Source organism: Tropicimonas sediminicola, from assembly GCF_900188335.1.
Lineage (GTDB): Bacteria > Pseudomonadota > Alphaproteobacteria > Rhodobacterales > Rhodobacteraceae > Tropicimonas > Tropicimonas sediminicola.
Window position 1 is genome coordinate 112071 of record NZ_FZOY01000007.1, and the last position, 113564, is coordinate 225634.

Here is a 113564-nt window from a genome sequence, read left to right on the forward strand (position 1 = left end):
GTTTTCGCGATCCCGACCGCGCAGGTCTTCGACGGGGACTCGAGGAACGCCCTGATCTTCGACCATTCCGACACGCTGGAGCTCAGGTCGGGGACCGTCGCGCTCAGCTTCACCACCGGCGAGACCCTGTCCTACGGCACGCTCTTCTCCAAGGACGCGTCGGATTACGGCAAGGGCGGGCACCTGACCGCCTATGTCGAGGACGACGGCGACATCGTGGTGCGCCTGCAGACGAAGAGTTCCTCCCACTGGATGGTGGTGAAGGACATCGTCGAGGCCGACAGCAGTTACGACCTCGCGGTCCGCTTCGGCAGCCAGGGCCTGACGCTTTTCGTCGACGGGGTGAAGGTCGCCTATGACGCGGAGATCACCCAGAAACTGACCACCAACACGGAGGCGTTGATCGTCGGCGCAAGCGGCGCGAGCAACACGCCGGGAACGACCGACAGGGTGCACAGCAGCTTCAACGGCACGATCGAGGAATTCGCGATCTACGATCGGCAGCTGACCTCCAAGGCGCTCTACGGCGGTCCGATCGCCGAGGGACTCCGGAGTTTCGACGGGTCGGTCGAGGAGTTCCGGTTCAGCACCGACGACAAGGGCTGGCTGGAGATCAAGAAGGGCGGAGAGACCGAGACGATCTACGGCAAGGTCCGGTTCCTCGAGTTCGATGACCTGACCGTGCGCCCCGAGGACGTGCATCTGGGCGACGCCAAGGACGAGGAACTGCGGGGGTCCTCTGCCTCCGAGATCTTCATCGCTGCGAGGGGGGACGACGTCGTCTATGCCGATTCCCACGACGATTTCGTCGACGGCGGCGACGGCAACGACCGGCTTTATGCCGGGGCGGGCGACGACATCGTGTTCGGCGGCGACGGGGACGATTACATCGATGCCGGCAAGGGCGAGGACATCGTGTTTGGCGGGCTCGGCCGCGACGAGATCAAGGGCGGCGAAGGCAACGACATGCTGCACGGCGGCCTCGGCGACGACGCGATCTTCGGCAACAGCTGGGGCTCGGGCGGCCTGAAATCGGAAAAGGACACCGCCGTCTTCGACGGGAACTATGCCGATTACCTGATCACCGCCGAGACCTATTACAACAGCAGCCGCGGCTCGAACGAGCAGCGGATCGTGGTGACGGACAGCTACAATGGCGGGCTGGATTCCTATTACGAGGGCCGCGACCTGCTCTACGACATCGACAGGCTGAAGTTCGCGGACCAAGTGGTGCAGGTGGCCGACATCCTCTGACGGCCACCCGGAGCCGGATCAGGCCACCGCGCGGAACCGGGCGGTGGCGGGATCGCAGGTGTAACGCGGCATCACCTCGTCGAGGCGAGCGAGCAGATCAAGCACCGAGTCGATGATGTAGCGCGCCGTCTCGTCGCTCATCAGCGCGGTGAAGTTCAGCCGCACCCAGCCCGGTTTCTCCAGCTCCATCCCCTGCGCAAGCTGTGCACGCAGCCGCTCGGACGCTTGCCGGTCGATCTGCAGGAGCCGGTGCGCGTAAGGACCAGCGCAGGCACAGCCACCGCGGGTCTGGATGCCGTAGAGATCCGACAGCATCCGGGTGAAGAGCTGCTGATGGACCGGCTGGCCATCGCGGTCCCGTACGAGCATCGAGAAGATCGGCAAGCGCTGTGGCCTGTCGCAACCGAGCAGCGTCAGCTGCGGGTGATCGCGCCAGGCGGCCAGCGCCATCGCGTTCAGCTCCGCCTCGCGGGCGTCGAGCGCTTCCTGCCCGATCGCCTCCTTGACCAGCAGGGCCAGCGCGGCGCGGATGTCGCCGATGACGTTGGGTGTGCCAGCTTCCTCGCGCGTGGCCAGGTCGGAGGCATAATCCTGCGTCCAGGGAGAGACGAAGCTGACTGTGCCGCCGCCCGGCAGACAGGGCCTGTCCCGATGCACCGCCGATTTGCGCAGCACCAGCAGCCCGGAGGCGCCCGGCCCGCCGGGGAACTTGTGCGGCGAGAGCACGATGGCGTCCTTCGACTCCTCGCCCTGGCCCATGTCCATATCCAGATAGGGGCCGCCACCGGCATAGTCCCAGACCGACAGCGCCCCGTACCGCTTCAGCAGCCGGGTGACCGCGGCGTGATCGGTGACGATCCCGGTGACATTGGAGGCCGCGGAGAAGCTCCCGATCAGCAGGTCGGCGCCCTGGTGGGCGCGAAGTGCGGCTTCGAGCGCCGCCATATCCGGGCCGCCGCCATCGCCTTCGGGGATCTCGATCACCGTCGCGCGGCTCTCCCGCCAGGGCAGGATATTCGAATGATGCTCGTAGGGCCCGACGAGGACGACCGGCAACCGGGCCTCCTCGATCCCGAGCAGCGTTACCAGCCGGTTCAGCCCCGCCGTCGCACCACTGCCGGCGAAGATCACGGCGCAGTCGCCGCCGGCGCCGGTCAAGCGGGCAATCTCTGCGCGCGCCTGCTTGCGCAGACGGGTCATGTAGCCACCGCACCAGGACGCCTCGGTGTGCGTATTCGCGTAATAGGGCAGCACATGGGTGGCGACGAAATCCTCCACCTGCCGCAGCGCTCGGCCGGAGGCGACATAGTCTGCATAGACCAGCCGCACCGGCCCATCGAGCCCGGGGATCTCCGCCCCCTCCCCGATCAGGCCGGCTCGAAGCCGGGCAATGACGTCGTCGCCCTGAAGGGCGTTCTTGAACTGGTCGAGCGGGGTGGGCACGGGTTGCATCGGGTGTCTCCGGTGTTTTCTGAAAGCTTGCCCCGGAGATCGCGCGATTTTCCAGCCTGATTTTAGGTTGTTTCCGGTATTATCGGGTCATATGATCGATGAATGTCAGATACTATCGATCAGATTGATCGCGCTATCCTTCGTGCCCTGCAACGTGACTCCTCGATCTCCCAGCGCGAGCTCGCGGACACCGTCGGCATGTCCCAGAACGCCTGCTGGCGCCGGCTCAAGGCGTTGAACGAGCGGGGCATTCTCAAGGGCAGCACGGCGCGGCTGGACCGCCGCAAGTTGGGGCTCGGGCTGGTCGTATTTGTCATGCTGCGTACGCGCCACCATTCGGCCCAGTGGCTGGAGGACTTCCGCCGGCACGTCCAGACGATCCCCGAGGTCGTGGATTTCTTCCGCATCGGCGGCGACTACGACTACCTGCTCAAGGTGGTCACCGAATCCATGGACAGCTACGACGCCGTCTACCAGCGGCTGATCTCGCGGGTCGAACTCGATTCGGTCACCTCCTATTTCGCCATGGAAGCGATTGCCGAGCAGCGTCCGCTGCCTTTGTGATCGGAGCTGCCTGCCGCTTGCGCATCCACTCTGGCGCATGCCCCTCATGCCGGGTTGGCGGATGAAGCGGGCGGGCCGCTGCGCTAGACTTCTCCCAGGGCGATCATTGCCGCCCGCTGCAGGAGAGGTTTCATGGCACGTTCAGGCTTTCTCGGAGATCTGCTGACCAATCTCTACGGTCGCGGCAAATGGAGCGAAGGGGCGATTGAGCGGCGGCCGATCGAGGATCTCTGCCTGGCACTGCTCTCTGCGGCGGGCGAGGTTTCGGGACTCAAGCTGGCCTCCGCGATCTTCCGGCGCTATCGCGGCATGAGCCCGGAGGAGAAGCTCGCCTTCTTCACCTTCCTCAACGAGCGGCTGGACGTGGACGCCGCCGAAGTCGCGGGCCTTGCGCAGGCCTACGCGGAAGCGCGGACCACCGAGAATTTCGCAGCCCTCGTGCGGGCCGCCGAACCGGGCCGGCAGGAGCTGTTCCGCCGTCTGCACCAGGCGCCCGGCGCCACCGCCGAACTGGTGGCCGCTCGGGTGGACCTGCTCGGCATGCTGGAAGAGCACCCCGAATTGAAGCGCACCGACATGGATTTCGTTCACCTGCTGCGGAGCTGGTTCAACCGTGGGTTCCTGCGCATCGAGCAGATCGACTGGAACACCTCGGCTACCTTGCTGGAGAAGATCGTGGCCTACGAGGCGGTGCACGAGATCCACGACTGGGACGACCTGCGCCGCCGCCTCCACCCGGAAGACCGGCGCTGCTTCGCCTTCTTCCACCCGACCATGCCCCACGAGCCGCTGATCTTTGTCGAGGTAGCGCTGACCCGGGGCGTGCCCGGTTCGATCCAGGCGCTGCTGGAGGAGGATCGCGAGGTCATCTCGCCCTCCGGCGCCAATACAGCCGTCTTCTACTCCATCTCCAACTGCCAGAAGGGGTTGAAGGGCGTCTCCTTCGGCAACTTCCTCATCAAGCAGGTGGTGGAGGAGCTGTCGCTGGCCCTGCCGAAGCTCGACACCTTTGTCACGCTGTCGCCGATCCCCGGGCTCAACCGCTGGCTCAAGACCCTGCCCGACGACCGACGCGCCACCCGCCTGCTGGCCGGCAAGGCCACGGAGGTCGAGGCCGAGGCGATGGCCGCCCGCTACCTGCTGGAAGCCCGGCGCCCCGATGGCTATCCGCGCGATCCGGTCGCACGGTTCCACCTGGGCAATGGCGCGATGGTGCACGACGTCCACGCCGGCGCCGACACCAGCGAAAACGGCATGGGGCAATCCTGCGGCCTGATGGTCAACTACCTCTACGAGAGCGGGCAGACCGAGCGCCGGCACGAGAGTTTCACCGCCGAGAAGAAGATCGCCTCCAGCCGCAGCGTTCGCGCCAAGGCACGGTCCGAGAAGGGCAGCGGCGCGGCCCCGACAGCGGCCCCGCCCACCCCCGAACCCGCGAACTGATCCGCTCCGCGCGGCTCAGATGATCTCGAAATCCGACGACCCCAGGCCGAGACCCGGGTCGAGCAGGGCAATCTGCACGCGTGCCGCAGCCCCGGTGCCGTCCGCGTCGTAGAAGAGCTTGCCGTTGCTGTTGGAATACATCAGCCGATGGTCGGCGGTGGTGGCATTTCCGCCCGTTGTGAACTGGTTCTGAACAAGCAGGCCATTCGCACGGGCGTCGAGACCGGCCATGTGGGCGCTGTCCAGCAGGATCATGTCCGTGCCGGTCTCGAAATCGGTGATCACGTCGACCTTCGACGTCTGCGCCAGGACGAACTCGTCGGCACCCTTGCCGCCGGTCAGCGTATCGCCGCCGGAGCCGCCGCTCAGCCTGTCGTTGCCCTCTCCGCCGTCGAGCGTGTCGTCGCCCGCCCCGCCCTTCAGGTCGTCGCTGCCGTTGCCGCCGGAGAGCGTGTCGTGGCTGCTCCCACCAAGGAGAATGTCGGCGCTGCCGCCCCCCTTGATCGTGTCCTTTCCGGCTCCGCCATCGAGGCGGTCGGCACCGTTGTCGCCGAAGATCTTGTCGTTCCCGGCCTCGCCGAAGATCCGGTCCGCGCCTGACTTGCCGCGAAGCACGTCGTTCGCGCCGCCGCCGCGCAGAGTGTCGCCCCCGCCGCCGCCCGAGACGGTGTCCTTCGCCGCTCCGGTGCTGATGATGTCTGCGCCGGCGCCCCCGTCGACCTTCATCGCCACCGAAGCGCCCGCGCCGGACAGGATGTCGTTGCCGCCCCCCGCGTCGATCACCAGCCTTTCGATCGAGGCCGCGTCGATCGTGAAACGGTCCAGATTACTGCGGGCGAGGTCGAAGCCCGTGCCCTCGTCCGTCACGGTGACGGTATCGGCGGATGTCGCGTGGAGCGCGACGTGCAGCGTGTCATAGCCGTCGCCGCCAAGGACCTTGTCGGAGCCATCGCCATTGGCCCAGGTGAAGCTGTCGTTGCCTGCGCCGCCCTGCAGGTTGTCCGCGCCGCCGTTTCCCTGAAGCACATCCGCGCCACCGTTGCCGCGCAGGGTGTCGGCGTGATCGCTGCCGATCAGGGTCTCGCCGGCATGGTCGCCGATCACCGTCCCGCCGGCCGGTCGCGCGGTGAGCACACCGCCGTCGCCGACAAAGATCCGCCCCGCGCCGGCGGTGTCGGCGGCCTCGATGCTGCTCCCGCGGGGATCCCAGATCTCGACGAACACCTCGCCGTCCCGCAACCAGGTCACCAGAAGACGCCCGTCTCCGGTGACGCCGACACCGGGGGAACGCTCGTCACCATCAGAGGTGATCTGGAAGATGCTGCCTTCCATGGTGCCGTCCGCGGCATACTTGGCACCTTCCAGAGTGCCCTCGGTGTCATTGTCCCAGAGGATGAAGAACCCGCCATCCGGCGTCGCGACGATCTGCGGCTCGTTCTCGTCGTCATCCGTCGCCGCCGCTTCCCGGCGCAGTGCGCCCACGGCGGTTCCGGCGGAGGTGTAGATACTGAACAGCACGTCGCCCGGCGTGGAACCATCCCGCCAGGTCGCGACGAAGTTGCCATTCGCCAGCGCGGCGACCTTCGGATCATAGGCCGGCCTATTAGCTCCCCCGCCGTTGTCGAGCTGCCCGGCCGCAACCTCCACTCCGGAACTGGTCGCGATGCGGAACTCAACCCCGATCAGCGTTCCATCAGCCTCCTCAAAGACAGAGACCATGTTGCCATTGGCGAGCACCGCGACCTCGGCATCGAAGTCTTTCTCCCCGTCCTTGCGGCCTGCCTCGAACTCGGGAGTCACGATGGTGCCCGAGCCATCCAGCCGAACGCCGCTGATGTCATGATCCGGACTGACGTAGTCCGTGAAGGTGACGTAGGAGCTGTCATCCGTGGCATCGACGCTGATCTGCGGGTTCAGAAAGGCCGTGGTGCTCTCGCTCTCCGTCACGATCTTCCTGGAAGCGGTCAGGCGTCCGTCGGCATCGAAACGCTCCCAGATCACCGTGTCGGTGCTGCGATCGTTCTCCACGTAGACCAGCATGAACCCGCCGTCGCTTGTGGCGGCGATGTCGAAGTCGTCCTCGTCGTGCCCGGTGCTGGTCTGGTTGAGGCGCAAGGGTTGCGTCACCGCTTTGCCCCGAGCGTCGTAGATCCTGCCGACGATGTCGCTGCCGGCTTCGGCGGCGACCGTGCCGTCGTAGGCTTCCGTCCAGGCGACAAGGAAATTGCCATTGGCCAACCCGATCACCTGCGGGTCGGTCTGGGTCCCGGCAGCGGCGGTGCCGGTGTTGACCTGGAATTCGCTTTTCCAGAGGGCGGGAGCAGGCATGTTTTCCTCCGTCAGGACCTGAAACCGTGACGGAGCGCCGGCCGTCCAAAGCCGCTGGCCAGGGCCGCCCGGTCACGACGGGGACGATGGCGATCAATCTTGGCAAAGACATGGCGAATGCCGCGCAGTCCCCGAGGCCGCGCCGCATCGGCACAACTGCGGCATCGGGTACCGGCCCTGCTTGCGGCCGCATGGCCGGTTGAAATCGTGCAGACCCGGTCTAACCTGACCGCAATTCCAACGTTCTGAACGGATCCCGGCCCCATGCGACTGCTCAAGGAACCTCTGGTGCACTTCCTTCTGCTCGGAGCCGGGCTCTTTGCCTGGTACTCAATCCGGGCGCCAGAAGTGCCAGCGGAGGACGCGGGCCCGGAGATCGTCATCGACGCACAGGATGTCGACAGGCTGATCGTGCAATACCGCGCGACCTGGCGCCGACCGCCGACGACCAACGAGCTCGAAGCGATGATCGATGGCCTGGCGCGCGAGGAAGTCCTGGTGCGCGAGGCAAAGGCGATGGGGCTCGATGTGGGTGACAGCGTGATCCGCGGCCGTCTGACTCAGAAGATGGACTTCCTGACGACCTCGGTTGCCCAGTCGATGGAGCCCGAGGTCGGAGTTCTGCAAGAGCACCTCGAGGCCAATGCCGACCGCTTCCGCACGGACGGGCGGATTGGCTTCGAGCAGATCTACCTCGGCACAGCGCCCGACGAGGCCGCCACCGAGCAGGTCCTCGCGGAGCTGGAGTCAGGCGCAGCCCCGGACACCCTCGGCCAGCGGACCCTGCTGCCCCAGGACGTGCCCCCAAGCGCGCGCACCGCGATCGACGCGACCTTTGGCAGCACGTTCTTCGAACAGCTTCAGGCACTGCCGGACGGGGCATGGCAGGGGCCGGTGATCTCCGGCTACGGCGCGCATCTCGTCCGTGTGACGGCGCGTGAGGAGGCAAGGCTGCCCGAGCTGGACGAAATCCGCGACGCCGTGCTCTTCGACTGGCGGCGCGAGATGTCCGAGACCCTCACCGAGGCGCAGTTCGAGCAACTCTCGGCGCAGTACACGATCACGCGCCCGGACCTGTCTGACTGGGCCGACAAGGTCCTGCAATGAGTATCCTGCGCCAGATCTGCCTCGCCCTGGCGCTGCTGTTCGCGTCGATGGGCTCGGCCCAGGCCCATGCGCTGGAGCCCGGGTTCCTGGAGCTGCGCCAGATCGCGCCGGAGAGCTTCCGGGTCTTCTGGCGCAAGCCCGACGTGAACGGCGCGCCGATGGCCATCGACGCCGTGCTGCCCGAAACCTGCACGCCGACGCGGGGCAATGACCCGCAGTTCGATGGCGCGGCCTGGGTGTCGGCCTGGGTGGCGGAATGCCCCGGCGGGGTCAGCGGCGGGCGACTTTGGATCGAGGGGCTGGAAAGCCAGCGGACCGACGTGTTGCTCAGCCTGCAGCTTCTGGACGCGTCCGGCACCACGCACCGGCTCACCCCGGAGGCAACAGGCTATGACATCCCGGAGGAGCTGTCGACCTGGGGGGTCTTTACCAGCTACTTCCAGCTCGGGTTCTCGCACATCCTCGAAGGTCTCGACCATCTGCTCTTCGTCTTCGCTCTGCTCGTCCTGATCCGCGATCCCTGGCGATTGCTGGGCGCCATCACAGCATTCACCGTCGCGCACTCGATCACGCTGGCGCTGGCGAGCCTCGGGTTCCTCTCTGTGCCCGGACCGCCCGTCGAGGCGACCATCGCGCTCTCCATCGTCTTTCTTGCGGTCGAGATACTGAAGCGTGAGCAGGGCGCCGAGCGCATGAGCGAACGCTACCCCTGGGTGGTCTCCTTCACCTTCGGACTGCTGCACGGGCTCGGCTTCGCCGGGGCGTTGAACGAGATCGGGCTGCCCGAGGGCGACATTCCCGCGGCGCTCCTGGCCTTCAACCTCGGGGTGGAAGCAGGCCAGGTCGCTTTCGTCGCTGTCATCCTGATGGCGCTCATGTTTCTGCGGATGGCGCTGCCGCGTCTGCGGGAAGCTGCCCGCGCCCCGCATTCCGTCACCACGAATGTCATGGGCTATGCAATCGGCTGCGTGGCCACGATCTGGCTCGCGCAGCGGGTCGCGGCGTTCTGATCCACGCAAAAGGGCGCCCGAAGCCGGGCGCCCTGATGCTCAAGCAGCGAGGGCTCAGCCCTCGGGCGTGAACCAGATCGGCGAGGTATAGGCGCGCTCCTGATGCACGGCCTCGGCCCCTTCCGGAAGATCCACGCCGAACCGCACGGCGTCATAGACCACCCAGCGGGGCGTCGGGATTTCCAGGACACGGGCGTAGTAGAACGCCTTTTGCGCCGGGTCGAATTCCGGGTCGGTCCAGATCGCCGCCAGCTCCGCCGCACCGATGGTGTTGCTGTAGCCGGCCGCCTCCAGGTCGACCGTATTGCCGACCTCGGGCAGCTTCCCGTCCTCGCCCGGTGTGCGATCGCCGGACCAGGCGACGTCGTAGACCTTCTCGTTCAGGTTGCCCTCGGCATCCATCCAGCCCTTGACGATCTGGATCCGGTCGAGGTTCGCCCCGATCGGGTCCCGCAGCGCATAGGCCATGAACGTCGGGGCCGTCGCCCCATCTGGCGCGGTCCGCAGGTCGCCGCCCATCGGCACCCCGCGCCCATAGCCGGCAAAGGCCGGCTGGCGTGAACGCAGATCGGATTCGCTGAAGTCCCATCCGCCGAAGAATCGCACCATCATCCGCGGGCCGGTGGTGGCATAGGTCTCGCGCCGCTTCATGGCATCCCAGAGCGCGTGGCGGGTGTTTTCCTCCGCCCAGACCCCGGTGTAGCCGGACGCCACCAGCTGGTATCCCTCGAAAGCGCCGATCTCGGTCTTGGTGAAAGGGTGCATCATCCGCTTAGGCGAGGGTTCGGCATTGGTGGCCTTGCCGAAGTAGTTGTCGGAATCGGCCGTCGCCAGCGATGTGTGGCTGTCGGTCGAGCCCACGGCACCGAACTTGTAGGGGTTGATGCCGAGCTTGGTTTCGAGCGCCATACCCTGCTTCAGCGCTTCGCGAGCGTATTCGCCCTTGAGCATCTCCGGCGTCTTGGCCTCGGTCAGGTCCAGATTGCCCGCGTCCCAGGTCTCGTAATCGGCGAACTCGTCGTCGGGGCTCAGCGCGGGGTGCGTCTCGCCGTCGCCCTTGATCTGGGTGTACTCGTAGAGCGGCTCCCATCTCGCGCGGAGGTTGACGTAGTTCTCGTCGATCGGCGCGCCGGTGTACTGCTGTTCGGTCGGGAACATCAGCCCGTTGGACAGGTTTCCGTTGTGCGCGAGCGCAAAGGCCCTGCCGCCGGTCTTGTCCTCGTAGGTCTGCAGCCAGGCATAGAGATCGAGCGGGTCGGTGGAGCCGACCGGCGGTTGCGTCACCATGGGCTCGACCATCAGCGCCCGGTCCCCATTGTCACGCATGACCACGTTACGGTGCAGGTTGTTGCCCTTGACGAGCGAGGTCCACTCGAAGCCGATGAAGGCGGTGAAGGTGCCGGGGTCGTTGTATTCCTCGGCCTTCTGGACGACGGTCTCCCAGATCGAGGCGTAGATCGTGGAGCCGGGCGAGTATTGCGCCATCAGGTCCGGGTCGATCTGGCCCTGCGAGAAGGTGGTGATCAGGTCGAGCGCTGCCGCAGCGCTCGCCTCGCCGCCCTCGGCCAGCCCCTCGGCCCAACGGCGGGACTGCTCGAACTCCATGACGTTGGGCTTCTGGTCCTTCATGTCGAAGATCAGGCCCATGCCGTCGGAATGGTCGGTCAGAACCAGCCAGTCGAGCGGACGGGCAAGCTTCACCGGCTGGCCGGTGGCGGCCGTGACCTGCTCGCCGCGCGCGAAGCGATAGGCGGTGTCGTGCCCGGTCGTGTTGCCGAACAGGCCGGCATCCATCGAATAGCCCGTGTGCAGGTGGGTATCCCCCCAGAATACCCGGCTGGGAAAGGCGCGCTCAGCATAGGGCGAATAGACCTTGCCGGGGTAAAGCCCCTCGAGCGAATCCTCTGATGGAATGAATTGGGCGGTCGCTGGCAACGCAGTCAGGGCCAGACATACCGCGGCAGATGCGCGAAGAAACATGAACTCCTCCCGATTAGCTCACTTTCAAGCAACGGGGGCAAACGGCGCCGGCCCCCGGAGCCGCCGGCAGACTATCACGGAATCATGAATATGTCGGCCCCGCTGACCGGGACCGACCGTCGCGCCCCTGCGCGGAAGCCGAATGATCGGGATCAGCCGAGGTGGCTGGCCACGGCGCGCGCGATCACGCGCTCCTCGTCGGTCTGGACCACCAGCACCTTGACCGGGCCGGTGCCGATGCTCTCGGTCCCCCGGGCCTGGTTCGCGTCGGCGTCGATGGTCACGCCGAGGAACTCAAGCCCCTCGCATACGCGCTCGCGGATCTGCCAGGCGTTCTCGCCAATGCCGCCGGTAAAGACCAGCGCATCGATGCCGCCGCCCATGGCGGCAAGGGCGCCGATCTCGCGCTTCACGCGGGCGACGAAATAATCCACCGCCTCCTTTGCGCTCTCGGCGTCGGATTCCAGCAGCGTCCGCATGTCGTTGGAGATACCCGACATGCCCAGCAGGCCGGATTGCTTGTAGATCAGGTCCGAGATGTCCTTGCTCGCCATCCCGTGGTTGTCCATCAGGTAGAGGATCACCGACGGGTCGATCTGGCCGGTGCGGGTGCCCATGGGCAGGCCGTCGACCGCCGAGAAGCCCATCGAGGAGGCGATGGAGCGGCGTCCCTTGACGCAGCACATCGAGGCGCCGTTGCCGAGGTGGGCGATCACCACGCGGGCGTCCTGCAGGTCCGGGTAGGTCTCCTCGACATAGCCCGAGACGTAATCGTAGCTCAGACCGTGGAAGCCGTAGCGGCGCACACCCTCCTCGAAGAACTTCCGCGGGAGCGCATAGGTGTCGTTCACGAAGGGATGGGAGCGGTGGAAGGCGGTGTCGAAACAGCCGACCTGTATCGCATCCGGAAAGGCCTCCATGGCCGCGCGGATCCCGGCGAGGTTGTGCGGCTGGTGCAGCGGCGCCAGCGGCTCGAGCCCGGCAAGTTCCGTCAGGATCTCGTCGTTGAGCACCGCGGGGGCGAGGTGCCCGGTGCCGCCATGCACGACGCGGTGCCCGACGCCGGTGACCGCGTTGTCCCCCAGGATCGGCTGGATCGCATCGAGGATCGCCTTGAGCCCGGCCTTGTGGTCGGCCTGGCCGAGATCGGTCACGGCCTTGGTGCCGTCGTGCTTCAGGATCAGCTTCGCATCGGGACCGAGGCCGTCAATCTGACCGACAGCGACTTCCTCCGGCTCTCCGCCACCATCGCCCTCTCCGCGCAGATAGACGGAAAACTTGATGGAACTGGACCCGGCATTCAGGGTCAGGATTGCGGACATCGGCTGTCTCCTTTGCGGCGGCTCGCGCGGCAAACATACCCGGCGAACACGAAAATCCTCCCCTGCCCTCCGATTACTGTGCCCCACCGTGGACGGCAACGCCGCCGGGGTCGGATCGGATGCGTTGCATCATCGCACGTGCGGCCCGCCGCTAGCCGGCCGTCGGGTGCTCCAGCGCGAGGTTGAGGAACTTGTTCTCGGCCGTGATCGGCCGGGACCAGAGCCGGGCGAAGGTCTGCCGCAGGTCAGCGCCGGCATGCAGGATGTCGTGCACCGCGCGGCTCACCGGCATCGCGACGCCGATCCGGTCGGCGAGGTCGATCACCGAGATCGCGTTGACCTCGCCCTCCACCACCACCGGATTGCCTTCGAACACGTTCTCCCGCGCGATCCCCTCCCCGAGCTGCACGCCGAAATGCATGTTGCGCGACGTCGTCGAGGAGCAGGTCAGCGTCAGGTCGCCGATGCCCGACAGGCCGGCGATGGTCTCGCGCCGCCCGCCAAGCGCCTCGGCCATCATTTTCATCTCGTCGATCCCCCAGGTGATGAGCGCGGCACGGGTGTTTTCGGCAAAGCCCGCGCCGGTCATCATCCCGCAGGCGATGGCGATCACGTTCTTGACCGCGCCGGCCACCTCCACGCCCACCAGATCGTCGCTCACATAGGGCCGGAAGGCGTCCGAGCCGAGCGACAGGGCCAGGCGGGAGGCCGGCGCGGCATGGGGCGCGCGCCGGTCGGCCTGCGCGAAGGGAAAGGCGAGGGTGACTGCCGTGGGATAGTTGAGCGCGGTCTCCCGCGCAAAGGTCGGCCCGGAGAGCGCGCCGATCGCGTGCCGGGGCAGTTCCTCGCTCGCCACCTCGCTCAGGAGCTTGCCGGAGCCCGTCTCGATGCCCTTGGCGCAGAGCACCACCGGCGCGGCAGGCTCGATATGCGGCGCGACCTGGCGGCAGATCTCGCGCAACGTCACCGAGGGGGTGACCAGCAGCACGCAATCGGCGCCCCTCAGCGCCTCGGCCATGTCGGACGTGGCCACGATCCCGTCCGGCAGGTGAATACCGGGCAGGTAGCGCAGGTTGACCCCGGTCTTGCTGATCGTGGCGATATCCTCGGGATTGCGTCCCCAGAGCCGGACGCGGCGCCCCGCCCGCGCGGCCACCAGCGCAAGCGCCGTGCCCCAGGCGCCGGCTCCGATCACGGCAATCGTGCCGTAGGGGCCGGTCGCGGCATCCCCTGCCGGGGTCTCGCCAGCTGCGACGCGCGATATCATGGCCACACTCCTTACCTGCGTAAGCTCCTGATCTTCCCTTCTTGCGCGGCTTGCGGCGCTCCGCAAGCGTGGCCGGTCCGCCCCTTTCCGAAAGCGCCCCGAATGCTATGGTGCCACCAGCCCCTGTCGAGGGCGACACACGCCCGAGGGGCAGACCGCTCACCACGCCCGTATCCAGACCCGCCGGAGGCCGCTTCCCCGTGTTTCAACGCCTGCGCAAGACCCTGTCGCTCCTCGGAGCCATCTTCAACGGGATCGGCACCCGCCACCTCGGCCTGATCGCGGCGGGGGTGGCCTTTTACGGTCTGCTCGCGATCTTCCCGGCAATCACCTCCATCGTCACGCTCTGGGGTTTCTTCGCCGACCCGGACCTCGTCGAGCAGGAACTCGCGACATACCGGGAAGTGATCCCGGAAGCCGCCTTCGGAATCATCGACGCGCAGGTCAGCGCCATCGCCTCCGGGCCGAAGGAGGTGCTGGGCTGGGCCTCCGCGGTGTCTATCGGCGCCGCGCTCTGGGCCAGCCGGGCCGGCGTCGCCGCGATGATCGGCGGGCTCAATGCCGTCTACCAGACCCCGCCGCGCGGCGGGCTGCGCTCGATGGCCTTTGCGCTGCTGCTGACCGTGGTGCTGATCGCCGTCGCGCTTGTCGCGATGGCGACCGTGGTCGTCACCCCCGTCCTGCTCGCCTTCCTGCCGCTCGGGGCCTTCACCGGGCTGGTGCTGGAAATCCTCCGCTGGCTGATCGGCGGCGGCGTGGTGCTGCTGGGCATCGGGCTGCTCTACCGGCTCGGTCCGAACCGCGACGGCCGGCGCAGCGACCTGCTCTCCCCCGGCTCGATGCTGGCAGTGGTGCTCTGGGCGCTCGTTTCCTGGGGGTTCTCGACCTACCTCGAGAACTTCAACCGCTACAACGAGATCTACGGCTCGCTCGGCGCGGTGGTGGCGATGCTGATGTGGTTCTATCTCAGTGCCTTTGTCGTCCTCCTCGGCGGCCTGACCAACGCCGAGATGGAGGCCCGGATTTCGGACGAAGCGCCGGAAGCCGCGCCCGGGGAGCCGTTGGAGCCCGCTCCGCAAACAGCCCCGCTCGAAATCGACGAAGACCGCAGGACCGACAGCCCGCCGGCAGAGGCGACCTCCTGACCCGCCCTTGCCCGAGGGATGCAGACCGCGTAAGCCGCGCCCGACGGACCGACGGAGCCCAGAACCGGTGTTCACCTATCGCCTCGCCCTGACCCTCGCGGCCCCGCTCGCCGCGGGATATTTCGCGCTCCGGCTGGCCCGCGGCCGCGAGACGCTGGCCGACCTCGGCGAGAGGCTTGGCCGCGGCGCATCCGGCGGCGCTGCGTCCGGCCCGGTGATCTGGCTGCACGGCGCCTCCAATGGCGAGCTGACCTCCGCCCGCGACCTGATCGAGACGCTTCTGCGCGAGGCACCGGAATGCCGGATGGTCGTCACCTCCAACAGCCTCACGGGGCGCGACATGGTGCGGGGATGGGGGCTGGCGCGGCTTGAGGCGCGGCTCGCGCCGCTCGACTACCGCCCGTGCCTCGCGGCCTTCCTCGACAACGATCGCCCGTCGCTCCTGATCCTGCTGGAGGGCGATCTCTGGCCGAACCGCATGGCGATGGCCGCCAAGCGGGGGATCCCCGTGGCAATGATTTCAGCTCGCATCTCCGAACGCAGCGCCGCGAAATGGCATCGCCGTCCCGGCATGGTCAGGCACCTGTTCGAGCCGGTCCGGCTGTTCTCGGCGCAGGACGCTGCCTCGGAGAGCAAGTTCCGGGAGCTTGGCCTGCCGCCCGAGCGCATCGTCGCGCCGGTGACGCTGAAGGCCTCTGTCCGGTTGCCCGCGCCGGACCCGGACCTGCTGACACAATACCGGGAGGTTTTCCCGCGGGAGGATACCTGGCTCGCGGCCTCGACCCACGAGGGCGAGGAAGAACAGGTTCTGGTCGCTTTCGAGCTGGCCCGGCGCGCCCGTCCGTCGCTTCGGATGATCCTCGCCCCGCGGCACCCCGCACGCAGCGCCGAGGTCCGGGCGCTGCTCGAGGGCGCAGGGCTGCGCTTCCGCACCCGTTCCGCGGGAGACGCACCGGACAAAGAGAGCGACGTCTACCTCGCCGACACCCTTGGCGAGATGCCGCTGTGGTATGCGCTCAGCGGCCAGTGCTTCGTCGGGGGATCTCTCGTGGCGAAGGGCGGGCATACGCCCTATGAGCCGGCCCAGTTCGGCAGCGCGATCCTGCACGGACCGGACCTTCGCAATTTCGCCGAACCCTACGCCGCGCTCGATGCGGCCGGCGGCGCCCTCAAGGTCGCCGATGGACCGGCCCTGGGCGAGGCGCTCGCCCGGCTCGATCCGCCGGCGCTCGACGCGCTCGCGGAAAGGGCGACGGACGCCTTGGCAGGCGGCGCCGGAGAGGGGATGGACAGCCTTGTCGAGAAGACGCTGCGTCTTGCCGGGGTCGACCGCCGTAATTGACGGGCGCTCCGGAAGGACGCCGCGCGGCCCGTATTAGGGCGCGTTCACATCGGAGAGCACGGCCAGCACGCCCAGCAATACGAGAATGCAGATGGCCAGCGCCGTCATCCAGTTGCCGATCGCGATGGTCAGAACTTCGGCACCTGCGCCGAACTGGTAGACCGCGATCCCGATGAGCGCAGCGAGAAAGCTCGCGAGCGCCACCAGCAGCGGAATGAGTGTCTTCTCGATCAGGTTGCGCCCAAGCAGGCGCGGCCCGAGGCGCTCGGCCCCCGAGTCCCTGTCGTCGAGCGAGCGGCGAAATGCGCCGTCTGCTCCGGTGGTGCCGGCATCACGTCCGGCAATCCCTTGAAATCGGTTTGTCATCTATCAAACGTCCTTGGCATTCTGCGAACACGAGGGCCGCACGTCTCTGTTCGGTCAAACGCTCCTCAGCGCTCGACCGGTGGTGTTAGGCGACAGACTTGGTCTTGCTCGCTCTTATGTAGACGAAGGATCGGCGGCGGATACGCCCGGGGCGCATCGTCCGCACAACTGATGCATGTTCGCATCTGTTAACGGACTAGATGTAGCGGGATTCCGCCGGGTCAGCGAAAGATCAGCAGGTTTCCACCCAAACGGCCGGCGCTCAGTTTCCGGGCTTTGCATAGTGACAAGGCAGGAGGCCCGGAAACGAAAGTGCGCAGCGGACGAACGCATGGCTGTCCACCGACTAGGAAGACAGAGGGCGTACGTTCGGAACGCGAAACAGGGCGGGTGCCGATGCGGGGGAAAGGGGGGATCGGAGCGCCTGGCCCGGACCACTGGCGGACGTGTCGGCCCGCGCACTGCGGGAAAATCGGACCTGCCGTCCGGCGGTCGGCAGGTCAACAATTGAAACGGCTTAGGCCCGCTTCGGAAACGGCGCCCCCGGCCTGCGCCGGGGGGGCTTGGCTCACAGCTGCGCTGCGACCTCGTCGGAGACTTCGAGGTTGGCGGTGACGCGCTGAACGTCGTCGTCGTCCTCGAGCACCTCGATCAGGCGCATCAGTTTCTGCGCGGTCTCGAGGTCCAGCTCGGTGGTGGTGGTCGGTTTCCAGACCAGCTTCGTCGATTCGGATTCGCCCAGCGAGGCTTCCAGCGCGGTAGAGACCTCGTTCAGGTCGGTATCCGCACAATAGATGATGTGCTCGTTCTCGTCGGATTCCACGTCCTCGGCACCGGCCTCGATCGCGGCTTCCATCACGGTGTCCGCGTCGCCGGCGGAGGCGGGATAGGTGATCTCGCCCTTGCGCTCGAACATGAACCCCACCGAGCCGGTCTCGCCGAGGTTGCCACCGTTCTTGGAAAAGGTGGAACGCACGTTGGAGGCGGTGCGGTTGCGGTTGTCGGTCATCGCCTCGACAATGACGGCCACGCCGCCCGGCCCGTAGCCTTCGTAGCGGATCTCTTCGTAATCGTCCCCGTCACCCGCCACGGATTTCTTGATCGCGCGGTCGATCACGTCCTTGGGGACGGAGTTCGACTTGGCTTCCTTCACCGCCAGGCGCAGGCGGGGGTTCTTGTCGGGGTCGGGGTCGCCCATCTTCGCGGCGACGGTGATTTCCTTCGAGAGCTTGGAAAACAGCTTGGAGCGGGCGGCGTCCTGGCGCCCCTTGCGGTGCTGGATGTTCGCCCATTTTGAATGGCCGGCCATGGGTCTTCTCCGTTCGGATCAATGCTTGGATCGGTTTGCGCGTCCATAGCCCATTGGCCCCACCGGGGGCAATCCCATGGTACATCCTCCCGGCTGCGGGTCGTCGCTCAGAGCGGCCAGAGCAGCGGGATCAGGAAAGAGGTCAGCAGGCCCATCGTGAGGTTGAGCGGGATGCCGACCTTGAGGAAGTCCGCGAAGCGGTAACCGCCGGGACCGTAGACCATCATGTTGGTCTGGTAGCCGATGGGCGTCGCGAAACTGGCCGAGGCCGCGATCATGACTGCGATCACCAGCGGGCGCGGGTCATAGCCCAAGGCCGCCGCCATGCCGATGGCGACAGGGGTCACCACAACGGCCACGGCGTTGTTCGAGACCAGCTCGGTCAGGATCGAGGTCAGAAGGTAGATCGCCCAGACCACGAGGAACGGCGGCAGCGAGGCGAGCGCCGGCGACACCGCCTGCACCACCAGTTCGACCGCGCCCGAGGCATCGAGGGCCGCGCCCACCGCGAGCATCGAGAAGATCAGCGCCAGCAGCCGCCCGTCGACAAAGGAAAACGCCTCGTCGGCGTCGATGCAGCGGGTGATGAAGACCAGCGCCACCGCGAGGAAGGACAGCAGCAGGATCGGCGCCACGCCGACGGCGGCCAGCAGCACGATGGCGATCAGCGCCGCGATGGCCACCGGCGCGCGGTCGCGGCGGAAGGCACGGGCCGACGGGCGGGCGATATCGACCAGCCCCATGTCCTGCGCAAGACGCCGGATATCCTCCGGCGCGCCTTCGAGCAGCAGCGTGTCGCCCACGCGCACCACGAGATCGTCGAGCTGGCGGCCGATGTTCTGGTTCCGGCGATGCACCGCCAGCGGGTAGACACCGTAGCGGCGGCGCAGGCGGAGTTGGCCGAGGGTGCGGCCCACCATGCGGGCGCCGGGGGAGATCAGCACCTCCACCGTCTCGGTCCGCACCGAGCTCAGCTTGTCCACGGTGCGCAGGTTCTTGTTTTCCTGCAGGCTCAGCAGCTCGCTCATCTGGGTCCGCAGAACCACCCGGTCCCCCGGCTCCAGCTCCACCGACCGCAGATCGCGCCGGAGCGAGGCGTCTCCGCGCAGCACGTCGATCACACGAACGCCCTCGCGCTTGAACAGGTCGATCTCCATCACCTTCTGGCCGATCAACCCGCTGTCCTCGGGCACCGCGAGTTCGGTGAAGAACTTCATGCGGGTCTTGTCGGAGAGCACGTCCGCCATGCTGTCGCGGTCTGGCAGCAGCCGGGGCGCTATGAAGCGCAGGTAGATCATGCCCCAGGCGACGACAAAGACCGCCAGCGGGGTGACCTCGAAGATGCCGAACGGGTCCATGCCGTTGGCGCGGGCCACACCGTCGACCAGAAGGTTGGTCGAGGTGCCGATCAGCGTGAGCGTGCCCCCCATGATCGCTGCATAGGAGAGCGGGATCAGCATCTTGGAGGCCGGCCGCTTCAGGGTACGCGCGATCTGGACCACGACGGGGATCATCACCACGACGACGGGCGTGTTCGAGACGAAGGCCGAGGCCGTCACCACGAAGCCCATCAACGTGCCGATCGCGAGCTTCGGGTTCTGCTCTGCCTGCCGCTGCGCGATCTGGGTGAACCAATCGAGCGCCCCGGTTCGCACCAGCGCCCCCATCACCAGGAACATCATGGCGATGGTCCAGGGGGCCGGATTGGACAGCACGGCGAGGGCGTCGTCGTAGGGCAGGATTCCGGTGACCAGCATCACCGCTGCGCCGATGATGGCGACGACCTCGGCGGGGAAGACCTCGCGCGCGAAGAGCAGGAACATCACCGCCACGACCATCAGCGCCAGCACTGCCTGTCCCGTTGCCCCGAGGAGAAAGAGTTCCATTCACCGCCCTGTGATTGCCACGCGCGCCATCCTTAGCGCCGCAATCCCCCGGTGCAAGGGATCATTGCCCCCCTGCCCGTCCCGGACCGGCCGCGCGCCGACCTGCCCGGCTTTGCAGCAGATGCGCGGAATTCGCGTTCCGATCGGTCGGTCTTGCCTTCTGACGAAGAGTTCATGGGGGCGCATTCGGAGGATCGTGGCATGATGCTCCCATTGCCTGACGATCCCGTCGCCACCGAGGAGACTTCGATGCGCAATTCCGTCCGCCACGTCGCCTGGCTCGCCCTGATCGGCCTGCTCCTGCCCGGCGTGGCCATCGCCCAGTCCGAAGCCGACCGGCGCCCCTCCCACTGCATCGCGCTGGTGGAGAACACCCCGGGGCTCGAGGTGATCTGGCGCGCCGGCTACCGCGACCCGCTGCCGGAACATACGGTGCGGCTGAACTACATCGACCACTCGATGTATCTGCTTCAGACCCCGGGCGGACTGAACGTGATCACCGATTACAATGGGTTCACGGGCCCTGCCGCGCTGATCCCGGACGTGGTGACCATGAACCATTCGCACACGACCCACTGGACGGCCAATCCAGACCCGGCCATCCCGCACGTGCTGCAGGGATGGGACGACACCGGCGCGCCGGCCGATCACCACCTCGATCTCGGCGAGATGCTGGTGCGCAACGTGCCAACCGATATCCGCTCCCGCTACGGCAGCGGGGTGGAGCCCGACGGCAATTCGATCTTCATCTTCGAGGTCGCCGGGCTTTGCATCGGGCATCTCGGCCACCTGCACCACGAGCCCAACCCGGAGCAATACGCGGCCATCGGGCGACTCGACGTGGTGATGGCGCCGATCGACGGCGGGATGACCCTGCCGACGGAGGTGATGATCCGGGTCCTGCAACGGTTCCGCGCCTCGATCGTGCTGCCGATGCACTGGCATTCAGGCAACTCTCTGGACCGCTTCCTCGCCGGGGTCGCAAATGATTTCCGGATCGAACGGCGCGAGGAGCGGATGCTGGAGGTATCGCTGCGCGACCTGCCCTCCGAGCCGACGGTCATCGTCCTGCAGCCGCGTTTCCTCGGATTCAACGACGAGGGCCAGTGACTTGCGCCACTGAGCGACGCACCCCATCTTGCACCGACCTGCCTCGCGTGATTGATCGACGCAGGAGGTGAAAGGATGCTGAACCCGGTATCTGCCGAAATCGAGGCCGCGCTGCGCGCCGAACTGCCCTGTTCCGCGTTCCGGCCGCTGGAGCCGCGCTATCTCGAGGAACCGCGCGGGCGGTTCCACGGCGGCGATGCGCTGCTGGTGACCCCCTCCTCGGTCGACGAGGTCGCACAAGTCATCAGAATGGCCGCCGCGCACCGCGTCGGCGTGCTGCCCTACGGCGGCGGCACCGGGCTGGTCGGCGGGCAGGTCGCCGGAGATCTGCCGCGGCCGATCCTGTTGTCGCTGGAACGCATGAACCGGGTCCGTGGCACCTATCCGGCCGAGAACGTGCTGGTGGTCGAGGCCGGCACCATCCTCGCCGACGTGCAGCAGGTCGCCCGGGATATCGACCGCATGTTCCCGCTCTCGCTCGCCTCGGAGGGCTCGGCCCAGATCGGCGGGCTGCTCGGGGTGAACGCGGGCGGCGTCAATGTCCTGCGCTATGGCAACAGCCGCGACCTGTGCCTTGGGCTGGAGGCGGTCCTGCCGGACGGGTCGATCCTGCGCGGGCTGAAACGCCTTCGGAAGGACAACACCGGCTACGATCTCCGCAACCTGCTGATCGGCTCGGAAGGCACGCTTGGCGTGATCACCGCCGCCAGCCTGCGTCTCTACCCCCGCCCGGCCGAGAAGGGCGCGGCCTTCCTGGTGGTGGACACGCCGGCCGCGGCCGTGAAGCTTCTGGCAATGGCGCAGCGGCGCATGGGCGATGCCGTCTCCGCCTTCGAACTGATCAGCGGCATGGGGCTCGAATTCCTGCATCGGAATATGCCCGACGTGCGCCAGCCCTTCGCCCCCCGTCCCTCCTGGATGGTGCTGATCGGGCTCGGTGTGACCGGCAGCCAGACCGCGGAAGCGGAGTTCGAAGGGCTCTTCGAGGAGGCCGCCGAGGCCGGGCTCGTCCAGGACGGCGTGATCGCGCAGAACGAGGCGCAGCGTCTGGCCTTCTGGAACCTCCGGGAATCCATCCCCGAAGCGAACCGCCGCATCGGCGCGGTCTCGTCGCACGACATCTCGGTGCCGATCTCCGCGATCCCCGAGTTCATTGCGCGCGGGCGCGAAGTGGTCGCGGCCCTGGGGGATTTCCGGATCAACTGCTTCGGCCACCTCGGCGACGGAAACCTGCATTACAATGTCTTTCCGCCCGACGGGGCGGCCGCCAGCGACTTCGCCGCTCAACGTGGGGCCGTCACCGCTGCGCTGCACGACCTGGTGGAAGAATTCGAGGGCTCGGTCAGCGCCGAACACGGGATCGGGCGGCTCAAGGTGGGGGATCTCGAGCGCTACGGCGACCCCACGAAACTGGCCGCGATGCGCGCCATCAAGGCAGCCCTCGACCCGCACGGCATCATGAACCCCGGCGCGGTCCTGCGCATGGGGTGAGCCGGCTCACGGCACCGAAGGTATATTCCCTGTATCGAAGGACGGACCGGGGCGCTGCCCCGGACCCCGGGGTATTTGGCTTCCAGGAGAAGCTGGGCGCGTCGTGCCCCTCAGGCGCCCTCGAATTCGCAGAGCGCATGGACGTCCATGCCGAGCGCCTCGAGGCGCTTGCGGCCGCCGAGCTCCGGCAGGTCGATCACGAAGGCGCAGCCGACGACATCGCCGCCCAGCCGTTCGACCAGGCGGATACCGGCCTCCGCGGTGCCGCCCGTCGCCAGCAGGTCGTCGACCACCAGGACGCGGGCACCGGGCTCGATGGCGTCGTCGTGGATCTCCACCACCGCCTCGCCGTATTCCAGCGTGTAGGCTTCCGAGATCACCGGACCGGGCAGCTTGCCCTTCTTGCGGATCGGCACGAAACCGACCGAGAGCTGGTGCGCCACCGCGCCACCGAGGATGAAGCCCCGCGCCTCCAGCCCGACGACGCAATCGATCGGCGTGCCGGCATAGGGGTGCAGAAGCTGGTCCACCGCGATCCGCAGGCCGCGGGGATCGGCAAAGAGCGTGGTCACGTCGCGGAACATGATCCCTTCATGGGGGAAATCGGCGATGGTTCGGATGTAGTCCTTGACCGTCTTGTGGCGCGCCATGGGTGTGTTCCTTCTGACTGTCGACATTTCCCGAAGTGCAGTTCGCACCTCACCTGATCGATCATGGCCGGCGCAAGGCCGGCGTGGCGCCAAACCACGCGGACGTGCCATCTTGCCGCGTCCGATCCGCTGCAAGGGCTGGATTCCGGGCAGCCGCGCGCCCCGCGCGCGGCCACGCCCAACGGGAGGAGGCGCATCTGCGATGCGTCGACGACGGGCGGGAGCCCATGGCCTAACGCACCTCCGTACGCCCCCGGCGATCCGCCCGGAGGTTGGAATAGAGCACGTGGTTCCGCCATCGGCCCGCGATCTGCAGGTAGCTCTGCGCCACCCCCTCGTACTTGAAGCCGCATTTCTCCAGGCAGCCTCGCGACGCCGCGTTTTCCGGCAGGCACGCGGCCTCGATCCGGCTCAGGTCCAGCGTCTCGAACGCATGATGCGTCAGGGCGGTGATTGCCTCCCGCATGTACCCGCGCCGGGCGAAGGGTTCGCCGATCCAGTAGCCGAAGGTGCCGGCCTGGGCGGGGCCACGGCGAATGTGGTCGAGCGTGATGGCTCCCATCAGCGCATCGTCGTCGCGCCGGACCAGGAAAAGCGGCAGCGCCGTGCCCGCACCGAGCGACCGCTGCGCCCAGTAGACCCGGTTGGTGAACGCCTTCCGGCTGAGGTGATCGGGCGCCCAGAGCGGTTCCCACTTTTCGAGGAAAGCGCGGGAGTCCCGCCGCAGGCAGCTCCAGGCCCGGAAATCGCCGTGCATCGGCGGGCGCAGGACCATCCGCTCGGTCACGATCCGCACCTTTTTCCGGCCAAGCCGCATCAGGCCGCAAGCCTCTCCTGCAGTTCCGCCAGTTCCGGGGCGCGCTGTGCCGGGCCGTAGAGTGCGAGCGCGGCGCGTCCGGTGCCTGCGAGGTCGGCGGCAAAGCGAGCGATGGAGGCGCGATCGACTGCCTCGATCCGCTCCACCGTCTCGTCGAGCGGCGGCACCCTGTCCCAGATCGCCACCATCCGGGCGAGGCGCTCGGCCCGCGCCGAAGGGCTCTCCAGCCCCATCAGCAGCCCGGCCTTCATCTGCGCCCGGGCGCGGTTGACCTCTTCCTCGCTCACGTCGTCCGCCACTCGGCGCAGCTCGTCGATGGTCAGCGTCGCGAGCTGGCTGATCTCGTCGGCGGAGGTGCCGGCGTAGATCGTCATCATGCCGGTGTCGGCATAGGCGCCCGCTTGCGCGAAGATCGTATAGCAGAGCCCGCGCTTCTCCCGCACCTCCTGAAACAGGCGGGAAGACATGCCGCCTCCGAGGAGGGTCGAATAGACCTGCGCGGTGTAGACATCGGGATGCGAGTAGAACGGGCTCTCCAGGGCCAGCGCGAAATGCACTTGCTCGAGCTTGCGAAGCTCGCGCCGCTCACCACCGTGGAAAACGGCCACGTCATGTGTGCTGAGCTGGACCGGCGAGAGATGGCCGAAGAGCTTCTCGGCGAGCCGGACGATCTCGTCGTGGTCCACGGCGCCGGCGGCAGAGAGAACCATTTGCCCCGGCCCGTAATGCTCTGCCACGAAACCGGCGAGGTCCTCGCGCTCGAAGCCGCTGACCCGTTCCGTGGGCCCAAGGATCGTGCGGCCGAGCGCCTGGCCCGGATAGGCGGCCTCCTGCAGCCAGTCGAAGATCACGTCATCCGGCGTGTCGAGCGCCTGGCCGATCTCTTGCAGGATCACCCCGCGCTCGACCTCGATCTCCTTCTGCTCGAAGACCGGGTTCAGCACGATGTCGGACACCACGTCGAGCGCCAGTGGCACGTCAGCCTTCAGGACCCGCGCGTAATAGGCCGTGGCCTCGCGCGAGGTGTAGGCGTTGATGAACCCGCCGACATCCTCGATCTCCTCGGCGATCTGCAGCGCGCTGCGCCGCTTCGTCCCCTTGAAGGCCATGTGCTCCAGGAAATGGGCAATGCCGTTCTGCTCGATCCGCTCGTGCCGTCCGCCAGCATTGACCCAAAGCCCGACGGCCGCGCTCTCCAGCCCGGGCACCGTCTCCGTGACGACGCGCAAGCCATTGGCAAGTCTCTCAAGATTCACGCTCAACCGGCGCGCCTTTCCCGTATCAGATCTTCGATGGCGCCAAGGTCGTTGGCGACCCGCGACACCCGTTCCGATCGCTCATACAGGTCCGCCATGCGATTGGGAAGAGGCGGGCGGAGACCTGTGGCGGCCTCGACCGCGTCGGGGAACTTGGCCGGATGGGCGGTCGCGAGCGTGATCATCGGCGCAGTCCCGAGGTGTTCTTCGGCCACTTTCACCCCCACGGCGCTGTGCGGGCAGAGGATCTCGCCGGTCTCCGCGAAGAGGCGCGCGATGGTGGCGGAGGTCTCGTCCTCCGAGGCGCGTCCGGAGGCAAATGTCTCCTGCAAGGTCTGCAGCGCGCCCTGGCTGATGTGGAAGCCGCCGTCGGACTTCAACTCGTCCATCAGTTGCGCCACGGCGGCACCATCGCGGCCGTAGGCGTCGAACAGCGCGCGTTCGAAATTCGAGCTGACCTGGATGTCCATCGAGGGACTGATCGAGGGGGCGACCTCGCTGGTCATGTAGCCGCCGGTGCTCAGCGCCCTGTGCAGGATGTCGTTCTGGTTGGTGGCGACCACCAGCCGCTCGATCGGCAGCCCCATGCGGCGCGCGATATCGCCGGCGAAGATATCGCCGAAATTGCCGGTGGGCACGGTGAAGGAGACCGCGCGATGCGGCGCGCCGAGCGCCGTGGCGGCACTGAAGTAATAGACGACCTGCGCCAGCACGCGCGCCCAGTTGATCGAGTTCACGCCTGCGAGCGCGACCGCGTCCCGGAAGGCGAAGTCGTTGAACATGTCCTTCACCCGGGCCTGGCAATCGTCAAAATGGCCATCGAGCGCGAGGGCGTGGACATTGGCCTCGGACGGCGTGGTCATCTGACGGCGCTGCACCTCGGAGACGCGGCCATGCGGGAACAGGATAAAGACATCCACCGCGTCGAGCCCGCGGAACGCCTCTATCGCCGCGGAACCGGTGTCGCCCGAAGTCGCGCCGACGATCGTGACCCGCTCGCCGCGCCGCTTCAAAGCCACCTGGAAGAGCTGGCCGATGAGCTGCATCGCGAAGTCCTTGAAGGCCAGTGTGGGCCCGTGGAACAGCTCGAGCAGGAAATGGTTGGGGGCGAGTTGCACCAGCGGCGCGCGGGCGGCATGGCCGAAGCCCTCGTAGGCGCGTGCGATGATCTCGCGGAACTCTTCATCGGTGAAGCTCTCGCCGAGGAACGGCTGCATCACCCGAAAGGCGATCTCCTCGTAAGGAAGGCCGGCGAGCGCGGCGATGGCCTCGGGGGGCATCTGCGGAATGTTCTCGGGCACGTAGAGTCCGCCGTCACGGGCGAGCCCAGTGAGCATGGCCTCCTCAAAGGACAGAACGGGCGCCTTGCCGCGGGTGGAGATGTATTTCATTGCGCCTCTCTCGTGTCTGCGGAGCACCTGGGCCCGGCGATGCACCGATGGCGCTTGCGGGAGCCTCCGGCGGGGATATTTCTGGACAGGTGATGAGAGCGGTTACCCTTTCCCACCAGCGCTGCGACGGTCGCCGCGTGAGATACGCCAGAGTTGCAGCGCTGTCATCCCCAACCACACAAGCGCGAGGCCGAACCACGTCACGGCATAGCCGAGGTGGTCGTTCGGGATGCCGGAGCTGTCCATCGGCAGCGGGGTGATCGAGGCGTCGGAGCCGGAGCTCATGCGGGCGATCACGAGGATCGGCTCGGTGCCCAACTCGTCGGCCATCACGTCGACTTCGCGGGCGTACCAGTAATTCGTCGCCGGATCGTTCTCCGGCGTATAGCGGTCGCGCTCGTCAGGCCAGTGCAGGTTGCCGGTGATCATGAGCGTGGCCGCCGGCCGTCCCGCGTCCTTCCGGTCCGCAGCCACGAAGCCCCTGTCGAGCAGGATTCGACGCCCCTCTTCGGTGGTGAAGCCAGTGATGATCCGGAAGCCGGCTCCGAGCTGACGGGTCGAAACCAGGACATGCAACTCGCGCGGGTCGGTGCGCCCAGAGACCTCGACTGGCAGGAACCGGTCCTGCTCGGGATCGGGCGTGGCCGGCAGCGGAACGGGATCGGCCGCGATGCGCTGGTCGATCTCCTCCAGGATCGCTTCCTTCCACTCCAGGCGCTGAAGCTGCCAGACGCCGAGCCAGATCAGGATCGCCGCGCCGACTAGTCCGATCGCCAGCGGTGCCAGATAGCGTCGCACCTGCGCGCCCTCCTTCAATGAGAACGGGGCCCGGTCAGTCCCGCGCCCCGCTTCTTCTTGGATCAAATACCCCCGCCGGAGGCAAGCGGCCTTCCGGCTCAGCCGCCCCAGATGTAGACCGCGGTAAACAGGAACAGCCAGACGACGTCCACGAAGTGCCAGTACCAGGCGGCGGCCTCGAAGCCGAGGTGGCTTTCCTGGGTGAAGTGGCCGGCCCGCACCCGCAGGTAGCAGACAAACAGGAAGATGGTGCCGATGATCACGTGCGCACCGTGGAAGCCGGTCGCCATGAAGAAGTTGGCGCCATAGATGTTGCCGGAGAAGCCGAAGGCGGCGTGGCTGTACTCATAGGCCTGGAAGAAGGTGAACAGCAGACCGAGTGCCACGGCGAGGATGAGGCCGGTGGCCATGTCCTTGCGGTTGTTCTCGTGGACGAGGGCGTGGTGTGCCCAGGTGGCTGCGCACCCCGAGAGCAACAGGATCAGCGTGTTGATCAGCGGCAGGTGCCAGGGATCGAACGTCTCGATGCCCACCGGCGGCCAGACGCCGTCTACGGCCGGGCTTTCGGGGCCCATCGGGTACATGGCGTGCTTGAAGAACGACCAGAACCAGGCGGCGAAGAACATCACCTCGGACATGATGAAGAGGATGAAGCCGTAGCGCAGTCCGATCAGCACCACCGGCGTGTGATCGCCTGCATGCTCCTCGGCGATCGTCTCGGCCCACCACGCGTACATGGTGTAGAGCACCAGCACGAGGCCGATGAAGAACAGGAACGGGGTGATGGAGTGCATCCACAACACCGCGCCGAACAGCATGATGAAGGCCCCCACCGCGCCCAGGAACGGCCAGATGGACGGCTGCAGGATATGGTAGTCGTGGTTCTTTTCGTGAGCCATTGGAAGTCCCTTGCGCGTTATTCGTCGGCGATCACAAGCGCCGCCTGCTCTTCGGGCAGGTCAATCTCGTAGAAGGTGTAGGAAAGGGTGATCTGCGGCGTGTGCTTCGCGTCGCGATCCTCGAGGATCTCCGGATCGACGTAGAAACTGACCGGCATCTGCACCGTCTCGCCCGGCTGCAGGACCTGCTGCTCGAAGCAGAAGCAGTCGATCTTGACGAAGTAGTTCCCGGCGTCGAACGGAGCGACATTGTAGCTGGCCGAGCCCGCCACGGGGCGATCGGTGGGATTATGGGCCTCGTAGAAGGCCAGACCGGTCTCGCCGAGGCGGATGGTCATTTCCCGCTGCATCGGCTTGAAGCTCCAGGGCATGCCCCGCTCGAGCGAACCGTCGAAGCGCACCTTGATCGTCTCGTTCAGGACAACATCGGAGCCCGCGTCGGCGGTGTTCGTCGTGCCGCCGTAGCCGGTGACCTTGCAGAACATGTCGTAAAGCGGCACCGACGCCCAGGCGAGCGAGCCCATGACAAAGACCACGCTCAGGGTCTGGGCGAGCGTCCGCTTCGGGCCTGTGAGGTTGCGAAAGATCACTGTGACACCTCCCCCGATACCATACCGGTTCCGAGCACGTCCTCGCCATTGCCGATCTTGACGATGGTCATGCCGAAGACGATGCCGACGAAGGCGAGCAGCAGGATCCCGAGCCCGAGATTACGCCCCTTGCGGCGCTCGTGAAGTTCATGGGTCGCACGGATCATGCCCAGCCTCCAAACACTCCGAGGGCGCGCAGCGTGGCGTCGGCCAGCAGCGCCGAGAAGTGGAGGAAGAGATACCACAGCGACAGCTTGAAGAACCGCTTTTCTTCGCCATAGGCGTCCGCCTCGGCCTGCGGCGTGCTGCGCTTCCAGATCTTCCAGGCGCCCACCAGGAACCGGAAGTTCAGGACCAGTGCGGCGACGAGGTAGACCGGACCACCGATCGACGTCGCGGCGAGGCTTAGCGAACAGGCGGCCAGCAGGACCGTGTAGGCAAGGATGTGGCGGCGGGTGGCGTCATGCCCGTGGGTCACGGTCAGCATCGGCACGCCGGCGTCGTCGTAATCGGACTTCATGAACAGCGCCAGCGCCCAGAAATGCGGCGGCGTCCAGATGAAGATCAGCGCGAACATCAGCACCGATTCGACCGAGATCCCGCCCGTCGCGACCGCCCAGCCGATCATCGGCGGGAAGGCACCGGCTGCACCGCCGATGACAATGTTCTGCGGCGTCCAGCGCTTGAGCCACATCGTGTAGATCACGACGTAGAAGAAGATGGTGAAGGCCAGCAGGCCGGCGGCCAGGAGGTTGGCCGAGAGCGCCAGCATCATCACCGACAGGCCGGACAGCGCAACACCCAGACCGAGCGCCTCGCCTTCGGTGACCTTCCCGGCCGGGATTGGGCGCTTCGCCGTGCGGCGCATCACCCGGTCGATATCGGCATCCCACCACATGTTCAGCGCCCCGGATGCCCCGCCGCCGATGGCGATGAACAGGACCGAGGTGAACATGATGAAGGGATGCACAGGCACCGGCGCAACGAGCAGGCCGACGAGCGCCGTGAAGACGACCAGCGACATCACCCGCGGCTTCAGCAGGGCGAAGTAGTCCTTCAGCTCCGGCTCGGCGCTGCGGGGGACGCTGTGCAGGCTCGTGTCAGACATGGTTCACCTGTCGGTTCCTGGAACCTCGGGGCCTCACTCGGCCGAGGCCACATCGAGGTTGCGCGGCTTGCCGGCATATTCCTCGATGGCGCTGTCGAGCCAGGCTTCGTAGGCCTCTTCGCTGACCACCTTCACCGTGATCGGCATATAGGCGTGGGCGATGCCGCAGAGCTCGGAGCACTGACCGAAGTAGATGCCTTCTTCCTCGGCCTTGAACCACAGCTCGGCAAGCCGGCCCGGCACCCCGTCCTGCTTCACCCCGAAGGCCGGGATGGTCCAGGAGTGGATCACGTCCGCCGCCGTCACCTGAACGACGATGGTCTTGTTCACCGGAACCACCACCGCGGTATCGGTCGCGAGCAGGAAGTGCTCCTTCTCGTAGCCGGCCTCGATCAGCTGCGCCTCGACCTCGGGGGTCAGCTTGTTCTGGGCGTCGGCGCCGATCATGTAGCTGTCGAAGGCGAACTCGTGGTCGGGGTACTCGTAGGACCAGTACCACTGGTTGCCGATCGCCTTGATGGTGACGTCGCCCTCGGGGATGATCTGCTGCTTGAACAGCACCGGCAGCGAGAACGAGCCGATGAAGATCAGGATGATGATCGGCACCACTGTCCAGGCGATCTCGAGCGGCGAATTGTGGGTGAAGCCCGCGGGCTCGGGGTTGCGTTTGCGGTTGAACCGAACGACGACCCAGACCATCAGCGCGGTCACGAAAAGCACGATGGCGGCGATGATCACGTTGATCATCCCGTCCAGCCACTGCAGGTCGCGCGCCAGCTCGGTCACCGCCGGCTGGAAACCCAGCCCGCCCGGCGTCGGCGCGCCCTTCACCTCGAGATCGCCAAGCGCGTCCTGCGCAAGTGCGGCGCCGGATACAGTCAGACCGGCAAGGGCAGCCGGCAGGCCGCTCTTCAGCGTCGAAAATCGCATCAGTTATATTTCCCGTTCGCTAGTCGGCGTAAGCCGTAACGGACTCCCCCCCCTGGCGGCCGTAGCCTCCGGGCAAAAGAGCCCGTTGTGTCCTGCGGCCTAGAGACCATATTACGAAAAACTGCACAACCCGGTGATTTGCGTCAACAAGTCACTTGCGAATATGTCGACAGACGGGAGCATCGCCTTGACCTCCACCGATAATACGCCTTTTCGCCCCTTCGAGACCCATCTCGACAGGGACGCCGCCCTCCGCACGCTGCAGGACGCAACGCACGGGGCCGACGATGGCGAGATCTTTCTGGAGCGGCGGCGATCCGAGGCGCTGGTCTTCGATGACGGCCGCCTGAAGACGGCGAGCTACGACGCATCCGAAGGGTTCGGGCTGCGCGCGGTGCGTGGCGAAACAGCCGGTTACGCGCATTCCACCGAGATCTCCGAGGCCGCGCTGCAGCGCGCCGCCGGCACCGCCCGGCTGGCCGTCGGCGCGGGCGGCGGCACGCTGGCAGAGGGGCCCGCTGCCACGAATCAACGGCTCTATCGCGATGACAGCCCGATCTCGGACGCCGAATTCCCTGTAAAGATCGAGACCTTGCGCGAGATCGACGCCTTCGCCCGCGCCCTCGACCCGCGCGTCGTGCAGGTCTCCGCCACCCTTGCGGCCTCCCTGCAGGAAGTGACCATCCTGCGCCCCGACGGCACCGTCGTGGCCGACAGCCGCCCGATGAGCCGGCTGAACGTGAGCGTGATCGTCGAGCAGGACGGGCGGCGCGAACAGGGCGGAACCGGCGGCGGCGGGCGTGCGGGCCTCGATGGCCTGCTCGACCGCGCCCACTGGGAGGGCGTGACCCGCGAAGCGCTGCGCATCGCGCTGGTCAATCTCGAGGCGGAACCCGCCCCCGCCGGGGTGATGGACGTGGTGCTCGGCCCCGGCTGGCCCGGCATCCTTCTGCATGAGGCCATCGGTCACGGCCTCGAGGGAGACGCGAATCGCAAGGGCACCTCCGCCTTCGCCGGGCTGATGGGTCAGCGAATCGCCTCGCCCGGCGTTACCGTGCTCGACGATGGCACGATCCCGGACCGCCGCGGCTCGATCACCGTCGATGACGAGGGCACCCCCTCGCACCGCAACGTGCTGATCGAGGACGGCATCCTCGTGGGCTACATGCAGGACCGCCAGAACGCCCGCCTGATGGGGGTCGCACCCACCGGCAACGGCCGCCGCGAGAGCTATGCCCACGCCCCGATGCCGCGGATGACCAACACCTACATGCTCGCCGGCGACGCCTCGCCGGAAGAGATCCTGTCCGAGCTGAAGGACGGGCTTTATGCCGTCGGCTTTGGCGGCGGCCAGGTCGATATCACGAATGGCAAATTCGTCTTTTCCTGCACCGAGGCCTACCGGGTGAAGGACGGAAAGGTCGGCGCGCCGGTCAAGGGCGCCACCCTGATCGGCGACGGTCCGACCGCGCTGTCGCGAATCACCGCGATCGGCAACGACATGTCTCTCGACCCCGGAATCGGCAATTGCGGCAAGGCCGGGCAATGGGTGCCGGTGGGTGTGGGCCAGCCGACCCTGCGCATCGGCGGCCTGACCGTCGGCGGCTCGGCGGCGTGAGTTCGATCCGGGACGCCACGGCGCGGGATGTCCCCGCGCTCGCGGATCTCTGGGACCAGGCGTGGCAATCCTCCCACGCCGGCCTCGTGCCCGCCGACTTGCTGCCGCATCGAAACCGGGAAAGCTTCCGGCGGCGGCTGGAGCGGATGGTGGGCCGCATCCGTCTTGCCGAAGCCCCCGACGGCGCACCGCTTGGTTTCTGCGTGATCGATTCAGCCGGCCAAGGCGAGATCGACCAGCTTTTCGTTACGGCCGCCGCGCAGGGTACCGGTGTTGCGCAGGCCCTGCTGGCCGACGGCGAAGCGCGCCTCGCCGCCGCCGGATGCAGCCGGCCGCGGCTGCTGTGTACGCAAGGCAACCGGCGCGCCGAGCGGTTCTATGCACGAAACGGCTGGACCTCTCTCGGCCCGCGGCAGGTCCCGGTGACGACCGATGACGGTGACATGCCGCTCACCTGCCTGATCTTCGAGAAAGATCTCGAGGCCCTCCCGGCCGCCTGAACGCGCGGCGCGGATTCTTCGTCGATTGCCTCACGGCGTTTACGCCCGATTAACCGTTTTCCCTGTAGCCATGATCTCAGCAAGAGACGGAGCTGCGACGGTTTGGAATTGTTTTCTTCCCCACCCCCCCTCGCACCACCCACCTCGGAAGGAACCAGGCGCTCCTGGCTGCGTCTCTTGCGCTCCCACCGTGTCGGAACATCCACCTTCTATCGGCTGATGGCCGAACACGGTGGCGATGCAGAGGCCGCACTCGAGGCCCTGCCGCAGATCGCGGCCAAGGCCGGTGTTGCCGGGTACCGCCCCTGCCCGCCCGAGGTCGTGGAGCGCGAGCTGGCAGCCGGCAGCCGCGCCGGTGCGCGGCCGATCTTCATCGGCATGAAGGAATACCCGAGCGCCCTCGCCGAGATCGCCGATGCCCCGCCGATGCTCTGGGCCCTTGGCCAAACGGAACTGACCGGGCGCGAGGCGGTTGCGCTTGTCGGCGCACGCAACGCCTCCAGCATCGGTCGCCGTACCGCCGCCGCGCTGTCGCGCGGGCTGGGCGAGGCAGGGCTGGTGGTCGTCTCGGGGCTCGCCCGCGGGATCGACGCGGAAGCCCATGCCGCGGCTCTGGCCACCGGCACCATCGCCGTCGTCGCCGGAGGCGTCGATGTGGTCTATCCCAAGGAAAACACCGATCTGACCGCCCGGATCGCCGAAACCGGCCTGATCGTCTCGGAAATGCCGCCGGGCACCCGACCGCAGGCGCGCCACTTCCCGCGCCGCAATCGCATCATCTCCGGAATCGCACGCGCCGTCCTGGTGGTGGAGGCCGCGACGAAATCCGGCAGCCTGATCACGGCGCGCGACGCGCTCGACCAGGGGCGGGACGTGCTCGCCGTCCCCGGCCACCCGTTCGACGGCCGCGCCTCCGGGTGCAACCTTTTGATTCGCGATGGCGCGACGCTTGTGCGGAACGCAGAGGACGTCCTGGAAGCGCTCGGCACCGCCCCGGCGCCGCGCCTCTCGCCCAGGCGCGAGAGACAACCAACGCCAGCCGCACAGCCGGCCGATCCGCCGCGGATCAACCAGCCGGCCGCAGCGGCGCCTACCCATGGCGACCCGCTGCGCAACCGGATCCTGTCGTTTCTCGGCATGACGCCGCTTTCCGAGGACCAGCTCCTGCGCGATCTCTGCATGCCGGCCCCGGCGATTGCCGAAGAGCTTCTTGCGCTCGAGATGGACGGGGCGGTGGTCCGTCACCCGGGCGGCCTGCTGGCGCGCGGCGCCTGAGAGGTGTAGGCGGCTGGGGTAGACCGGAAGTTGGGGGCATTGCCGCCCCCGCCGCGCCGCCGCATTGACAACCCTGCATCGGCACCACATCTTCCGCCGCCAATTGATCGAACCCTTTCAAAAGGTCATCCGCATGCCCGTCGTCGTCGTGGAATCGCCTGCCAAGGCCAAGACAATCAACAAGTATCTGGGCGGCGACTACGTTGTTCTGGCGTCTTTCGGGCACGTTCGGGACCTGCCTCCCAAGGACGGATCGGTGGATCCGGAGCACGAATTCGAGATGACCTGGGAGGTCGCGAACGATTCTCGCAAGCATGTGAAGGCGATCGCGGATGCTCTGAAGGACGACAACGCGCTGATCCTCGCGACCGACCCCGACCGCGAGGGAGAGGCGATCAGCTGGCATCTGGAGGAGACCCTCCGCAAGCGCCGGGCAATCCGGAAGGACACCGCAGTCTCGCGCGTCGTGTTCAACGCCATCACCAAGTCCGCGGTCACCGAGGCGATGAAATCGCCCCGCCAGGTCGATCAGCCGCTGGTTGACGCCTATCTCGCCCGCCGCGCGCTGGATTACCTGGTCGGCTTCAACCTCTCCCCGGTGCTCTGGCGCAAGCTGCCCGGATCGCGCTCCGCTGGGCGCGTGCAGTCGGTCTGCCTGCGCCTGATCGTCGAGCGGGAGATGGAGATCGAGGCGTTCCGTGCGCAGGAATACTGGTCGGTGAAGGCGCTGCTCGAAACGCCGCGCGGCCAGACCTACGAGGCCCGGCTGACGACGCTGGCCGGCAAGAAGCTCGACAAGTTCGACATCGCCAACGAGACCGCCGCCGAACTGGCCGTGCAGGCGATCACCTCGCGCGATCTGACCGTCTCCGAAGTGGAGGCCCGCCCGGGCAGCCGGAACCCGTCGGCGCCGTTCATGACCTCGACCCTGCAACAGGAGGCGAGCCGCAAGTTCGGCATGGGCGCCCGGCAGACGATGAACGCCGCCCAGCGTCTCTACGAGGCCGGGCTGATCACCTACATGCGGACCGACGGCATCGACATGGCCCCCGAGGCGGTCGCCGCCGCCCGTGACGCGATCAAGGATCGCTACGGCGCCGAATACGTGCCCAGCACGCCACGGATCTACAAGAACAAGGCCAAGAACGCGCAGGAAGCGCACGAATGTATCCGCCCGACGGACATGACGCGGGACGCCGCGAGCCTGAAGGTCTCGGAAGCCGACCAGCGCAAGCTGTATGACCTGATCTGGAAGCGGACCCTCGCCAGCCAGATGGAAGCGGCGCGGCTGGAACGGACCACGGTGGACATCACCAGCGCCGACGGCCAGGTCGGGCTGCGCGCCACCGGGCAGGTCGTGCTCTTCGACGGGTTCCTCAAGGTCTACGAGGAGGGGCGCGACGACGTTTCCGAGGACGAGGACGGCAAGCGCCTGCCCGCGATCATGCAGGGGGAGCCGGCCAAGAAGCACGAGATCACGCCCGAGCAGCATTTTACCCAGCCGCCGCCGCGCTACACCGAGGCCACGCTGGTCAAGCGGATGGAAGAGCTCGGCATCGGCCGGCCCTCGACCTACGCCTCGATCGTCACCACGATCCAGGACCGCGGCTACGTCCGAAAGGACAAGAACCGGCTGTTCCCCGAGGACAAGGGCCGGCTCGTCATCGCCTTCCTGATGAACTACTTCCGCCGCTACGTGAGCTATGACTTCACCGCCGGGCTGGAGGAGGAGCTGGACCACGTCTCCGCCGGCGAGGCGGATTACAAGGAAGTGCTGGCACGGTTCTGGCGCGATTTCTCCGCCGCGATCTCCGAGACCTCGGAGCTGCGGATCACCGACGTCCTGGAAAAGATCAACGAGGTGCTGGAACCGCACCTGTTCCCGCCGACCGAGGACGGCAGCGACCCGCGCGCCTGCCCGAACTGCGGAAACGGCCGCCTCTCGATGCGCACCGCGCGGTCGGGCGGCGCATTCATCGGCTGCTCGAACTACCCCGAATGCCGCTACACCCGCCCCTTCGGGCCGCCGGGCACCGAGGAATCCGGGATCGGTCCGGACGGCAAGCTTCTGGGCTACGACAACGAGGACAAGATCACCCTGCGCGACGGGCGTTTCGGCCCCTACGTGCAGCGCGGTGACGCCACCGAGGAAAACCCCAAGCCGCCGCGGTCGAGCCTGCCCAAGGGGTGGCGCGCCGAGGACATGGACCTCGAGAAGGCGCTGACGCTTCTGAGCCTGCCCCGCGAGATCGGCGATCACCCCGAGGGCGGGATGATCACATCCAACTTCGGCCGCTTCGGCCCCTACATCGCACACACGGCGCCGGGCGACGAGAAACCGGTCTACGTCAACCTGAAGGACCCGGCGGAGGTGTTCGAGATCGGCATGAACCGGGCCGTAGAGATGCTGGCCGAGAAGCGGGCAAACCCGCGCGGCCGGGGCGGCGCGGCCGCCAAGCCGCTCAAGGAGCTGGGCGAGCACCCCGAGGAGGGTGGGCCGATCAATGTCATGGAAGGGCGCTACGGGCCTTACGTGAAATGGGGCAAGATCAACGCGACCCTACCCAAGGACACGGAGCCGCAATCGCTCACCATGGAGCAGGCGCTGGAGCTGATTTCCGAGAAGGCCGCCAAGAAGGGTGGCCGCAAGAAGGCCCCGGCCAAGAAGCCCGCCGCGAAGAAGACCGCCGCCAAGAAGAGCACGGCGAAAAAGGCACCGGCCAGGAAGGCCGCGGCAAAGGTCGAAGACGACGACGTGATCGAGTGATCCGAAAACGACTGCGCCGGGCCAATCGCCCGGCGCTTTCGTGTTCAGGGGATCCAGAACGGTTTGCGGATTTCCTGATCCGCCATTTCCGGCGTGATCCCGATATCCTTGAGCTGATGCGGTGTCAGGCGGGTCAACGCGCGGCGGGACCTGTGTCGGCAATCCCATTTGACCACGGCCGCCGCCATCCAGAGCGCGACATCGGCCAGAAGCGGCAGCGATTGGCGGGCGCTCAGGCTTTCCAGCCTGGGGTCGGATGCGGGCGAGATCTGTGCCATGGGACTCTCCTATTGTATTGACACAATTTGAAATGATGCGATACAAAAATTGATACATTCGGAATATACCCCGGTCTAGGAGAGTATTGTGTCGGATACAAAATGGACGGAGGGCGTGCAGCTCGCGGGCCGGGCCAAGTACAAGGCGCTCGCCGACCACCTCATGGCCGAAATGGACAGGGGCACCTTGCCCGTCGGCCATCAGCTTCCCCCGGTACGGCAACTTGCCTGGGCGCTCGGCGTGACCCCGGGCACGGTCGCCCGCGCCTATTCGCAGCTGACCGATGCCGGCCGGCTCGAGGCCGTCGTCGGGCGCGGCACCTTTGTCGCCCCGAAATTGCGCAACGTCGCCGACGATGTCTGGACCCGAACGCTCCCGCAGGAGCCGGGCAAGATCAACCTCTACAGCCCGCGCCTGCCGGATATGGGCCAGGTCGCCGCGATCCGGCACGGGTTGCGTGCCGTGGCCGAGGGGCCGGAGGAGGATCTCGTCGAATATCCCAACCGCGAAGGGTTCCGGCCCGCCCGGGAGGCGGTGATCGACTGGCTCTCTGACGTCTCGCTCGGCGCGATCGGGCACAAGGATGTCGTGCTGAGCCACGGCGGGCAGAGCGCCATCTCGCTGGTGCTGCAGTCAGCCCTGCGGGGCGCGCAGCCGGTGATTCTCGTCGAGGAGCTGTCCTATGCAGGTTTCCGGCGTGCCGCCGAGATGCTGCGGATCGAGGTCGTGGGCGTGCCTTCGGATGAACGGGGGCTGATTCCGGAAGAACTCGAACGTATCGCGCGGCGGTCCGGGGCCCAGATGCTCTGCACCTCGGCAGAGGTCCACAACCCGACCGGCCTGCATACGCCGCTGGAACGGCGGGAGGAGATCGTGGCCGCCTGCCAGCGCGCCGGTGGCGTGCAGATCCTCGAGGATGATTGCTACCGCATCGGGCCCGCGCGCGCACCGAGCTACCGCGCGCTCTGGCCCGAGGGCGCCTGGTACGTCTCCTCCATTTCCAAGACGCTCACGCCGGCGCTGCGCATCGGCTTTGCGGTCGCCGCGGAAGGGCGCTATGCCGACCTGCGCCGGGCCGCGGAATACGGGTTCTTCGGGCTCGCCCGGCCACTGGCCGAGATGGCGCGGCTCATCCTCGGCAACCCGGAGACCCGGCGCATCGCCGGGACGGTGCGTGACCGGGTGGGCGATTACGTCCGTGCCGCAGTGAACGCACTCGGCAGCCACGAGATCGCCTGGCGCGAGGACGTTCCCTTTCTCTGGCTGACCCTGCCGCGCGGCTGGCGGGCCGCCGAATTCGTGCTCGCCGCGGAGCGCCAAGGGATCCAGATCAGGTCCGCCGAGGAATTCACCCTCCGCGAGGACCGCGCGCCCCATTGCATCCGCATCGCGGTCAACGGGCAGGTGCCGCTGGAACGCTTCGAGACCGCCATGACCACCCTGCGCGAGCTGCTGGACAATCCGCCAGAGGCGATCTCGGCCTGACGTCGGCTCCCCGCAGCGGTGCTTTTCCCGGCGCCGGGGCGCCGCGACGCAGCATTCGTTTGACACACGCCTTCCCGGGCGTCAGAAACCTCCCTCAAAGGGTCTATGGGAGGTTCTCCATGAAGAAGATTTACGGCAGCGCGGCGGAAGCGCTGGACGGGCTGCTGCACGACGGCATGCTGATTGCCGCCGGCGGCTTCGGCCTCTGCGGCATTCCGGAACTGCTGCTCAACGCGATCAAGGACAGCGGCGTGAAGGACCTGACCTTCGCCTCCAACAACGCCGGAGTAGACGATTTCGGCATCGGAATCCTGCTGCAGACCAAGCAGGTGAAGAAGATGATGTCGTCCTACGTGGGCGAGAACGCCGAGTTCATGCGCCAGTACCTCTCGGGCGAGCTGGAGCTCGAGTTCAACCCGCAGGGCACGCTGGCCGAGCGGATGCGCGCCGGCGGCTGCGGCATCCCGGGCTTCTACACCAAGACCGGCGTCGGTACCGTGGTGGCCGAGGGCAAGGAGCACAAGGAGTTCAACGGCGAGACCTACATCCTCGAAGAGGGGATCTTCGCCGACCTGTCGATCGTCAAGGCCTGGAAGGCCGACCCGACCGGCAACCTTGTTTTCCGCAAGACCGCCCGCAACTTCAACCCGCCGGCGGCGATGTGCGGCAAGGTCTGCGTCGTGGAAGTCGAGGAGATCGTCCCCACCGGCTCGCTTGACCCCGACACGATCCACCTGCCCGGCATCTACGTCCACCGCCTGATCCAGGGCGAGCACGAAAAGCGCATCGAACAGCGCACGACCCGCAAGAAGGAGGACGCATAATGCCCTGGGACCGCAACCAGATGGCCGCACGTGCGGCGCAGGAGCTGGAAGACGGCATGTATGTGAACCTCGGCATCGGGATCCCGACGCTGGTGGCCAACTACATTCCCGACGGCGTCGAGGTGACGCTGCAATCCGAGAACGGCATGCTCGGCATGGGCCCCTTCCCCTTCGAGGGCGAAGAGGATCCGGACCTGATCAACGCCGGCAAACAGACGATCACAGAACTGCCGCAGACCGCCTATTTCGACAGCGCGACCAGCTTCGGCATGATCCGCGGCGGCAAGATCGCCATGGCGATCCTCGGCGCGATGGAAGTGGCAGAGAACGGTGACCTCGCCAACTGGATGATCCCCGGCAAGCTCGTGAAGGGCATGGGCGGCGCGATGGACCTGGTGGCCGGCGTCGGACGCGTGGTCGTGGTGATGGACCACACCAACAAGAAGGGTGAGTCCAAGGTCCTGAAGTCCTGCACCCTGCCGCTCACCGGCACCGGGGTGGTCGACCGGATCATCACCAACCTCGGCGTGCTGGACGTTACCCACAAGGGCCTGCACATCCAGGAACTCGCCCCCGGCGTGACCCGCGAGGAGCTGATCGCGTCCACCGAGGCGACGATTGTCTGAACCTTTGGGGGCGCGGCGAAAGCCGCCCCCTTCCCTCCCGCCGGCATGGGCCCATGGCCATTCGGCAATGATCGCCGGCTCTCCCTGCGTCACCCGCTCAAACTGGAAACAGTTTCACAATGACGCCCAAATTGGTTGCTAGGCCGGCGCCAATGAAACCCTTGACCCAAGCCCCTCCCCTGGTTGAAGCCCCCCGGCTGCGCTCCCGGCGCCTGCGGGACCTGTCGCTGATCCTGGGCCTCCTGATCCTGTTCCTTGCCGGCATCGGCGGCCTCGCCGCGGCGACCGGCTGGGAGGAAACGCTGCACCAGCTGAGCCGCCTGACGGCGCTGCAGGTTGCGGTGTTGCTGGGGCTTTCGTTGGCGAACTACCTGTGCCGCGGCACCCGGTGGCACCTGTTTGCCCGGACCCTCGGGCTGCCCACCCATTTCCTCCAGGACCTGCGCCATTTCATCGGCGGCTTCGCGATGACCGTCACACCCGGCCGGGTGGGCGAGCTGATCCGGATGCGTTGGCTCCGGCGCGAGACCGGCTGGAGCGTCGATCGCACGGCGCCGCTGGTTCTGGTCGACCGCGCCTCCGACCTCGCCGCCATGGCGATCCTGCTCGGACTGGCCATCGCGCTCTCCGCCGCCGGCATCAGCGGCGCGATCCCGGTGGCCCTGCTGGCGCTCGGCACGGCCTATGTCGCAACGCATCCGCGCCTGCTGGCCTGGTGCGTGACGCAGGCCTACCGCGTCATCGGCCGCTGGCCGCGCCTGTTCGGACGCTTTCGCCAGACCGCGCGTTCGCTGCGCGCCTTCTCTCAGCCCGGCGTCCTGTCGACCGCGCTTGCGCTCGGCGCCTGCGGCTGGCTCGCCGAGGGCTTCGCGCTGCATCTGCTGCTGATCTGGATGGGAGCCGATATCGGCTTCTGGAGCGCCGTCGGCATCTTCCTGTTCTCCACCCTCGCGGGCGGCCTGACCGGCGCTCCCGGAGGCGTCGGCGGCGCCGAGGCCGCGATGATCGCCCTTCTGAAACTGCAAGGCGTTCCGCTTGAGGTTTCCGTGCCCGCCACGGCAGTGATCCGGCTGACCACGCTGTGGTTCGCCATCCTGCTCGGGCTGGCCGTCTTCCCCTTTGCGGAACGTTGTTCGAAAAAGGCCGCGCATGACCTGGAAAACCGTTGAATACGCCGGCTGGGGCCGGTTCTACCGAGCAAAGGGCGAACTGGCGCGCCCGGAGCGCGCCAGCACGCTGGACCAGCTCGTCCGCGAAACCCCTTGCCCCGCGATCGGCCGCCGCCGCTCCTATGCGGACGGCTGCCTGAACACCGACGGACGCGCGATAGACACGGCGCGGCTCGACAGGATCCTTTCGCTCGATGAGGAGGAAGGCATCCTCGAGGTCGAGGCCGGCTGCCAGCTGGGCGAGATCGTCCGGCTGATCGGGCCGAAGGGCTGGTTGCCCATGGTCCTGCCGGGCACGGGGTTTGCCACCGTGGGCGGCGCGATCGGCATGGATGTGCATGGCAAGAACCATCACCACGCCGGCAGCTTCGGCCAGCATGTGGAGGCGATGACCCTGCACCTGCCAGAAGGCCGTCGGAAGGTCACGCCTGCGGACAAGCTCTTCGGCGCCACGGTCGGCGGGATGGGACAGACCGGACCGATCGGCACGGCGCGCCTCAGGATGCAGCGCACCAAGGGGCCGGTGATGATGGTCACCGAGCGCCGCGTGCCGAACCTCGATACGTATCTCGAGCTCTTCGACAATTCCGAGGCGACCTATACCGTCGGCTGGATCGACGCCACCGCGACCGGCGCCTCGCTGGGCCGGGGCATCCTGGAAGAAGGCGAGACCGGCGCCGGCCTGGTGCCACCGGCAAAGCGCGGCCGGCGCATTCCGATAGACGCCCCGCATTTTGCCCTCTCCGGACCGATCGTGCGCGGCTTCAACGCTACCTATTTCCGCCGCATCCCCGAACGCGGCCGGACCGTGGTGAAACCGCTGGAGGACTTCTTCTTCCCGCTCGACAAGATCCACGAGTGGAACCGGCTCTATGGCAAGCGGGGCTTCCACCAGTTCCAGTGCGTCGTGCCGCTCTCGGCTCGCGAAGTGCTGCGCGACATGCTGAAGGCAGTTGGCGAGTCCGGCCTCGCCTCGCCGCTCGCGGTGCTCAAGCGCATGGGTCCGGGGCGTGGCGGGATGATGTCCTTCCCCACCGACGGCTACACGCTCGCCATCGATTTCCCCGCCCGTGACGAGGCTCCCGCGATGATCCGCCGGCTGATCGCCATGGCAGTCGAGGCCGGCGGCCGGGTCTACCTGGCCAAGGACGCCTTTGCGCAGCCCGAGCAGGTGGACGCCATGTACCCGGAGCGGGAGACCTGGGCCGGGATCTGCAACAACCTCGATCCGGACGGCGCCTATGCGACCGACCTTGTCCGCCGGCTGAACCTGAGGAACCTGTGATGACCGCACCCAACCGGACCGGCGACGCCGGCGAATGCTGGCTGATCCTCGGCGCGACCTCGTCGATGGCGCGCGCGCTCTCCCGCAAGCTCGCCGAGCGTGGCGCCAGCCTGCTGCTGGCAGGTCGCGACATGACCGATCTCGAGGCGAGCGCCGCCGACTGCCGCCTGCGCGGCGCCGCGATGGCCGAGGCCGTGCGCTTCGACGCCCGCGACCCAGACACTTTCGAACCGATCCTCGAGCGCATGGCGGCGACGAGCGGCTCGCTGAACGCCGCGGTTTTCGTGGGCTCCATGCCGCCCCAGGCCGAGATCGACGCCGACCCCTCGATGATCGAAGGCGTCGTCTCCGACAGTTTCACCGGTCCCGCCCGTCTTCTTCAGGCGCTTGCACCCATGCTGGAGGAGCGCGGCAGCGGTACCATCGTCGGGGTGGGCTCCGTGGCCGGAGACCGCGGACGTGTGGGCAACTATGTCTACGGTGCCGCGAAGGCGGGTTTCCACACTTATATGTCGGGGCTGCGCAATCGGCTCACGCGCTCCGGCGCCCACGCGATCACGGTCAAGCCCGGCTTTGTCGACACGGCAATGACCTGGGGCCTCGACGGCATGTTTCTGGTCGCGCCGCCCGAGGCCGTGGCGGATGCCATCCTGAAGGCGGAACGCAAGCGGCAGAACGTGATCTACACCCCCTTCTTCTGGCGCTACATCATGATGATCATTCGCGCGGTGCCCGAGCCGATCTTCAAGAAACTGTCGATCTGACGGGCGGCAGGGTCAGTTCGCGGCGCTGGCCAGCGCCTGCGAGCCCCTGCGGAACACACATCCGTCCGAGACGAGTTGCGGCGGCGACAGGCAGAGCCCCTTGGCGACGCTCCACGCCGCCACGACCTTTGGCACGTAGTCACGTGTCTCGGCATATGGCGGGATACCCTGGTGCTTGCGCACCGCGTTCTCGCCGGCGTTGTAGCCGGCGAGCGCCATCAGCGGGTCGCGCTCGAAATGATCGAGGAGCCAGTCGAGATAGGCGACGCCCCCCTCGATGTTCTGGACCGGGTCGGTGCGGTCGGAGACGCCGAATCGTTCGGCTGTCGCCGGCATGAGCTGCATCAGCCCCGAGGCGCCGGCCGAGCTGACAGCCGCCGTGCGTCCAGCGCTCTCGACCGAGATCACCGCAAGGGCAAGGGCCGGCGAGACACGCGTCCCCACTGTGGCCTTGAGGATCTCGGCGCCGTGGGTATCGGCGATCTTCTGCAACGTGGCGAGCCGCGGCGCCGTAACGGACTTGCCGCCCGGCCCGTTGCGCAGCGCCGCGATGGCCGTCTCCATCCGCCCGGAGGTGCTGTCCGACAGGCTTGGGGAGATCAGGTCCCAGTACCAGGCATAATGCGAGTCGACCGGTTTGCGCGGGCCGGCATCGGCCGGAACATCGCTCGCCTCGCCAGCCTCGCGCGGCGTATCGGGCCACGGCTCCAGCGGCGCGGCCGGGATGGCGGGGTTCAACGCGAGGATGCGTTCCTGCTCCTTCGGGTCGATCTGCACCAGGATGCGCTTGGCCCCGGAGCTCGGGGCGCCGACCTTCACACGCTTGAACGTGAAATCCTTGGTGGACTGCTCCTGCGCACAGAGCACGGCCGGCGCGCACAGCAACGCCGAGGCAACGGCAATGGCTCCCGCCCAAGGACGGGCGCGCCTTTGAAGTCTCATTTGCTTGACCTGCTCGATCGTGTTTTTTGAAATTGTTGCAGAATTCCTCTCGTCGGACCAGCAATCCGGCCCGCTGCGGACAGTTTTTCTTGCGAAAGGGTTCTGACGCCACAGGTCGTCCCTGGATCCCGAGGCGGCTGTTTCGGCCCCCAATCCCCGTTAACCGACCTTTCCACCGCCTCAAGACATCGTACGAAAATGGAACGACCTGCGCCCAAGTCTCGCCGCAATCGAAGCGCCTATTCGGGGCATGCCGAACGGTAGACGGTTGCAGAAGATCTGCGCCGGCAACAGCCGAAGAGGCGGGATCGCAACGAGCATTCACCCTACCTGGGAGCAAAGACCATGAAACTCTTCAACCTGATCAAGACCTTCCGCAACGACGAAGACGGCGCCGTGACCGTCGACTGGGTCGTGCTGACCGCCGCCATCGTGGGCCTCGGCATCGCCGTTCTCGCAGCCGTTTCCGGCGGCGTGTCCGACCTGTCGAACGACATCTCGAGCCAGCTGGCCGTGTCGCAGATCAAGACGACGTTCTGATCTCTCTGCGCACAGTTTGACCGGCCAAAGGTCGCGTTCCGAAAGGAGCGCGACTTTTTTCTTTGCCCAAGGCACATCTCCGAAGCCCGCAGATTTCCTTTCAGATGTACCGAATTCGTACGATGCGCGCCAGAATTCCGCCCCGATCCGGGGGTTATCTCTCTCTCAAGCCAAGTCGGACATCGCTTCAGAAAGTGACCACACCGAAGCAACCGAGGCGGTGACCGCGTAGCAAAAACCACTCACCTGGAGATCCAAAATGAAACTGTTCAACCTGATCAAAACCTTCCGCAACGACGAAGACGGCGCCGTGACCGTCGACTGGGTCGTGCTGACCGCTGCCATCGTGGGCCTCGGCATCGCCGTCCTGGCTGCTGTCTCCGGCGGCGTGTCCGACCTGTCGAACGACATCTCGAGCCAGCTGGCCGTGTCGCAGATCAAGACGACCTTCTGATCCACCTTTTCAGAATATCCTTGGCAATGGGCCGCGTTTTCAAAAAACGCGGCCCATTCCATTTTAAAGAGAATTGTTCACATTCGAGAAACGCATTCAATGAATTTCCCTTGCATCGCTGCAAATTCGTTCTTTGAGTGCCCAAATCTCGCCTGTTTCCGAGTTCTTAATGCTTTCATGCCGAGACGGGGATCGGGCCAATGAGAGGCCGGCCCGAAGCGATCCGACCTGGCCGGACAAACTGAGTGTAAAAATCTTCTGGAGTAAAGCTATGAAACTGTTCAACCTGATCAAGACCTTCCGCAACGACGAAGACGGCGCCGTGACCGTTGACTGGGTCGTGCTGACCGCTGCCATCGTGGGCCTCGGCATCGCCACCCTCGCTGCTGTCTCCGGCGGCGTCTCCGATCTGTCGAACGACATCTCCAGCCAGCTGGCCGTGTCGCAGATCAAGACGACCTTCTGATCCGAACGACGTCCATTCGGAACGAAAGCCGCGTCCACCAAGTGGGCGCGGCTTCTCGTTTCGCACAAGGGATCATCGCGAAAAATACCGTTTCGCGTCGATGTTCACGAGTTCGGCGACCTGGTGGCCGTTTACCACTTTTTCGCCACATTCCTGCTAGAGACACGCGGGAACCATCCAGGATGCCGTGCGTGTGGGTTGACCGGCGTCGGGATGGAGCGGGAGTAGTACGATGATACGATTGATTCAAAGGTTCCTGAAAACGGAAGACGGCGCCGTCACCCTGGACTGGATTGTCCTGACGGCCGGCGCGATCGCCCTCGCCCTCGGTGCCACCAGCATGATCCTCGATGGCACGCAGACACAGACCGGCACGCTGGCGACGACGATCTCGGAGCGACCTGTCGGAAACTGAGCTTCCGAAACGGCCGCAACGCAGCAAGCGCCTCGGGGGATGCTCCGACCGTCGAAAAGGGAATGGGTTTCACGCGGGCTCCATGCAGGAGCCTTCCTTATGCCGCATTTCGAGTCGAACATCGAAACAGAAGCGGCGCAGGGAAGCTTTGTCGACCTGTGAGAAAGAATGACGGAAAGGGAATGACATGCGGATTGTCTTTGCGCTCGTCCTGATAATTGGAATCGGACTTGCCGGATTCGCGGTTTACATGGCCCAGGGCTTCATGTCGCGCATGAGCGCGGAACGTGACGAGCTACTGGCGGCACAGTTGGCCGCGCCTCCGATGGTGGACGTTGTCGTCGTCACGACGGACAAGGCCTACGGACAAAGCCTGACCAAGGATGATGTGAAGTGGATGCGCTGGCAGAAGGACAGCCTTCCCGTCGGTGCCTTCGTGCGCGACCCGGCGGAAGTGCCGGACGCCGACGTGGCGGACGGGGCACAGCTCTTCCCCGAGGGTCAGCCCGAGCGCTACGTGATCACAGCGATGCAGCAGTTCGAGCCGTTGCTGGCCTCCAAGGTGACAGAACCGGGAGAGGACGCGGGGATCACCTCGCGGCTCGGAAAGGGGATGCGCGCCTATGCGATTCGGGTCGACGTCGCCTCCGGCGTGTCCGGCTTCCTCCGACCGGGTGACAGGGTGGACGTTTACTGGACGGGCGCATCGGTTGCCGGCTCGGAGACCCTGGGCGACATCACCAAGCTGATCCAGACCAACATCAAGCTGATCGCGGTCGACCAGATCGCCGACAAGGCACGCCTCGCCCCGGTGATCGCGCGAACGGTGACGATCGAAGCGACGCCACAACAGGTTGCCGCCCTGGCGCAGGCTCAGTCCACGGGGCGCCTGTCCCTGTCGCTGGTCGGCGCGGAGGATGACACCGTGGCACAGGTCAGCGAGGTCGATCAACGGACCCTTCTCGGCGTGGTCGAGCAGGCGCCCGAGATCATCCAGCAGGAACGCATCTGCACCACCAAGATCCGCAGGGGCGCAGAAGTGATCGAGCAGGAGATTCCCTGCATCAACTGATGCGCCGGGACTTGCCCTGCATTTTCAAAGATATAGCCTCATGAGAGCCCGCGGCAGTCCCCGACTGTTGCGGGTTCACTACATCAGGAAGCACCGCCAAATCCCTGATTCTTGCAATAAAAAGCAATTGCAGGCAGTGTAGAACAAGATGCGGGCGAAAAGACCCGTCCATATATCGTGATCGAGAGGCAGGGTCACCATGACAATCAAGACGCTTGTGCAAGCGGGTCTACTCGGCCTTGCAATTGCGAGTACAGCATACGTTCCCCAGGCTTCCGCCGAAACGCTCCGGGTCTCCGGTGGCACAGTTCAGAGGGCTTTGAAGGTCCCGATGAACCGGGCCGTCGTCGTCGAAAGCGACGTCGCCTTCGCGGAACTCTCCATCGCCAACCCCGGCATCGCCGACATTTCCACGCTGTCCGAGCGGTCGATCTACGTGCTCGGCAAGGCGCCGGGCCGGACCACTCTGACGCTGCTGGCGCCGGATGGATCGCTGATCACCAACGTCGAGGTCCAGGTGACCGCCGACGTGGGCGAACTCAAGGAGCGTCTCCGGGAGGTGCTCCCGGGCGAGGCGATCGAAGTCCGCCCCGCCAATGACGGCATTGTGCTCTCCGGCACCGTTTCCAGCGCGATGGCGCTGGATCGGGCGCTGGACCTGGCCAACCGCTACGCGCCGGAACGCGTGTCCAACCTGATGATGGTCGGCGGCACGCAGCAGGTCATGATGAAGGTCCGCTTCGCGGAGATGAGCCGCTCGGTGCGCAAATCTCTCGGCTTCTCCGCCGGGGTGCAGGGCACCGGTGACAACGGCAGCATCGGCTTCCAGGGCGGGACCGGCGGCTACATCGGCTCGAGCGTCAGCAACGGCCCGACCCTCGACACCGATTCCCAGGGCGCCTTCCAGATCGGCTTCGGCTACGGCGACGTCGAATTCGCCATGCTCATCGAAGCTCTTGAGTCCAAGGGCTTCGTGCGGACCCTCGCCGAACCGAACCTGACCTCGCTGTCGGGCCAGGCCGCGAGCTTCCTCGCCGGTGGTGAGTACCCGGTCCCGGTTCGCGACGACGACGGCAACGTCTCGGTGACCTTCAAGCCCTTCGGCATCGTGCTCAACATGACCCCGCGGGTCATCGGCGAGAACATCAACCTGAACCTCAAGGCGGAAGTCAGCCAGCTCGACACCTCGATCGGCATCACCGACGCCGGCTTCTCGATCTCGGGTTTCTCGACCCGCAGCACCGAAAGCACCGTGGAGATGCGCGACGGCGAGAGCTTTGCCATCGCCGGCCTGCTTCAGGACGACTTCACCGACCTGAGCTCCCAGGTGCCCTGGCTCGGCGACGTGCCGGTGCTCGGCGCGCTGTTCCGCAGCGCCGATTACCAGCGCGAGCAATCGGAACTGGTGATCATCGTTTCGGCTCATCTCGTGACACCGACGCGCGGTGATGCGCTGGCACTGCCGACAGATCGGGTCCGCCCGCCGAGCGAGAACCAGCTGTTCATGCGCGGGATCACCGCGGTGACCGATCGCCCGATTTCCGGCGGTGCGGGCGAGGTTGCCCGGCAGGACTTCACCGGCTCCTACGGCTATGTGATGGAGTGAGAGACATGAAAACCACCCTCACCTTCCTGACGCTCGGAACCGTGATGGCCCTTTCCGGATGTGCCTATTTCAACGAGGAGGCCGGCGCCTTTCTCGACCAGGGCGAGTTCGGCAACGCGACGATGAACAACCAGCTTGCGCAGACCTGCCGCAAGCTGACCCCGGCCAACGTCACGAAGTACGGGACGCCGCTGGCATCGAACTGCCCCGGCCGCCTGCAGGACGGCAAGTACGCGATGTTTGCCTACGAAGAAACTATCATCAGCGCCACCGAGCAATCCTCCGCGACCGTGGAAGGCACCGAGGAGATCGGCTCGGAATAAAAGCCCCCTGCCACTCTATCAATCGACAGACGGCGTCGCCTTGCACAGGCGGCGCCGTTTGCCTTTCAGGCGTGGCGCGTCCGGCATTTCCCGGCCAACAGATCCGGCCCCGCGACAGGCGGCACACCGGGAAAGGCTCAGCCCGCGCGGAACATATGCGCCGAAGGCGACTAGTTCTCATGACGAAACAGAACGTCGTTCTTGAAACGACAGGCCCGGCATTCCGCACAAATTCGATAATGTGGCCCAATTTTCGCCGGGTTTTCCGAACAAACAGGACAACAGGAGTAGTGCGGGCACCAGGCACGCACGAGCGACGTGATCGACAGACGGTCTCGCGGGGCTATTCCGCTCATGCGGCGGACCGGTCGGACATGTCTTCTGAAGAAGGGCGACGAGAGAATGAGTAGTAGTGTGGCATTGCAACCCGAGCCTGCACCGGTCACCGCTTGCACGGTCAGCCGCGACGTTCAGGCATTCGACCTTCTGATCGAGGATATGGAGACCGAGCTCGGCGAGAGCTGGGGGGATCTTTCCTTCGAAGACGCGATTGCCTTTCTCGAGCAACCGGACTCCAACGCATTGGAATTCTTCGCGATTGCCATGGATGCGCAAGACGAAGGGGAGCTGATCCTGATCGGCGAACTGATCGCGCTGTCCAAGGAGCGCGGGGTCAAGGTGATCCTGATCGCCGAGGACGTCAGCCCGACTGTCCTGCACCAGCTTCTGAAGACCGGTGCCAACGATTTCCTGCCCTACCCGCTTCCGGAAGGCGCCCTGCACGAGGCGATCGAACGCCTCCGCGCACCGGAGCCGGCCGCGCCGATTCTTCCCGAGACCGGGCAAGTTCCGCCCGTCCACGGGTCGCGCGGCAAGCATGACGGTGCGATTCTCGCGGTGCACGGCCTGGCCGGCGGCGTCGGCGCGACCACCTTTGCTGTGAACCTCGCCTGGGAACTCGCCATCAAGGACAAGAAGGACGGGCCGCGGGTCTGCCTGCTGGATCTCGACTTCCAGACCGGCTCCACCTCGACCTATCTCGACCTGCCGCGGCGGGAGGTCGTCTACGAATTGCTGTCGGACACCTCGTCGATGGACAACGACAGCTTCCTGCAGGCGCTTCAGACGTTCAACGACAAGCTCCATGTCCTGACGGCGCCCGCAGACATGCTGCCGCTCGACATCGTGGGTCCGGACGACATCACCACTCTGCTGAACACCGCGCGCGCCAATTTCGACGTGGTCGTGGTCGACATGCCCAAGACGCTGGTGGCCTGGACCGAGACGGTGCTCAGCAACGCCCATGTCTATTTCTCGGTGCTCGAGCTCGACATGCGCTCGGCCCAGAACGCCCTGCGATTCGTCCGGCTGCTCAAGAGCGAGGACCTGCCCTACGAGAAGCTGCGCTTCGCGCTCAACCGGGCGCCGCGCTTCACCGACCTCCAGGGCAAGGCCCGGGTCAAACGGATGGCGGAGAGCCTGGACATCGACATCGAACTGATGCTGCCCGACGGCCAGCGCCAGGTGACGCAGGCCTGCGACCACGGTCTGCCCCTGTCGGAAACCGCCGGCAAGAACCCGCTCCGCAAGGAGATCGCGAAGCTTGCAGCGTCGCTGCACGACCTGATCGCAACCGAAGTCGAAGACGGCTGATAACCAACCGGACCGAGTGAGAGGCTTTTCTGGATGTTTTCGAGATACAAGAAACCTGGCGGCTCCGGCAGCGGAACCCCGGCTCCTCGCGCCGAAATCGCATCTCATGCGCCGACGGAGCGCGTGACCCGGAAGGCTCCCAGCGCGCCCAAGCCGAAAGCCGCGGCGCAACCCGCGCCCGTCGACAAGGAAGCCAAGCGCAAGGAGCGGCTGGCGGAGATCAAGGTGGAGCTGCACAAGCTGCTGCTCGACAACCTGAACCTCTCGGCGCTCGAGACAGCCAGCGACCAGGATCTCAAGCAGGAGATCGCCTCGATCGCCGCCGAAGGGCTCGAGGAAATGTCGGTCGTACTGAACAAGGACGAGCGCGCGAAGCTGCACCAGGAGCTCTATGACGAGGTCAAGGGTCTCGGCCCGCTCGAGCCTCTGCTGCAGGACGACACCGTCAACGATATTCTCGTCAACGGCCCCAAGCAGATCTTCATCGAACGCGCCGGCAAGCTGGAACTCTCCACGATCACCTTCAAGGACGAGCGCCACCTGCTGCGGATCATCGACAAGATCGTTTCCGCCGTTGGTCGCCGAGTCGACGAATCGAACCCCTATGTCGACGCCCGTCTCGCCGACGGCTCGCGTTTCAACGCCATGGTCCCGCCGATCGCGGTGGACGGCTCGCTGGTCTCCATTCGTAAGTTCAAGAAGGACAAGCTCGGCGTCGACGACCTGGTGAAATTCGGCGCGTTCACCGAAGAGATGGCCGCCTACCTCCAGGCCGCCGTGGCCTGCCGGCTCAACGTCATCGTCTCCGGCGGTACCGGCTCCGGTAAGACGACCACACTCAACGCGCTGTCGAGCTTCATCGACAACTCGGAACGGATCCTGACCATCGAGGACACCGCGGAACTCCAGCTCCAGCAGACGCATGTCGGCCGGATGGAGAGCCGCCCGGCCAACGTGGAAGGCAAGGGCCGCGTCAGCCAGCGCGACTGTCTGAAGAACGCGCTGCGGATGCGTCCGGACCGGATCATCGTGGGTGAGACCCGCGGCGAGGAGGTCATCGACATGCTGCAGGCCATGAACACCGGCCACGACGGCTCGATGACCACGATTCACGCCAACTCGGCCCGCGACGCCGTCTCCCGTCTGGAGAACATGATCGCCATGGCCGGCATCGAGATGCCGCTGAAGGCCGTGCGCAGCCAGATCGCTTCGGCCGTCAACCTGATCGTCCAGGCTTCCCGCCTGCAGGACGGCTCGCGCCGCATGGTCTCGATCACCGAGATCACCGGCATGGAAGGCGAAGTGATCTCGATGCAGGAGGTCTTCCGCTACGAACGTCTGGGCGTCCAGCCCGACGGCAAGATCATCGGCCGTTTCAACGCGACCGGTGTCCGTTCCTACTATTCCGACCGGTTCAAGCAGTGGGGCTACGACCTGCCCGCCGCCATCTACGAACCGATCGCCGCGGAGTAAACGCACATGGAAATCTCTGCCGAACCGCTCATCTACGGACTGATCTTCGTCGCCGTCCTGGTGCTGGTCGAGGGCATCTACCTCACTGCCTTCGGCAAATCGATCAGCCTGAACAACAAGGTGAACCGCCGCCTGGAACTGCTCGAGAAGGGCGGCGGGCGCGAGGAGGTGCTGGAACAGCTCCGCAAGGAGATGACCCAGCACATGAACTCGGGTGGCATCCCGCTCTACTCGATCCTCGCCGACAAGGCGCAGAAGGCGAACATCGCCTTTTCGCCGGCACAGCTGGTGATGATCATGTTCGTCCTCTCCGGGGTCGCCTTCGCCGGCCTGACGGTGGCGACGGAAGCCGGCCTTGCGGTGCGGATCGTCGTGGCCCTCGCAATGGGTGTGGGCGGCGTCTACATGTGGGTCAACTCCAAGGCCAAGAAGCGCCTCGCCCTGATCGAGGAGCAGCTTCCCGACGCCGTGGAGCTGATGGTGCGCTCGCTGCGCGTCGGCCACCCGTTCTCCTCGGCCGTGAACATCGTGGCCCGCGAGGTGCCCGACCCGCTCGGTTCCGAATTCGGCGTGATCGCGGACGAGAGCGCCTATGGCCGGGACATCTCGGACAGCCTGAAATCGCTCGCCGAGCGGATGGACATGCAGGACCTTCGCTTCCTCGCCGTCGCCGTGACGATCCAGCAGCAATCGGGCGGCAACCTGGCCGAGATCCTCGACGGTCTCGCCAAGGTGATCCGCGCCCGCTTCAAGCTGTTCCGCCGCGTCAAGGCGATCACGGCGGAAGCCAAGTGGTCGGGGATGTTCCTGTCGGTCTTCCCGATCCTGGCCCTCGTCGGCATCAACGTGATCCAGCCGAACTACTACGACGACGTCAAGGAAACGGCAGCCTTCATCCCGGCCTGTCTCGTGGTCGGCACCTTCCTCGCCGTGAACGTGGTCTTCATGAAGATCATGGTCAACATCAAGGTCTGAGAGGCGAACATGGAATTCCTTCTTTCCGCCAACGACTGGCTGGTCGAGAACTTCGGCGAACTCGGACCGCTCTACGCGGTCGGCGTGCTCGGCATCCTGCTGATCGCCCTGACCCTGCCGGTGGTGATGAAGCGGCGGGCCGACCCGCTGGACAAGCTGAAGAAGCAATCCTCGGCCAGCACGCGCAAGGGCAAGACCGAGAAGGCGGCGCTGCGCTACGACAGCGGCCGCGCGGACAAGCTCAACAAGTTCGCCAACTTCCTCGAACCCCAGGACGAGGAGGAGATGTCGTCGGCCCGGCTCAAGATGCTCCAGGCCGGGTATCGCTCCAAGTCGGCGGTGCGGACATACCACTTCGCACAATTCGCGCTCGGGATCGGCTTCCTGATCATCGGCATTCTCTACGCGATCGTCACCTCCGCCACCGGTGAGGTCACGACCCAGGCCCTGATTCTCTCGATCATCATCCCGGGCGCCGTCGGCTACTACATCCCGAAATACTGGGTGAACCGCCGACTTCAGAAGCGCCAGGAAGACATCACCAACGGCTTCCCCGACTCGCTCGACATGATGCTCGTCTGCGTCGAGGCCGGTCAGTCGCTGGAGCAGTCGATCGTCCGCGTTTCCAAGGAACTGCGCGCCGGCTTTCCGGCCCTGGCGGACGAGTTCGAGATCGTCGCCCACGAGATGAAGGCCGGCAAGGAAAAGATCCAGGTCCTCAAGGATATGGCGGAGCGTGCCGGCGTGCCGGACGTGGCCTCCTTCGTGACCGTGCTGATCCAGTCGGCGAGCTTCGGTACCTCGATCGCCGAGGCCCTGCGGGTCTATGCCTCCGAGATGCGGGACAAGCGCGTGATGCGGGCCGAGGAAAAGGCCAACGTGCTTCCGACGAAGCTGACGCTGGGCACCATGATGTTCACCGTTCCGCCGCTGCTGATCATCCTGATCGGCCCGTCGATCTACAACATCTACACGACGCTCTCGTCGTCCAACTTCTGAGGACCTCTCCCGGGCCAGCGGCCCGGGAGTCTGATTTGCCACACCTCGGGCGGATCGTGCCGACGATCCCCCGCCGCCCCTTGGAGCGGCCTTGCGAACCGGCAAGACTGGCAGCCAAAGCCAGCCACCCGCCCCCGAGGCCACCCAATGTATCGTCTAGCCGCGCCGTTCCTCGCGATTGGCCTCGCTCTTGCGGGCTGCGCCCAGGATTCGCGCCTCTCTCCCCTCAACGAAGGCCCGCCTGCACCGCCCGGCGTTGAAACCGTCGAGGATGCGGTCGACGGGCTGATCGTCGGGCACCGGCTGATGGCTGCCGGCGAGTACGAGCTCGCTCTCCGGGAGTACCTCCGCGCCGGATCGGAGCAGGGGCTGAACGCGGACGTCCTCTCCGCCCTCGGCTCGGCCAACCTGCGCCTCGGCCGCCTCGGCCAGTCCGAGAAGCTGCTGCGCCGCGCCATCGAGGAGGACGAGGACTTCGCCGCCGCCTGGAACAACCTCGGCGTCGTGCTGGTGGAACAGGGCGAGATCGGCGAAGCGGCACAGGTGTTTCGCGTGGCCTTCGCGCTCGACAGTGGCGGAAGTGCCGAAATCCAGCAAAACTTGACCTCCGCGCTCGCCAAACTCGAAAATCCTGCTTACACTTCCGAAAACACAACAAACTTCGACCTGGTGCGACGGGGGAGCGGAACATACCGCCTTCTGAGCACACCCTGAGGCAGACCGAGCAGAAAAGGACGCGAAATGCGCCACTCCACCCTTGTCATGCTGTGCCTTGGCAGTGCCATGGCTCTCTCCGCCTGTCAGAAGGCAGGCGAAACCGATGTCGACCGCGCGATCCAGTCGGTGAACGCGATCGAGGACAACGACATGAGCGACGTCATGCTCACCGTCGCCGACCCGAACGAGGCCGTGAACTATTTCAAGCGGACATCGGCGGAGCATCCGGACCGGATCGACCTGCAGCGCAACCTCGCCAAGAGCCTGGTGCGCTCCAAGCAGAACACCGAAGCCGCCGCGGCCTGGGGCAAGGTGGTGGCGCATTCCGAGTCCACCAGCGAAGACAAGGTGGATTACGCCGATGCGCTGATCCGCGCCGGCAACTGGGAAAAGGCCGAGGCCATGCTCGACAGCGTCCCGCCGACCTACGAGACCTTCGACCGCTACAAGCTCGAGGCGATGATCGCCGACGGCAACAAGGAGTGGAAGAAGGCCGACAGTTTCTACGAGACCGCCGTTGGCCTGACCACGCGGCCCTCGAGCACGCTGAACAACTGGGGTTATTCCAAGCTGACCCGCGGCGAGTACCGCGAGGCGGAGCGGCTCTTCGGCGAGGCGATCCAGTACGATCCGAAGCTGTTTACCGCCAAGAACAATCTGGTTCTCGCCCGTGGCGCGCAGCGCAACTACCAGATGCCGATCGTCGACATGACCCAGGTGGAACGCGCCCAGCTGCTGCATACCCTGGCGCTGACCGCGATCAAGCAGGGTGACGTCACGATGGGGCGCTCGCTGTTGCAGGACGCGATCGACACCCATCCGCAGCACTTCGACGCCGCCGTTCACAGCCTGAACGCGCTCGACGCCGCGAACTAGGCGCTCCATGACCCTGGAGATCCCGGCCAGCGCGGCGCTCTGGTTCCTTCCATTCGCCATTCCCGTCGGCCTCTGGGCGGCGTGGAACGACATGGCCTTCATGAAAATCCCCAACAAGTCGGTGATGACCTTGGTGGGGATCTACGCCGTGATCGGGCCGCTGGCCTTGCCGTTCGATCTCTATCTCTGGCAATGGCTCCACCTCGTGGTGGTGCTGATCATCGGCTTCGTGATGAACATGGGCGGGTTGCTGGGGGCTGGCGACGCCAAGTTCGCCGCCGCCATGGCTCCCTTCGTTGCGCTCGGCGATGTCGGGACCCTTTGCTACCTCTTTGCCGCGGTCCTGCTGGCGTCCTTTGTCTGCCACAGGGCGGCGCGGAGGATCCCCGCCATCCGCGGCGCCGTGCCCGACTGGGAAAGCTGGCAGCGCAAGAAGGACTTCCCGATGGGGCTCGCGCTCGGCGCCCTGCTGATCCTCTACCTCGCGCTTGGCGCGGTCTACGGCGCCTGAAGCTCCAGCAGGATGTAGCCTTCGGTGCGGTGGCGCTCGACCATACCGTAGCCCGCCGCCTCCAGACCCTCGATGGTGCTCGTCCGGGAACGGCGGTCCAGCGGGCAGAGCGGCACCACGAGGTGGCTGGCGTGCTCGATCCCGGGCAGGCCGTCATAGCGCCAGGGCGCGCCGCCGGGCAGCCGGCGGAAATCCCCGAAAAGCCAGTAGCTGGTAAGCAGATCCGCGCCGTAGAGTGCCGCGCCGGCAAAGCCCGCCTGCTCGATATCGCGCGCCATCCCGTCGTAGATCGTGATCGTGCCACCTGACAATTCGCACTCCGGCAGCGTCTCTCCCAGCAGGATCGCGGGCGGGACGGTCTCCTCCGGCTCAGGCAGATCGAGGCCGATCACCGGCCGCTTCACGGTTCCGGTCGGCTGGGCGTTGCGGGACGTCAGGACGAAAATGTCATCCTGCTGCTCGCTGCGCGGGAACATCGGCTGGTAGAGCCCGGCATTCGCGAAGAAGTGCCGGAAGGGGCTGAAGCCGAGGTTCAAGGCCGACGGCAGGCCCAGCATGAACACGGCGCAGCCCGCCAGCGCCAGCGCCTGCCGCATGTCCCAGCCGAAGCCGTTGCGGATGCCGGGCTCCGGGCGCAGGGCGAAGAGCAGCACGCCCAGCAGGTACAGCCATTGCGGGTCGTTGCCGAAGTTCTGGTAGGTCACATAGAAGAATCCGGGCACCAGCAGGAGCAGCACCAGCCCCGCATCCTGACGCTTCGCCTGGCGCAGCAGGACGACCGAGGCCAGCGCCGCAAAGGACCCTCCGAGATAGGCGGGCGCGGCGATCACGCCGTTCAGTTCATGGCCCGGATGCGGACGGGTGTCCGACCCGGTCACCGTCAGCAGGTCGCTCAGATAGGCCCCCCAGAACGCCGGACCCGCCGCGAGCGTCACCACGGCGACCACGCCGAGCCCCGCTGCGATGGCGACGCCAAGTGCCGTCCAGTCACGCCGCAGCAGCAGCGCAACGACGATGGCCGGCAGGAAGGCCGCGACATAGGTCACCTTGATCAGCGCCAGCGCCGCGACGCTCAACCCCATCACCAGCCCGTCGGCAACGGATGACTGGCGGTTCACCGGCGGCAGGATCGCCGTGGCGATCGCCATGAAGGCCAGCGCCCAGGCCCATCGGTTGTAATGCATCGAGACCGAGAGCGACGGCTGCGGCTCGCCATGCACCAGCGCCAGCGACAGCCCGAGGCAGATTGCGCCAAAGACGAGCGCCCATCCGGTCTGCAGCCGCGAGGCGCCAACCCACCAGATCGGCAGAAGGAAAAGCCCCGCGACAAGCACCTGCGCGCCAAGCATTGCCATGCCGACGCCCCAGCCCAGACCGACCAGCGCGGCGATGGGTGCCGTGGCCAGAAGGCCGATCGGCGTCATGAAGTCGAGATGCGGCCATTCCCCGCCGGCCTGGCGCAGCACGATGTCGATCAGGTGCATCGTGTCGCCTTCGTGCTTGGCGATATAGAGCCCGCCCTTGACCAGGAGAACGACGCTCAGAACCGCCCAGGCGACAATAAGAAACCCCGCAAAAACGGCTGCACCCTGTCTCTGCATCACTGCTCTCTTTCCCTTTTTTGGCCACAATACCACGGCATGTTTCAGGCTGTCTGTGCAATGGCAGGCGTTAATGTCGAATTCCGGGCGAAAACGGCAAAAATGCATGAGGCAAATGGGCTGGTGAAGTCATGAATATGGATGTTGGAAACGTAATCGCTCCTCCCGCGCCCAGGCGCCTCGAGGAGATGAAGCTTCCTCTCGTGATGATGCGGGACATCATCCTCAAGACGATGTTCCGCAAGAACACGGAGCAGGTGAGCGACCTGGCGCGGGCCGTCTGCCTGCCGATTCCGGTGACGCAGGAACTCGTGGACCTGGCACGCGATCAGAACCTGATCGAGGCGACCGGCACGCTGCTGGCGAACTCCGGCAACGAGATGGGCTATCAGCTCACCGATGCGGGCAAGGCACGTGCGCTCGATGCGCTGGCGCAATCCGAGTATTACGGCGCGATGCCGGTGCCGCTCGAGGTCTACTCCGAACAGGTCAAGCGCCAGTCGATCCGCAACATCCAGATCACGCGGGAGCAGCTGACCGGCGCGATGGGCCACCTCGTGCTGCCCAGCAACCTGCTCGACCAGCTCGGCCCCGCGGTCTCCGCCGGCCGCTCGATCCTGATGTACGGCCCGCCGGGCAACGGTAAGTCGACCATCTCCAACGGCATCCGGGACGCGATGGGCGATAAGATCTACATTCCCCGCGCCATCGAATACGCAGGACAGGTGATCACCGTCTACGATCCGATCGTCCACAGCGCGGCCGAAGAGCAGCTCGACGATCCGAGTTCGCTGCGCCGGAGTTCCAACCGCTTCGACACGCGTTACGTGAAATGCGAGCGCCCTACCGTTGTGACGGGCGGTGAACTTTCGCTCTCCATGCTCGACCTCGTCTACAACCCGACCGCGCGCACCTACCAGGCGCCGCTGCAGCTCAAGTCCACCGGCGGCATCTTCATCGTCGACGACCTTGGCCGCCAGGCCGAGCCGCCGCAGGCGCTGGTCAACCGCTGGATCGTTCCGCTGGAGGAAAGCCGCGACATCCTCGCCCTGCAATCGGGCGAGAAGTTCGAGGTTCCCTTCGACACGCTGGTGATCTTCTCGACCAACTTCCACCCCAACGAGATCTTCGACAAGGCGGCCCTTCGCCGGATCTTCTTCAAGATCAAGATCGACGGACCGAACCAGGAAGACTTCCTCAAGATCTTCGCCATGGTCGCCAAGAAGCGGAAGATGCCGCTGGATCAGGACGCGCTGATCCACCTGCTGAAGAACAAGTATCCCACGATCGACAACATCTACGCGAACTACCAGCCGATCTTCCTGATCGACCAGATGATCGCCACCTGCGAGTTCGAAGGCATCCCGCGGCAGATGTCGCCGGAGCTGATCGACCGCGCCTGGGAGAACATGTTCGTGAAGCAGGAGCACATCGAACACTGACCCATTCCGCGGCATCCCCGGGATGCCGCGGATTCCCCCGCTGCGAAATGCCCGCATCTGGTGGCAGCGGCGGCACATGCCCCCTAGATTGGGCGCATGGAACACCCCCTGCCCCCGGTATTTCAGGAATGGTTCGACGCCCGCGGCTGGAGCATCCACCCGCATCAGCAGGCCATGCTGGAACGGGCCGCGGCGCCCGCCCTGCTGCTCGTCGCGCCGACCGGTGGTGGCAAGACGCTGGCCGGTTTCCTGCCGACCCTCGCCGAACTGTCCGACGGAGGCCACGAAGGGCTGCACACGCTCTACGTCTCGCCGCTCAAGGCGCTCGCAGCCGACATCAAGCGCAACCTCTCGACGCCGGTGTCGGAGATGGGCCTGCCGATCCGGATCGAGGATCGCACCGGCGACACCTCTGCCACCCGCAAGAAACGCCAGCGTGCCGACCCGCCGCACATCCTGCTGACCACGCCGGAATCCCTCGCGCTGCTGACCTCCTACGAGGACGCGCCAAGGATGTTCGCCGGTCTCTCCCGGGTGGTCCTCGACGAGATCCACGCGCTGGCGGAATCCAAGCGTGGCGACCAGCTGATGCTGTCGCTGGCGCGGCTGTCACAAATCGCGCCGGGCCTGCGCCGTGTCGGGCTTTCGGCCACGGTCGATGACCCGCAGGCGATTGGCCGCCTCATGGCGCGCCACCCCGATCCCGTGGAAATCCTCCATGCCGACCCCGGCCCCGCCCCCGACATCGCGATGCTGCACACCGAGGCGCCGCCGCCCTGGGCCGGTGGCGGCGCGCGCTATGCGATTCAGGCCGTGCTCGAAGAGGTGCGCCGCCATCGCACCACGCTGATCTTTCACAACACCCGGGCGCAGGCCGAGATCTTCTTTCACCACCTGTGGCTGGCCAACGAGGAGGGGCTGCCGATCGGAATCCACCACGGCTCGCTTTCCCGCGAACAGCGCGAGCGGGTGGAGGCGGCGATGGTCGCGGGAGAGCTTCGCGCCATCGTCTGCACCGGCTCGCTCGACCTCGGGATCGACTGGGGCGACGTGGACCTGGTGATCCAGGTGGGCGCCCCCAAGAACGTCAAGCGGCTGGTCCAGCGGATCGGCCGCGCCAACCACCGCTACAATGCCCCTTCCAAGGCGATGCTGGTGCCCGCGAACCGGTTCGAGATCGTCGAATGCCAGGCCGCGCTCGATGCCGTGCGCGAGCATGACCTCGACGGCGCCCCTCGCGGCCGCGGCCCGCGCGACGTGCTCTGCCAGCACATCCTGATCGCCGCCTGCGCCGGTCCCTTCTCCGCGGATGCGCTGTACGACGAGATGACGACCGCCGGCGCCTATGCCGACCTGTCGCGCAGCGAGTTCGATGCCTGCCTGGAATTCTGCGCCACCGGTGGCTACGCCCTGCGCGCCTACGACCGCTGGCAGCGCCTGCAACACCGCCCGGACGGCCTGTGGCAGCTCCGTGACCCACGCAGCACCCAGCGGATCCGCATGAATATCGGCACGATCCAGGACACGGACACGCTCAAGGTCCGGCTGCGCGGCCGCGGCGGCCGGCCACTGGGCGAGGTCGAGGAGGCTTTCGCGGCATCGCTCACCCCCGGCGACACCTTTCTGATCGGCGGCCGGATCGTGCGCTACGAGGGGCTGAGGGAGATGACCGTCGAGGTCTCTCAAAACGCCGCGCAGAAGCCCAAGGTGGCGGTCTTCGGCGGCACCAAGTTCGCGAGCTCGATGCGCCTGATGGACCGGATCCTCGCCATGTTCCGCCAGGGCGACTGGCCCGACCTGCCCGAACATACCCGCGAATGGCTTCACCTTCAGCGCGACGTCTCCCGCCTGCCGGAGCGCGACCGTCTGCTGGTGGAGAGTTTCCCGCATGACGGCAAGGCGCACAGCTGCATCTACGGCTTCGCCGGGCGCAACGCACAACAGACCCTCGGCCTGCTTCTGACCCGCCGGATGGAGGATCAGGGCCTGCAACCGCTGGGCTTCGTCGCCACCGACTACGCCACGCTGATCTGGGGGCTGGAGCCGCTGCAGGACCCGGCGCCGCTTTTCGCCCGCGACACCCTCCTCGACGGGCTGGAAACCTGGCTGGCGGGCAACGCGGTCATGAAACGCACCTTCCGCGCCAGCGCCACCATCGCCGGCCTGATCGAACGCAACACGCCTTCAGCCCGCAAGTCCGGGCGGCAGGCGACCTTCTCCTCGGACATCCTCTACGACACCTTGCTGAAATACGATCCGGACCACCTGCTGATGCAGATCACGCGGGAAGAGGCGATGCGCGGACTGGTCGATTTCGGCCGGATCGAGGAAATGATCGACCGGGTCGGCGACCGGATCGACCACGTGCGGCTGGACCGGATCACCCCGCTCGCCGCGCCACTGCTGCTCGAAGTGGGCAAGGTCCCCGTCGCAGGCGCGGGCCAGGAGCGGCTCGTCGCCGAGGAGGCCGCGCGCCTGATGAAGGAGGCCGGACTGGAGATCTGAGGCCGCCGCCAAGACCGCGGTCCTTGCTGATCTTGCGAGGACAGAATTGGGTATTTTTGCCAAGAAGATTCCGGGATCGCCCCAATTCTTCTTGGCGCAAATACCCCGATCCCGACGGCAGATCCGGGCGCGCCGCCGGGTCAGAGCATCGACGGCACGACCAGATCCGGCGGGCGGTGGCCGTCGTCGAAGGTCTTGATGTTGATGATCACCTTCTCGCCCATCTCGATCCGTCCCTCGACCGTGGCCGAGCCCATCTGGGGCAGCAGCACCACGTTCTCGAGGTCTCGCAGGCGCGGGTTGATGTCCGTTCCGTGCTCGTAGACGTCGAGCCCCGCCCCGGCGATCTCGCCCGCCCGCAGCATCCGGGTCAGCGCGTTCTCGTCCACCACCTCGCCGCGGGAAGTGTTCACCAGCACAGCGGAGGGCTTCATCAGCTTCAGACGGCGGGCATTCATCAGGTGAAAGGTGGAGGGTGTGTGCGGGCAATTGATGGAAATCACGTCCATCCGACTGACCATCTGGTCCAGGCTTTCCCAGTAGGTCGCGTGCAGCTCCTCCTCGACCTGCGGACGCAGACGCCGACGGTTGTGGTAATGCACCTGCATTCCGAAGGCATTGGCGCGGCGGGCGACCGCCTGGCCGATCCGGCCCATGCCGAGAATACCGAGCCTGCGGCCTCCGACCCGCCCACCGAGGAAGGCGGTCGGCGCCCAGCCTTCCCAGCGGCCGGCCTGCATCACCGCGAGCCCCTCCGGGATGCGCCGCGTGACGCCGAGGATCAGCGCCATCGCCATGTCGGCGGTGTCCTCGGTGGTCACGCCGGGCGTGTTGCTCACGAGAATCCCGCGCTGACGGGCGGTCGAGACGTCGATGTTGTCGACCCCGGCGCCGTAGTTCGCGATCAGCTTCACACGTTCGCCCGCATGCGCCAGCATCGCCGCGTCGATCTGGTCGGTGATCGTCGGCACGAGCACGTCGGCCTGGGTCATCGCCTCGATCAGCTCGTCGCGGGACATCGGCGTGTCATCGGTACGCAACTCGGTATCGAACAGCTCGGCCAGGCGGGCCTCGACCACGTCCGGCAACCGTCGCGTGACGACAACACTCAGGCGTTCCTTCGGCATACTGACCCTCCTCACATCTTTCCAGCAATCCACCTCGCTGGCACATTGGCGAGCAAAACGGCGCGCGACAAGCGCCCCCCAGAAACGAGCGACAAAAAGACATGGGACGACAGGCAACCACATCCCGATTCCGCGGGGTTTTCACCGCTTTTGCGGCGATTCTGCTCGGAATGGCGATCTACCTGCCACCGGCTCAGGCGCAGGAACTGGATTCGCCGGAGGCGCGCGGGACGGTGACCAACCTGCCCCTGCCGCGCTATGTCTCGCTGAAGTCGACGGAAGGCAACGCGCGCCGCGGCCCGTCGCTGAGCCACCGAATCGACTGGGTCTACACGCGCCGCGCCATGCCGCTGCAGATCACCGCCGAATACGGCCACTGGCGCCGGGTGCAGGATCGCGACGGCGCGGGCGGCTGGATGCATTATTCGCTTCTCTCGGGCGTCCGCACCGTTCTGGTGGAAAAGGACATGGCGCCGCTGCACGCGCGACCGTCCGAGGACGCCGAGGTTCTTGCCAAGGTCCAGGCGGGTGTCGTTGCCCGGCTCGGGGAATGCACGCTGAACTGGTGCCGGATCACAGCCGGTGGCTCCCGCGGCTGGACGCATAAATCGGCGCTCTGGGGCGTTTCGGAAGACGAGATCCGCGAATGATGCGCGCCGCGGGGCGCGGCGCGCGAGATGTCAGGCGGCGGTGTCGAGCCCCCGGCCCTTGAGCAGCGCCTCCACCCCCGGCAGACGCCCGCGGAAGGCGGTGTAGAGCACATCGGGCTCCTGCGAGCCGCCGGCGGACAGTACGTTTTCGAGCAGGGACGCCGCCACCTTTGGGTCGAACGGACTGCCGGCTTCCTCGAAGGCGGCGAAGGCGTCGGCGTCCATCACCTCCGACCACATGTAGCTGTAATAGGCCGAGGCGTAGTAACCGCCCGAGAACACGTGGGCGAAATGCGGTGTCGCGTGGCGCATACGGATCGCCTGCGGCATGCCGATGCCTTCCAGCACCTCCGCCTGCTTCTGCATCGGGTCGGAAGGCGCGGAACCGGTATGGAATTCCAGATCGACGATGGCCGAGGCGATGAACTCCACCGTCTGGAATCCCATGTCGAAGGTCGCGGCGGCCAGCACACGCTCCAGCATCTCCTGCGGCATCGGCTCGCCGGTCTCGGCGTGGGTGGCGAATTCCGCGAGCACCTCGGGCACTTCCAGCCAGTGTTCGTAGAGCTGGCTGGGCAGTTCGACGAAGTCGCGCGGAACCGATGTGCCGGAGATACTCTCGTAGGTCACGTCGCTCAGCATCTGGTGCAGGGCGTGGCCGAACTCGTGGAAGAGCGTCCGCGCATCGTCGTACGAGAGCAGCGCGGGCGCGCCGCCCGACGGTTTGGCGAAGTTGCAGACGTTGATGACATGCGGGCGGATGTCGCCGGCGAGCTTCTGCTGGCTGCGCAGGGCCGAGCACCAGGCGCCCGAGCGCTTGCCGGACCGGGCGAAGTAGTCGCCGATGAACACCGCCAGGTGCTCGCCGTCGCGGGTGACCTCCCAGGCGCGGGCGTCGTTGTGGTGCAGCGGCAGGTCCAGCCGCGCAAACTCCAGTCCGAACAGCCGGTTGGCGCAGGCGAAGGCGGCCTCGATCATCCGGTCGAGCTGCAGGTACGGCTTGAGCTCTGCCTCGTCGAGGTCATGCTCGGCCTTGCGACGCTTCTCGGCATAGTAGCGCCAGTCCCACGGGCTGAGGGGCATCGCGCCGTTGTCCGCCACCAGCATCCGCTCCAGCCAGGCGGCATCGGCATCGGCGCGCGCCTTGGCGGGCTCCCAGACCGCCATCAGAAGCTCGCGCACGCGCTCCGGCGTGCGGGCCATCTCGGTCTCCAGCTTGTAAGCAGCGTAGGAGTCGTAGCCGAGCAGCTCCGCCTGCTCCGCCCGCAGTCGCAGCATCTCGGCGGCAATTCCGCGATTGTCCGTCTCGCCTCCGTTCGCGCCTCGGGCGCACCAGGCCTCGTAGGCGCGTTCGCGCAGGTCGCGGCGGGGCGAAAACTGCAGGAACGGGACGATCAGCGAGCGCGAGAGCGTCAGCACCGGGCCGTTCGCCCCCTTCTCCTCGCCCGCAGCACGGGCGGCGTCCACGACGAACCCCGGCAGCCCCTCGAGCGCGGCCTCGTCAAGTTCCATGAACCAGTCGCGCTCGTCGGCGAGAAGGTTCTGCCCGAAGCTGGTGCCAAGCTGGGCCAGCCGGGTGTTGATCTCGCGCAGCCGCGCCCGGCCCGCCTCGTCCAGCGCCGCACCGGCGCGCAGGAAGCCGCGGTGGCTGAGGTAGAGCACCCGCTGCTGCTCCGGCGTCAGATCGAGCGTGTCGCGCTGCTGCCAGAGCGCATCGACCCGGGCAAAGAGCGCCTTGTTGAGGGAGACATCGGTGGAATACTCGGCCAGCCTGGGCGAGAAATCCCGCTGCAGTGCCTCGCGGGCCGGGTTCGAATCCACGGATGCGAGCGTGTAGAAGACCGACAGGACGTCACTCAGCTCCTTGCCGGCCAATTCAAGCGCCTCGATCGTGTTGCCGAAGCTGGGCGGCTCGGGGCAATCGGCGATGGCGTCGATCTCGGCGCGCGCCGCGGTCAGGGCCTGCTCGAAGGCCGGCGCGAAATCCTCGTCGGAGATCGCCGGGAAATCCGGAAGGTCGAAGGGGGCGGTGCGTTCGGCAAGCAGCGGGTTGGTCACGTCTCGGCTCCGGTCTGATGGGTCACGCGGAACCTAGTGCGCGCCGCCCCCGGTTGCCAGAGCTACTCGACCGTGATCGTGATCACCTCCGACACCACCGGCGGGTCGTGCGGCACGTGGTTCTGGTCTCCCAGCACCAGTTGCAGGGTATGCGCGCCCGGCGCCAGTTCGAGGGTGACCTCGGTCTGGCCGCCGCCGAAGTGGATGTGGTTGTCATCGGCCGGCAGGCCCGCGGTGAGTTCGTCGGCCCCATCCGGTCCCTCGCCAAGCGGCGGCCGGTCGACGAGGATGTGATGGTGTCCTGTGTTCGGCGCGTCCGTGCCGGCCGGCGCAACCTCCATCCCCTCCAGTCCGAAGGCGATGGTCACCGGCGAGCTCACGGTCGCCCCGTCCTCGACATTGGCGAAAAAGACCCGCGCCCCCTCCGGCGACGGTGTGTCCTGGGCGATGGCCGGCGCCGCCGCGAGCATGACGGCAAGAAATAGTCCACGCATGGTATGTCCTCCCCATATCGCACGTGGCTGGAAGTATAGCGTGATCGGGGCGCGGCTCAAAACGCGCAGCAGGGGGTGAGGGCCTATCCCGGCCGTCGCCGCAGGCGCTGTTCCAGCCGCCGCAGGATCAGCGACAGCGTCACCGTCATCAGCAGGTAGAGCAGCGCGACCACGTTGTAGGTCTCGAAATACCGGAAGTTGCCGGCCGCCGTGACCTTGCCGAGCTGGGTTATGTCCATCACGCCAAGGACGGAGACGAGCGAGCTGTCCTTGATCATGGCGATGAAATCGTTGCCCAGCGGCGGCAGGATGGTGCGCATCGCCTGCGGGAAGACGATCAGCCGGAACCGCTGCCAGCCGTTGAGGCCGAGCGCCTTCGCCGCCTCGACCTGCCCCTCGTCGACCGACATGAGACCGGCGCGAAAGACCTCGGAGATGAAGGCGGAATAGCCGATGGTGAGCGCCATGATCGCGCGCCACAGCAGCGGGAAATCACGGGTGCGGATCGGCTCCATGCCAAGCCCCTCGAGCCCCCAGTTGACCGCGGCCACCAGCGCCGGCGCAACCACGAAGGCCACGTAAAGCAGCAGCACCAGGATGGGCAGCCCGCGCACGATCTCCACGTAGAAGCGGGCGCATTGGCGCAACAGGGTGTTGCGGGAGAGCGAGGCCACCGCCAGCAGAAGCCCGATCACGCTGGCGGCGGAAAAGGCGACGACCGTGACGAAGATCGTGAGCCAGATACCGCGCGAGAGGGTGGACAGGACCTGGCTGTAGAGATCGTCCGTCGCAATGCGCCAGAGAAAGAACGCGGCTATGCCCCCGGCGACCACCAGCCACCAGGGGAATTCCTTGCCGTCGTCCTTTGGGGGTGGAAGCATCGCGGCCTTTCGCAGTCAGGTCCGCGATGCCCTCATCGCGGTCAGCCGCCCAACTTGTAGTCGAGGAACCACTTCTTGTTCAACGCGTCGAGCGTGCCGTCTTCCTTCATCTCGGCGATGGCGGCGTTGATCGGCTCCACGAGGTCGGAGCCCTTGGGGAAGATAAACCCGAAATCCTCGGTGCCGAGCGGCTCGCCGATGATCTTGAGCTTGCCCTCGGAGGCGCTGACATAGCCCTGCGCGGCAGTGGAATCCGAAAGCGCGAGGTCGATGTCGCCCGTGCGCAGCGCCTGGATCGCGGCTCCGAACGTCTCGAAGAGCTTCATGCGCGGGTTTTGCTCGTCGCCATCCAGAACGTCGTAGATCCCGACGTAGAAGGGCGTGGTGCCCGGCTGGGCGCCGATCAGGAGATCCTCGTTGGCGGCAAACTCGGTGTGATCGGAGAAGCGGTCCTCGTCCCCGGCCACGATCATCATCATCTCGGAGCGCAGGTACGGAGCGGAAAAGTCCACCTTCTCGGCCCGGTCCTCGCGGATCGTGATGCCGGTCATGCCCATGTCGTACTGCGCTTCGGACACGGCTGGGATCATCGCGTCCCAGGAGATGTTCTCGTAGGTCACGGTGATGTTGAGCCGCTCGGCGATTTCGGCCATCGCGTCGTATTCCCAGCCGATCGCGTCACCGGACGCCGGGTCGACGAATTGCAGCGGCGGATAGGCGTTCTCGGTGACGACAACCACCTCGCGCCCCCCGAGATCGGGGGTCTCGGCAAGGGTCGGCGCGGCGCCGAGCGAGAGCAAAGCGGCCAGCGCCGCGACGGATCTGGTGAAGGGCATTGCTGCCTCCCTGTTGTTGCGGGACGAGTATGGCGCAGCTTGCGCCACTGTCCAGACGGCGACAGCTCAGCCGCCGCAAACCGGGCAATCGGCACGCGGTTTCAGCGATATCTGCCGGGTTTCGCCGTAAAGGGCGTCGTAGATCAGCATACGGCCGCGCAACGGCTCGCCGGCCCCCGAAAGCAGCTTGACGGCTTCCGCGGCCATCATCGCGCCTACCACACCCGGCAAGGGTCCGAGAACGCCGGCCTCGGCACAGGTCGGGGCAAGACCCGGTGCCGGGGCTTCGGGAAAGATGCATTGGTAACAGGGCGTTCCGCGCGCCGGGTCGAAGACGGAGATCTGCCCCTCCCACTGGCTGAGCGCGCCGGAGATCAGCGGGATGCCTGCAGCGGCCGCGGTGCGGTTCACGAGGTAGCGGGTGTCGAAATTGTCTGTGCCGTCGAGGACGAGGTCATATTCTGCAAAGAGATCGGCGGCGATCTCCTCGGTCAGCAGGCGATGGTAGGGCTTGATCGTCATGAACGGGTTGCGCGCCGACATCGCCCGCGCCGCGGACATCACCTTGGGCGTGCCCAGATCCTCGTCGCGATGCGCGATCTGGCGCTGCAGGTTCGAGACATCGACCTCGTCGTCGTCGATCACCCCGATGGTACCAACCCCGGCTGCCGCAAGGTAGAGCAGCGCCGGCGAGCCGAGCCCGCCTGCCCCGATCACCAGAACCCGGGCCTCGCGCAGCTTCTTCTGCCCCGGCCCGCCGATCTCGCGCAGCATGATGTGGCGGGCGTAGCGGTCGAGTTCGTCGGTCTGGAAGGTCTTGCCCGATTGCGGCGCATCGTCCGCCGCTTCCGGCTGCGCCCGCCGCCGCAGCCAGCGCACGCCCCGGGAATAGCCCCAGGCCAGCGCCGCGAAGCCGCCGAAGAGGAGCCATGGGGCCGGCGACTCGCCGGTCGCCATGCGCAGCGGATGGCCGGCCGGCAGCAGGAGCTGCTCCGCCAGCACGCCGACATAGAGCACCCCGATCATCGTCCAGCGCAGGCGACGCGGCGCCGACATCACGGCGCCGATCCCCCAGATGATCGCGGCGAGGACAAGAACCAGAAGCATCAGCCGCGCCCTGTGGAGCCGAAGCCGCCCGCGCCTCGGGCGCTGTCGCCCAGGGCATCGGCGATCTCGAAACGGGCCTGCACGACAGGTGCCACGATCATCTGCGCCACGCGCTCGCCATGCCGGATCCGGTGCGGCTCGGCCCCGAGGTTCACGAGCAGGATGCCGAGCGGACCGCGGTAGTCGCTGTCGATCGTGCCCGGCGTGTTGGGCAGGCTGATCCCGTGTTTCAGGGCGAGGCCGGATCGCGGGCGGATCTGCACCTCGTAGCCGGGCGGGATCTCAAGTCGCAGGCCGCTGGGAATGATCCGGCGTTCCAGCGGGGCCAGTTCGATCCCCTCGGCGCGATCCCCCGGCGGGAAGTTGGCGCGGATGTCCGCACCTGCGGCCCCGGCGGTCTCGTAGCTCGGCAGGGCGACCTCCGGGTCGGCCCAGTCCTCGCGCATCAGCTTGACGAGCACGCTCACGCCAGCGCCTCCGCGATCCGCTGTGCCAGTTGCCGGGCGACGGCGTCCTTGCCCATGCGCGGCCAGGTCTCCGCCCCCGCGTCGGAGATCAGCGTGACCTCGTTCTCGCTGCCGCCCATGATCCCGGTGCCCTCCGACACGTCGTTGGCGAGGATCCAGTCGCAGCCCTTGCGCGCGCGCTTGGCGGTGGCATGGGCCACCACGTTATCCGTCTCGGCGGCGAATCCCACGACGAGGGCGGGCCGATCCTCCGTCAGGCTGGAGATCTCGGCAAGGATGTCGGGGTTCTCGGCGAACTCGAGCGCCGGCGGGGTGCCGCTGCCGTCCTTTTTCATCTTGCGATCCGCGGCATTGGCCACACGCCAGTCCGCCACCGCGGCGGCAAAGACGCCGGCATCGGCCGGAAGCGCCGCCATCACCGCATCGCGCATCTGCCGGGCGGTCTCCACCGAGACGACCTCGACCCCGGGCGGCGGAGGCACGCTTGCCGGTCCGGTGACGAAACTCACACGCGCACCGAGCGCGACGAGCGCCGCGGCAATTGCCGTTCCCTGCGCGCCCGAGGAGCGGTTGGCGATGTAGCGCACGGGATCGATCGGCTCGTGGGTCGGCCCCGAGGTGACAACCACATGGCGCCCGGCAAGTGGCCCGTCGGCGAGCGCCGTCTCCACCGCCGCCACGATGTCGGGCACCTCGGCCATCCGGCCGAAGCCGAATTCCCCGCAGGCCATCGGCCCTTCGTCGGGCCCGATCGTCCGGACCCCGTCGGCCAGCAGCGTGGCCAGGTTGCGGCGCGTCGCCGGATGCTCCCACATCCGCACGTTCATCGCCGGCGCGATCAGAACCGGCGTGTCGGTCGCCAGCAGCAGCGTCGAGGCCAGATCGTTGGCGTGCCCATGGGCCATCTTGGCCATCAGGTCCGCCGTTGCCGGGGCCACGACGATCAAATCGGCCGAGCGGCTGAGCTCGATATGGCCCATCTCCGCCTCGTCGGTCAGGTCGAAGAGATCGCGGTAAACCTTCTCGGCGGCCAGCGCCGAGGCGCTGAGCGGGGTCACGAACTGTTCCGCCGCGGGGGTCAGCACCGGGGTCACGGCAAAGCCGCGGTCGCGCAGGCGGCGAATGAGATCGAGCGACTTGAAGGCCGCGATACCGCCACCGATGATCAGAAGGATGCGCCTCTGCGTGCTCATGTCCCGCCTTCCCCAGCTTTCCTGACCAACGGTTTAGGGGGCGCCAGCGGGGCTGGCAAGCAGCGGCGGCCAGCTCACCCCTTGCGGAACACCGCGCAGGGGTCCTCGCGCTCAGCCGGCTCGGTCACCAGCCAGGCATCATGCGGAACCTCGCCCGATGCCGCGTCGAACGGTGCCTCGAACTGGCCGAGTGTCACGACACGCAGTTCCGGCGCGGCGGCGGCAAGGTAGGCCGGCATGCCCCAGTCCCGCCGGGCATGGCCATTGCCGGTGATCACGGCCACCGGTCCGCCGGTTTCCTCCAGTGCCACAAGCGTCGTCTCGCTGAAACGGGCGTCGCGCAGGCGCTGCGCCTCGACCATTCCGCCGAGCATCTCCTCGGGAAGGGCGTTGCAATGGGCCTCCATCTGCATCGCCTCGCGCTCGGCCTGCTCCGCCTCGGGCAACGGGCCGAGCCCATAGCGCACGGCCTCGTCGCCAAAGACCTCCGCGGCGCTGCTGCCCATCGCCTCCATCAGTTCTTCCCGCGCTACCGCTGCGCCATAGATGCGCGCCTCCGGAGCCGCCAGCAGGATCGGGTGGTAGAGCGAGAAATCGGGCCAGCCCGTCTCCGACCAGGCCAAGGCCTCGGCCAGCGCCGCGCCGTCCTCGCGCGTCATGCCGTTGGCAGTCGCGGCTTGTTCAGGGGTGAACATCTCGAACACGAGCGCGGCGGGCTGGATGGACGCGACCACCTCAGCCTGGTTGGCGTGATGCGCCGGGTTGTCGTGCACCTCGCCGAGGATCACCACCGGGGCGCCGCCAGGATCGAACAGCTTTACGCTCCCGACGTCGGCAGCAAAAGCCTGTGAGGCGAGCAGGGTGAAACACAAGGGGATCAGCGGCAGCTTCATGCCAGCAACTGATACACCTCCGGGCTGTTGCCCTCCAGCGTCTTGCGCATCTTTGCGAAGGCCGCGGCCTCCAGCTGGCGGACACGCTCCTTGGAAAGCCCAAGCTCGACACCGAGCGATTCCAGCGTCCGCGGCTCGTCCCGGAGCTTGCGCTCGATCACGATGAACCGCTCGCGTTCCGGAAGATCCTGCAACGCGGCCTGGAGCCACCCGCGCAGCGTTTCCTGATCCCGATCGACTTCGACAAGGTCTGCGGCGCACGGCCCGTCGTCTTCAAGCGTCTCGACCCACTCCCGCCCCTCGTCATCCGAGGATTGCGTGGCGTTTAGCGAGAAATCACCTCCCGACAGCCGGCCCTGCATCATCTCGACGTCCTTCAGCGGCACACCGATCTCTGTGGCGATCTGCTGACGGAGCTGGTGGCCGTCGAGCGGCGCGCCCTCTGCCTCCGCCTCGCGCTCGAGCCGCGCTTGAACCCGGCGCAGGTTGAAGAAAAGCGCTTTCTGGCTGGAGGTCGAACCGGTCCGCACCAGCGACCAGTTCCGCAGGACGTGGTCCTGGATCGAGGCCTTGATCCACCACACAGCGTAGGTCGAGAAACGCACGCCCCTGTCCGGGTCGAACTTGTCGGCCGCCTTCATCAGACCGAGCGAGGCTTCCTGGATCAGGTCGTTCATGGGCGCGCCGTAGCGGCGATACTTTGACGCCATGGAGATCGCCAGCCTCATGTAGGCAGTGACCAGACGGTGAAGTGCCTCGGTGTCTCGCCTGTCCCGCCATGCGCGAGCGAGATCCAGTTCGGTCTCGGCGTCCAGAAGTTCCGCCGACATCGCGCGGCGGGACAACGTCATATCCCGGGTTTGATCGAGTGGCATGGTCTCCCCTCCGTCATGCTTCGCAGGCGTTCTCATCTCTCTTGTGTTCTGTTACGGAAGGCGTCGGAAGTCGGATCAAAATAAAACGGAGCGGCCGGAGATGACGGGACTGACCCTGGTTCTGGGGGGCGCGAGCTCCGGCAAGTCGGACTGGGCCGAGCGCCTGGTGGACACGATGGACCGGCCCAAGGTCTACATTGCCACCGCGCAGGCTTTCGATCCGGAGATGGAAGCCAAGATCGCCCGGCACCGCAGCGATCGCGGCGGCGGCTGGCAGACAATCGAAGCGCCGCAGATGCTGACCGAGGCGCTCTCCAGCCTGCCTGACGGCCATGTCGCCCTGCTCGACTGCGTCACCATGTGGCTGAGCAACCGCCTGCTCGCGGATGCGCCGCTGGAGGAGGAGATCCCGACGCTGCTCGACGCGCTCGACACCTGCAATGTGCCCGTAGTCGTCGTCTCGAACGAGGTCGGCCAGGGGATCGTGCCGGACAACGCCCTGTCGCGCCGGTTCCGGGACCTGCAGGGCCGGCTCAACCGGCAGATCGCGGAGCGTGCCGACCGGGTGGTCGCGGTGATGGCCGGGCTGCCGCTCGTGCTCAAGGGAACGCTTCCGGAGACCGCCACATGGTAAGGTGGTGGTGGGTGCGCCACGGCCCGACGGGACGGCGCGACATGAACGGCTGGACGGACGTCCCCGCCGACCTCTCCGACACCGACCGGCTGGACCGGCTGGCGGACTTCCTGCCGGCGGAGGCCACGGTGATCTCTTCGGATCTCACCCGCGCCATCACCACCGCCGACCGCCTCCAGCGGGACCGCGCGCGGTTGCCCAACGAGGCCGGGCTGCGGGAGATCAACTTCGGCGCCTGGGAAGCGCGCAGTTTCGACGATGTGCAGGCCGAGGATCCGCGCCTGGTGCGCCGCTACTGGGAGAGCCCGGGCGACGTGCACCCGCCCGGCGGCGAAAGCTGGAACGACCTGTCGCACAGGGTCGGCAAGGTCGTGGACTGGCTCACCGGGGAGGCGGGGGACATCATCGCCGTCGCCCATTTCGGCACCATCCTGACCCAGGTCCAGCGCGCACGCGGCTGCACCCCGACCGAGGCGCTCGCCCAGGAGATCGACGCGCTGTCCGTCACCTGCCTCGTCTGGAACGGCCAGGGCTGGTCCGTCGATCTGGTCAACCACCACCCCTGACCCGGCGCGCATCCGCCGCCCGGGACGATTGGCCTCAGATTGGCATGGACCGGAGCGGTGATCTTCTTTACGCCAAGGGGCGTTCAGTCAGCGCGGGATCGCCCCGCGGAGGTGCATCGTGACGTATGAGTTGTTCATCGGGAGCCGGGCCTATTCCTCTTGGTCGCTACGTGGCTGGCTGCTCTTCGAGCGGTTCGGTTTGACCTGTAAGGTCCGCAAGGTGGACTTCCTCGAAGCCGGCGTCGCGGAGCAACTGGAAGCCGTTCCGCCGGCCCGCACCGTGCCGACCCTGCGCATGACCGACGGGACGATCCTCTGGGATTCGCTCGCGATCGCCGAGGAACTGGCAAGCCGTCACCCCGAGGCCGGCCACTGGCCCTCCGACCCCACCGCCCGCGCCATCGCCCGCTGTCTCGCCGCCGAGATGCACAGCGGGTTCACCGCACTGCGCAGCCAGTGCCCGATGAACCTGCAGGCCGCCTATTCCGAAGCGCCGGTGCGCGGGGACCTGCAGGCCGATCTCGACCGGATCGAACAGATCTGGGACCACGCCCGCACGAGCCTCCGCCCCAAAGGCCCGTGGCTCTGCGGAGATTATTCGATCGCCGACGCGTTCTTCGCTCCGGTTGCGGCGCGGATCGCGGGCTATGGCCTGCCGGTCTCCGAGGCCGGCCAGGCCTATGTCGCGGCCCATCTGGCCGACCCCGCGTTCCGGCGTTGGCGGGCGATGGGGATCGCGGAGGGCACCGACCTGCCCTGGTACGACCGCGACTACCCGCTGGCCGACTGGCCCGGACCGGAACCGATCCCGGCGCGGGCGGTCGATGCGGGGCCGTCGATTAACGAGACCTGCCCCTATTCCGGCGATCCGGTAACCGACTACGCCGAGATCGCCGGCCGTGTCATCGGCTTCTGCAACCCGTTCTGCCGCGACAAATCCGTCGCCGATCCGGCGGCTTGGCCGCAGCTGGCCCCTCTCATTAAGACTATGTAAACCATCCTGCCCGCATCCTCGGCCGACTTTGTCGAAGCGAGGCGGTGAATGGTTGCGCGGGCGCATACGGTGGCCTTCGAGGGTGTGGACGCACGGCCCGTCGAGGTACAATGCGCAATCAGCCCCGGCATCCCGGCCTTTTCCATCGTTGGCCTGCCGGACAAGGCGGTGAGCGAGGCCCGAGAGCGTGTGCGGGCGGCGCTCGGCGCGATGGCTATCGCCCTGCCCTCCAAGCGGATCACCGTCAATCTCTCGCCCGCGGATCTGCCCAAGGAAGGATCGCATTTCGACCTGCCGATCGCGATGGCGTTGCTCGCGGCGCTGGAGATCGTCCCGGCCGACCTCGTCGAACAGACCGTAGCCCTTGGAGAGCTTTCTCTGGATGGCGACCTGGTATCGGTCATCGGCGCGCTGCCCGCCGCGATGACCGCCGCGGAGGACGGCCGCAGCCTGCTCTGCCCGGCGTCCTGTGGCCCCGAAGCGGCCTGGGTCGATGCCGTGCAGGTCATTGCACCGGCCTCCCTCACCGCCGCCGTGCGCCACTTCACCGGCCAGACGCCCCTCGCCCCGGCCAGCGCCGGAGAGGTCATCGCCACCGGCAACCTGCGCGACTTTCGCGACGTGAAGGGCCAGGAGCGCGCCAAGAGGGCGCTGGAGATCGCCGCGGCCGGCCGCCACCACGTTCTGCTCGTCGGCGCGCCGGGCGCCGGCAAGTCGATGCTCGCGGCACGGATGCCCGGAATCCTGCCGCCGCTCTCGCCGGCCGAGGCGCTGGAAACCTCGATGATCCACTCGCTGACCGGCCTGCTGGACGAAGGTGGCATTTCCCGCGACCGGCCGTTCCGGGAGCCGCATCACACCGCCTCGGTCCCGGCCATCGTCGGCGGCGGCCGCGGAGCGAAACCGGGGGAGATCTCGCTCGCCCACAACGGCGTCCTGTTTCTCGACGAACTGCCGGAGTTCCCGCGACAGGTGCTCGAGACCCTGCGCCAGCCGATCGAGACCGGCGAGGTCGTGGTCGCCCGCGCCAATGCCCATGTGCGCTACCCGTGCCGCTTCCTGCTGGTCGCCGCGGCAAATCCCTGCCGCTGCGGCCATCTTGCCGAACCGGGCCGCGCCTGCGCCCGCGCGCCCGCCTGCGGCGAGGATTACCTCGGCCGGATCTCCGGGCCGCTGCTCGACCGGTTCGACCTGCGCATCGAGGTGCCGCCCGTCGCCTTTTCGGACCTAGACCTCCCGGAGGCCGGGGAAGGATCGGCAGAGATCGCAGCCCGGGTATCTCGCGCCCGCGACGTCCAGACGGAAAGGTATGCAGAAGCCTCCGGCGTGCGCGTCAATGCCGACGCCGAAGGCGGCCTGCTGGAGCAATCCGCACGCCCCGATTCCGAGGGCCGCGCGCTCCTGCAGAAGGTCTCGGACCGTTTCGGCCTGACCGCGCGCGGCTACCACCGGGTTCTGCGTGTCGCACGCACCATTGCCGACCTCGATGGAAGCGCAGAGGTGCGCCGGCCCCATGTCGCCGAAGCCGTTTCCTTCCGGCTCAGCAGCGCGCTTGCGGGATAGCGCCCCGCAGCCGCGTCCCGGATCAGTGCTGCTCGATGAACCGCGCCACCGAACCGATGCATTCGCGCGCCTCGGGGATGTAGCCGTCGAAGATCGGCCAGATATGCGGCACGTCCTCCCATTCGTTCAGCTCGACCATGCCCCCGGCATCCCGAAGATGCGCTGCCATGCGCCGGCTGTCGTCCCTCAGCATCTCCGTCGTGCCGACGTGCAACTGAACCGGCGGCGGCGCGTCGTAGCGCGCGAAGAGCGGCGAGACCCGCGGATCGTCCGCCGGCAAATCGCCCAGCGCCAGTTCGCTGGCGCGCCGCAATCGGGCCGACGGAAGGAACGGATCGCGCGCCGCGTTCTCGACGATACTGGCGCCGGAGAGTCCGAGGTCGACCCAGGGCGAAAAGGCGAAAACGGCCGCGGGCCGCTGCCCTTGCGCGCAGAGCCGGGCCAGCAGCGCAAGCGCCAGCCCCCCGCCGGCGCTGTCGCCGCCCAGAATGATCCGGTCCGACGCGTAGCCGAGCTCCAGAAGGCGCTCATGCGCGCGGCAGGCGTCGTCGAATGCGGCGGGCGCGGGATGCTCGGGCGCCAGCCTGTAGGCCGGCGCCGCGATGGGAAGGCCCGTCACTCGAGACAGACGCCCCATGATGCTCAGGAAGTTCTCCGGTCGGCCCGCGATATAGGCGCCGCCGTGGAAGTAGAGGATCACACGCGCCTGCGACACCGGTCCGGAGCTGACCCAGTGGAGGACGGGCTCGCCTGCCGATCTCTGATGCAGCAGGTAGGGCGGGCGGCGCAGGAAACGCGCCGCCATCCGGTCGAGGTCGCGCCGTGCCTCGGCGATCGAGGAGGTCGCGGCGAGCCGGGGCTTGACCACCCGGCGCAGCACCGCGTTCAGGAGCCGGAGCCGCCGGCTCACACCGCCCGCCGCGCCTCGATCGCCTGCCAGATCTTCTCCGCGACGTTGATCCCGTCGAAACGCTCGAGCTCCTGAATCCCGGTGGGAGAGGTCACGTTGATCTCGGTCAGGTAGTCGCCGATCACGTCGATGCCCACGAAGATCTGGCCGCGCTCCCGCAACAGCGGACCGATGGCCGCGCAGATTTCCCGGTCGCGCTCGGTCAGCGCGACCTTCTCGGGCCGCCCGCCGACATGCATGTTCGACCGCGTCTCGCCCTCCGCGGGCACCCGGTTGATCGCCCCAACCGGCTCGCCGTCCACCAGAATGACCCGCTTGTCGCCGTTGCTGACGTCGGGGATGAACTTCTGGGCGATGAGGGGCTCGCTGCTCAGCGACTCGAAGAGCTCGTGCAGCGAGGCGAGGTTGCGGTCGTTCGGGTCGAGCCGGAACACGCCGGCGCCGCCGTTGCCGTAGAGCGGCTTGAGGATGATATCGCCATGTTCCTTCTTGAAGCGCCGCAGGTCCTGCAGGTCGCGCGCGATCATCGTCGGCGGGATCAGGTCGGGGAACTGCAGGACGAGCAGTTTCTCGGGGCAGTTGCGGACCCAGAACGGGTCGTTGGCCACGAGAACCTTCGGCGACAGCCACTCGAGGATGTGCGTGGTCGTGATGTAGCCCATGTCGAACGGCGGGTCCTGCCGGAGCCAGACGACATCCATCTCACCGAGGTCGAGCTGCACCTCGGGGCCGAGCGTCACGTGATCGCCCTGGACCCGCCGCACCGTCATCGCCTGCGCCCGCGCCATGACGCGGCCGTCCTGCCAGGTCAGCCGCTCGGGGGTGTAGAAGAACATCTCGTGACCGCGAGCCTGGGCTTCCTCGGCCAGCCGGAACGTGCTGTCCGCGTCGATATTGACCCCGGTCACCGGGTCCATCTGAAAGGCAATTCGCAGTGGCATTGCTGGCGCTCCCGTAAGCTTTGCGACTTCATCGCCGATGTGCCCGGAGGAGGCAACCGCCCGCGTCAGGCGCCGAAGGCATTCTCCAGCACGCGGAGCCCGCCGCGGCCATCGACCAACGCAACGTCGAACCGCATCTCGGTGAGTTGTCCGTTCGGCATCCGGCCGATGTATTCGGATGCGGACGCCACGATCCGCTCCATCTGGCGCGGTGTGACCCGCTCCACGGCGCGTGCGAAATCCCGCGCCTTCTTGACCTCGACGAAGATCAGGCCATCGCCATCGCGGACGATCAGGTCGATTTCCCCGCCGCGCCCACGCCAGCGCCGTTCGACCACTGGAAGACCGGTTCCAGCGTAATGGCGCTCGACGATGTCCTCCGCCGCGAGCCCGGCATGGTAGGACACCGAACCGCTCATCCCTCGTCCTTTCCTTCCTGCTTCATCTGCAAGGCCATCTGGTAGACGTCCCGCCGTTTCAGACCATAGACACCGGCCACTTCCGACGATGCTTCCTTCACCGTCAGCCTGCCGAGCGCCTCGCGCAGCGCGGCCTCGACGTCTTCCGGCGCCGCCTCCCGGTGCTGCGCCCGGTCGATCACCAGAACGATCTCACCCTTCAGGGACCGCTCCGACAACCTCTCCGAGAGGTCCGCCAAGGTTCCGCGCTCGACCTCCTCGAATCGCTTGGTCAGTTCCCGGCAGACCGCTGCCTCGCGATCCCCGCCGAAACTCTGGATCAGTTCCCCTAACAATCGGCTAATGCGCTTGGGCGACTCGAACAGAACCAGCGTGGCGTCGCTACCCGCGAGTCCGTCGAGCCAGCTGCGGCGCGCCCCTGCGGCGGCAGGCGGGAAACCGGCGAACAGGAACCGGTCGCTCGGGAGGCCGGACAGGGTGAGCGCCGCGAGGACGGCCGAAGGGCCCGGTGCGCAGGTCACCAAGACCCCTGCCTCGATCGCAGCGCGTCCGAGCTGGTAGCCGGGGTCGGCGACGAGCGGCGTTCCGGCTTCGGAGACATAGGCGATGGAGCGCCCCTCCTGCGCCATCCGAAGCAGGCGCGGCCGTTGGCTGGCGCCGTTGTGGTCGTGATAGGCCACCATCGGCCGCCCGCCGAGCGGAATGCCGTGCAGCTCCATCAGGTGGCGCGCGGTGCGGGTATCCTCCGCCGCGATCACGTCCGCGGAGGCGAGAATGTCGAGGCCGCGCAGGGTGATGTCGCGGGCCGTTCCGATCGGCGTCGCAACGAAATGGAAGCCCGCCGGCAAGGTCTCCACGCGAAACACCGGTGCCTGTTCTGTGTGAGACATTTACTTGCGACCCTCCACGGCTTACGGTCGGCCCCGTTCCGGGGGCCGCAAATGCCCGATACCAGCCCAGACCACGAAGAGCGAGATTTAGTCCATGTTTTCTGCATTGAGAATGCCCCGAGCGATCGCGACCCGCGGCCTGGCCCTCGTTGCTGCCGCCTTCCTGGCCGCCTGTGACACCGTACCGACCGCCGGCGGCGGCCCCCGTATCGACGCGGGCGCGCCGGTCGCCGTGGCGCTCCTGGTTCCCGGCGGGGCGGGCGGCGACGCGCTGGTTTCGCGCAGCCTCGAGAACGCGGCCCGCATGGCCATCGCCGATCTCGGCAACGTGCAGATCGACCTGCGGGTCTACACCACGGGCGGCAACGCCGCCGGCGCCTCCACCGCCGCCAGCCGCGCCGCCGACGAGGGCGCCAAGATCATCCTCGGCCCGCTCTATTCCGAGGCCGCGAATGCCGCGGGCCTCGCCGTCGCCAGCCAGAACATCAACGTCCTGTCCTTCTCGAACAACGCCGCGATCGCCGGCGGCAACGTGTTCGTGCTCGGCAACACCTTCGACAACACCGCCTCGCGGCTGGCCAGTTTCGCCGCTTCCCGCGGCAAGGGCGACATCTTCGTCGTGAACGCCCGGACCACTGCCGAGGAAGTTGGCCGGGATGCGATCCTGCGGGCGGTCAACAGCAGCCGGGCACGGCTCGCGGGCAATGCCTCCTTCGACTTCTCGCAGCAGGGGATCGTCGCGGCGGTGCCCGAGATCAGCCAGCAAGTGCAGGCCTCCGGGGCGAACGCGATCTTCTTCACCTCCGACAACGACGGGGCGATGAGCTTCCTCGCACAGCTCCTGCCGGAGAACGGCATCGGCGCGCCTAACCACCAGTTCATCGGCCTGACCCGGCTCGACGTGCCCGCCGAGGCGCTCTCCCAGCCCGGCCTGCAAGGCGCGTGGATGGCCCTGCCCGATCCGCAGCTCAACGCCAGCTTCCGCGACCGTTACGTCTCCGCCTACGGCAGCCAGCCGCACCCGCTGGCCGGCCTGTCCTACGATGGCATCGCCGCCGTGGGCGCGCTCGTCGGCCGTGGGCAATCCGATGCGCTGACCCGCTCGGCGCTCACCCAGGGCTCCGGCTTCGTCGGCGTCAACGGCATCTTCCGGCTGATGGACAACGGCACCAACCAGCGTGGCCTCGCCGTCGGCCAGATCCAGAACAACCAGGTAATCGTCATTGACCCTGCCCCAAGAAGCTTCGGCGGCTTCGGCTTCTGAGCCGACGCCCGCCTTCGTTGCACCGGCCGCGCCGCGCGACCTGATCTGCGCGCCCGACACGATCTTCGATGCCGCCGGCCTGCCCGACCGCCTCGCCGAGGCGGTCGAAGGCAAGGAGGGCACGGGCCGCCGCGCCCGTGCCACCACGATCCTTGCCGAGGCGCTTTCCAACGGCCGGGACGCCATCGAAAAGGCGTTCGAGGCGTCGCCGCGCGCGGCGCGCCCGCTGGTGCATTCCTATGCCTGGCTGACGGACTGCATCATCCGGAGCGCCTACTGGACGGCCTCGACCCTGCTGTCGGACACGCCCGCCAAGCGCGCGTCCCAACGCATGTCACTCGTCGCCGTCGGCGGCTATGGCCGCGGCGAAATGGCCCCCCACTCGGACGTCGATCTGCTGTTCCTCTGCGAGGATTCGGTCACGCCGGAGGTGGAGCATATCGTCGAGGAGATGCTCTACATCCTGTGGGACCTGCGCCTGAAGGTCGGCCACGCCACCCGCACCATCCGCGACTGCCTGAAGCTCGGTCGCGAGGATTTCACGATCCGGACCTCGCTGCTAGAGATGCGCCACCTCGAGGGCGACGCGGCCCTGACCGAAACCCTCGCGGACCGGCTCTGGAACGAGCTCTTCAAGGGATCGAGCAAGGATTACATCGAGGCCAAGCTGGCCGAGCGGGCCGAGCGTCACCGCAAGCAGGGCGGGCAGCGCTACATGCTGGAGCCCAACATCAAGGAGGGCAAGGGCGGCCTGCGCGACCTGCAATCCCTGTTCTGGATCGCGAAATACGTCAACCGGGTGCAGAGCATCGAGGAACTCGTGGGCCTCGGTGTGTTCACGCCAGAGGAATACTGGGCCTTCGAACAGGCCGAGTCCTTTCTCTGGGCCTGCCGTGCGCATCTGCATCTGCTGACCGACCGTCCGGTGGACCAGCTGACCTTCGACGTGCAGGTGCCGGTGGCCGAACGGCTCGGTTACACCGACCATTCCGGGCGCCGGGCGGTCGAGCATTTCATGCAGGATTACTTCCGCCATGCCACGCAGGTAGGCGAGCTGACGCGAATCTTCCTGACCGCGCTGGAGACCGCCCATGTGAAGCGGGCGCCCAAGCTCGCCAAGCTTTTCCGCCGCCGCAAGAAGGTCCGCGAAGGCTTCGAGATGGAGAACGGGCGGCTGGCGATCGTCGACGAGGAGGCGTTCCTCTCCGACAAGCTCAACATCCTGCGGCTCTTCGACGAGGCGCTGCGGACCGACACGCTGATCCATCCCAACGCCATGCGGCTGGTCTCGGCCAACCTGAACCTGATCGACGCCGACATGCGCCGCAATCCGGAGGCGGCGCGGATCTTCCTTCGCCTCATGCTCGACCACGGCAACCCCGAGCGGGCGCTCCGGCGCATGAACGAACTCGGCGTCCTTGCCGCCTTCGTGCCGGAGTTCGAGCCGATCGTGGCGATGATGCAGTTCAACTTCTACCACGCCTACACGGTCGACGAGCACACGATCCAGTGCATCCGCGTCCTTGCGCAGATCGAGCATCGCGAGCTGATCGAGGAGCTGCCCGTCGCCTCGCGCATCCTCGAAAAGGGCGTGAACCGCCGCGTTCTCTACCTCGCGGTCTTCCTGCACGACATCGGCAAGGGCCGGGTGGAGGACCATTCGATCCTCGGCGCCCGTATCGCCCGCCCGGTCTGTCAGCGCCTGGGCCTCGACGAGGAGGAGGTCTCCACGGTCGAGTGGCTGGTGCGCTCCCACCTCGTGATGTCGGACATGGCGCAGAAGCGCGACATCTCCGATCCGCGCACGGTGCGCGACTTCGCCAAGGCGGTGAAAACCCGCAAGCGGCTCGACCTGCTCACCGTCCTGACGGTCTGCGACATCCGCGGCGTCGGGCCGGACGTCTGGAACAACTGGAAGGCGCAGCTTCTGCGCTCGCTCCATCGCCAGACCGCCGACGCACTGGAAAACGGGCTGGAAGAGATCAACCGGGACAACATCGCCGAGGAGGCCCACGCCGCCCTGCGCGACTCGTTGCAGGACTGGACGCCCGAAGAGATCGAAGCCGAGATCGAGCGGCATTACCCGCCCTACTGGCAGGGCCTGCAGAACGAGACCCACCAGATCTTCGCCCGCCTCCTGAAGGGCATCCCGAACGACGAGATCCGGATCGACCTGACCCAGGACCCCGGGCGGGACGCCACGCGGGCCTGTTTCGCGCTGGCCGATCACCCCGGCATCTTCTCGCGGCTGGCCGGGGCGCTGGCACTGGTGGGCGCCAACGTGGTGGACGCACGGACCTATACGACCAAGGACGGCTACGCGACCGCGATCTTCTGGATCCAGGACGGCGACGGCGCGCCCTATGAGGCCGACCGCCTGCCGCGCCTTCGGGCGACGATCCACAAGAGCCTCAAGGGCGAGATCATCACCGGCCAGGCCCTCAGCAAGCGCGACAAGCAGAAACGGCGCGAGCGCGAGTTCCGCTTCCCCACGTCGATCCATTTCGACAACGAAGGTTCCGACATCTACACGATCATCGAGGTCGACACCCGCGACCGGCCCGGCCTGCTCTACGATCTGACCCGCACCCTCGCCAACGCGAATATCTATATTGCGTCGGCCGTGATCGCGACCTATGGCGCTCAGGTAGTGGACACCTTCTACGTGAAGGACATGTTCGGCCTGAAGATCCACTCCGAGAGCAAGCGCAGCGCTCTCGAGAAAAAGCTGATCCAGGCCATCGAGCGCGGGGCTGAAAGGGCCAGAACCGAATGAAACCAATCCGCCTGATGGCGGGATTCCTGACGGTCGGGGTCTGGACCCTGATGTCGCGGATCCTTGGATTCGTGCGCGATATCGTCATCGCGGCCAAGCTGGGGGACGGGCCTGTGGCGGAGGCCTTCCTGATCGCCTTCAGCCTTCCAAACATGTTCCGCCGCTTCTTCGCCGAGGGCGCGTTCAACATGGCCTTCGTGCCGATGTTCTCCAAAAAGCTGGAGCGCGACGAGGACCCGAAGGGCTTTGCCCAGGACGCGTTCAATGGCCTCGCCTCGGTGCTGATCCTGTTCTCGCTGCTGGCGCAGGCGGTGATGCCCTGGCTCGTGCTGGCCATGGCCTCGGGCTTTGCCGGCGACGAACGCTTCGGCATGGCGGTGCATTTCGGCCGCATCGCCTTTCCCTACATCCTGTTCATCTCGCTCGCGGCGTTGCTCTCGGGCGTGCTGAACGCGACGGGCCGCTTTGTTGCGGCCGCCGCGGCGCCGGTTCTGCTGAACGTGATCCTCGTCACCTCGATGCTGCTGGCCGAGGCGACTGGTGGCGATTTCGGCACCTTTCTCGTCTGGGCCGTGCCGGTCGCGGGCGTGGCGCAGCTCGGGCTGGTCTGGTGGTCGGCCGCCCGGGCCGGGTTCCGGCTGACGCTCTCGCGGCCGCGGCTGACACCGGACATGAAACGGCTGGCGCGGATCGCCGCCCCGGCGATGCTCGCCGGCGGCGTGGTGCAGGTGAACCTGCTGGTCGGCCGGCAGGTCGCCAGCTATTTCGACGGCGCGATCCAGTATCTCAACCTCGCCGACCGGCTCTACCAATTGCCGCTGGGTGTGGTGGCCATCGCCATCGGCGTGGTGCTGCTGCCCGACCTCTCGCGGCGCCTCGCCGCCGACGACACAGTGGGCGGCCGCGCCGCTCTGAACCGCGCAACCGAGTTCGCGCTGCTCCTGACCCTGCCCGCCGCGGTTGCGCTGGTGGTCATCGCGGAGCCGATCGTCTCGGTGCTCTACCAGCGCGGCGCCTTCGGGGCGGAGGCCGCGGCGCGCACGGCGCTGGTCACAGCGATCTACGGGCTCGGCCTGCCCGCATTCGTGCTTCAGAAAGTGTTCCAGCCGCTCTACTTCGCGCGTCACGACACGCGGACGCCGTTCAACTACGCGCTCGTCGCGATGGTGCTGAACGCGGTCATTGCCATCGGCGGTTCCTACTTCTTCGGCTTCTACGCCGCCGCCTGGGCGACCACCCTCGCGGCCTGGGCGATGGTGCTTCTGCTGTGGCGCGGATCGCGGCGGATGGGCGAGGCCGTGATGCTGGATGACCGCCTGAAACGGCGCAGCTGGCGCGTCCTGGTAGCCTGCGGCGTGATGGCCGCCTGCCTTCTCGCGACCGAATGGGCCCTGGGCGATGCGCTCTACCAGTCCGGGGTGCGCTACGCGGCGCTGCTGGTGCTGGTGGGCGTGGGGATCGTGAGCTACTTCGGCGCCGCGCAGTTGGTCGGGGCAACGCAGCTCACCGAGATCCGCCGCGCGATGCGTCGCAACCACTCCGCCTGAGGCGGAGCGGGCCCTCCCGCCCGTCGTCGCCACATCGAAGATGTCCCGCCGCCCGTTGGGCGTGGCCGCGCACCTGCGTGCGCGGCGAAGCATCCTTTGCGACCGCGCTCCATTCCGAAAACGCATAGCAGATCCGCAAATTTCGCACATAAAATATTTTTTACTTTAGATATTTCATTTTTCGAACTATCTGGCGTTCGAACGGTTACGGAGGCCTCATGACTGGCGTGACAGCAGACTGCATCTTCGGCGACGACCTGAACCTGATTCCCCAGGAGCTGCGCATCATGTTCGGCACCCTGGTGCTTGCGCGTGCGCTCGAGGAACAGATGGAAGAGTTCAGGACCGAAGTGCCGCTGACCAAGTCGGAGCGGCACATGCTGATGAACCTCGGCGTTCCGCGACGCATGGGCCAGATCGCCGAGACGCTCAACACCCAACCCTCGACCGTCACCGCCGTCGCCGATGCGCTCGAAGCCAAGGGCCTGCTGGAACGGGAACGCGACCCCGACGACCGGCGCGCCTGGCAGCTCCGCCTCACCGAGGCCGGCATCTCCGCCCGCAGAAACCTGATCGAGGTCGCCGTGTCGAAGTTCCGGGAGATCTCCGGGCTGTCGACCAGCGAGATCGAGCAGGTTGCAGGCTTCTTCGATTCCGTGACCGAACACGTCCTCAAATCCGGATTCCCCAAGGGATTGACACTATGATTACCAAGAAACTCGTCATCGGCGCCGCGGTCGCCGGCTGCATCGGGCTGGCCGCAATCGCGCAAAGCACCACGCAGGAGGAAACGCCTGCGGAGATGGCGCTCAAACCCGTCAAGCTCATGCTGGTCGAGGAAGCTGAAGCGACACTCACGCGGCAGTTCTTCGGCAAGGTCGTTGCCCGCAAGACGGTGGACCTCGCCTTCCAGGTGGCCGGCCAGATCCAGGATTTCCCCGTGATCGAAGGCACCCGGATCGAGCAAGGCGCGCTGGTCGCGCAGCTCGACCTGCGCCCCTTCGAGCTCGCCCTGGAGCAGGCCAGGCTGCAGAAGGAGCAGGCGGACCGGACGGTCGACCGCCTCGAGAAGCTCAAGGGCAGCACGGTCGGCCAGGTCGCCATCGACGACGCGGTGACATCCGCCGGCCTCGCGGAGATCGCGCTGGAGAATGCCGAGATCGCGCTCGAGGATGCGACCTTGCTGGCACCGTTCGATGCGCTGGTGGCCTCGCGGAGCGTCGAGAACTTCACCACGATCTCCGCCGGCACGCCGGTCGTGCGGCTGCACGACATGTCCGAGATCCGGGTGGAAGTCGATCTTCCGGAGGTGCTGGTCCAGAAGGCCGGCCTCGCCGAGAAGGTCAACGTGTTGGCGAAATTCCCATCGTCCGCCACGGAATACCCGCTGGAGGTCCGCGAACTGACCGCGGAAACCTCGGCCATCGGCCAGACCTACAGCGCCACCTTCGGAATGCAGGCCCCCGAGGGGCTGTCCGTCCTGCCCGGCTCCTCGGTCACAGTGACCGCGACCCTCGCACAGGACGACGGCGGCATCATCGTGCCGGCCTCGGCCATCGCGATCGACACGGATGGCAGCACCTACGTCTACGTTTTCCGCCCGACCGGCGCCGCCGAGGGCTCGCTGACCAAGGCCATGGTCACCGTCGAGCCCACCGACGACGGCGAGGTCCGGGTCGTCTCCGGCCTGACTCCGGGCGAGGAAATCGCTGTGGCCGGCGTGAACGAGCTGAACGACGGCATGCAGGTTCGCCGCTTCGCGGGCTTCGGGAACTGAGGACGCTTTCATGACCATTGCACGCGCCTCCATCGAGCGGCCGATCTACACCTGGCTGATCATCCTGGGCTGCCTTCTCGGCGGCATCTGGGGCTTCAATTCCATCGGCCGGCTGGAAGATCCGGCCTTCACCATCAAGAACGCGGTCATCGTCACCGCCTACCCCGGCGCCACCGCCGAGCAGGTGGCGACGGAAGTTTCCGAACCGATCGAATCCGAGATCCAGAAAATGGGCGAGGTGGACAACATCACCTCGACCAACCGCCCGGGCTCGTCGCTGATCGAGGTCGAGATCAAGTCGACCTATGACGGCACCGAGCTGCCCAAGATCTGGACCGACCTGCGCAACCGCGTCGCCGATGCCCAGCTGCCCGACGGCGCCGGGACGCCCTATGTCAACGACAGCTTCGGCGACGTTTTCGGCATCTTCTACGCGATCACCGCGCCGGGCTTCTCGGATGCCGAGAAGCACGAGCTGGCGACGTTCCTGCGGCGCGAACTGCTCGCCGTCGAAGGCGTGGCCGATATCGAGGTGTCCGGCCTGCCCGAGGAGGCGGTCTTCGTCGAACCCGACATGACGCTTGCGGTCAACCAGAACATCTCTCCTTCCGCCCTTGCCGCGGCGCTTTCCACCGCCGACTCGGTGGTCGACGCCGGCGGGGTCGAGCATGGCCCGAGCCGGACCATCATCCAGCGCCCGCAGGGTGACGATACCGTCTCGGCGATTGCCGGGCTGACGGTCGGGGTCGGTGGCGAGGTGCTCAACCTCTATGACCTCGCCAATGTCTATCGCGACCGCGAGGAGAACCCCTCGCTGATCATCCGCCAGGACGGCAAGGATGCCTTCACCCTCGGCATCGCCGGACTTTCGACCGAGAACATCGTGACCGTCGGCAAGAGGGTCGACGAGCGCCTCGCCGAACTGAGCGCCGAGATCCCGTTCGGGGTCGAGATGAGCCCGATCTACCAGCAGCACATCGTGGTCGAGGAGGCCTCCGACGCCTTCCTGCAGAACCTCGCGATGTCCGTCGCCATCGTCGTCGCGGTGCTCGCGATCTCGATGGGCTGGCGGGCGGCGGTCGTCGTCGGCGCGACGCTGCTCCTGACCGTGGTCGGCACCGTGTTCTTCATGGACATGTTCTCCATCGAGATGGAACGGATCTCGCTCGGGGCGCTGATCATCGCCATGGGGATGCTGGTGGACAACGCCATCGTCGTCGCCGAGGGCATGCAGGTTGCGATGCTCCACGGCAAGAACGGCCGCGTGGCCGCCGACGAAGCGACCAAGAAGACGCAGATTCCGCTGCTCGGCGCGACCGTGATCGGCATCATGGCCTTTGCCGGCATCGGCACCAGCCCCGACGCCACCGGCGAGTTCCTGTTCTCGCTCTTCGCGGTGATCGGCATCTCGCTGATGCTGTCGTGGATCCTCGCCATCACGGTGACGCCCTACCTCGGCAACCTGCTGTTCCGCGAGATCGACGAGGGCGAGCACGATGCCTATGGCGGCCCGTTCTTCCGCGCCTTCGGCTGGACGCTGAACCTGGCGCTGCGGCTGCGCTGGCTGGTCGTCGTCGGCCTCATCGCGTTGACGGCCGTCTGCTTCAACGCCTTCGCGAAACTGCCCCAGCAGTTCTTCCCCGACAGCAACACGCCGCTGTTCTTCGTCCACTACAAGCTGCCCCAGGGCGCGTCGATCAACGCGACGTCGGAACAGATGGCGGTGGTCGAGGACTGGCTCGACGAGCGCGACGACGTGGTTTCCTACACCACCTTCGTGGGTCAGGGCGCGACGCGATTCATGCTGACCTACTCGGCGGAAAACGCGAACCCCAGCTACGGGCACATGATCGTGCGCACCGAATCCATCGAGCAGATCCCGGCGCTCAAGGCCGATCTTGATGCCTTCGGGGCCGAGGCTCTGCCCGAGGGCGAGTTCCGCACCAAGCGGCTGGTCTTCGGGCCCGGCGGTGGTGACCCGATCGAGCTGCGCCTGTCCGGAAACGACCCGGAGGTCCTGCGCACCCTCGCCGACGAGGCGATGGGGATCATGCGGGGCGCCAGCGACAACCTCACCACGATGCACACCGACTGGCGCGAGAAGGAGCTGGTGCTGCGGCCGATCTACTCGACCGACCGGGCGCAGACCGCGGGCATCACCCGCGACGACATCGCCTCGATCCTGCAGTACGCCACGGACGGCACCCGCGGCGGCACCTACCGGGAAGACGACCGGCTGATCCCGATCATCATCCGCGAGCCGCTCGACTCGAGCCTCACGCTGATGGACCAGGTGGTCTATTCGACGGCGGCCGGGACCTTTGTGCCGATCGAGCAGGTCATCGACGGCTTCGAGTTCATCCCCGAGGACACGCTGGTGCAGCGGCGGGACCGCCAGTTCACCATCACCGTCGGCGCAGACATCCGCGACGACGTGACGGCCGCCACCGTTCACAGCGAGATCAGCGCGGCCATCGAGGCGATGGACCTGCCGATCGGCTACAGCATGGCCTGGGGCGGCGAGCACGAGAACTCCGGCGAGGCGCAGGCCGCGCTCGGAAAGCAGCTCCCGATGAGCTTCCTCATCATGGTGCTGATCTCGATCGTGCTGTTCAACGCCCTTCGCCAGCCGCTGATCATCTGGCTGCTGGTGCCGATGTCGGTGAACGGCGTGGTGATCGGGCTCGGGATGACCGGTTTGCCCTTCAGCTTCACCGCCCTCCTGGGCCTGCTGAGCCTCTCGGGCATGCTGATCAAGAACGGCATCGTCCTGGTCGAGGAGATCGACCTGCTGCGCCACGACGGGCTGGAGCTGAAACCGGCGATCATCCGGGCCTCGACCTCGCGTCTGCGGCCGGTGGTGCTGGCGGCGGCGACGACCATCCTCGGGATGATCCCGCTGCTGACCGATGCCTTCTTCGTCTCGATGGCGGTGACCATCATGGGCGGGCTGGCCTTTGCCACGGTGCTCACCCTCGTGGCCGCGCCGGTGCTCTACTACATCTTCTTCCGCAAGCAGGGGATGGCCGAAGAGCGCAACCGGCATGCGAGGGATCTCGCCACCGGCGTCCCGGCATAGAAAAAAAGGCCGCGCGTGAAAACGCGCGGCCTTCGTCGTTCCAGAAGGGCGCGAACGGCGATCAGCCGGCCGCCGCGCCTTCTTCGACCATCCACGAGAGTTCCTTGCGCAGCGCCTCCAGCGTCTCCGCATTGCGCGCCGAGACCATGTACCCCTCGTGGATCGTTGGCGCATAGTCGCGCCCGTCGAGCAGGCCGACCGCGCCACCGGCCTCGACGACGGCCAGCGCACCCGCCGCGTGATCCCAGGGCATCAGCTTGAAATCGAAGCTGAACTGCCCGTTGCCGAAACAGAAGGTCCGGTAGGCGTGGCAGGCGCAGCGCATGTCCGTGACCCGGCCCCGCCCAAGCAGGAACAGCGCGAAGCGCTCCCGCAGGTGTTCCGGCAAAAGCCAGGGCGAGCCGAAGCCGGCGAAACCGGTCGGCCCTTCCGGCACATCGAGCCGCAGCTGCCGGCGCTTCCCGTCCGCGGTGCAGAACCACGTCCCGCCGCCGCGGATCGCCATGACCCAGTCGTCGTTCAACGGGTCGTAAAGCAGCCCGAACACCGTCTCGCCGCGATGGGTCACCGCCAGCAGAACGCCGAAGACGGAGACGCCCTTGGCGAAGTTCCAGGTGCCGTCGATCGGATCGATGATGACGGCCGTTTCCGCGATGCCGATCCGGTCCAGCAGCGTGGGGTCTTCCGCGACCGCTTCCTCGCCGACAATCTCGGCCTCGGGCAGGATTTTTGCCACCGCTGCCGAGATCGAGGCTTCGGATAGCCTGTCCGCGATGGTCACGAGGTCGTCCGGGTTGCTCTTGGCGTCGACCGAGCCGGCCTCCAGGTTCCGGAACCGTGGCAGGATCTCCTCCCGCGCGGCGGTCCGGACCGCCTCGACGAGGGCGTCCTGCTGTTGCTGGTTGGGGATCATGCCTGTTTCCTTTCAGTTCCGGACGGGGCCCTCGGCCCACGCGCCCGCCGCCCTGCCGGGCGGCTTCCTGCCCGCGGTATAGTCGCACCATGCGACAGCCGTAAGTGCGATGCCCGGACGCGCCCGGCTGCCCTCAGATCCTGTCCAGCAGACGATACCAGCGGTAGGTCAACGGCAGGATGGCACGCCGGTGGCGACCGAAAGGAAAGCGCGGCGGCGGGCGGCGCATCAGGTCCGGCAGCGGTTGCCGTTGCGGGCGGCCAAGCGCCAGGTCGGCCAGCCGTGCGCCGGCATAGCTGCCCATGGCAACGCCATTGCCGTGATAGCACATGGCGCCGAAGGCATTCCCGAGGCCTTCCAGCGGCCCGGCAAAAGGCGTCAGATCCCGCGACAGGGCGACCAAGCCCGACCAGAAATAGGGCGTTTCCACCTTGCGCCAGGCAGGGAATATCCGCTCGAAATCGGCCCGCGCCATGGCGCGGACCTCGGCATGGGCGGCCTCCGTCGCCCGCATCGCCCCGCGCAACCCGAACAGCATGCGCCGGTTCGGCATCAGACGGAAATAGTGCAGCAGGTGGCGCGTGTCGTAGCACATCTGGTTGGAAGTCCAGCCCTGCTCGGCCAGTTCGGCTTCGGTCATCTCGCGCGTCACGAGGATGTTGGTCTGCACTGGCAGGAACCGCCCGGCCATCCAGTTCGGAATATCATCCGAGCCGTAGCCATTGGTGGCCATCAGCAGTTTCGCTGCTCGCACGACACCGCGCGGCGTCTTGATCCGCCAGCCGCCGGACTCCTCGGCGATTGCCTGTGCAGGCGAGGCGGCGAAGATCCGCGCCCCCGCCTCTCCGGCCGCGCGGGCAAGGCCGAGCGCGTATTTCAGAGGATTGAGCGCGAAGCCGATCGGGGTCGTCACCGCGCCGTGGAATTCCTCGCTCGCCATGCCGTGGGCCGCCAGGTCCCCACGACCCAGAACCTCGCAGCGCACGCCGAAACGGGCGCTGGCTTCCCGAGCCTCGGCCTCCAGCCCGCGCACATCCGACGCGCGGTGCGCCAGCAGCGTCTCGCCCTTGGAATGCACATCGGCGGCAATACCGTGACGCTCCAGCCGCTCGGCCACCAGCTCCACCGCGAGCTTCTCGGCCGTGAAGAACCGGGCGGCGTCTTCCGCCCCGTAGCGGCGCTCCAGCGCGGCCGGCGAAAGCTTGGCGCCTCCGATGCAGCAGAAGCCTCCGTTGCGGCCGGACGCCCCCCAGCCCGGGGTTTCGGCCTCGAGCACCACGACGTCCGCGCCGGCATCTGCCAGGTCGAGCGCCGCGGAGAGCCCGGTGTAGCCACCGCCCACCACGGCAAAATCGCAACGGATCTCGCCTTCGCATTCCGGCCAGCGGGGCCTCTCGGCCACAGGCACCGTCTCGCGCCAGTAGCTCGCCTCGATCGGGCGCGGCCCGTAGGCCATCTCTTCGTAGGGTCTCAGCATCGCGCCTTTCCGGCCGTCAGGTCTGGGCGGCGGCTTTCTCTTCGCGCGCCTGCCGGGCAATGGCGTTCTTCGACATCAACGAAGCGACGATCACGCCCACCGCCACGATCGCGATCATGATCGTCGACAGCGCGTTGATCTCCGGGCTGACGCCCAGTCGCACCGAAGAGAAGATCTTGATCGGCAGCGTCGTCGCGCTCGGACCGGCGGTGAAGGAGGCGATCACGAGGTCGTCGAGCGACAGCGTGAAGGCCAGAAGCCAGCCCGACGCCACCGCTGGCAGGATGATCGGCAGGGTCACCAGCCGAAATGCCTGGAACGGCGTGCAGCCGAGGTCGAGCGCCGCTTCCTCGACCGAGCGGTCGAAGCTGACCAGCCGCGACGACACCACGACGGAGACGTAGCACATGGAAAAGGTCGTATGGGCTAGGACGATGGTGATGATCCCGCGATCCAGCCCGATCGCGATGAAGAGCAGCAGCAGCGACAGGCCGGTGATCACCTCGGGCATGACCAGCGGAGCGTAGATCATGCCGGAGAACAGCGTGCGGCCGAAGAACCTTCCGCCGCGGACCATGACATAGGCCGCCATCGTCCCCAGCACCGTCGCCACGGTGGAGGACAGCACCGCCACCCGCAGCGTCACCCAGGCTGCGTCAAGGAAGGCCTCGTTGCGGATCAGCTCGCCGTACCACTTGGTCGAGAACCCGGCCCAGACCGTCACCAGCTTGCTCTCGTTGAAGGAGAAGATGATGAGGATCAGCATCGGGATGTAGAGAAAGGCGAACCCGATCGTCAGCGAGACGGTGTTGAACCAGGTGAGGCGTCTCATTGCTCTGCCTCCTGCTGGCGTTGCTGCTGCCGCTGGAACAGGATGATCGGGACGATCAGGATCGCCAGCAGCACCACGGCCACCGCGGACGCCACCGGCCAGTCGCGGTTGGAGAAGAACTCCTCCCACAGCACCTTGCCGATCATCAGCGTGTCGGACCCGCCCAGCAACGACGGAATGACGAACTCACCAAGCGCCGGGATGAAGACCAGGAAGCAGCCGGCGATCATGCCCGGCCGCGAGAGCGGCAGGGTGACCAGCCAGAACGCGCCCGCGCGGGTGCAGCCCAGATCCTCGGCCGCTTCCAGCAGCGAGGCGTCGAGCTTTTCCAGCGTCGCGTAGATCGGCAGGATCATGAACGGCAGGTAGGTGTAGACGATGCCGATGTAGACGGCCGTGTTGGTGTTCAGGATCGTCAGCGGCTCCGAGATCAGGCCGGTCCAGAGCAGGAACTGGTTCAGGAAACCCTCGTTCGACAGGATGCCCATCCAGGCGTAGACGCGGATCAGGAAGCTGGTCCAGAATGGCAGGATCACCAGCATCATCAGCGTCGGGCGCCATTCGTCCGGCGCGTTGGCCATGCCATAGGCCACCGGATAGCCGACCAGCAGCGTCAGGAAGGTGGAGATCAGCGCGATCTTGAGACTGGAGAGGTAGGACTTCCAGTAGAGCGAGTCCTCCGACAGGAAGACGTAGTTCTCGAAATCGAGCTCGGACAGGAAATCCCGGAACCCCGCCCAGCCCGCCGAGAGATCCAGCGTCGGCGTATAGGGCGGGATCGACAGCGCCACGTCCGACAGCGAGATCTTCAGGACGATGAGGAAGGGCACCAGGAACAGCGCCAGCAACCACAGGTAGGGGACGAGGATCAGCAGGGCCTTGCGCGGGTTCATCGCATCACTCCGTCAGCACGACGCCGGCAGTCTCGCTCCACCAGAGCCAGACATTGTCCTCCCAGGTGAACTTGCGGCGTTCGATCCGGCGCGTGTTGGCGGACTGCGCCTTGAAGATCTCGCCGGTCGGGATCTGCACGTGATAGGTGGAGAGATTGCCCAGATAGGCGATGTCGATGATCTTCCCCTGCATGATGTTGGTCTTGCCCTCGGGGTGCTCCTTGGAGATGTGCACTTTCTCGGGCCGGATCGCGAAGGTGCAGCGCGTGCCGTCCGCGATCGGCTGCATCGGCGTGCCGATGATCGGCTCCTTGCCCTCCGCCCAGTGGATCTGCACCTTGCCGTCCTTCTGATGCGAGGTGGCCACGCCCTCCACGAGGTTCACGTCCCCGATGAAATCCGCCACGTAGACCGATTTCGGCGTCTCGTAGATCCGGTCCGGGGTGTCGACCTGAATCATCTTGCCGTGGTCCATCACCGCCACGCGGGAGGCGACGGTCATCGCCTCTTCCTGGTCGTGGGTCACGATGACGAAAGTCGTCCCGGTCTTTTCCTGAATTTCCATCAGTTCGAACTGGGTGTCGGTGCGCAGCTTCTTGTCGAGCGCGCCGAGCGGTTCGTCGAGCAACAGCAGCTTCGGCGCCTTGGCGAGGCTGCGCGCCAGCGCCACCCGCTGCCGCTGGCCGCCGGAGATCTGGTGCGGCTTGCGGGCCGCGAATTTCTGGAGCTGGACCAGGCGCAGCATCTCGTCGACGCGGGCGGCGATCTGGTCCTTGGGCAGGTTGTCCCGCTTCAGCCCGAAGGCGATGTTCTCGGCCACCGTCAGGTGCGGGAACAACGCGTAGGACTGGAACATCATGTTGACCGCGCGCTTGTTGGGCGGCACCGGGCCGATGTCCTGGCCGTCGAGCAGGATATACCCCTCGGTCGGCGTCTCGAAACCGGCGAGCATCCGCATCAGCGTGGTCTTGCCGCATCCCGACGGCCCGAGCAGGGCAAAGAACTCGCGGGCGTAGATATCCACCGTCAGATCGTCGATCGCGGTGAAGTCGCCGAACCGCTTGGTCACGTTCTGGAACTGGATCAGCGGGCGTTGGTTGGGGTCATTCCAGGGCGCGAAAACGTCCGGACGGGATGTGGGTGCGGGATCAGACATTGCAGGCCTTCGGAATGCAGTCAGGGGCCCCGCGCAACTTGCGCGCGGGGCCGGTCTCAGCGTGTAAGATCAGGTGCCGGACTTGATCTTGGTCCAGAGCCGGGTGACGACCCGCTGCACCTTCGCGTCGTAGGGCGTGGTGGTGAACAGGTTGTCCAGCGTCGCCTCGTCCGGGTAGATCGCGGTGTCGCCGATCACGTCTTCCACCAGGAACTCCTGCGAGGCCTTGTTGCCGTTGGCGTAGTAGACGTAGTTCGACGCCGCGGCCATGTTCTGGGCATCCATGATGAAGTTCAGGAAGACATGGGCGCCTTCCGGGTTCGGCGCATCGGCAGGGATCGCCATCTGGTCGAACCACATCTGCGCGCCTTCCTTGGCGGCGTTGTAGACGATCTCGACGCCGTTGTCGGCCTCGACCGCCCGGTCGCGCGCCTGCAGGATGTCGCCGGACCAGCCGACCGCAACGCAGATGTCGCCGTTGGCCAGCGCGTTGATGTATTCGGAAGAGTTGAACTTGGAGATGTAGGGACGGATTGCCATGAAGACCTCTTCGGTCTTGGCGATCACGTCCGGATCGTGGCTGTCGGGGTCCTCACCGATGTACTTCAGCGCGGCCGGGATCATCTCTGCCGGCGCGTCGAGGAAGTAGACGCCGCATTCCGCGAGCTTCTCCATGTTGGCCGGGTCGAACACCAGCGCGAGGCTGTCGAGCGGCGCATCCTCGCCCAGCACTTCCTGGACCTTGCCGACGTTGGCGCCGATGCCCGTGGTGCCCCACATGTAGTTGATCGAATAGGCGTTGTCCGGGTCGTACTGCGCGGTGCGCTTCTCGATCACGTCCCACATGTTCTCGAGGTTCGGCAGCTTTTCCGCGTCGAGCTTCTGGAACGCGCCGGCCATGATCTGGCGCTGCAGGAAGGTACCGGAGGGCACGACGACGTCATACCCCGAACCGCCGGCGAGCATCTTGGTTTCAAGCACTTCGTTGGAGTCGAAGACGTCGTAGATGAGGTCCAGACCGGTCTCTTCCTCGAACTTCGCCAGAAGCTCCTCGTCGATGTAGTCGGACCAGTTGTAGACGCGCACCTCTTCGGCCATTGCGGCCGTGGCGGTCAGCGAGACCGTCACCAGCAGCGTCGAGATTCCCTGTTTCATAGTGTCTTCCCTTGGTGGTTATCAGGCTTCGACATGAGTTTTTATTTGATCAAACGTCGCCTTTCGACGCAAGCTTCGCGGTAACGCGCCAAAAAGCAAGCCCCCAGTTGCGCTCCGCACCCCCTGTCGGTCGCCCGCGACCAAGAAAAAGGCAACGCCGATGACCACGCAAGAGGCAAAGACGCCGGAACACGAGGCGATCTACATGCGCCTGCGCCAGATGATCCTGTTCGGGGAAGTCGCCCCGGGCGAACCGCTGACCATTCTGGGCCTGCGGGAGCGTATTGGCGCGGGGATGACGCCGGTCCGCGAGGCGATCCGCAGGCTCACCGCGGAGGGCGCCCTCGCAGCCCTTGGCAACCGGCGCATAAATGTCCCGGAGATGACGCTCAACCACTTGGAACAAATAGCCTTCGCCCGGAGATCCATCGAGCCGGAGCTGGCCCGGCGCGCCGCTGAGCGGGCCAATCCCGAGATGATCCAGGAGCTTCGCGAGATCGACCGGCGGCTGGACCAGGCAATCGGCAGCGGCGATGTGCGCGGATACCTGGAGCAGAATTACCGGTTCCACTTCCGGCTCTACGAACAGGCCGACGCGGACGTCCTGCTGACACTCGCCAGCGGCCTGTGGATGCGGGTCGGTCCGTCCCTCCGAATCGTTTGTGGACGTTACGGCACTTCGAATCTGCCGGACCAACACGACGCCGCGATAGACGCCCTTGTTGCAGGCGATGCGCACAAGGTTTGTGCAGCGATGGAACAGGACATCCTTCAGGGCCTCGATCAGATTCGGAACTCGCTCAAGGAATCCGGTGCGGACACGGCCTGAGGGCGCTCGCGTTGACTTCCGGATAAATTTGATCATAAATCCGAGCAACGCCGGGCTGCCGCCCCGGCGTCGCGACGCTGCGGCGTCGACCCGCCGCGGCATTCCTCATCGGTGAAGGACGCATCCGACATGTCGAGACATTCGCACAGCTGGGAAGACGATCTCCCGCCGGCATTCCTCGCCCATCGCGCGGAGCGGCGGCTGGAGGAGGTCGAGGCGATCATCCCCGATCTCGTAGGCATGTCGCGCGGCAAGGCGATGCCGAGCCACAAGTTCTCTCCGGAGGAAACCTTCTTCCTGCCGATCTCGCTCTTCTACCAGACGGTGTCGGGCGAGTACGTCGACATGGACGACATCACCGACCAGTGGCTGGAAAAGGACATCGTCCTGCGGCCGGACATGAGCACCGCGACGGCGGTGCCCTGGGCCGAGGACGCCACGCTGCAGGTGATTTGCGACCTCGAGACCCGTGACGGCACCCCGCTCGGCATCGCGCCGCGCAACGTGCTCAAGCGGGTCCTGAGCTTCTACGAGACCAATGGGTGGCAACCGGTGGTGGCGCCGGAGCTGGAATTCTACCTCACCAAGCCCAACACCGACCCCAACGAGCCGATCGAGCCGCCGCTCGGCCGCACCGGGCGCAAGGGCGCCAGCCGTCAGGCCTATTCGATGGTCGCGGTGGATGAATACGGCGAGGTGATCGACACGATCTACGATTACGCCGAGGCGCAGGGCCTGGAGATCGACACCGTGATCCAGGAGGGCGGCGCCGGCCAGATCGAGATCAACCTGCTGCACGGCGACCCGCTCAAGCAGGCCGACCACGTCTTCTATTTCAAGCGGACGATCCGGGAGGCCGCGCTGAAGAACGGCGTCTTCGCCACGTTCATGGCCAAGCCGATGCGCGACGAGCCGGGCTCGGCGATGCACATCCACCAATCCGTGGTGGACCGGGACGGGCGCAACATCTTTTCCGCCGAGGATGGCAGCGAGACCGATGCCTTCCGCAACTTCATCGGCGGCAGCCAGAAATACCTGATGTCCGTCGTCCCGCTGCTCGCGCCCTACGTGAACTCGTTCCGACGGTTCAACGCCGAGGGCATGAGCGCGCCGACCAACCTTGAATGGGGCAGCGACAACCGCACCACCGGCCTGCGCATCCCGAATTCCAAGCCGGACGCTCGGCGCGTGGAGAACCGGGTGATCGGGATCGACTGCAACCCCTACCTCGCGATCGCTGCCAGCCTCGCCTGCGGCTATCTCGGCATGGTGAACCGCACCGCGCCGCGCCCGATCGCGGAACATGAAGTCTATGAAAGCGAGACCCGCCTGCCCGAGGATCTCGGCTACGCGCTGGAGCTTTTCGACGAGGACCGCGACGTCCGCGAGATCCTCGGCGCCGAGTTCTGCCAGCTCTATTCCGGCATCAAGCATGCCGAGCACGATGAATACAAACGCGAAATCTCCCCTTGGGAACGTCAGCACCTGCTGCTGAACGCCTGATGAAGGAATGACAAGATGAACATGATCACCAACCACCTGCCCACCGCCGAGCTTCAGGCCATCGACGCCGCCCACCACATGCATCCGTTCACCGACGGCGCCGAACTCGCGGCCAAGGGCGCGCGGATCATCACCCGCGCCAAGGGCGTGACGCTCACTGACAGCGAGGGCGAGGAGATCCTCGACGGGATGGCGGGCCTGTGGTGCGTGAATGTCGGCTACGGGCGCGAGGAACTGGCCGATGTCGCGGCGCGCCAGATGCGCGAACTGCCCTATTACAACACCTTCTTCCAGACCTCGCACGTGCCGGCCATCGCGCTGGCCCAGAAGATCGCCGAGCTGGCGCCGGGCGACCTGAACCACGTGTTCTTCGCCTCCGGCGGGTCGGATGCGAACGACACGAACCTGCGCCTCGTCCGGCATTACTGGGCCGCGAAGGGCAAGCCCTCCAAGACCGTCGTGATCAGCCGGACGAACGCCTATCACGGCTCCACCATGGCCGGCGCGAGCCTTGGCGGCATGGGCGGGATGCATGCGCAGGGCGGCCTGCCGATCCCGGGCATCGTGCACATCAACCAGCCGCACTGGTATGCCGAAGGCGGCGAGATGTCGCCCGAGGAATTCGGCCTGGCCCGGGCCCGCGAACTCGAAGCCAAGATCGCCGAAGTGGGCGAGGACAATGTCGCCGCCTTCATCGCCGAGCCGATCCAGGGCGCGGGCGGCGTGATCATTCCGCCCGAAACCTACTGGCCCGAGATCCAGCGCATCTGCGACGCCCACGAGATCCTGCTGATCGCCGACGAGGTGATCTGCGGCTTCGGCCGGACCGGCAACTGGTTCGGCAGCCAGACCCTCGGGATCCGCCCCGACATCATGACCGTCGCCAAGGGCCTGTCCTCCGGCTACGTGCCGATCGGCGCCTCGATCGTCTGCGACGAGGTCGCCGAGACGGTCGCCAAGGCCGGCGATTTCAACCACGGCTACACCTACTCGGGCCATCCGGTTTCCTGCGCCGTGGCGCTGGAGAACCTGCGTATCATCGAGGAGGAGAAGCTGATCGAGAACGTGGCCACCGGCACCGGCCCCTACCTGAAGGAAAAGTGGGAGCAGCTGGCCGATCACCCGCTGGTCGGCGAGGCGCACACCCGCGGCTTCATGGGCACCCTGGCGCTCACCCCCGACAAGGCCCGCCGCGCGCAGTTCGAGGCGTCCGAAGGCACGGTCGGCCTGATCTGCCGCGGCCATTGCTTCCAGGGCAATCTCGTGATGCGCCACGTCGGCGACCGGATGATCATCGCCCCGCCGCTGATCTTCCAGAAATCCGACGTCGACCTGCTGATCGAACGCGCGGTCAAGGCGCTCGACCTGACGCTGGCAGAGATCAAGGACAAGGGTCTCTACAAGTAACCGGACCGGGCGAGCGGCACAGCGATGCAAGACCAGAGCAACGCCCGAATGCGCGCACCGGCGCGCCCTGCCCTCGCCCGGACTTCGAATTGCGGAAAGTCGGCCCCGGCCGGCTCACCCCCGCTCCAGCACCTCCACGCTCAGCACCGTCGGCAGGTGCTGGGCCACCGGCGCCCAGCTCTCGCCCTCGTCGGTGCTGGCAAAGACGCTGCCGCTATTGGTGCCGAAATAGACCCCGGCCGGTTCCTGCGCATCCGTCGCCATCGCCTGCCGGAGCACCGTGAAGAAGCAGTCCTTCTCCGGCAGGCCCGACTGCTTCCGCTCCCAGCTCTCCCCGCCATCGCGCGAGCGCCAGACCGCGGCCGACGCGCCCGGCGGATAACGCCCGATGCTGTCACCGTTGAGCGGCAGCACCCAGATCGTCTGCGGGTCGCGCGGGTGCACGGCGATCGGGAAGCCGAAGGTCGAGGGCAGCCCCTCGGTCCGATCGTCCCAGCTGCGCCCGCCATCGGTGCTGCGGAACACGCCGTGGTGGTTCTGCTGGTACATCAGGTCGCCCGCGCCGCGCGCCCGCACCATGTTGTGCACGCAGAAGCCGATGCTTCCCGCCTCCGCCAGCGGATCGTGGGAATGGCCGGGATGCGCCTCGTGGGCCTCCGCGGCCTCGGCATTGGACAGCCGGTTGCGCCGCTCCCAGCTCTTGCCGCCGTCCTCGGTGGCAAAGATGCCGGCCGCCGAGATCCCGACCCAGAGCTTCTCCGGCCGGTCCGGGTCCGGCACGATGGTGTGCAGCACCAGCCCCGCCCCGCCGGGCATCCAGCTGTCACGGGACGGATGCTCCGTCAGCGCGGGCACCGGCTCCCAGGTCACCCCGCCGTCGCCGCTGGCATAGAGCGAGGCAGGCTTCGCACCGGCATAGACCCTGCCGTTCGAAACCCCGAGCGACCAGAGCTTTTCCACCGCCCCGCTGAACGGGGCAGGCGCCTCGCGTTCCATGCCGAACAGCTTCGCCTCCTCGGGATTCTCGTCGATGAAGGCGTTGCGCTGTCCGTTGGCGAGGAGGCTCAACTCCCAGGTCTCGCCATGGTCGGCCGACCGCCAGACGCCCGCGCCCTCCCATTCGCCGCCCCCGGCCGCCCAGATCGTACCGCTCGCGGGGTCGCCGATCATGTGGTTGACGGGCCAGCCATCGCACAGCGGGCCCCGGACGGACCATGCGGTCCGGCCCTCGTTTCCTTCAATGAGAAAGACCCCCTTGGTGGTCCCCACAAGCAACGTCACCGGCATCGCGCAGCCTCCTGTTCACGCCCGCCCAAGGTAGCACAGCCTCACCCCTCTCCCTAGCGCCGACACCACCCCGCCGGCCCTTCCTCCAGCCTCCGAGTCCACCGCCATGGCACATTCCCTCGACCTCCTGACCGCCAACGACAAACCCGGCGAATACCCCGGCTCCTACTACGCTCAGGCCACGACCCCGCTGCCGCCCTTCCCGGCCGCGAAAGGGGCGCTGCGCTGCGATGTCTGTGTCATCGGCGCGGGCTTCACCGGCCTCTCCGCTGCCCTCCACCTCGCCCGTCGCGGCTACGACGTGATCGTGCTCGAGGCCCAAAGGGTCGGCTTCGGCGCCTCCGGTCGCAACGGCGGACAGGTGGGCATGGGGCAACGGCTGGATCAGGACGATCTGGAGACGCTGGTCGGAAAGGACGATGCGAGGAAGCTTTGGGACATCGCCGCGCAATCGGTGGATCTGGTCCGCGATCTCGCCAGCAATCCGGCTGTCGAAGCCACGTTCCATCCCGGCGTGCTGCACCCGAACCATCGCCCCCGCTACGACAGCCACAGCCGCGCCTATGCCGAGAAACTCAACAACGAATACGGCTACGACCAGATCCGCTTTGTGCCGCCTGAGGAAATGCGCCACCTGATCGGCTCGACGGCCTATTCCGGCGGCACGCTCGACATGGGCTCGGGCCATATCGATCCGCTTCAACTGGCGCTCGGCCTCGCTCGTATGGCCCGAGACGCCGGCGCCCGCATCTTCGAGCGCAGCCGCGTCACCGGCCTCGCCGAGGACGGCCCGGCCACCATCGAGACCGAGACCGCGCAGGTCACCGCCGAGCATGTCGTGCTGGCCTGCAACGGCTACCTGGGCAAGCTCGACAAGCGGGTCGCGACCCGCGTCATGCCGATCAACAACTTCATCGTGGCGACCGAACCGATGGACGACGCGGCCCGCGAAGCGCTGATCCGCGAGAACTACGCGGTCGCCGACAGCAAGTTCGTGGTCAACTACTACCGCTTCTCGGACGACAACCGCCTGCTGTTCGGCGGCGGCGAGACCTATGGCTACCGCTTCCCCTCCGACATCCGCGCGCTGGTCCGCAAGCCGATGTTGGAGATCTATCCGCAACTGAAGGATGTGCGGCTCGACCACGCCTGGGGCGGCACCCTGGCAATCACCATGAACCGGATGCCGCATTTCGCGCGGCTCGGGGACAACGGGCTGAGCCTGTCTGGCTATTCCGGCCACGGGTTGGCGATGGCGACGCTCGCCGGACAGATCGCCGCCGAGACCATCGCCGGCCAGGCCGAGCGCTTCGACGTGATGGCCCGCGTGCCGAGCCCGCGCTTCCCCGGCGGCAGCGCCCTGCGCTCCCCGTTGCTGGTGCTCGCGATGCTCTGGTTCTCTTTGCGCGACAGGCTCTGAGCGCAACCGCCAGCTTCTTCTGTCCACAATTGTCCCCGCCGGTGGCACGCCGCGAAGCGGCGCCCCCGGCGGGGCCTTGGTCAGAGACCGGCGTAGATCTCCGCGACGCGCGCCACCGCGGTCTCGGGCGCGAGTTCCTCGCTCTCGCCGGTGCGGCGGCTGGTGAGCTCCACCACGCCGTTCTTCAGGCCGCGCGGCCCGACGGTGATCCGCCAGGGCAGGCCAATCAGGTCCATGGTCGCGAACTTGGCGCCGGCGCGTTCCTCGCGGTCGTCGTAGAGCGGCTCCAGCCCCCTGGCCTTCAGCGCCTTGTACAGGTCCTCGCAGGCCGCGTCGGCCTCCGCGTCCCCCTGCTTCAGGTTGACGATGCCGCAGTGGAACGGCGTCACGCCCTCGGGCCAGATGATGCCGTTCTCGTCGTGGTTGGCCTCGATCAGCGCGCCCAGCAGGCGGCTCACGCCGATGCCGTGGCTGCCCATGTGCACGGGCACCCGCTCGCCGCTCTGCGTCACGACCGTCGCGCCCATCGGCTCGGAATACTTGGTGCCGAAATAGAAGATCTGGCCGACCTCGATGCCGCGCGCGGAGCGGCGGCGCTCCTCGGGGATCTCGTTGAAGACCGCCTCGTCGTGGGTCTCGTCGGTGCGGGCGTAGAGCGAGGTGAACTCCTCCATCACCGCGCGGCATTCCGCGTGGCTGTCGTAGTCGATCTCGCGCTCGCCGAGCCGGATGTCGGTCACCTTGCTGTCGTAGAACACCTCGGACTCCCCGGTTTCGGCAAGCACGAGGAATTCATGGGTGTCGTCGCCGCCGATCGGGCCGCTGTCGGCCCGCATCGGGATCGCCTGCAGGCCCATCCGTTCGTAGGTGCGCAGGTAGCTCACGAGATGCCGGTTGTAGGCGTGCAGCGCGTCTTCCTTGGTCAGGTCGAAGTTGTAGCCGTCCTTCATCAGGAACTCGCGGCCGCGCATCACGCCGAAGCGCGGGCGGATCTCGTCGCGGAATTTCCACTGGATGTGGTAGAGCGTCAGCGGCAAGTCCTTGTAGCTCGTCACATGGGCGCGGAAGATGTCGGTGATCATCTCCTCGTTGGTCGGCCCATAGAGCATGTCCCGGCCATGACGGTCGGTGATGCGCAGCATCTCCTCGCCGTAATCGTCGTAGCGCCCGGATTCGCGCCACAGGTCCGCCGATTGCAGCGTCGGCATCAGCAGCGGAATATGGCCCGCGCGCTGCTGCTCCTCGTGCACGATCTGCTCGATCCGGCGCAGCACGCGGTAGCCGAGCGGCAGCCACGAATAGATGCCGGCGGATTGCTGGCGGATCATCCCGGCCCGCAGCATCAGCCGGTGGCTGGCGATCTGGGCGTCCGCGGGGGTCTCCTTGAGGACGGGAAGGAAGTAACGGCTCAGGCGCATTGGTCGATTCCCAAATTCACGTTCCGCTCTCCGTTACGCAAAGGGCGGGGGGTTTTCCACCCCCCGCACCCCCCGGAGGGTATTTTCCGGCAGGAGATGAGGGCACGCACCCCCACCTCACATGCGGTCCGCTTGCAGAATCCCGTGTCTTGCGCGAAACCCGCGAACGAAAGGAGCAACCATGGCCCTGACCCAACGATCTCAGGTCAAGATCTGGAGCATTGTCGCGGTGGTGTTCCTCGCGCTGATGTGGCTGCTTGGCGACGTGATCCTGCCCTTCGTTCTGGGCGCGGCGATCGCCTATCTGCTCGACCCGCTGGCCGACTGGCTGGAGGCGCGCGGCCTGTCGCGGGCCACCTCGGTGTCGATCATCACGCTCGTTTCGGTGATGATCTTCGTCCTGTCGATCCTGCTCGTGATCCCGACGCTGGCACAGCAGACGACGCGCCTGTTCGCCACGGTGCCAACGCTGTTCCAGGACCTGCAGAGCTTCCTGACCGAGCGGTTCCCGACGCTCGCGGAATCCGATTCCACGATCCGGCAATCGCTCTCCTCGCTCGGGAACGTGATCTCCTCCAAGGGGGCGGCCTTTCTCGAAGGGGTCATGGGCTCGGTAAGCAGCCTTTTCAGCGTCGTGATGCTGCTGGTCGTGGTGCCGGTCGTTGCCTTCTACCTGCTGCTCGACTGGGACAATATGGTGGCCCGTGTGGACGAGCTTCTGCCGCGCGACCACGCGCCGGTCATTCGCAGGCTCGCCGGCGAGATCGACCGCACCCTGGCCGGGTTCATCCGCGGGCAGGGCACCGTCTGCCTGCTGCTCGGGATCTACTATTGCATCGGGCTGGTGCTGGTGGGGCTGGATTTCGGGATCGTCGTCGGAGCGCTCGCCGGGCTCCTGACCTTCATTCCCTATATCGGGGCGCTGGTCGGCGGGGCGCTGGCCATCGGGCTGGCGCTGTTCCAGTTCTGGGGGGAGTGGACGATGATCGCCATCGTCGCGGCGATCTTCTTTTCCGGCCAGTTCCTGGAGGGCAACGTGCTGACCCCCAAGCTGGTGGGTAGCTCGGTCGGTCTGCACCCGGTCTGGCTGCTGCTTGCGCTGTCGGTCTTCGGTTCGCTCTTCGGCTTCGTGGGGATGCTGGTCGCCGTGCCCGTGGCCGCAGCCATCGGCGTGATCGTGCGCTTCGCCATCGAGCAGTACAAGCATGGCCGGCTCTACCAGGGCGTGGCCGGCCGCCAGCCCGACACCGTCGATCCAGAAGACCAGTGATGAGCCGACAGCTGACCTTCGATCTGCCGGTTCGGATGGCGAGCGGGCGCGAGGACTTCTTCGTGACCGAAGCGAATGCCATGGCCGTGGCCGAGATCGACCGCTGGCAGCACTGGCCCGCCGGCAAGCTCGCGCTGATCGGCGACGAGGGCGCCGGAAAGACCCACCTCGTGCATGTCTGGGCCGAGGCGAGCGGCGCACGGATCCTCTCGGCACAGGACCTGCTGCAGCGTGATCCCGCGCCCGGGCATCTCGCCATCGAGGACGTGCCCGCCATCGCCGGCGACAGGGACGCCGAGACCGCGCTGTTTCACTGGCACAACCTCGTGCTGGCCGAGGGCGGGCGCTTGCTGCTGACCGGCACGACACCCCCAGCGCTGTGGCAGATCGCGCTGCCCGACCTCGCCAGCCGGATGCGGGGCACGCCGAGCGTGCGGCTCGAGGAGCCCGACGACATGCTGCTTCAGGCGGTGCTGCTGAAGCTTTTTGCCGACCGGCAGATCACGCCGCAGCCGAGCCTGCTGCCCTGGCTCCTGCGCCGGATGGACCGCTCATTCGCCGCGGTCGGGCGCGTGGTGGCGGCGCTGGACGCCGAGGCGCTGCGGACCGGGCGGGCGGTCGGGCCGAAACTGGCGGCAGATGTCTTGGAGCGGTTTGACGATCCGGCTACATAGGGTCGACACGGCACCGATTGCGAGGTGACCGTTCACGCGGATACCCAGCAGGACCCCATGACCCAGGCCGATTTTCTGAACGCTCCCTTTCCCGAACCCGTCGAGATTCCCGCCGCCCATGTCACTGGGCCCAAACGTTTCTTCAACCGCGAGCTCTCCTGGGTCGCGTTCAACTGGCGGGTGCTCGAGGAGGCGACCAATCCGAAGGTGCCGCTGCTCGAACGCGTGCGCTTCGTCTCGATCTCTGCCACCAACCTGGACGAGTTCTACACCGTCCGCGTCGCCGGCCTTCGCGAGCTTGCGCGCGAGGGGCACACCATTCCCGCCGCCGACGGGCTGACCCCGGCGGAGCAGTTGAGCGAGATCAACGAGACGGCCCGGAAGCTGCTGCAGGAGCAGCAGGCGACCTGGAACAAGCTCAAGCGGGAGCTGGAAGCCGAAGGCATCCGGATCCTGACGCTGTCCAAGCTGACACGCGACGACAAGGCCTTCTTGCAGGATTACTTCCTGTCTCAGGTGTTCCCGGTGCTGTCGCCGCTGGCGATCGACCCGGCGCACCCGTTCCCCTTCATCCCCAACACCGGCTTCTGCCTCGCGCTGCAACTGATCCGCGAATCCGACGGCGTGTCCCGCCAGGCGCTGCTGCCGATCCCGGCGCAGATCGACCGTTTCGTGCGCCTGTCGAGCGACCCGTCGGAGCATCGCGTGCTGCCGCTGGAGGACCTGCTGATTCTGCATCTCGGCTCGCTCTTTCCCGGCTATCGGCTGGAGGGGCATTGCGCCTTCCGGGTGCTGCGCGACAGCGACCTCGAGGTCGAGGAAGAGGCCGAGGATCTCGTGCGCGAATTCGAGGTGGCCCTGAAGCGCCGCCGGCGCGGCGAGGTGATCCGCATGAAGCTGACCGCCGGCGCTCCGGAACGGCTGCGGGCGACGATCATGGAAGAGCTGGCCATCGGCGAGGAAGAGGTCGTCGAGGTCAAGGGCCTGCTCGGCCTCGCCGACCTCAAGGAACTGGTGATCGACAGCCGCCCCGATCTTCTCTGGCCGAGCTACACGCCGCGCGTCCCGGAGAGGGTTCAGGACCACGAAGGCGACATGTTCGCGGCGATCAAGCAGAAGGACATGCTGCTGCATCACCCTTACGAGACCTTCGACATGGTGGTGCGCTTCCTGGCCCAGGCGGCGAACGATCCCAACGTGCTCGCGATCAAGCAGACGCTCTATCGCACGTCGAAGGATTCCCCCATCGTCGCCGCGCTCTGCGAGGCGGCCGAGGACGGCAAGTCGGTGACGGCGCTGGTGGAGCTCAAGGCGCGGTTCGACGAGGCGGCCAACATCCGCCAGTCGCGCAAGCTGGAGCGGTCCGGGGCGCATGTCGTCTACGGGTTCACCAACTACAAGACCCACGCCAAGATCAGCACCGTGGTCCGCCGCGAGGGCGACCGGTTGGTGACCTACACCCATTACGGCACCGGCAACTACCACCCGATCACCGCCAAGATCTACACCGACCTCAGCTTCTTCACCTGCGACGACGCGCTCGGCCGCGACGCGACCAAGGTCTTCAACTACCTCTCTGGCTACGCGCAGCCGGAAGTGCTGGAGAACCTCGCGATCTCGCCGCATTCGCTGAAGCCGCGCCTGCTCGAGATGATCTCCCGCGAGGCCGATTTCGCCCGCGCCGGCAAGCCCGCCGAGATCTGGGCCAAGATGAACTCCCTGATCGAGCCCGAGGTGATCGACGCGCTCTATGCCGCCAGCCAGGCCGGGGTGAAGATCAACCTCGTGATCCGCGGGATCTGCGGCCTGCGTCCCGGCATCAAGGGGCTCAGCGAGAACATTCGCGTCAAGTCGATCGTCGGCCGGTTCCTGGAGCACTCGCGGATCGTCTGCTTCGGCAACGGCGCGGGGCTTCCGAACAAGCGCGCGCGGGTCTTCATCTCCTCCGCCGACTGGATGGGACGGAATCTCAACCGCCGGGTTGAGACGCTGGTCGAGACCACCAATGTCACCGTCAAGGCACAGATCGTGAGCCAGATCATGGCCGCAAACATGGCCGATGAAGCGCAGAGCTGGGTGCTGAACCCCGATGGCACCTTCACCCGCCACCCGATCGGCGAGGGCGACACCGGCTTCAGCTGTCACAAGTTCTTCCTCGAGAATCCGTCGCTCTCCGGCCGGGGTTCGGCGGGGGCAGCGGACGTGCCGGAACTTACGCACAGCAAGGATTGACCTCGACGTCACGCCCTGCGCAATGTCGGGCTGCACGAAAACGGAGACCGACATGGACGATGGGATACCAGAACCGCATGGCGACTGGGGCCCCTTCGGCAGACCGATCTTCACCGATCCGGCAGCGCGCGCGCTTTCCCGGGTCGGTGTGCTCGATGTCGGTTCGAACTCCATCCGCATGGTCGTCTTCGACGGCGCGGCCCGCAGCCCCGCCTATTTCTACAATGAGAAGGTCATGGCCGGCCTTGGCGCGGGCCTGGACCGGACAGGCACGCTCAATCCCGAAGGCCGCGACCGTGCACTCTCCGCGATCAAGCGCTTCTCGACGCTGGCCGACGGCATGGGCATCGCCCCGCTGACCGCCGTCGCCACGGCGGCCGTCCGCGTCGCCAGCGACGGCGACGAGTTCCGCGCGCTGGTCGAGAGGGAGACCGGCCAGACGATCCACGTGATCGACGGCGAGGAGGAGGCGCGGCTGTCGGCGCAGGGCGTCCTGCTCGGCTGGCCGGATGCCGCGGGGCTGGTCTGCGACATCGGCGGCTCCTCGATGGAGCTGGCCCGGATCGAAGGCGGGCGCGTCTGGGAACGCGCCACCTCTCCGCTGGGTCCGCTCCGGCTGTCCACCATGGGTGGCGGCAAGAAGGCCCGCAACAAGGAAATCAAGACGGTCATGGCCGGGCTCGCCGAACGGATCGAGCGGCATGAGCGGCTCTATCTCGTCGGCGGCTCCTGGCGGGCGATCGCGCGGCTGGACATGGTGCGCAAGGACTACCCGCTCTCCGTGCTCCACGACTATCGCATGACGCCGAAATCGATCCGCGAAACGCTCGACTGGATCGACGGGCAGGATCTCGAGGTTCTGCGGCAGCAGGCCAGGCTCTCCTCGGCGCGGATCTCGCTGGTGCCGATGGCGGGCGAGGTTCTGCGGCGGCTGATGTCCACATTCGGTATCCGGGAGGTGGTGACCTCCGGCTACGGCATCCGCGAGGGTCTGCTCTATGAGCAGATGCCGCACCGGATCCGTTCCCGCGACCCGCTGATCGAGGCCGCCCGCTATTCGGAGGCCATGTCCGCGCGCCTGCCGGGCTTCGGCCATGTGCTCCACCACTTCATAAAGCCGCTGTTTCCGCGCCCGCGGGCCGACAAGCGGTGGATCGAGGCGGCCTGCCTGCTGCACGACGTCAACTGGCGGGCGCATCCCGACTACCGCGCCGAGGTCTGTTTCGACAGCGCCACGCGCGGCAATCTCGGCGGGGTGGATCACGAAGGGCGGGTATTCCTCGGCCTCGCGCTGGCGCACCGCTATCGCAACGCCCGGCCGGGAAGCCAGTTCACGCCGCTCCTCGACATGCTCGACGAGCGCCTGGTGAAGGAAGCGGAGGTACTGGGCAAGGCGATGCGCTTCGGCGCGATGTTCTCCTTTGCCAATCCCGACGGCATGGGCGTCTTCCGCTACAGGCCCAAGAAGATGACGCTCGAACTGTGCCTGCCGCCCGCCTCGGCGTCGCTCTTCGGCGAGGTGGCCGTGGCCCGCTTCGCATCGCTGGCGCGGGCCCTGGGAGTGGAGACCAGCGTGACGCTCACCAAGGCGCGAGCCGCCGTTAAGCCGGATTAGCCAAACAACCCGAGCGAGGTCGTCAGATCAGATGTCGACTTCGCCGTCTTCCGCCGGGGGCACCTCCTGCGGCGTCTTGCGGCGCAGGATGATGTCGCCGTTCGGCATCTTTTCGGGCGGATGGTACATGTCCAGGTCGCCGATCAGGTCCGAGAACTCATCCAGCATCGGCATGAAATCCTCGGCGAAGGCCCGCAGCTTGGGCTCCATCTCGGTCGCCAGGTCCTCCATCAGCGGCTCGATCTCATCGGTCAGGCCGCGCAGCAGAAGCTTGGCGCCCTCCTCGATCAGGCTGAACCCCTCCTCGACCTCGCCATCGGCGGCTGGCGCGTCCTGCGCAGCCGCGCCGAACGGCGCGAGCGCGAGAGAGAGCACGAGGGCGAGGCGGTTTACACGGGTCATGCGGTGACTATAGCGACCCGCCCCCAATCGCGGAAGCGCGCAGGTCGAGGTCGAGCGTCACAGGGAAGTGATCGGAGGCATCGAGCAACGCATCGCGCAGCTCCGGCACCTGAAAGATCCGCGGATCGTCGAACGGATGCCAGATCCGCCAGTCCGGCGCGTACTCGCGCAGCGGCTGCGAGATCATCACGTAGTCCAGCAGCGCCGAGAAATACCGCTTCTCCACGTCATTGAAGAACCGCGCCGTGGAGGGCCGCGCCGCGGTCGGGCGGAGGAGGGCCGGATTCGCATGCGGGTCGTAGAGCTGCTCCGGCGTCGGGCGTTCCAGCCCCTGCACGATGTCCACCCCGGAGCGGCCGAACAGCTCCTCGTATTCGTCGAGCCCCGGACCGTCGTTGAAATCCCCCAGCACGATCAGCGGATCGCCGGCGGCGATGATTTCATCCACCCGCTGCCGCAGCCAGATGCATTGCGCGAGCTGCTTGCGACGGTTGGCGATGGCGCGGCGCATGATCTCGGCGCTGCCCCGCGCGCCGTGCGGGGCCTTGGACTTCACGTGCACGCCGATCATCCGGAAGGCAAAGCCCTCGGTCGTCCGCAGCGCCAGCTCCAGCGGCGGCTTGGAAAACTGCACCACGTCCAGCGTCGCGTCGATATCGAGATCGATCTGGAAGGAGCCGTCGAAGCGCGGCGCGTCCCCCGCGCCCTTCTTGCCGGCAAACTCTCCCAGCGGTGCATGCTCCGCCGTCAGCACGTCCGGATCGAAGAGCAGCGCGATCTCCTGCTCGGTATGGTTCTGGAAGCCGATCACCGCCCGCCGCTGGCGCAGCTCGAACACCTCCGCGAACCTCTCCAGCGCCCGGACCGTGCTGCGGCGGCGATTGGTGTCCGGCGCCTCGACGATCAGCACGGCATCGGCATCGAGCGCCGCGAACACGATGCCGAGCGCCTCGAGCTGTCCTGCGCGGGTGACGTTGTAGCGGGCCGACCATTCTTCGTCCGCCAGCGGTTCACCGTCGTCGTCGAACAGCGCGTTCATCCATTCGACGTTGTAGGTCGCGATGCGCATCCGTCTCTCCATCCGGCCCGGCGCGCGAATCACACCGTTCTGCCGGTCGCGTCCCGCGCCTTCCCGGCCCCTTGGGGCGGACGCTGCCGCGAAACCGCCCTCGCATCAATCACAAAGACCTTCGGCGCTACCACGACAGATCCATGCCCGCCCGCCGCGACTCGGGCGACTTGAAGCGCTAACGGTCTGACGGGGTTGCGAAAACCGCGGAACAGACAATGACTTCGGTCATTGTTGGCGCAACGGCTCGCCCCTACCGTTCCGACACCATGATCGAATATCGCATCCATGGCCGCGGGGGACAGGGCAGCGTGGCAGCCGCCTATCTGCTTGCTTCGGCGGCTTTTGAGGCTGGGCACACCTGTCAGGCGTTCCCGTCCTTCGGCGCGGAGCGACGCGGTGCCCCCGTCACCGCCTTCGTCCGCATAGACAATCAACCGATCCACCTGCGCAGCCAGGTCCGCACGCCGGACTTCCTGATCGTGCAGGACGACACGCTGCTGCTCGACAGGGGGATCACCGACGGGCTGAAGCCGGGAGGCGCGATGATCGTGAACTCCCGCCGCTCGGACGAGGATGTGGCGGAGGCGTTCTCCTGCAGAACGAAGTGCATCCCGGCGACCGAGCTGGCCCTCGACTACATCGGCCGGCCGATCCCCAACACCGCCCTGCTCGCCGCCTTCCTCACCATGACCGGACACCTGCCGGTCGACGCCCTGGCGGCCGCGCTGAAGGGCCGGTTCAAGGGCGCGGTCCTGGAAAAGAACCTCGCGCTGGTCGACGCCGTGGCGGGCATGGTTCCCGCCGGCGCCTGGAAGGAGAGCGAAGATGCGTGAAGCCCTCGAAGGCAGCCAGGCCATCGCCCGCGCGGTGGCGCTCTGCGAGCCCGACGTCGTCGCCGCCTACCCGATCACCCCGCAGACCCATATCGTCGAGAACCTCTCCAAGCTGGTCGCAGACGGCGAGCTGCACACCGAATTCGTGAGCGTGGAGAGCGAGTTCTCCGCAGCCTCCGTGGTGCTGGGCGCCGCCGCCTCCGGTGCGCGCGCCTATACCGCCTCGTCTTCCCAGGGCGTGCTGCTGATGGCCGAGGTGCTGTTCAACATCGCCGGGATGCGCATCCCGCTGGTGATGACGGTTGCGAACCGCGCCGTCTCTGCGCCGCTCAACATCTGGAACGACCATGCCGACAGCATGGCGGTGCGCGACAGCGGCTGGATCCAGCTCCATTGCGAGAACAACCAGGAAGCGGTGGACACCACGATCCAGGCCTTCCGGATCAGCCAGGAAACCGACCTGCCGGTGATGGTCTGCATGGACGGTTTCGTGCTGACCCACACGATGGAGGTGATCGACATCCCCACCATCGCGCAGGTCCGAAAGTGGCTGCCGCCCTTCGAGTTCAAGCGCGCGCTCGATCCGAGCGACCCGAAGTCGCTGGGCGCGCTGGTCGGGCCGGACTTCTTCCCCGAAGTGCGCCATTCGCACCACGCCGCCGTGACCAAGGCCCTGCCCGTGATCGAAAAGACCGACCGCTCCTGGGCGCGTGCCTTCAAGCGCGGCTGCGGCGGGCTGCTGACCACGGAAGGGCCGAAGGACGCGAAGATCGGCATCATCGCCATGGGCTCCACCGTCGGCACCCTGCGCTCCGGCCTCGCCAAGACCGAGGACGCCGGCGTCCGGCTCATCAAGCTGCGCGCGTTCCGGCCACTGCCGGAAGAGGCGCTGCGGGAGGCGACACGCGGCCTGGACCACCTGATCGTCATTGACCGGGCGATCTCTCCCGGCCTCGGCGGCATCCTCGGCACGGAGATCAAGGCGGTGCTCTACGGCACCCCGGACGCGCCGCGCATCCACAACCACGCCATCGGCCTCGGCGGGCGGGACATTCCCGAAACCATCGTGGGCGATCTGCTCTCGGCGATCGAGGACCCCGATGCCACGCCGTTCTCCGTCTTCGACGCCGATCTGACCATGCTGCCCCCGGAGGACAGATGATGAGCGACAACGACACCGATCAGAGGGCCGAGCGACTGGCCGAGCTTCGCGAGAAATTCGGGCGCCACCCCGTCGAGCCGAAGAAACCCTTCCACC

General features: G+C 66.7%; 102 protein-coding genes (2 of these 102 cut by a window edge). 57 read left to right on the forward strand and 45 right to left on the reverse strand.

The annotated features are described in order from the left end of the window. Window positions 1–1254, forward strand: the 3' end of a protein-coding gene (locus tag CHB86_RS25110; RefSeq protein ID WP_089234330.1) for a LamG-like jellyroll fold domain-containing protein. Its footprint begins 3207 nt before the window's first position; the window shows 1254 of its 4461 coding nt (coding positions 3208–4461); its start codon lies beyond the left edge, outside the window; its stop codon occupies window positions 1252–1254. Between the two features lie 18 nt (window positions 1255–1272). Here CHB86_RS25110 and CHB86_RS17250 read toward each other — a convergent pair whose 3' ends face one another. Then, window positions 1273–2706, reverse strand: a complete 1434-nt coding sequence (locus CHB86_RS17250) for an aminotransferase class V-fold PLP-dependent enzyme (protein WP_089234331.1) — start codon at window positions 2704–2706, stop codon at window positions 1273–1275. A 102-nt stretch (window positions 2707–2808) separates the two neighbouring features. Here CHB86_RS17250 and CHB86_RS17255 point away from each other — a divergent pair, with 102 nt between their 5' ends. Together CHB86_RS17255 and CHB86_RS17260 are read left to right on the forward strand one after the other, a co-directional pair. Beyond that, complete coding sequence (locus CHB86_RS17255; protein ID WP_089234332.1) at window positions 2809–3270, forward strand: Lrp/AsnC family transcriptional regulator; 462 nt, start codon at window positions 2809–2811, stop codon at window positions 3268–3270. Between the two features lie 132 nt (window positions 3271–3402). Next, on the forward strand, window positions 3403–4713 hold the full coding sequence (locus CHB86_RS17260) for a malonyl-CoA decarboxylase (protein ID WP_089234333.1): 1311 nt from the start codon (window positions 3403–3405) through the stop codon (window positions 4711–4713). A gap of 15 nt (window positions 4714–4728) precedes the next feature. Here CHB86_RS17260 and CHB86_RS17265 read toward each other — a convergent pair whose 3' ends face one another. Beyond that, a complete protein-coding gene (locus CHB86_RS17265; RefSeq protein WP_089234334.1) occupies window positions 4729–7041 on the reverse strand; it encodes a calcium-binding protein in 2313 nt (770 codons plus the stop codon). A 264-nt stretch (window positions 7042–7305) separates the two neighbouring features. Here CHB86_RS17265 and CHB86_RS17270 point away from each other — a divergent pair, with 264 nt between their 5' ends. Together CHB86_RS17270 and CHB86_RS17275 are read left to right on the forward strand one after the other, a co-directional pair. Next, window positions 7306–8148: a peptidyl-prolyl cis-trans isomerase gene (locus CHB86_RS17270; RefSeq protein WP_089234335.1), complete on the forward strand. Its 843-nt coding sequence runs from the start codon at window positions 7306–7308 to the stop codon at window positions 8146–8148. Further along, complete coding sequence (locus tag CHB86_RS17275) at window positions 8145–9158, forward strand: HupE/UreJ family protein (protein WP_089234336.1); 1014 nt, start codon at window positions 8145–8147, stop codon at window positions 9156–9158. Before CHB86_RS17270 ends, CHB86_RS17275 begins: the two co-directional genes overlap by 4 nt. Window positions 9159–9212: 54 nt before the next feature. Here CHB86_RS17275 and CHB86_RS17280 read toward each other — a convergent pair whose 3' ends face one another. From CHB86_RS17280 to CHB86_RS17290, 3 genes are all read right to left on the reverse strand, one after another. Further along, window positions 9213–11138 (reverse strand): DUF3604 domain-containing protein, encoded by a 1926-nt coding sequence (locus tag CHB86_RS17280; RefSeq protein WP_089234337.1) that lies wholly within the window; start codon window positions 11136–11138, stop codon window positions 9213–9215. Between the two features lie 152 nt (window positions 11139–11290). After that, entirely contained in the window at window positions 11291–12460 is a 1170-nt protein-coding gene (locus CHB86_RS17285; RefSeq protein WP_089234338.1) for an acetate/propionate family kinase, read from the reverse strand. Between the two features lie 151 nt (window positions 12461–12611). After that, window positions 12612–13727, reverse strand: a complete 1116-nt coding sequence (locus tag CHB86_RS17290; RefSeq protein WP_089234339.1) for an NAD(P)H-dependent glycerol-3-phosphate dehydrogenase — start codon at window positions 13725–13727, stop codon at window positions 12612–12614. A 200-nt stretch (window positions 13728–13927) separates the two neighbouring features. Here CHB86_RS17290 and CHB86_RS17295 point away from each other — a divergent pair, with 200 nt between their 5' ends. Continuing rightward, window positions 13928–14872: a YihY/virulence factor BrkB family protein gene (locus CHB86_RS17295; RefSeq protein WP_245838074.1), complete on the forward strand. Its 945-nt coding sequence runs from the start codon at window positions 13928–13930 to the stop codon at window positions 14870–14872. A 67-nt stretch (window positions 14873–14939) separates the two neighbouring features. Next, entirely contained in the window at window positions 14940–16214 is a 1275-nt protein-coding gene (locus tag CHB86_RS17300; protein ID WP_176442916.1) for a 3-deoxy-D-manno-octulosonic acid transferase, read from the forward strand. A 33-nt stretch (window positions 16215–16247) separates the two neighbouring features. Here CHB86_RS17300 and CHB86_RS17305 read toward each other — a convergent pair whose 3' ends face one another. The 3 genes from CHB86_RS17305 to CHB86_RS17315 all read right to left on the reverse strand — a co-directional run bounded on the left by CHB86_RS17305 (window position 16248) and on the right by CHB86_RS17315 (window position 19775). Then, entirely contained in the window at window positions 16248–16580 is a 333-nt protein-coding gene (locus CHB86_RS17305; RefSeq protein WP_089234342.1) for a hypothetical protein, read from the reverse strand. A 568-nt stretch (window positions 16581–17148) separates the two neighbouring features. Then, window positions 17149–17889: a YebC/PmpR family DNA-binding transcriptional regulator gene (locus tag CHB86_RS17310; protein WP_089234343.1), complete on the reverse strand. Its 741-nt coding sequence runs from the start codon at window positions 17887–17889 to the stop codon at window positions 17149–17151. A 107-nt stretch (window positions 17890–17996) separates the two neighbouring features. Next, on the reverse strand, window positions 17997–19775 hold the full coding sequence (locus CHB86_RS17315) for an SLC13 family permease (protein ID WP_089234344.1): 1779 nt from the start codon (window positions 19773–19775) through the stop codon (window positions 17997–17999). Between the two features lie 249 nt (window positions 19776–20024). Between CHB86_RS17315 and CHB86_RS17320 the strand changes: the two genes are divergently transcribed. Then, window positions 20025–20885 (forward strand): MBL fold metallo-hydrolase, encoded by an 861-nt coding sequence (locus CHB86_RS17320; protein WP_089234345.1) that lies wholly within the window; start codon window positions 20025–20027, stop codon window positions 20883–20885. Between the two features lie 75 nt (window positions 20886–20960). Then, complete coding sequence (locus CHB86_RS17325; RefSeq protein ID WP_089234346.1) at window positions 20961–22376, forward strand: FAD-binding oxidoreductase; 1416 nt, start codon at window positions 20961–20963, stop codon at window positions 22374–22376. A gap of 110 nt (window positions 22377–22486) precedes the next feature. Here CHB86_RS17325 and CHB86_RS17330 read toward each other — a convergent pair whose 3' ends face one another. The 10 genes from CHB86_RS17330 to coxB form a co-directional block, all read right to left on the reverse strand. Beyond that, the gene (locus CHB86_RS17330; protein ID WP_089234347.1) at window positions 22487–23026 is read right to left on the reverse strand and encodes an adenine phosphoribosyltransferase; all 540 of its coding nucleotides are present in this window, start codon (window positions 23024–23026) and stop codon (window positions 22487–22489) included. Window positions 23027–23258: 232 nt separating this feature from the next. Continuing rightward, window positions 23259–23843, reverse strand: coding sequence for a GNAT family N-acetyltransferase (locus tag CHB86_RS17335; protein ID WP_089234348.1), 585 nt, complete (start codon window positions 23841–23843; stop codon window positions 23259–23261). Further along, window positions 23843–25105, reverse strand: a complete 1263-nt coding sequence (locus tag CHB86_RS17340) for a M16 family metallopeptidase (protein WP_089234349.1) — start codon at window positions 25103–25105, stop codon at window positions 23843–23845. The genes CHB86_RS17335 and CHB86_RS17340 overlap by 1 nt, the downstream gene beginning before the upstream one ends. Beyond that, complete coding sequence (thrC, locus tag CHB86_RS17345; protein ID WP_089234350.1) at window positions 25102–26490, reverse strand: threonine synthase; 1389 nt, start codon at window positions 26488–26490, stop codon at window positions 25102–25104. The genes CHB86_RS17340 and thrC overlap by 4 nt, the downstream gene beginning before the upstream one ends. Window positions 26491–26592: 102 nt before the next feature. Beyond that, complete coding sequence (locus CHB86_RS17350; RefSeq protein WP_089234500.1) at window positions 26593–27288, reverse strand: SURF1 family protein; 696 nt, start codon at window positions 27286–27288, stop codon at window positions 26593–26595. Window positions 27289–27386: 98 nt separating this feature from the next. Further along, entirely contained in the window at window positions 27387–28187 is an 801-nt protein-coding gene (locus CHB86_RS17355; protein ID WP_089234351.1) for a cytochrome c oxidase subunit 3, read from the reverse strand. 17 nt (window positions 28188–28204) lie between these two features. Next, entirely contained in the window at window positions 28205–28777 is a 573-nt protein-coding gene (locus CHB86_RS17360) for a cytochrome c oxidase assembly protein (RefSeq protein WP_281251221.1), read from the reverse strand. Beyond that, window positions 28774–28944: a hypothetical protein gene (locus CHB86_RS24700; RefSeq protein ID WP_176442917.1), complete on the reverse strand. Its 171-nt coding sequence runs from the start codon at window positions 28942–28944 to the stop codon at window positions 28774–28776. The genes CHB86_RS17360 and CHB86_RS24700 overlap by 4 nt, the downstream gene beginning before the upstream one ends. Continuing rightward, on the reverse strand, window positions 28941–29885 hold the full coding sequence (gene cyoE / locus CHB86_RS17365) for a heme o synthase (protein WP_089234352.1): 945 nt from the start codon (window positions 29883–29885) through the stop codon (window positions 28941–28943). Before cyoE ends, CHB86_RS24700 begins: the two co-directional genes overlap by 4 nt. Window positions 29886–29918: 33 nt before the next feature. After that, window positions 29919–30815: a cytochrome c oxidase subunit II gene (gene coxB, locus CHB86_RS17370; protein ID WP_089234353.1), complete on the reverse strand. Its 897-nt coding sequence runs from the start codon at window positions 30813–30815 to the stop codon at window positions 29919–29921. Between the two features lie 187 nt (window positions 30816–31002). On the opposite strand from coxB, the gene tldD reads away from it, so the two are divergent. From tldD to topA, 4 genes are all read left to right on the forward strand, one after another. Beyond that, window positions 31003–32433 carry a metalloprotease TldD gene (gene tldD, locus CHB86_RS17375; RefSeq protein ID WP_245838096.1) on the forward strand — a complete coding sequence of 477 codons (1431 nt, stop codon included), beginning with the start codon at window positions 31003–31005 and terminating at the stop codon, window positions 32431–32433. Further along, window positions 32430–32933, forward strand: a complete 504-nt coding sequence (locus CHB86_RS17380; RefSeq protein WP_176442918.1) for a GNAT family N-acetyltransferase — start codon at window positions 32430–32432, stop codon at window positions 32931–32933. Before tldD ends, CHB86_RS17380 begins: the two co-directional genes overlap by 4 nt. A gap of 108 nt (window positions 32934–33041) precedes the next feature. Next, window positions 33042–34208, forward strand: coding sequence for a DNA-processing protein DprA (dprA, locus tag CHB86_RS17385; RefSeq protein WP_245838137.1), 1167 nt, complete (start codon window positions 33042–33044; stop codon window positions 34206–34208). Window positions 34209–34341: 133 nt separating this feature from the next. Then, window positions 34342–36975, forward strand: a complete 2634-nt coding sequence (topA, locus tag CHB86_RS17390; protein ID WP_089234503.1) for a type I DNA topoisomerase — start codon at window positions 34342–34344, stop codon at window positions 36973–36975. Window positions 36976–37019: 44 nt separating this feature from the next. On the opposite strand, the gene CHB86_RS17395 is transcribed toward topA, so the two are convergent. Beyond that, window positions 37020–37253, reverse strand: coding sequence for a DUF1127 domain-containing protein (locus CHB86_RS17395; RefSeq protein ID WP_089234356.1), 234 nt, complete (start codon window positions 37251–37253; stop codon window positions 37020–37022). An 88-nt stretch (window positions 37254–37341) separates the two neighbouring features. Between CHB86_RS17395 and CHB86_RS17400 the strand changes: the two genes are divergently transcribed. The 6 genes from CHB86_RS17400 (at window position 37342) to CHB86_RS17425 (ending at window position 43407) form a co-directional block, all read left to right on the forward strand. Continuing rightward, window positions 37342–38739 (forward strand): aminotransferase-like domain-containing protein, encoded by a 1398-nt coding sequence (locus CHB86_RS17400; protein ID WP_281251222.1) that lies wholly within the window; start codon window positions 37342–37344, stop codon window positions 38737–38739. Window positions 38740–38858: 119 nt separating this feature from the next. Then, window positions 38859–39563 (forward strand): CoA transferase subunit A, encoded by a 705-nt coding sequence (locus CHB86_RS17405; RefSeq protein WP_089234357.1) that lies wholly within the window; start codon window positions 38859–38861, stop codon window positions 39561–39563. Beyond that, window positions 39563–40189 (forward strand): CoA transferase subunit B, encoded by a 627-nt coding sequence (locus CHB86_RS17410; protein WP_089234358.1) that lies wholly within the window; start codon window positions 39563–39565, stop codon window positions 40187–40189. Before CHB86_RS17405 ends, CHB86_RS17410 begins: the two co-directional genes overlap by 1 nt. Before the next feature lie 152 nt (window positions 40190–40341). Continuing rightward, on the forward strand, window positions 40342–41358 hold the full coding sequence (locus CHB86_RS17415) for a lysylphosphatidylglycerol synthase transmembrane domain-containing protein (protein WP_089234359.1): 1017 nt from the start codon (window positions 40342–40344) through the stop codon (window positions 41356–41358). Then, complete coding sequence (locus tag CHB86_RS17420) at window positions 41339–42643, forward strand: FAD-binding oxidoreductase (RefSeq protein WP_089234360.1); 1305 nt, start codon at window positions 41339–41341, stop codon at window positions 42641–42643. Before CHB86_RS17415 ends, CHB86_RS17420 begins: the two co-directional genes overlap by 20 nt. Then, window positions 42643–43407, forward strand: a complete 765-nt coding sequence (locus tag CHB86_RS17425) for an SDR family NAD(P)-dependent oxidoreductase (RefSeq protein ID WP_089234361.1) — start codon at window positions 42643–42645, stop codon at window positions 43405–43407. The genes CHB86_RS17420 and CHB86_RS17425 overlap by 1 nt, the downstream gene beginning before the upstream one ends. A gap of 12 nt (window positions 43408–43419) precedes the next feature. Here the strand turns inward: CHB86_RS17425 and CHB86_RS17430 are convergent, their stop codons facing one another. Next, window positions 43420–44349: a lytic transglycosylase domain-containing protein gene (locus CHB86_RS17430; RefSeq protein WP_089234362.1), complete on the reverse strand. Its 930-nt coding sequence runs from the start codon at window positions 44347–44349 to the stop codon at window positions 43420–43422. A gap of 345 nt (window positions 44350–44694) precedes the next feature. On the opposite strand from CHB86_RS17430, the gene CHB86_RS17435 reads away from it, so the two are divergent. From CHB86_RS17435 to CHB86_RS17500, 14 genes are all read left to right on the forward strand, one after another. Beyond that, window positions 44695–44889: a Flp family type IVb pilin gene (locus CHB86_RS17435; RefSeq protein ID WP_089234363.1), complete on the forward strand. Its 195-nt coding sequence runs from the start codon at window positions 44695–44697 to the stop codon at window positions 44887–44889. A gap of 259 nt (window positions 44890–45148) precedes the next feature. Further along, window positions 45149–45343: a Flp family type IVb pilin gene (locus CHB86_RS17440; protein WP_089234363.1), complete on the forward strand. Its 195-nt coding sequence runs from the start codon at window positions 45149–45151 to the stop codon at window positions 45341–45343. 271 nt (window positions 45344–45614) lie between these two features. Continuing rightward, window positions 45615–45809 carry a Flp family type IVb pilin gene (locus CHB86_RS17445; RefSeq protein WP_089234364.1) on the forward strand — a complete coding sequence of 65 codons (195 nt, stop codon included), beginning with the start codon at window positions 45615–45617 and terminating at the stop codon, window positions 45807–45809. Window positions 45810–46041: 232 nt separating this feature from the next. Beyond that, window positions 46042–46224, forward strand: a complete 183-nt coding sequence (locus tag CHB86_RS17450) for a hypothetical protein (RefSeq protein ID WP_089234365.1) — start codon at window positions 46042–46044, stop codon at window positions 46222–46224. Window positions 46225–46411: 187 nt separating this feature from the next. Next, the gene (gene cpaB / locus CHB86_RS17455; RefSeq protein ID WP_089234366.1) at window positions 46412–47296 is read left to right on the forward strand and encodes a Flp pilus assembly protein CpaB; all 885 of its coding nucleotides are present in this window, start codon (window positions 46412–46414) and stop codon (window positions 47294–47296) included. A 199-nt stretch (window positions 47297–47495) separates the two neighbouring features. Continuing rightward, the gene (locus tag CHB86_RS17460) at window positions 47496–48902 is read left to right on the forward strand and encodes a type II and III secretion system protein family protein (RefSeq protein ID WP_089234367.1); all 1407 of its coding nucleotides are present in this window, start codon (window positions 47496–47498) and stop codon (window positions 48900–48902) included. A 5-nt stretch (window positions 48903–48907) separates the two neighbouring features. Then, entirely contained in the window at window positions 48908–49225 is a 318-nt protein-coding gene (locus CHB86_RS17465; RefSeq protein WP_089234368.1) for a hypothetical protein, read from the forward strand. Between the two features lie 402 nt (window positions 49226–49627). Beyond that, window positions 49628–50878, forward strand: a complete 1251-nt coding sequence (locus CHB86_RS17470) for a CpaE/TadZ family protein (protein WP_089234369.1) — start codon at window positions 49628–49630, stop codon at window positions 50876–50878. A gap of 33 nt (window positions 50879–50911) precedes the next feature. Continuing rightward, the gene (locus tag CHB86_RS17475) at window positions 50912–52351 is read left to right on the forward strand and encodes a TadA family conjugal transfer-associated ATPase (RefSeq protein WP_089234370.1); all 1440 of its coding nucleotides are present in this window, start codon (window positions 50912–50914) and stop codon (window positions 52349–52351) included. Window positions 52352–52357: 6 nt separating this feature from the next. Next, window positions 52358–53326: a type II secretion system F family protein gene (locus tag CHB86_RS17480; protein ID WP_089234371.1), complete on the forward strand. Its 969-nt coding sequence runs from the start codon at window positions 52358–52360 to the stop codon at window positions 53324–53326. Between the two features lie 9 nt (window positions 53327–53335). Continuing rightward, window positions 53336–54325: a type II secretion system F family protein gene (locus CHB86_RS17485; protein ID WP_089234372.1), complete on the forward strand. Its 990-nt coding sequence runs from the start codon at window positions 53336–53338 to the stop codon at window positions 54323–54325. 147 nt (window positions 54326–54472) lie between these two features. Continuing rightward, on the forward strand, window positions 54473–55039 hold the full coding sequence (locus CHB86_RS17490) for a tetratricopeptide repeat protein (RefSeq protein WP_089234373.1): 567 nt from the start codon (window positions 54473–54475) through the stop codon (window positions 55037–55039). A gap of 27 nt (window positions 55040–55066) precedes the next feature. Continuing rightward, window positions 55067–55918, forward strand: a complete 852-nt coding sequence (locus CHB86_RS17495) for a tetratricopeptide repeat protein (RefSeq protein ID WP_089234374.1) — start codon at window positions 55067–55069, stop codon at window positions 55916–55918. Between the two features lie 7 nt (window positions 55919–55925). Beyond that, window positions 55926–56429, forward strand: coding sequence for a prepilin peptidase (locus CHB86_RS17500; protein ID WP_089234375.1), 504 nt, complete (start codon window positions 55926–55928; stop codon window positions 56427–56429). On the opposite strand, the gene CHB86_RS17505 is transcribed toward CHB86_RS17500, so the two are convergent. Continuing rightward, on the reverse strand, window positions 56417–58030 hold the full coding sequence (locus CHB86_RS17505; protein ID WP_089234376.1) for a glycosyltransferase family 87 protein: 1614 nt from the start codon (window positions 58028–58030) through the stop codon (window positions 56417–56419). The genes CHB86_RS17500 and CHB86_RS17505 overlap by 13 nt on opposite strands. Before the next feature lie 131 nt (window positions 58031–58161). Between CHB86_RS17505 and CHB86_RS17510 the strand changes: the two genes are divergently transcribed. Together CHB86_RS17510 and CHB86_RS17515 are read left to right on the forward strand one after the other, a co-directional pair. Further along, window positions 58162–59472: an ATPase gene (locus CHB86_RS17510; protein ID WP_089234377.1), complete on the forward strand. Its 1311-nt coding sequence runs from the start codon at window positions 58162–58164 to the stop codon at window positions 59470–59472. Window positions 59473–59568: 96 nt separating this feature from the next. Further along, window positions 59569–61977 (forward strand): ligase-associated DNA damage response DEXH box helicase, encoded by a 2409-nt coding sequence (locus CHB86_RS17515; protein ID WP_089234378.1) that lies wholly within the window; start codon window positions 59569–59571, stop codon window positions 61975–61977. Window positions 61978–62117: 140 nt separating this feature from the next. Here CHB86_RS17515 and CHB86_RS17520 read toward each other — a convergent pair whose 3' ends face one another. Beyond that, window positions 62118–63104: a 2-hydroxyacid dehydrogenase gene (locus CHB86_RS17520; RefSeq protein ID WP_089234379.1), complete on the reverse strand. Its 987-nt coding sequence runs from the start codon at window positions 63102–63104 to the stop codon at window positions 62118–62120. 170 nt (window positions 63105–63274) lie between these two features. On the opposite strand from CHB86_RS17520, the gene CHB86_RS17525 reads away from it, so the two are divergent. Continuing rightward, a complete protein-coding gene (locus tag CHB86_RS17525) occupies window positions 63275–63754 on the forward strand; it encodes an SH3 domain-containing protein (RefSeq protein ID WP_089234380.1) in 480 nt (159 codons plus the stop codon). 30 nt (window positions 63755–63784) lie between these two features. Here the strand turns inward: CHB86_RS17525 and CHB86_RS17530 are convergent, their stop codons facing one another. The 9 genes from CHB86_RS17530 to CHB86_RS17570 all read right to left on the reverse strand — a co-directional run bounded on the left by CHB86_RS17530 (window position 63785) and on the right by CHB86_RS17570 (window position 72558). Then, window positions 63785–65812 carry a M3 family metallopeptidase gene (locus tag CHB86_RS17530; protein WP_089234381.1) on the reverse strand — a complete coding sequence of 676 codons (2028 nt, stop codon included), beginning with the start codon at window positions 65810–65812 and terminating at the stop codon, window positions 63785–63787. 62 nt (window positions 65813–65874) lie between these two features. Continuing rightward, window positions 65875–66306: a DUF4399 domain-containing protein gene (locus CHB86_RS17535; protein WP_089234382.1), complete on the reverse strand. Its 432-nt coding sequence runs from the start codon at window positions 66304–66306 to the stop codon at window positions 65875–65877. Window positions 66307–66389: 83 nt separating this feature from the next. Further along, window positions 66390–67187 (reverse strand): amino acid ABC transporter permease, encoded by a 798-nt coding sequence (locus CHB86_RS17540; RefSeq protein WP_089234383.1) that lies wholly within the window; start codon window positions 67185–67187, stop codon window positions 66390–66392. Window positions 67188–67228: 41 nt separating this feature from the next. Continuing rightward, a complete protein-coding gene (locus CHB86_RS17545; protein ID WP_089234384.1) occupies window positions 67229–68023 on the reverse strand; it encodes a transporter substrate-binding domain-containing protein in 795 nt (264 codons plus the stop codon). Between the two features lie 66 nt (window positions 68024–68089). Next, window positions 68090–69130: a HesA/MoeB/ThiF family protein gene (locus CHB86_RS17550; protein WP_089234385.1), complete on the reverse strand. Its 1041-nt coding sequence runs from the start codon at window positions 69128–69130 to the stop codon at window positions 68090–68092. Continuing rightward, window positions 69130–69576, reverse strand: coding sequence for a dUTP diphosphatase (gene dut / locus CHB86_RS17555; RefSeq protein WP_425445430.1), 447 nt, complete (start codon window positions 69574–69576; stop codon window positions 69130–69132). Before dut ends, CHB86_RS17550 begins: the two co-directional genes overlap by 1 nt. Window positions 69577–69593: 17 nt before the next feature. Continuing rightward, window positions 69594–70790 (reverse strand): bifunctional phosphopantothenoylcysteine decarboxylase/phosphopantothenate--cysteine ligase CoaBC, encoded by a 1197-nt coding sequence (coaBC, locus tag CHB86_RS17560; protein ID WP_089234387.1) that lies wholly within the window; start codon window positions 70788–70790, stop codon window positions 69594–69596. Between the two features lie 74 nt (window positions 70791–70864). Then, window positions 70865–71683 carry a ChaN family lipoprotein gene (locus tag CHB86_RS17565; protein WP_089234388.1) on the reverse strand — a complete coding sequence of 273 codons (819 nt, stop codon included), beginning with the start codon at window positions 71681–71683 and terminating at the stop codon, window positions 70865–70867. Continuing rightward, window positions 71680–72558, reverse strand: a complete 879-nt coding sequence (locus CHB86_RS17570) for an RNA polymerase factor sigma-32 (RefSeq protein WP_089234389.1) — start codon at window positions 72556–72558, stop codon at window positions 71680–71682. Before CHB86_RS17570 ends, CHB86_RS17565 begins: the two co-directional genes overlap by 4 nt. Before the next feature lie 100 nt (window positions 72559–72658). On the opposite strand from CHB86_RS17570, the gene cobU reads away from it, so the two are divergent. From cobU to CHB86_RS17590, 4 genes are all read left to right on the forward strand, one after another. Beyond that, window positions 72659–73192: a bifunctional adenosylcobinamide kinase/adenosylcobinamide-phosphate guanylyltransferase gene (cobU, locus tag CHB86_RS17575; RefSeq protein WP_089234390.1), complete on the forward strand. Its 534-nt coding sequence runs from the start codon at window positions 72659–72661 to the stop codon at window positions 73190–73192. Beyond that, window positions 73186–73758: a histidine phosphatase family protein gene (locus CHB86_RS17580; protein WP_089234391.1), complete on the forward strand. Its 573-nt coding sequence runs from the start codon at window positions 73186–73188 to the stop codon at window positions 73756–73758. The genes cobU and CHB86_RS17580 overlap by 7 nt, the downstream gene beginning before the upstream one ends. 118 nt (window positions 73759–73876) lie before the next feature. Next, window positions 73877–74752, forward strand: coding sequence for a glutathione S-transferase (locus CHB86_RS17585; RefSeq protein WP_089234392.1), 876 nt, complete (start codon window positions 73877–73879; stop codon window positions 74750–74752). Window positions 74753–74800: 48 nt separating this feature from the next. After that, on the forward strand, window positions 74801–76315 hold the full coding sequence (locus CHB86_RS17590; protein WP_089234393.1) for a YifB family Mg chelatase-like AAA ATPase: 1515 nt from the start codon (window positions 74801–74803) through the stop codon (window positions 76313–76315). 22 nt (window positions 76316–76337) lie between these two features. Here the strand turns inward: CHB86_RS17590 and CHB86_RS17595 are convergent, their stop codons facing one another. From CHB86_RS17595 to rsmI, 4 genes are all read right to left on the reverse strand, one after another. Then, on the reverse strand, window positions 76338–77225 hold the full coding sequence (locus tag CHB86_RS17595) for an alpha/beta hydrolase fold domain-containing protein (RefSeq protein WP_089234394.1): 888 nt from the start codon (window positions 77223–77225) through the stop codon (window positions 76338–76340). Then, window positions 77222–78166 (reverse strand): glutathione synthase, encoded by a 945-nt coding sequence (gshB, locus tag CHB86_RS17600; RefSeq protein WP_089234395.1) that lies wholly within the window; start codon window positions 78164–78166, stop codon window positions 77222–77224. The genes CHB86_RS17595 and gshB overlap by 4 nt, the downstream gene beginning before the upstream one ends. A 65-nt stretch (window positions 78167–78231) precedes the next feature. Next, window positions 78232–78585, reverse strand: a complete 354-nt coding sequence (locus CHB86_RS17605; protein ID WP_089234396.1) for a YraN family protein — start codon at window positions 78583–78585, stop codon at window positions 78232–78234. Next, entirely contained in the window at window positions 78582–79475 is an 894-nt protein-coding gene (gene rsmI / locus CHB86_RS17610; RefSeq protein ID WP_089234397.1) for a 16S rRNA (cytidine(1402)-2'-O)-methyltransferase, read from the reverse strand. Before rsmI ends, CHB86_RS17605 begins: the two co-directional genes overlap by 4 nt. Window positions 79476–79569: 94 nt before the next feature. Here rsmI and CHB86_RS17615 point away from each other — a divergent pair, with 94 nt between their 5' ends. The 6 genes from CHB86_RS17615 (at window position 79570) to CHB86_RS17640 (ending at window position 89918) form a co-directional block, all read left to right on the forward strand. Beyond that, window positions 79570–80739, forward strand: coding sequence for a penicillin-binding protein activator (locus CHB86_RS17615; RefSeq protein WP_089234398.1), 1170 nt, complete (start codon window positions 79570–79572; stop codon window positions 80737–80739). After that, window positions 80699–83515, forward strand: coding sequence for a [protein-PII] uridylyltransferase (locus CHB86_RS17620; RefSeq protein WP_089234399.1), 2817 nt, complete (start codon window positions 80699–80701; stop codon window positions 83513–83515). The genes CHB86_RS17615 and CHB86_RS17620 overlap by 41 nt, the downstream gene beginning before the upstream one ends. Continuing rightward, window positions 83512–85062: a murein biosynthesis integral membrane protein MurJ gene (gene murJ, locus CHB86_RS17625; RefSeq protein WP_089234400.1), complete on the forward strand. Its 1551-nt coding sequence runs from the start codon at window positions 83512–83514 to the stop codon at window positions 85060–85062. Before CHB86_RS17620 ends, murJ begins: the two co-directional genes overlap by 4 nt. A 218-nt stretch (window positions 85063–85280) precedes the next feature. Beyond that, a complete protein-coding gene (locus tag CHB86_RS17630) occupies window positions 85281–85769 on the forward strand; it encodes a MarR family winged helix-turn-helix transcriptional regulator (protein ID WP_245838102.1) in 489 nt (162 codons plus the stop codon). Then, window positions 85766–86839 carry an efflux RND transporter periplasmic adaptor subunit gene (locus CHB86_RS17635; RefSeq protein ID WP_089234401.1) on the forward strand — a complete coding sequence of 358 codons (1074 nt, stop codon included), beginning with the start codon at window positions 85766–85768 and terminating at the stop codon, window positions 86837–86839. The genes CHB86_RS17630 and CHB86_RS17635 overlap by 4 nt, the downstream gene beginning before the upstream one ends. 10 nt (window positions 86840–86849) lie before the next feature. Beyond that, window positions 86850–89918, forward strand: coding sequence for an efflux RND transporter permease subunit (locus CHB86_RS17640; protein ID WP_089234402.1), 3069 nt, complete (start codon window positions 86850–86852; stop codon window positions 89916–89918). A 61-nt stretch (window positions 89919–89979) separates the two neighbouring features. Here CHB86_RS17640 and CHB86_RS17645 read toward each other — a convergent pair whose 3' ends face one another. The 6 genes from CHB86_RS17645 to CHB86_RS17670 all read right to left on the reverse strand — a co-directional run bounded on the left by CHB86_RS17645 (window position 89980) and on the right by CHB86_RS17670 (window position 96344). After that, window positions 89980–90831 (reverse strand): inositol monophosphatase family protein, encoded by an 852-nt coding sequence (locus CHB86_RS17645; protein ID WP_089234403.1) that lies wholly within the window; start codon window positions 90829–90831, stop codon window positions 89980–89982. Window positions 90832–90964: 133 nt separating this feature from the next. After that, complete coding sequence (locus CHB86_RS17650; protein ID WP_089234404.1) at window positions 90965–92308, reverse strand: NAD(P)/FAD-dependent oxidoreductase; 1344 nt, start codon at window positions 92306–92308, stop codon at window positions 90965–90967. Window positions 92309–92324: 16 nt separating this feature from the next. Next, window positions 92325–93140 carry an ABC transporter permease gene (locus tag CHB86_RS17655; RefSeq protein WP_089234405.1) on the reverse strand — a complete coding sequence of 272 codons (816 nt, stop codon included), beginning with the start codon at window positions 93138–93140 and terminating at the stop codon, window positions 92325–92327. Beyond that, a complete protein-coding gene (locus tag CHB86_RS17660; RefSeq protein WP_089234406.1) occupies window positions 93137–94033 on the reverse strand; it encodes an ABC transporter permease subunit in 897 nt (298 codons plus the stop codon). Before CHB86_RS17660 ends, CHB86_RS17655 begins: the two co-directional genes overlap by 4 nt. 4 nt (window positions 94034–94037) lie before the next feature. Further along, window positions 94038–95189 carry an ABC transporter ATP-binding protein gene (locus tag CHB86_RS17665; protein WP_089234407.1) on the reverse strand — a complete coding sequence of 384 codons (1152 nt, stop codon included), beginning with the start codon at window positions 95187–95189 and terminating at the stop codon, window positions 94038–94040. Between the two features lie 69 nt (window positions 95190–95258). Beyond that, a complete protein-coding gene (locus CHB86_RS17670) occupies window positions 95259–96344 on the reverse strand; it encodes a polyamine ABC transporter substrate-binding protein (RefSeq protein WP_089234408.1) in 1086 nt (361 codons plus the stop codon). A gap of 160 nt (window positions 96345–96504) precedes the next feature. On the opposite strand from CHB86_RS17670, the gene CHB86_RS17675 reads away from it, so the two are divergent. The 3 genes from CHB86_RS17675 (at window position 96505) to CHB86_RS17685 (ending at window position 100083) form a co-directional block, all read left to right on the forward strand. After that, window positions 96505–97173, forward strand: a complete 669-nt coding sequence (locus CHB86_RS17675; RefSeq protein WP_089234409.1) for a GntR family transcriptional regulator — start codon at window positions 96505–96507, stop codon at window positions 97171–97173. Window positions 97174–97302: 129 nt separating this feature from the next. Continuing rightward, window positions 97303–98676, forward strand: a complete 1374-nt coding sequence (locus CHB86_RS17680) for a glutamine synthetase family protein (protein ID WP_089234410.1) — start codon at window positions 97303–97305, stop codon at window positions 98674–98676. A gap of 15 nt (window positions 98677–98691) precedes the next feature. Continuing rightward, window positions 98692–100083, forward strand: coding sequence for an aspartate aminotransferase family protein (locus tag CHB86_RS17685; protein WP_089234411.1), 1392 nt, complete (start codon window positions 98692–98694; stop codon window positions 100081–100083). Window positions 100084–100197: 114 nt separating this feature from the next. On the opposite strand, the gene CHB86_RS17690 is transcribed toward CHB86_RS17685, so the two are convergent. Beyond that, window positions 100198–101370, reverse strand: coding sequence for a WD40/YVTN/BNR-like repeat-containing protein (locus CHB86_RS17690; RefSeq protein ID WP_089234412.1), 1173 nt, complete (start codon window positions 101368–101370; stop codon window positions 100198–100200). A 106-nt stretch (window positions 101371–101476) separates the two neighbouring features. Between CHB86_RS17690 and CHB86_RS17695 the strand changes: the two genes are divergently transcribed. Next, window positions 101477–102790, forward strand: a complete 1314-nt coding sequence (locus tag CHB86_RS17695; protein ID WP_089234413.1) for an NAD(P)/FAD-dependent oxidoreductase — start codon at window positions 101477–101479, stop codon at window positions 102788–102790. 80 nt (window positions 102791–102870) lie between these two features. Here CHB86_RS17695 and proS read toward each other — a convergent pair whose 3' ends face one another. Beyond that, the gene (proS, locus tag CHB86_RS17700; protein WP_089234414.1) at window positions 102871–104208 is read right to left on the reverse strand and encodes a proline--tRNA ligase; all 1338 of its coding nucleotides are present in this window, start codon (window positions 104206–104208) and stop codon (window positions 102871–102873) included. A 181-nt stretch (window positions 104209–104389) separates the two neighbouring features. On the opposite strand from proS, the gene CHB86_RS17705 reads away from it, so the two are divergent. The 4 genes from CHB86_RS17705 to CHB86_RS17720 are packed head-to-tail and all read left to right on the forward strand — an operon-like array spanning window position 104390 to window position 109999. Further along, window positions 104390–105478 carry an AI-2E family transporter gene (locus CHB86_RS17705; RefSeq protein WP_089234415.1) on the forward strand — a complete coding sequence of 363 codons (1089 nt, stop codon included), beginning with the start codon at window positions 104390–104392 and terminating at the stop codon, window positions 105476–105478. Next, window positions 105478–106152 carry a P-loop NTPase family protein gene (locus CHB86_RS17710; protein WP_089234416.1) on the forward strand — a complete coding sequence of 225 codons (675 nt, stop codon included), beginning with the start codon at window positions 105478–105480 and terminating at the stop codon, window positions 106150–106152. The genes CHB86_RS17705 and CHB86_RS17710 overlap by 1 nt, the downstream gene beginning before the upstream one ends. A 57-nt stretch (window positions 106153–106209) precedes the next feature. Next, the gene (locus tag CHB86_RS17715; RefSeq protein ID WP_089234417.1) at window positions 106210–108384 is read left to right on the forward strand and encodes an RNA degradosome polyphosphate kinase; all 2175 of its coding nucleotides are present in this window, start codon (window positions 106210–106212) and stop codon (window positions 108382–108384) included. Window positions 108385–108436: 52 nt separating this feature from the next. Then, window positions 108437–109999 (forward strand): Ppx/GppA family phosphatase, encoded by a 1563-nt coding sequence (locus tag CHB86_RS17720; protein WP_089234418.1) that lies wholly within the window; start codon window positions 108437–108439, stop codon window positions 109997–109999. A gap of 27 nt (window positions 110000–110026) precedes the next feature. Here CHB86_RS17720 and CHB86_RS17725 read toward each other — a convergent pair whose 3' ends face one another. Beyond that, window positions 110027–110401: a hypothetical protein gene (locus CHB86_RS17725; protein ID WP_089234419.1), complete on the reverse strand. Its 375-nt coding sequence runs from the start codon at window positions 110399–110401 to the stop codon at window positions 110027–110029. 7 nt (window positions 110402–110408) lie between these two features. Next, complete coding sequence (locus tag CHB86_RS17730) at window positions 110409–111470, reverse strand: endonuclease/exonuclease/phosphatase family protein (RefSeq protein ID WP_089234420.1); 1062 nt, start codon at window positions 111468–111470, stop codon at window positions 110409–110411. Window positions 111471–111688: 218 nt separating this feature from the next. Between CHB86_RS17730 and CHB86_RS17735 the strand changes: the two genes are divergently transcribed. The 3 genes in view from CHB86_RS17735 to CHB86_RS17745 are tightly spaced (each overlapping or abutting the next) and all read left to right on the forward strand, a layout consistent with a single transcriptional unit that may run on beyond the window. Then, window positions 111689–112306, forward strand: a complete 618-nt coding sequence (locus tag CHB86_RS17735) for a 2-oxoacid:acceptor oxidoreductase family protein (RefSeq protein ID WP_217898333.1) — start codon at window positions 111689–111691, stop codon at window positions 112304–112306. Then, window positions 112299–113468 carry a pyruvate ferredoxin oxidoreductase gene (gene porA, locus CHB86_RS17740; protein ID WP_089234421.1) on the forward strand — a complete coding sequence of 390 codons (1170 nt, stop codon included), beginning with the start codon at window positions 112299–112301 and terminating at the stop codon, window positions 113466–113468. The genes CHB86_RS17735 and porA overlap by 8 nt, the downstream gene beginning before the upstream one ends. Continuing rightward, window positions 113468–113564, forward strand: the 5' portion of a protein-coding gene (locus tag CHB86_RS17745; protein ID WP_089234422.1) for a thiamine pyrophosphate-dependent enzyme. Its footprint extends 977 nt past the window's final position; 97 of the gene's 1074 nt are visible here — the first part of the coding sequence; it begins with the start codon at window positions 113468–113470; its stop codon lies off the right edge, out of view. The genes porA and CHB86_RS17745 overlap by 1 nt, the downstream gene beginning before the upstream one ends.

What these genes read in the sequence shown, in the direction of transcription:
- CHB86_RS17250 (WP_089234331.1), bottom strand. Translation starts at nt 2,706, where the DNA reads ATGCAACCCGTGCCCACCCCGCTCGACCAGTTCAAGAACGCCCTTCAG.
- CHB86_RS17255 (WP_089234332.1), top strand. Translation starts at nt 2,809, where the DNA reads ATGTCAGATACTATCGATCAGATTGATCGCGCTATCCTTCGTGCCCTG.
- CHB86_RS17260 (WP_089234333.1), top strand. Translation starts at nt 3,403, where the DNA reads ATGGCACGTTCAGGCTTTCTCGGAGATCTGCTGACCAATCTCTACGGT.
- CHB86_RS17265 (WP_089234334.1), bottom strand. Translation starts at nt 7,041, where the DNA reads ATGCCTGCTCCCGCCCTCTGGAAAAGCGAATTCCAGGTCAACACCGGC.
- CHB86_RS17270 (WP_089234335.1), top strand. Translation starts at nt 7,306, where the DNA reads ATGCGACTGCTCAAGGAACCTCTGGTGCACTTCCTTCTGCTCGGAGCC.
- CHB86_RS17275 (WP_089234336.1), top strand. Translation starts at nt 8,145, where the DNA reads ATGAGTATCCTGCGCCAGATCTGCCTCGCCCTGGCGCTGCTGTTCGCG.
- CHB86_RS17280 (WP_089234337.1), bottom strand. Translation starts at nt 11,138, where the DNA reads ATGTTTCTTCGCGCATCTGCCGCGGTATGTCTGGCCCTGACTGCGTTG.
- CHB86_RS17285 (WP_089234338.1), bottom strand. Translation starts at nt 12,460, where the DNA reads ATGTCCGCAATCCTGACCCTGAATGCCGGGTCCAGTTCCATCAAGTTT.
- CHB86_RS17290 (WP_089234339.1), bottom strand. Translation starts at nt 13,727, where the DNA reads ATGATATCGCGCGTCGCAGCTGGCGAGACCCCGGCAGGGGATGCCGCG.
- CHB86_RS17305 (WP_089234342.1), bottom strand. Translation starts at nt 16,580, where the DNA reads ATGACAAACCGATTTCAAGGGATTGCCGGACGTGATGCCGGCACCACC.
- CHB86_RS17310 (WP_089234343.1), bottom strand. Translation starts at nt 17,889, where the DNA reads ATGGCCGGCCATTCAAAATGGGCGAACATCCAGCACCGCAAGGGGCGC.
- CHB86_RS17315 (WP_089234344.1), bottom strand. Translation starts at nt 19,775, where the DNA reads ATGGAACTCTTTCTCCTCGGGGCAACGGGACAGGCAGTGCTGGCGCTG.
- CHB86_RS17320 (WP_089234345.1), top strand. Translation starts at nt 20,025, where the DNA reads ATGCGCAATTCCGTCCGCCACGTCGCCTGGCTCGCCCTGATCGGCCTG.
- CHB86_RS17325 (WP_089234346.1), top strand. Translation starts at nt 20,961, where the DNA reads ATGCTGAACCCGGTATCTGCCGAAATCGAGGCCGCGCTGCGCGCCGAA.
- CHB86_RS17330 (WP_089234347.1), bottom strand. Translation starts at nt 23,026, where the DNA reads ATGGCGCGCCACAAGACGGTCAAGGACTACATCCGAACCATCGCCGAT.
- CHB86_RS17335 (WP_089234348.1), bottom strand. Translation starts at nt 23,843, where the DNA reads ATGCGGCTTGGCCGGAAAAAGGTGCGGATCGTGACCGAGCGGATGGTC.
- thrC (WP_089234350.1), bottom strand. Translation starts at nt 26,490, where the DNA reads ATGAAATACATCTCCACCCGCGGCAAGGCGCCCGTTCTGTCCTTTGAG.
- CHB86_RS17355 (WP_089234351.1), bottom strand. Translation starts at nt 28,187, where the DNA reads ATGGCTCACGAAAAGAACCACGACTACCATATCCTGCAGCCGTCCATC.
- CHB86_RS24700 (WP_176442917.1), bottom strand. Translation starts at nt 28,944, where the DNA reads ATGATCCGTGCGACCCATGAACTTCACGAGCGCCGCAAGGGGCGTAAT.
- cyoE (WP_089234352.1), bottom strand. Translation starts at nt 29,885, where the DNA reads ATGTCTGACACGAGCCTGCACAGCGTCCCCCGCAGCGCCGAGCCGGAG.
- coxB (WP_089234353.1), bottom strand. Translation starts at nt 30,815, where the DNA reads ATGCGATTTTCGACGCTGAAGAGCGGCCTGCCGGCTGCCCTTGCCGGT.
- topA (WP_089234503.1), top strand. Translation starts at nt 34,342, where the DNA reads ATGCCCGTCGTCGTCGTGGAATCGCCTGCCAAGGCCAAGACAATCAAC.
- CHB86_RS17395 (WP_089234356.1), bottom strand. Translation starts at nt 37,253, where the DNA reads ATGGCACAGATCTCGCCCGCATCCGACCCCAGGCTGGAAAGCCTGAGC.
- CHB86_RS17405 (WP_089234357.1), top strand. Translation starts at nt 38,859, where the DNA reads ATGAAGAAGATTTACGGCAGCGCGGCGGAAGCGCTGGACGGGCTGCTG.
- CHB86_RS17410 (WP_089234358.1), top strand. Translation starts at nt 39,563, where the DNA reads ATGCCCTGGGACCGCAACCAGATGGCCGCACGTGCGGCGCAGGAGCTG.
- CHB86_RS17415 (WP_089234359.1), top strand. Translation starts at nt 40,342, where the DNA reads ATGAAACCCTTGACCCAAGCCCCTCCCCTGGTTGAAGCCCCCCGGCTG.
- CHB86_RS17420 (WP_089234360.1), top strand. Translation starts at nt 41,339, where the DNA reads ATGACCTGGAAAACCGTTGAATACGCCGGCTGGGGCCGGTTCTACCGA.
- CHB86_RS17425 (WP_089234361.1), top strand. Translation starts at nt 42,643, where the DNA reads ATGACCGCACCCAACCGGACCGGCGACGCCGGCGAATGCTGGCTGATC.
- CHB86_RS17430 (WP_089234362.1), bottom strand. Translation starts at nt 44,349, where the DNA reads ATGAGACTTCAAAGGCGCGCCCGTCCTTGGGCGGGAGCCATTGCCGTT.
- CHB86_RS17435 (WP_089234363.1), top strand. Translation starts at nt 44,695, where the DNA reads ATGAAACTCTTCAACCTGATCAAGACCTTCCGCAACGACGAAGACGGC.
- CHB86_RS17440 (WP_089234363.1), top strand. Translation starts at nt 45,149, where the DNA reads ATGAAACTGTTCAACCTGATCAAAACCTTCCGCAACGACGAAGACGGC.
- CHB86_RS17445 (WP_089234364.1), top strand. Translation starts at nt 45,615, where the DNA reads ATGAAACTGTTCAACCTGATCAAGACCTTCCGCAACGACGAAGACGGC.
- CHB86_RS17450 (WP_089234365.1), top strand. Translation starts at nt 46,042, where the DNA reads ATGATACGATTGATTCAAAGGTTCCTGAAAACGGAAGACGGCGCCGTC.
- cpaB (WP_089234366.1), top strand. Translation starts at nt 46,412, where the DNA reads ATGCGGATTGTCTTTGCGCTCGTCCTGATAATTGGAATCGGACTTGCC.
- CHB86_RS17460 (WP_089234367.1), top strand. Translation starts at nt 47,496, where the DNA reads ATGACAATCAAGACGCTTGTGCAAGCGGGTCTACTCGGCCTTGCAATT.
- CHB86_RS17465 (WP_089234368.1), top strand. Translation starts at nt 48,908, where the DNA reads ATGAAAACCACCCTCACCTTCCTGACGCTCGGAACCGTGATGGCCCTT.
- CHB86_RS17470 (WP_089234369.1), top strand. Translation starts at nt 49,628, where the DNA reads ATGAGTAGTAGTGTGGCATTGCAACCCGAGCCTGCACCGGTCACCGCT.
- CHB86_RS17475 (WP_089234370.1), top strand. Translation starts at nt 50,912, where the DNA reads ATGTTTTCGAGATACAAGAAACCTGGCGGCTCCGGCAGCGGAACCCCG.
- CHB86_RS17480 (WP_089234371.1), top strand. Translation starts at nt 52,358, where the DNA reads ATGGAAATCTCTGCCGAACCGCTCATCTACGGACTGATCTTCGTCGCC.
- CHB86_RS17485 (WP_089234372.1), top strand. Translation starts at nt 53,336, where the DNA reads ATGGAATTCCTTCTTTCCGCCAACGACTGGCTGGTCGAGAACTTCGGC.
- CHB86_RS17490 (WP_089234373.1), top strand. Translation starts at nt 54,473, where the DNA reads ATGTATCGTCTAGCCGCGCCGTTCCTCGCGATTGGCCTCGCTCTTGCG.
- CHB86_RS17495 (WP_089234374.1), top strand. Translation starts at nt 55,067, where the DNA reads ATGCGCCACTCCACCCTTGTCATGCTGTGCCTTGGCAGTGCCATGGCT.
- CHB86_RS17500 (WP_089234375.1), top strand. Translation starts at nt 55,926, where the DNA reads ATGACCCTGGAGATCCCGGCCAGCGCGGCGCTCTGGTTCCTTCCATTC.
- CHB86_RS17505 (WP_089234376.1), bottom strand. Translation starts at nt 58,030, where the DNA reads ATGCAGAGACAGGGTGCAGCCGTTTTTGCGGGGTTTCTTATTGTCGCC.
- CHB86_RS17510 (WP_089234377.1), top strand. Translation starts at nt 58,162, where the DNA reads ATGAATATGGATGTTGGAAACGTAATCGCTCCTCCCGCGCCCAGGCGC.
- CHB86_RS17515 (WP_089234378.1), top strand. Translation starts at nt 59,569, where the DNA reads ATGGAACACCCCCTGCCCCCGGTATTTCAGGAATGGTTCGACGCCCGC.
- CHB86_RS17520 (WP_089234379.1), bottom strand. Translation starts at nt 63,104, where the DNA reads ATGCCGAAGGAACGCCTGAGTGTTGTCGTCACGCGACGGTTGCCGGAC.
- CHB86_RS17525 (WP_089234380.1), top strand. Translation starts at nt 63,275, where the DNA reads ATGGCGATCTACCTGCCACCGGCTCAGGCGCAGGAACTGGATTCGCCG.
- CHB86_RS17535 (WP_089234382.1), bottom strand. Translation starts at nt 66,306, where the DNA reads ATGCGTGGACTATTTCTTGCCGTCATGCTCGCGGCGGCGCCGGCCATC.
- CHB86_RS17540 (WP_089234383.1), bottom strand. Translation starts at nt 67,187, where the DNA reads ATGCTTCCACCCCCAAAGGACGACGGCAAGGAATTCCCCTGGTGGCTG.
- CHB86_RS17545 (WP_089234384.1), bottom strand. Translation starts at nt 68,023, where the DNA reads ATGCCCTTCACCAGATCCGTCGCGGCGCTGGCCGCTTTGCTCTCGCTC.
- CHB86_RS17550 (WP_089234385.1), bottom strand. Translation starts at nt 69,130, where the DNA reads ATGCTTCTGGTTCTTGTCCTCGCCGCGATCATCTGGGGGATCGGCGCC.
- dut (WP_425445430.1), bottom strand. Translation starts at nt 69,576, where the DNA reads ATGCGCGAGGACTGGGCCGACCCGGAGGTCGCCCTGCCGAGCTACGAG.
- coaBC (WP_089234387.1), bottom strand. Translation starts at nt 70,790, where the DNA reads ATGAGCACGCAGAGGCGCATCCTTCTGATCATCGGTGGCGGTATCGCG.
- CHB86_RS17565 (WP_089234388.1), bottom strand. Translation starts at nt 71,683, where the DNA reads ATGAAGCTGCCGCTGATCCCCTTGTGTTTCACCCTGCTCGCCTCACAG.
- CHB86_RS17570 (WP_089234389.1), bottom strand. Translation starts at nt 72,558, where the DNA reads ATGCCACTCGATCAAACCCGGGATATGACGTTGTCCCGCCGCGCGATG.
- cobU (WP_089234390.1), top strand. Translation starts at nt 72,659, where the DNA reads ATGACGGGACTGACCCTGGTTCTGGGGGGCGCGAGCTCCGGCAAGTCG.
- CHB86_RS17580 (WP_089234391.1), top strand. Translation starts at nt 73,186, where the DNA reads ATGGTAAGGTGGTGGTGGGTGCGCCACGGCCCGACGGGACGGCGCGAC.
- CHB86_RS17590 (WP_089234393.1), top strand. Translation starts at nt 74,801, where the DNA reads ATGGTTGCGCGGGCGCATACGGTGGCCTTCGAGGGTGTGGACGCACGG.
- gshB (WP_089234395.1), bottom strand. Translation starts at nt 78,166, where the DNA reads ATGCCACTGCGAATTGCCTTTCAGATGGACCCGGTGACCGGGGTCAAT.
- CHB86_RS17605 (WP_089234396.1), bottom strand. Translation starts at nt 78,585, where the DNA reads ATGAGCGGTTCGGTGTCCTACCATGCCGGGCTCGCGGCGGAGGACATC.
- rsmI (WP_089234397.1), bottom strand. Translation starts at nt 79,475, where the DNA reads ATGTCTCACACAGAACAGGCACCGGTGTTTCGCGTGGAGACCTTGCCG.
- CHB86_RS17615 (WP_089234398.1), top strand. Translation starts at nt 79,570, where the DNA reads ATGTTTTCTGCATTGAGAATGCCCCGAGCGATCGCGACCCGCGGCCTG.
- murJ (WP_089234400.1), top strand. Translation starts at nt 83,512, where the DNA reads ATGAAACCAATCCGCCTGATGGCGGGATTCCTGACGGTCGGGGTCTGG.
- CHB86_RS17630 (WP_245838102.1), top strand. Translation starts at nt 85,281, where the DNA reads ATGACTGGCGTGACAGCAGACTGCATCTTCGGCGACGACCTGAACCTG.
- CHB86_RS17635 (WP_089234401.1), top strand. Translation starts at nt 85,766, where the DNA reads ATGATTACCAAGAAACTCGTCATCGGCGCCGCGGTCGCCGGCTGCATC.
- CHB86_RS17640 (WP_089234402.1), top strand. Translation starts at nt 86,850, where the DNA reads ATGACCATTGCACGCGCCTCCATCGAGCGGCCGATCTACACCTGGCTG.
- CHB86_RS17645 (WP_089234403.1), bottom strand. Translation starts at nt 90,831, where the DNA reads ATGATCCCCAACCAGCAACAGCAGGACGCCCTCGTCGAGGCGGTCCGG.
- CHB86_RS17650 (WP_089234404.1), bottom strand. Translation starts at nt 92,308, where the DNA reads ATGCTGAGACCCTACGAAGAGATGGCCTACGGGCCGCGCCCGATCGAG.
- CHB86_RS17655 (WP_089234405.1), bottom strand. Translation starts at nt 93,140, where the DNA reads ATGAGACGCCTCACCTGGTTCAACACCGTCTCGCTGACGATCGGGTTC.
- CHB86_RS17660 (WP_089234406.1), bottom strand. Translation starts at nt 94,033, where the DNA reads ATGAACCCGCGCAAGGCCCTGCTGATCCTCGTCCCCTACCTGTGGTTG.
- CHB86_RS17665 (WP_089234407.1), bottom strand. Translation starts at nt 95,189, where the DNA reads ATGTCTGATCCCGCACCCACATCCCGTCCGGACGTTTTCGCGCCCTGG.
- CHB86_RS17670 (WP_089234408.1), bottom strand. Translation starts at nt 96,344, where the DNA reads ATGAAACAGGGAATCTCGACGCTGCTGGTGACGGTCTCGCTGACCGCC.
- CHB86_RS17675 (WP_089234409.1), top strand. Translation starts at nt 96,505, where the DNA reads ATGACCACGCAAGAGGCAAAGACGCCGGAACACGAGGCGATCTACATG.
- CHB86_RS17680 (WP_089234410.1), top strand. Translation starts at nt 97,303, where the DNA reads ATGTCGAGACATTCGCACAGCTGGGAAGACGATCTCCCGCCGGCATTC.
- CHB86_RS17685 (WP_089234411.1), top strand. Translation starts at nt 98,692, where the DNA reads ATGAACATGATCACCAACCACCTGCCCACCGCCGAGCTTCAGGCCATC.
- CHB86_RS17690 (WP_089234412.1), bottom strand. Translation starts at nt 101,370, where the DNA reads ATGCCGGTGACGTTGCTTGTGGGGACCACCAAGGGGGTCTTTCTCATT.
- CHB86_RS17695 (WP_089234413.1), top strand. Translation starts at nt 101,477, where the DNA reads ATGGCACATTCCCTCGACCTCCTGACCGCCAACGACAAACCCGGCGAA.
- proS (WP_089234414.1), bottom strand. Translation starts at nt 104,208, where the DNA reads ATGCGCCTGAGCCGTTACTTCCTTCCCGTCCTCAAGGAGACCCCCGCG.
- CHB86_RS17705 (WP_089234415.1), top strand. Translation starts at nt 104,390, where the DNA reads ATGGCCCTGACCCAACGATCTCAGGTCAAGATCTGGAGCATTGTCGCG.
- CHB86_RS17710 (WP_089234416.1), top strand. Translation starts at nt 105,478, where the DNA reads ATGAGCCGACAGCTGACCTTCGATCTGCCGGTTCGGATGGCGAGCGGG.
- CHB86_RS17715 (WP_089234417.1), top strand. Translation starts at nt 106,210, where the DNA reads ATGACCCAGGCCGATTTTCTGAACGCTCCCTTTCCCGAACCCGTCGAG.
- CHB86_RS17720 (WP_089234418.1), top strand. Translation starts at nt 108,437, where the DNA reads ATGGACGATGGGATACCAGAACCGCATGGCGACTGGGGCCCCTTCGGC.
- CHB86_RS17725 (WP_089234419.1), bottom strand. Translation starts at nt 110,401, where the DNA reads ATGACCCGTGTAAACCGCCTCGCCCTCGTGCTCTCTCTCGCGCTCGCG.
- CHB86_RS17730 (WP_089234420.1), bottom strand. Translation starts at nt 111,470, where the DNA reads ATGCGCATCGCGACCTACAACGTCGAATGGATGAACGCGCTGTTCGAC.
- CHB86_RS17735 (WP_217898333.1), top strand. Translation starts at nt 111,689, where the DNA reads ATGACTTCGGTCATTGTTGGCGCAACGGCTCGCCCCTACCGTTCCGAC.
- porA (WP_089234421.1), top strand. Translation starts at nt 112,299, where the DNA reads ATGCGTGAAGCCCTCGAAGGCAGCCAGGCCATCGCCCGCGCGGTGGCG.